The sequence below is a fragment of the Glycomyces sp. NPDC047010 genome, assembly GCF_040644205.1.
Taxonomy (GTDB): Bacteria; Actinomycetota; Actinomycetes; order Mycobacteriales; family Micromonosporaceae; genus Glycomyces.
Window position 1 is genome coordinate 171535 of record NZ_JBEYVY010000008.1, and the last position, 114388, is coordinate 285922.

The following is a 114388-nucleotide window of genomic DNA, read 5'->3' on the forward strand; positions in this document are numbered from 1 at the left end:
CATGCCACGACTCCGTTCACTCCTCTACCGGCTCTCCGGCGCCGCCGCCGCGCTCGCGGTCGCCGCCGGCGCGGTGGCCCTCGCCGCCGCACCCGCCCAGGCCGCACCGGCCGCGCCCGTCATCGAACTGCTCACCCCGTCGCCGCTCGCCGGCAGCCCTGTTGAGATCCGGATCTCCTCCCCCGACACCGACATCGCCGCGTTCCAGTACGGCATCGGCACCGCCGCACCGCAGGAACGGGTCGAGTCCACCGGCGAAGCGGTCGTCTCGTTCACCGCGGCCGCGGGCCGCACCGTCGTCTACGCGTGGGCCGAGAACACCGCGGGCGAACTCTCACCGCAGGCGGAGCTGTCGTTCTTCGCCGGCCGCTTCATCGCCCCCGCCGCCGGCGCCGTCTGGCGGCTCGACGGTGACGGCGCCGACGACGCGGGCCGGGCGGGCCCGCTCGGGCTCCCCGCCGACGCCGCCTGGGAGCCGACCGAGGCGCCCGCCCCGTACGGCCGCGCCCTCGGCTTCGACGGCGGCGACTGCGCCGCGAGCGGGAACGGCGCGGCGATCCGCACCGACGCCGCGTTCTGGATGTCGGCCTGGGTCCGCCTCGACGCCAAGGACGCCGACCAGGTGATCGCGTCGAAGGCCGGGACCGCCCGGACCGGGTTCGCGCTCGCGTACGACGCGGACAGCGACAGGTTCACCGCGACCACGGTCTCCCTCGACTCCGCGGCCGGGCAGGAGCACACCGTGTCCTCCACCGCGGCGCCCGCGACCGGGGAGTGGACGCACCTCACGGTGGTGGTCTCCGGCGGCACGATCGCGCTCTACGTCGACGGCGCACTCGATGCGCAGGACACCGTGAACGTCAGGGCCGTGAACTTCACGGGCCCGATCCACCTCGGCTGCGACGCGTCCACCGGTTCGGCCGGACTCACCGGCGCGCTCACCCACGTCGCGTTCTGGCAGGGCGGCCCCGACCAGGCGTACCGCGACGCCGCGTACCGGGGCGACCTCGCCCCGGGCGCCGCGGCCGCCTGGCCGCTGCGCGGCGGCGGCACGGCGGTGCACGGACCCGACCTCGACGTCCCCTCCTCGATCGAATGGGTCGCCGACCAGTACAACAGGATCGGCTCGGCCGCGTCCCTCGACGGGAACACCTGCCTGACCGCCGCCGACGGCCTGGTCTCCAGCCCCGGTGACCTGTCGGTCGAAGCCTGGGTGCGCCTCGACCGGACCGATCGCGACCAGACCGTGGCCTCGCAGGCCGCGCAGCACGGCAGCTCGCTCTCGCTCGGTTTCGACGCCGACGCGCAGACCTGGGAGCTGGCCCTGCCCTCCGCCGACGGCGCGAACCCGCAGTGGGCGGTCGCGACCGGTACCAGCACGCCCGCCGCAGGCGAATGGACGCACCTCGCGGCCACCGTGGACGTCGACCGGGAAGGGCCGGGAATGCTGTCGCTCTACGTGAACGGCGTCCTCGAAGGCAGCGCCGAACTCGCGTTCACCCCGGTCAGCGGCGCCGACGCCGCGGCGCTCGGCTGCGCGGTCTCCGGCGACGGCAGTGCGGTCCGCCACCTCGACGGGGCGCTCTCCGACGCGACCGTGTGGCGCGGCGTGCTAGGCCAGGCCGCGGTCACCGCGTCCTACTCGGGCAACCCCGCGGCGGTCGTCGAGGCGGCCTGGGACTTCACGTTCGGCGACATCGACAACTGGACCGAGCACGAGCTCGACATCGTCGGCGCCGAGGGCACCGACTGGTACTGGGAGGACACCGAGGGGACGTCGTACTTGACCGGGCTGACGCTCGACGGCACCGGGAACGGGTACGGCACCACCGCCGGACCGGTCCTCGCCACCGACGAGTCGTTCACCGTGATGGCCTCGGTGAACCTGGCCGGCAAGGGCGCCGATCAGACGTTCCTGGCGCAGGCCGGGGACGGCGCGGCCGGATTCGAGCTCGGCTACGACGCAGCGCTCGACCGCCTCCACTTCACGATGCACTCCGCCGACGGCACCGAAGCGCAGCTGGCCGCGCCCACCGCCCCGCAGACCGGCACCTGGTACACCGTCGCCGCGGTCTTCGACCTCAAGACCGGCCAGACCCGCCTCTACCTCGACGGCCACCAGGTCGCGACCGGCGACGGCCCGACGTCCCCCTGGAACACGGACGGCCCCGTCACCCTCGGCCTCGCCGCCGACACCGCCGGAACCCACACGAACCCCCTCGACGGCAGCGTCTCCCGCCCGTTCCTGTGGTCCTCGATAGTCGACGACGAGACCCTGGAACTCGTCGGAGTCTGAGCCACGCCGATGACAACGGCGGGCGCCGTGAGGCGCCCGCCGTTCGTCGTCTCAAGCCGTCATTCGACCGGCGCGGCGACCCGGACCCGGCCCGGCAGCGCCACCGAGGCGATGGCTCCTGCGAGGCAGATGCAGGCGGCCGCCGTGAAGACGTCGGCGTACTGGGCGGCGAGGGCGTGGTCGATGGCCTCCAGGTAGGCCTCCTGGCGGGAGAGGTAGACCGATTCGGAGATGCCGAAGGGGAGGGGGGTGTCGAGGTCGGCCGTGGACTCCTGGAAGCGGTGGAGGCTCCACGAGGTGAGGGCCGCGACGCCGATGAGCATGCCCATCATGCGGGCGACCACCGCGAGGGCCGCGGCCGTGCCGTGCCGGTCCTCCGGGACGACGCGGAGCGCCGCCGAGGACAGGGGCGCGATCGTCAGCCCGAGCGCGGCGCCGGCCAGGGCCAAGCCGAGGGCGACGTGCGGGACGGCGTCGGCGATCCACACGTACGCCATTGCGGCCGTGGCGAACCCGGCGAGGGCCGGGACGCGCTCGCCGTAGCGGCCCGCGAGCGTGCCGCCCGCGACGGCGCCGACCGGCAGGCCCGCGAGGAACCACATGAGCAGCAGCGCGCCGCCCGCGGAGTCCAGGCCCAGGAGGGTCTGCGCGAGGAGCTGCGTGTCGACGAGGGTGACCATGAGGACCGCGCCCGCGGCGGCGCTCGCGACGAGGACCGCCGCGTACGGCCGCCACTTGACGCCGTCGGGTTCGAGGAGGCGCACCGGGGAGCGGCGCTGCTGGAGCGCGAACAGCGCGAGCACGACGACCCCGGCGACGATCGCCGCCGGGCCCCACGGCGGCAGCACCGCGTCCTCCGGCTCGGGGTTGTACAGGCCGATCGTGAACAGCCCCAAGGCGACCGCGAGGAGCGCGCCGCCGAGGAAGTCGATGCGGGCGTCCCGGCGGGGCACGTCCCGCGGGAGCGCGTAGTGGACGGCCAGCGCCGCGAGGGCCGCGAGGGGCACGTTGACCCAGAAGATCCCCTGCCAGCCGACGAGCGCCGCGATCCCGGCGCCCACGAGCGGCCCGAGGACCGCCCCGAGCTCCTGCGCGGCCCCGACCCAGCCGAGGACCACGGCGCGGCGCTCGGTGGCGAACAGGTCCGCGGCGAGGGCCATCGTCACCGGCAGGAGCGCCCCGCCCGCGAGGCCCTGGAGGGCCCGGCCCGCCACGAGCGGCGCGAGTTCGAGGGACAGGGCGGAGACGATCGAGCCGATCGCGAAGGCCGCCAGGCACACGTGGATGACGATGCGGCGCCCGAACCGGTCCGAGACCCGCCCGAGGAGCGGCATGCCCGCGATGTAGCCGAGGAGGTACCCGGTGACCAGGGGCGTGGCCCGCTCCAGGTGGTTCGCGGGGATGCCGAGGTCGCCGATCATGTCGACCAGGACGCTGACGAGGACGTACGCGTCGATCGAGCCGAGCAGGACCGCCGCCCCCGCGGCGGTCAGCGCCAGGCCGGACCGGCGGGGCGCGCCGGGCTCAGGGGGCTTCAACGGTCACCTGCACGTTGCGGCGGCAACAACCGGGATGCGACCACGATCGCACCGGAGAACGCCGAACTTCCGAATACGGCGGGCAAGGGTGGCATTCAGCCATCCTAATTCCCTCCGCTACCCGTCGATCCGACACCACCTCGAGCACTAGTCGAACCACCGCCTCCAGAACCTTTCGAACCGCGGCCTGACTCGGTGGCCCGCGGCATCGGAGGAGGGATCGGCCGGGCCCGGGGATTCAAGCCGTTCGACCAGTGCTTCGTATGCGTCTCTGACCGCTTCCCAGTAGGGCGTGGCGTAGATCTTCAAGGCAAGACCGCCGATCATCGACGACAAGACCAGAGAGATGAGAATCCAGCCTTCGTTACCGGGCGCTTCGGGCCAGCGGCTAGAGAACAAAGGGATGAACAGCCCGGCCGGAATGGCGAGCAGGAAGATCGCCGCGTCGCCGACGAGCAGGCATCGTCTTGCCCGCCGTTCAGCCGCTCCCGCGTACCGCCTCGCGGACTCGACCGACAACATCGGCACAGCGGCGTTCGGGTCGGGCCAGGGCTGCGCCCTGTACTTGGAGTGCCACGGGAACCCGGTCCCGCCGGTGATGGGCTCCGACAGGTCGGGCGGGATCGGGAACTGCCCTCTCACCGCGCGTTGCATTCGGAGGTTCAATCCGACTGCGGTGAACGAGAGTCCCGCGGTCACCAGGAACACCAATGCGAAAACCGCGACCATGATCAATGGCGTCATGCGTCTTCTCTATTCGATCGCCGTTGAAGCAGTGTGTACCGATGATGGGCGGGTTGCACGAATCCGATCATGGCGATCACGGAAAATCCAAGTACGCCGATTCCCGTCAGGTTGCTCAGCCACTCGCGGTTCCACCAGCCGGCGAAGACCGAGATGATGAGGAGCACCGCTACTGCCAACTGCCACAACCCTACGAAGGCGAACAGCAGCGCACGTGCGAGATAGACCCCCGCGGACCGTTCAAGATCAGGTCCTTCAAAACCGTAGCAAAGGCGTCGGAGTAGTTTTCTCATGGCGAATGCATATCAACCCGCAAGCCCCGTGCGACAGTGCCCGGATGCCGCTGTGCAGCAGAGCGCTCACTGAGGCGCAGTTACGGTGCCTCGATCTCGACCGGCTTGTTGTAGTCGTCGAACAGGAGCGTCACGGTCGCGTCCCCTTGGGCGAACTCGGCTTTCACGACCCGGAGGGTCTCCTCGTCGAACCACACGGTCGCCGTGTTCCAGTCCCCGGCCGCGGGCAGGAACTCCGCGAACGCCGCCGGGTCGAACACCACCTCGTACCGGTACGTGTCGAAGCCGCCGACCGCCTCCGTGTCCTCCGGCGTGGCGGTCTCGACGGCGTTGAGCAGGGCCGCGATCCCGGCGCCGGGGTCGAGCAGGACCGTCGGGTCGTACGGGAGCATCTCGTCCCCCACCGGGATCTCCTGGTACCCGCCGGTGACGCCCTTGACGTAGGCGCTCTCGCCGATGATCGTGTAGTCGACTTCCAGGTCCATGCCGAGCGCGGTGATCGTGCCCGTCCCCTCGGCGTCCCCGTCCGCGGTGACCACCCCGTCGGCGCTCTTGACCGCGAGGCCCTCGACCTCCCCGTCCACCGTCAGTTCGAAGTGGACCGATTCGACCTCGGCCATCACCTCCGACGCGCTGGGCAGCACTTCGTCGGCGGCGGGCACCTCGTCGGCGCCGTCGGAGCAGGCGGCGGCGAGGGCCGTGAACACGAGGGCGGCGGCACCGATCACGGGGAGTTTCGATCGCATAGGGCGATCCTATGCCCCGCCGTTTCCCATGGGAAACCGAGAAAGACCGCCCGCTCGCGCGGGCGGCCTCCCGGGGTTCCCCATGCGGGTCAGGCGCAGCCGACCGTGGGCCAGTTCCAGTTGCCGTTGGCCTGGATCGTGAGGCCGAACGTGTTCCCGGCGCCGTTCGGGGTCGCCACGAACTGCTGCGCGCTGGGGTAGGACGCGTTGCAGTTCCAGGTCGAGAGGACCTTCGCGGGCGAGGGGATGTTCAGCGTCGTCCGCCAGTCGCTCTTGCCGGAGACGGTGACGTTGAGGTTGTACCGGTCGCTCCAGCGCTGGCCCGCCGAGAGGGCCGCGGTGCAGGCGCCGCCGCCACCGCCCCCACCGCCGCCGGAGGCGCCGAGGGTGATGTTGGAGTTGCCGGTGGACTGGTAGCCCTCGGTCGCCATGATCATGTAGTAGCTGAACGCGCCGAGGTTCATGCCCGCGCGGGACCAGGCGTCGAAGTGCGCGCCGGTGTCGATGGTCCCGGACGTGCGGTTGCCCTGGCGGACGCTCCAGTACTGCTGGAAGGTCTTGGTGCCCTCCACCGACGGGGCGTTGTAGCGGGTGGACTGGCCGAGCTGGTACGTGCCGCCGTTGATGGTGGCGGTGCCCTTGTTGGTGGCGCCGCTGGAGGGGTTGTACGGGCCGTGGGACTCCACGATGTAGTACTCGACCAGCGGGTTCGAGGTCCAGCCGTAAAGGGCCAGGTAGCCGTTGCTGCCGTGGTTGACGGTGCCGCTGTACTCGACGGTGCGGCGCCCGCCGTTGGCCCAGCCCTTGCCGCCGACCCAGTTGTTGGCGCCGTTCCAGGTGGAGCTGTAGTTCCCGCCGGCGCCGAGGGTCATCGACGCCTTGCCCTGGGAGTCGGTCCAGAACGAGTAGTAGTAGCCGTTGTTGGTGCCCTCCTGGTTGGTGGTGATCACCTGCTGCGCCTGCGCGGCGCCGGGCAGGATCAGCCCGGAGGCCCCGAGCGCGAGCGCGCCGGCGCCGCCGAGCAGGAGGTTCCTGCGGCTGAAGAGGCTGGGGGGAGGGTTGAACTTCATCCTGTCTCCTGGGAAGGGTGCGGAACGGCCCATGCAAGCCGTATCGAGAACCATCTATCTCTCGATGTAGACCATCGTGGACGCGCACCCCTGAACGTGTCAATGACTTTCGGAAAACTATCGGAACTTTCTTGATAGATAACTCCGAAACTTCCGAACCGAACGCAGTGAAAAGGCCGTTCGCGTCAGCGGGCGGCCTTGCACGTGCCCCCGGCAGGATTCGAACCTGCGACACCTGGTCCCGGAGGGCGCTCCAGCGGATTTTCTGGCACCGGTCATCAGCTCAGTATTATCCCTGACCTGCACAGGCGCAGTTCAGGGACGTCCGCAGGCGTTCGCAGCCAACCGCAGGTATTGCCCCCCTTTTTTGCCCTCCGGGGAGAGAAAAGTACTGAAGCATCATCCTAAGCATCTAATCTTGATGCCAGATATGATGTCGGGGCCTTGTTGTTGTGAGGTCCCAGCCGATCGGGTCGGCAAATGGAGCGCGGAGCCACCGCGACCGGCGCGAAACCGACTGGGGTGCAACCGAACAACAACTTTTAGGGAAGGCAGTGCCATGGGGAATGAAGAGAATCCACAGCAATCGCTAAGAGATCCACCCCAACATCGGACTACTGTCCGGTTCGACCGCAATACCTGGGCATCAATCGAGGCCGCCGCGGTAGAGGCGGGCCTTACTCCTACTGCGTTTATCGCGAAAGCCGCTGACGCGGCCGCTCTCCAGGCGGAGTTGCGGCAGTGGGTACGTGATGACGAACTCGATGACTGGGATACGGCGAATCGGGAAGCGATCCGGGACTGGGGAGACAACGAATAGGAGGCACTCCAGTGCCTGAGTCCGAGTTTCGTCGCGGCGAGTTGTACCAGTGCAACAACGGGCCCGGTCGTCGGCCGCAGCTCGTGGTCCTGGTAAGCCGCGATGACCTCAACCAGAATCCCCCGGACAGTGAGGTGTGGGTGATGCCGATCGTGCGCAAGCCCTCGCCCCTCGCCATCCGGCTCGGGGAAGCCGACCCCGCCCGCGGGTGGGTCCGCATCCACAAAGCCGCCTGGATCGAACGGGACCGGCTGTACCAGCCAGGCTCCATGCTGACCGGCGCCACGATGGAGGCCATCCGAGAGGCGCTCAATCGGCTCCAGGCCGACGATGTACCCGAGCTGGGAGACTAGGCACAAACGAGTAGCGAGAGGGGCACTGGTCGAACCAGTGCCCCTCTCGCTTGAGCGTCACCTTGGAATCCAGCCACACTCCCCAGGTTCGTTCCGCTCGCGCAGCTTCTTTAGAAGTACTGCCCTGACCTGCAAAAACACAACCCGCCGAGAGCGCCGCTGTGGGCTTGGGAGGGACTTCCTGTGTCATCGTCAGGGCAAATCAAAATAGAGCTCCTCAGAGGTTCGAGTTTGTGCAGGTCAAGGCGCCGGTTTCCGCTCACGCCAGGCGGATGCCTCGGGCGCGGAGCAAGGTGGTCGCAGAAGTCATGGTCAAGTACGATCCGAGAATGCAGAACCCAGCAGAGGATCTACTTGCCCTACTGAAAAGCTGGGAGCCTAGTGGCCCCACGCAGTCGACTGCTGCCGCCCGTGGCGTGGTTAACAACGAAGACGGCAGCGAGTTCTGGGCGAACCATCGCAGGGCAGTGGAGTGTCTTTTGGCGATTGAGCGCCAACTGGATGAGATGGAGCAGGCAGGAGATGATGTCGAGGCGTATCGGGAATATGTTCCGGCCTGGTATCGAGCTGTCTTCGCACCGAAATACAATTGGTTCGCTTCTGATGCGAACCTCAATACTCACCGTCGAGGCACCGGTCCCGACGGTGGTCGTGATCTAGCGAAAGACACCGCTGCTATGTTGAAAGGACTGGCATCGCATATCCGAACATGGCAGATCGCCGAGTCAATTCCGGCGGGAGTCATTGCCGACTTGCTGGAAGCAGTTGATGAAGCTGAGGGTCTTATCGATCGGGCAACGGATCTTCCAGACCTTGAGCGACGCTATGTTCTCCGCCTAGTTCAGCAAGTTCGGGAAGTAATTCGAGATGTCGACTTGTTTGGCCGCGCTGAGAATCGGCGTCTTGTTATTGAGCTTGGCGGGGCGATGACGATTGTCTACGCCTTTGCAGCGGAGGAAGACAAACCGAAGGCGCAAAATGTCGTCGGAAGATTCCTTCGCGGAGGAACTGCTCGCGTTACCGGTGTGGCTCTTGATGCTGGCGTTGTCCTCGGAGTTCAGGCATTGGCGGCGCACTTTAGCCAAGCTATTGGCAACTAGCCGTAGCAAGCGCCGATGTCGCACGCCTGCGGCGTGAAGGTCAGCCAGTCCCTACACCCAAACAGTTCGGATTCATTTCGGAGCTTCTGAAAGGGCCGGTGTTCTGGCGTCTCAACTGGGCACAGGCAGAGATGGAGCCGAACCTTGCGATACTCGGTGGATGGATTCTCAAGACTCCCTGGTATCAGCCCTGGGCCCATCCATAATCGCAGCCATTGCCCTAGCGTGCGTTGCAGCGATTACCTACCTTCTTACGACTCGCCTGGAGCACCGCAAGTGGCTTCGGCAGGAACGACTTCGCGCCTACACTGCTTACCTCTCCGTCCTGCGGACGCTTCGACACGCGAGCCTTCGCGGGGAAGCACTATCGAGGGAGCTTACCGGAGAATTCGCCGATCGTGTCGATCAAGTGCGGCTCGTGGGGACAGTACAAGCCGTCGAGATCATCGAATCACACGGCCGCCGGATGAAGGAGGAGCACCCAGATGCCATCGGGCTACAGCAGTTTGCAAAGGAGCTTCTTGGCCAAGCCCGCGAGGATCTCAAGGCCAACCATCGTGCCTGGAAGCTTTGAGATCCCATGAAACATGCGAACGGACGACGATTAGCTCTTGACCTGCGAAAACATAACCGGCTGAGTTCGATTCTGCCGAAACTGCCTTATCCAGGTAGGGCCGAGTGCCATTCGGCAAGCAGGGCGTCCTCAGCGGGTTGTGTTTTTGCAGGTCAGACCGGCCTATGGCGAAGTTCGTCAATGGTGCCGCTGAGGTCGCTCAGGGTCGCTGCGAGTTGGTCCAACTGCTCCAGCGTGGCGCGTGAGAGGGCGATGGTCGCCCACACTTGAGCGAATTGGGCGTGGTGGTCACGTTCAGTGGGGTCCTGCTCGGTGGCGGCCGTGGTCGCGTGGCTTACGGCCTGCTCCTGAGCCTCGTCCGACGTCGGCAGAATGGGTCTGGGGGCATCCAAGGGTCCGTCCCTTCATTGGAGAGTCGTTGCCGTCCAATGCTCTACGTAAAACGCGACCACTACTGACTCCAGCAGTAGGCGCCGGCGCGCGTTGGAAAGCGCTTCGCGCGTTGCCACGCAACGGGATCGGCCTTGAGGATCGCCTCGGCGATCCCCTTCGCAGTCTCCGTCTTGAGGGAGGCCATGCTGGTCTCGATCCAGGGGCCGATCGAGTCGGCCCCGCCGTGTTGGTATTCGACAGCCTGAATCAGGCATTCAAGCTTGTCAGCGTCCTTGGCGCACTTCGCTTCTGGTGATTCGTTCGCTTCGAACTCGCCGACGGCGCCAGTGATGATGGCGGCGATGGCGTCGGGCATGCCCTCGACCTGGTCGGCCACGATGTCCTCTGCGGGTGCAACGGTGAGGTACTTCCGGCTGACGTGCGCGATGTCGCCGATACGCGTCTCAGGGGTGTCGTGCAGAAGCGCAAGAAGAGCCGTCCGGTTCGGGTCGGCTCCTTCAAGGCCAGCAAGGATCATGTGCCGACGACCGCTGTCCGCCACGAGTGCTCAGCGATGCTCTCAGGGTCCTTGACCTGGGTGAACCACCACCCTGTCCGCTTGATGCGCTTGAGGTTCCCGGTTTCGAGCAGGTAGGACGCGATGCCGTCCAGGTCGGTCATGGATTGAGGCAGCATTCAACCAAAACCCATAGAAAACCAGGGGCCCAGGCAACATCGCCTGGGCCCCTGAACTTGAAGTCATACTTTAATCCCATATTTGAGTCAAATAGGGATCTTTACCATCTTCCATAAGCCGAGTCCAACGAAGTATGCAGTCACGAGCAAACTGAGCCGAATTCCTGGCAAAATTTCTAGCAGCAACTTCCGTGCTTGCAAGGCCAATAGTCAATGGCTCGCCAATCTCACTCGCATTGGCAACCCCATGAAACCGCCTTAGAGGGGCCCCAACTTTGGCAAGTAGTGGAATTCTAAGAAATCGAACTGAGCCCGATTCAACCAAGGTGAACAACAATACCTGAAGGTTCGTATCCAAACCCTCAGGGGAGTTCCATTGCAATAGAAAGAGCGCTCTGGAATTTTCCGAAAGACTCAAGATATCAGCCAATTCGGTCGATTGGTAATCCGTGAATCGAAGCACTTCAGAAAGGGTATGAAGACCACCGGAAATAGTCAACAATACAGCACCATCTGCAGCCTCGTTGAACTCTCCAAACTCCGCATCTAGCAGACGATGCATCTCCTCTGCCATATATTCCTCAAGGACCTTCGCTTCATTGAAGCGCTTTCGTCGCGCATTTTCTTCGGTAGCCTTATTTGCCGAATCGAGATTCACCGAAATACGCCTCACCGCCGCTATCACCGTTCGAATCCCCGCGGAGTCTCCGGTACGGACTTGGTCCACTTCTTGATACTTTCCAATGGTATGAGCCAGGTCGCGACGAACTTCTGACCAGTTGGCGAGCCGTCTCTCGGGTATTTCCTCCAACAACTGTCTCAGCAACTTATGCATATCCGATAGACGCTCGTCTTTCACCTGGATCTCGAGGCGATGCTTATCTTGCAGAAGATACTCACGAGCCGGAGGAGTGCGTCCCGCGATTAGGCTCCAGGCAAGCTTGCCCCAGGCATAAAAATCAGCCGGAAACTGTAGCCCGTCATTACGGCCAGATTGATTCTCCGGCGCTATATAAAGCCAAGGCCCGATAGCCTCGTACTCAGCAGTCAGACGAGTGTCATCATTTGAAATGCAAAGCCCAAAATCCGCTATTACAACATCATCGCCAGACCGCAGAATATTCGCAGGCTTGACATCTCGATGTGCGTATCCGAATTCATGAATCCGCGACAAGGCAAGTGCGACTTGGTCAACAAGAAGCAGTCTATCGAGCGTGCTAAATTTGTCCCTTGAAACATGCCCAATCGACTCAAGCGATCCTTGTTCATACCAAGGCATCACGTACCACGGATTCTTAGCATCATCTAGATCTTTATCAACGATCTTAGGAACCGGCGCACCTTTAGCAAAGAGATCTTGCATGGCATCGAACTCTCGTCGAAGTCGATCAACACGGTCTATCTTCTTCCAACGCTTCAATGCGTGGTCACCTGCATGGTCTTCATTTCGCACCCGCCAGACCCATGCCTGACCTGATTCAATGGGCTTAGACACCATCTTGGCCCACTGCTTTGGAAAGGTTGATTTTGACATGTGACCCTCCTTGACCGGTTAATCACCGACCACGCACCTGCTTCCAGAAGACGTGATTCTTCCGCAAAAGGCAACGTCTGGCAACTGGATGAGCAGTCAGCTTGCCCTAGACAACAGTAAGAGCCGCTCACTGGGCAATCAGGTCGACAAGCTCAAAGCTGAGGCAGCCCGCAACACAGCCTCGCAACAGCACATGAGTGAAACCATCAAGCCGAACGGCTTGATCTATACCGTGGCTAGAGGAGCTCGCCCACCGTGTAGGCCCCCCTTTTGGCTCCATGACCGCCCGCGGGCAGGGGTGATCCCCTCGCGGTTTGGAAGAGAAGATGCCCTCTAGCTGGGCTGATGCAGAGTGCCCCCGGCAGGATTCGAACCTGCGACACCTGGTCCCGGAAACCAGTGCTCTATCCACTGAGCTACGGAGGCGTGCCCGACGAGTCGGACGGAACGATGCTATCAGCACCCGGGGAGGGGATCGAACGCGGTTTGCCCGGCGAGGATCACACCGTCGCGAAGTCCTGCGATTCGGCGCGCCGAGTGTCGGAGGACGGGCATAGGCTGACTCCGCCGAAACCTGTGAGCCTAGCGGACACGCTGCGGTTTCGTCGCCCGAATCACCGGAAAAACACATCATCTTGGGGAGACCCCGGAGCCCGACCACAACATGTATGATTCCCCTCTGTCAGAACCAACAGCACGAGGGGATGCAGAGATGACCGGGCTCGCCACCACGCCATCCGCCACCACCACCGCTCCGCAGCAGCGGGAGCCCGAGCAGGGCCCCGTCGCGCTGATCGCCGAGCGCATTCGCGTCCATGCCGCCGGACTGCCCGACGTGGACGGCGAGAAGGTCATCGCCCAGATCGAGGCCGGCCTGTGGCCCGGCGCGACCGAGGCGGCGCTGCGCGAGCGGGCCGTCGAGATCACCTCGTCGAGCGTCGCCTCCGAGCCGACCTACTCCAAGCTCGCGGCCCGCCTCCTCGCCGAGCACATCGCGGCCGAGACCGCGGGCGAGGGCGTCACCTCGTTCACGACCTCGATCGCCGCGTGCCGCGACAACGGGCTCCTCTCGGAGGACCTCGTCGCGTTCGTCGACGCCAACGCCGCCGCGCTCGACGCCGTCATCGACGACGCCGCCGACGACCGCTTCGAGTACTTCGGCCTGCGGACGGTCTACGACCGGTACCTGCTGCGCCACCCCGAGCACCGCACGGTCCTCGAACGGCCCCAGTACTTCATGCTCCGCGTCGCATGCGGCCTGAGCCAGTCCGTGGAGGAGGCCGCCGAGCTGTACCGGCTCATGTCGGCCCTCGCGTACCTGCCGTCCTCGCCGACCCTGTTCAACTCGGGCACCAAGCGCGCCCAGCTGTCCTCGTGCTTCCTGCTCGACTCCCCGAAGGACGAGCTCGACTCGATCTACGAGCGCTACAGCCAGGTCGCGCGCCTCTCCAAGTACGCGGGCGGCATCGGCATCGCCTGGTCGCGCGTGCGCTCGCGCGGCTCGCTCATCCGCGGCACCAACGGCCACTCGAACGGGATCGTGCCGTGGCTGCGGACCCTCGACTCGTCCGTGGCGGCGGTGAACCAGGGCGGGCGCCGCAAGGGCGCCGCGTGCGTGTACCTCGCGACCTGGCACGCCGACATCGAGGAGTTCCTGGAGCTGCGCGACAACACCGGCGACGTCGAGCGCCGCACGCACAACCTGAACCTCGCCAACTGGATCCCCGACGAGTTCATGCGCCGCGTCGAGAACGACGCGACCTGGTCCCTGTTCGACCCCAAGGAGACCCCCGAGCTGGTCGACCTGTGGGGCGAGGAGTTCGACGAGGCGTACCGCGCCGCCGAGAACGCCGGGAAGGCCCGCAAGACCGTCCCGGCCCGCGAGCTGTACGGCCGCATGATGCGCACCCTCGCGCAGACCGGCAACGGCTGGATGACCTTCTCCGACACCGCGAACCGGACCTCGAACCAGACGGCGCGCAAAGAGAACGTGATCCACCTGTCGAACCTGTGCACCGAGATCCTGGAGGTCACCAACGACTCCGAGACCGCCGTGTGCAACCTCGGGTCCGTGAACCTCGCCGAGCACTGCTCGACCGAGGGCTTCGACTTCGAGCGCCTGGAGACCACGGTCCGCAGCGCCGTCAAGTTCCTCGACCGCACCATCGACCTCGGCTTCTACCCGACCGCCGAGGCCGAGAAGGCCAACCGCAAGTGGCGCCCGATCGGCCTGGGCTGCATGGGCCTCGCCGACGTGTTCTTCAAGCTGAAGCTCGCGTTCGACTCCGAGGAGGCCCTCGCGCTGTCGACCGCGATCAGCGAGCGGATCGCCCTGGTGGCCTTCGAGACCTCCGCCGGCCTCGCCGCAACCCTCGGGGCGCACCCGAACTTCGCCGAGACCCGCGCCGCCGACGGCGTGCTCCACCTCGACCACTACCCGAACGCGCGCATCACGCTCAACGAGCGCTGGGACGCCGTGCGAGGGAAGGTCGCCGAGCACGGCCTGCGCAACTCGCTCATGATCGCGATCGCGCCGACCGCCACGATCGCCTCGATCGCCGGATGCGCGGAGTGCATCGAGCCGGTCGTCTCCAACGTGTTCAAGCGCGAGACCCTGTCGGGCGAGTTCCTCCAGGTCAACCGCCACCTGATCGCCGAGCTCAAGGAGCGCGGGATCTGGAACGAGCAGCTGCGCCAGGCCATCGTCGTCGCCGAGGGCTCCGTCCAGGGCATCGCGGCGATCCCGGCCGACCTCCAGGAGCGGTACCGCACCGCCTGGGAGCTGCCGCAGCGCGCCCTGATCGACCTCGCGGCGGCCCGCACGCCGTTCATCGACCAGGCCCAGTCGCTCAACCTGTTCCAGGCCAGCCCGACCATCGGCAAGCTCTCGTCGATGTACCGGTACGCGTGGCAGCAGGGCCTCAAGACCACGTACTACCTGCGCAGCCGCCCGGCCACGCGCATCAACCAGACCACGGTCAGCGCCCAGCCCGCCGCCGAGGCGCCGCAGGCGACCGAGCTGGAGGTCATCCCGGCCGACATCGCGTGCTCCCTGGAGAACCCGGAGAGCTGCGAAGCCTGCCAGTAGGGCCGATGCGGGCGGGGCGCCGCGGCGCCCCGCCCGCTCCATGACATCGAACTGCCGCCCGCCCCTAAGCGAACCGACAACCGAGAGGACGCCCAATGCTGCTCGACCCGGGCATGAACCTGACCCTGCGACCCATGCAATACCCGGACTTCTACGACCAGTACCGGGCGGCGATCAAGAACACGTGGACCGTCGAGGAGGTCGACCTCGGCTCGGACCTGACCGACCTGGCGTCGTTCACGCCGCAGGAGCAGCACCTCATCCACCGGCTCGTGGCGTTCTTCGCCACCGGTGACACGATCGTCGCGAACAACCTGGTGCTCAACCTGTACCAGCACGTCAACTCCCCCGAAGGGCGGCTCTACCTCTCGCGCCAGCTCTTCGAGGAGGCCGTGCACGTGCAGTTCTACCTGACGCTGCTCGACACGTACCTGCCCGACCCGGACGAGCGCGCGAAGGCGTTCGACGCGGTCAACAACATCCCGTCGATCAAGCGCAAGGCCGACTTCTGCTTCAAGTGGATCGACGAGGTCTTCGACATGAAGGAGCTGAAGACCGGCGACGACCGGCGCAAGTTCCTCCTCAACCTGATCTGCTTCGCCGCGTGCATCGAGGGCCTGTTCTTCTACGGCGCCTTCGCGTACGTGTACTGGCTGCGCAGCCGGGGCCTCCTCGACGGCCTCGCCACCGGCACCAACTGGGTGTTCCGCGACGAGTCCTGCCACATGAACTTCGCGTTCAGCGTGGTCGACATCGTGCGCCAGGAGGAGCCCGAGCTGTTCGACGACGAGATGCGCCGCCAGGTCACCGACATGCTGGAGGAGGCCGTGGAGGCCGAGCTCCAGTTCGCCGAGGACCTCATCGGCGAGGGCATGCCCGGCATGACCGTCAAGGACATGAAGTCGTACCTGGAGTACGCCGCCGACCAGCGCCTCGTGCGCCTCGGCATGCCGAAGAAGTGGGGCTCGGAGAACCCGTTCCCCTTCATGGCGCTCCAGGACGTGCAGGAGCTGACGAACTTCTTCGAGCGCAGGCCGACCGCCTACCAAGTGGCCGTGGAGGGCAAGGTCGACCTCGACGAGGAGTTCTGATCCCGGGCCGCAGGGTGTCTCCCGCCTGCGGCTGAAAGAGGAGGGGCCCGGCGCGATGCGCCGGGCCCCTTCCTTGTCGCTTGCTTCGCTTGCGGCGCTAGCCGGCCCGCGCGAACGTCGAGCCGGACGCCTCCGTGCCGTCGCTGAGCTGGGCGACGCACAGGAACGTGCCGTCGCCGGGGACGTACACGTCCGTGGTCCAGTCGACGGCGTCGCTGGAGATCAGCTGCGAGAGCGGGCCGCCGTCGGCCTGGCCGTTCACGCAGGCCGCCGCGACCGCCGGGTCGGCGCGTGCCGCCTCGACGTCGCTGACGCCCTCGGGGAGCTGGCCGGTCGCGTAGCCCTCCCACAGGTGGGCGCCGTCGCAGCCGGTCGCGGCGAACGCGGCGTCGAAGCAGGCCGGCTCGGTGACGCAGCCCGCGCCCTCGACCGCGAGGGTGCACTCGCCGACGTAGTCGTCGGCCATGGACTGGGACGCCAGGTCGGCGGGCTCCTCGCCGTTGCCGAAGAGCCACACGCCGCCCGCGATGAGCAGGCCGAGGATGACCAGGCCGACCGCGCCCATGCCGATGAGGCGGCCCATCTCGGAGCCGTTGCCGCCGCCGCCCTCCTTCAGGCGGCGCTCGCGGCGGGTCAGGCCGGTCTCGTTGCGGGGCACGGGGACCGGGAGGCGCGAGTCGTGGTCGCGTTCATGGTCCTGGTCGCGTCCGCCGCTGTACGCCTCCCAGCGGCCCGTCTCGCCCGCGAAGTCGCGGGCGGGGCTCGGGGCCGGGGCGGGGCTCACCGGGGGGCTCACGGGCGGGCTGGGCATGCGCGCGGGGGCCGCCGGGGCCTGCGCCGTGCGGCGGACCGGGACGGTGCCGGGGGCGGGCTCCTCGGGGCGGCCGCGGCGCTTGGCCGGGGCGAGGCGGAGCGTGGACGGCGAGTCGGGCAGGCCGCCGAGGTCGGCGTAGCCGGGGGCCGCGGGCTCGTGGAACTCCGTGGGCGCCGCGTTCAGGGGCGGCGAGGTGTACGCGCCGTAGAGCCCTTGGGACGCAGGGGAGGGCGCGTGCGGGAGGTCGTCGGTGATGCGCGGGATGATGCCGGTGGACGCCTCGGGGATGCTCGCGAGGAACTCGCGGAACTCGACCGCGGTGGGGCGCCCGTCGGGGTTGTTGATGAGCGCGGTGCGCAGCATCTCCAGGAGCAGGGGCGATATGCCGGGGATCGCCGGGATCGGCTGGTCGAACAGGGCCGCGACCTCGTTGATGTCGAGGCCCCCTTCGGCGGGGAAGCGCGGCGGGTTGCCGCTGAGCATCGCGTACAGGGTGGCCGCGAGCGAGTAGACGTCGGCGCTCGGGCCGACGTGCTGCATCTGGAAGACCTCCAGCGGCGCGTACGCGGGGGTCGCCATCATCGAGAACCGCTCCCCGGGGCGGGGGACGGGGATGAGGCTGGAGAGCCCGAAGTCGGCGAGCACGGCGTGGCCGTGGTGGTCGATGAGGAGGTTCGCGGGCTTGATGTCGCGGTGGACGATCCCGGCCTCGTGGGCCGCGGCGAGCGCGTCGGCGATGCGGATGCCGATCTCGATCGTGCGGTGCGGGGGGATCGTGGTGTGGCGGTCGAGCAGGTCGGCGACCGAGCCGCGGCAGCGCTCCATGACGACGTACGGGTTCGCCTGGTGGGTGAGCCCGGCCGAGAGCATCTTGACCACGCACGGGTGGTCGGAGAGGCGCCCGGCGGTCTGGACCTCGTGGCGGAAGCGCTCGCGGGAGGCGTCGTCCGTGAGCGGGCGGGCCTCGATCTTCACGGCCACTTCGGCGCCGTCGTCGAAGCGCGTGGCGCTGAAGACGGTCGAGTACGCGCCGCGGTCGATCTCGCTGAACCCGGTGAGGCGCTCGATGCCCTGGAGCAGGGACTCGGGGTCGGCCTCGGGCCGGGCTCTCGGCGGGGAGACTGAAGCGGTTGGAGCACCGTAGGACGACATGGTGTCCACTGGAAACTGCCTCCGTTCTCGGCCAGCGTGCAAGCCGAAGCGTCGCTCGGTGTCGAGCCTGTTCAGGTCGGGTGCGCGGGTCAGCGCCGGGGTGCGCGCCGCTGCGTTGCGAGAGCGACTCGGGCCTGGGGGATCCGAGTCATGGGACCTATCGGATAACGGTACGGCAACGCGCCCACGATTCTGTATACCCCTAGACGAAAAGCCAGCGAGAACTGGCCGAACGGTTGATATGTCGCTTCCCGAGGGCGAAGTACCGGTGGCGCATAGTGAACGCATCCCCCGTGTAGCGCGCGGGAGGACGGGTGTTCCGGCGGTCTCCGCAGGGGCGCTCGTCCGCCCGCCGCGTCCTCCCCGCATCAGGCCCCCTCGGGCCCGTCGAGTCCCATTGCGGCGTCGAGGTAGCCCGCGGCCCATGCGGTCGCCTCGGGGTCCTCCCCGAAGGACTTGAGCACGAGCCCGGCCCACTTCGCGGCCTCCTCGGGGCGGCCGTCCTCGTCGAGCAGGCGCGCGTAGCGGGCCACGATGGCCCGCCGCGGACGCCCCAGGGACGGCTCGTCGTAGTGCGCCGCAAGGGGTTCGAGCATCCGCAGCGCTTCGGCCCGGTCGCCCTTGGCGGCGCGCACCTCGGCCAGGAGCGCGGTGTTGGCCGCGCGGCCCGGTTCGAGGACGTCGTCGGTGAGCAGCGCGAGCGCCTCCTCCGCGGCCGTCTCGGCGGTCGCGGGGTCGCCCGCTTCGAGGGAGCAGCGGCCCCTCAGGTTGTGCGCCAGGCTGATCAGGAGCGGGTGGCCGGTCTTCGCGCCGTACTCCTCGGCGTGGGCGGCGAGGTCCAGGGCGTGGTCGATCGCGCCGATCGAGCGGGCCGCGAGGGCCCGCACGTACTTCGCGAAGCCGCGGCCCCAGTCGTCGTCGATCCGCTCGAAGTCCCGGAAGGACTTGCGCGCCAATGCGTCCGCACCCTCGGGATGCCCGAGGCCGATCTGCGCGGCGGCGCCGATGGCCCGCAGGAGCCCGACGGCGAACACGTCGCCGCTGCGCTCGCCGATGGGCATGAACACGTCGGAGAGGCGCTTGGCCTCGGTGAACCGCCCTGCCATGAGGAGCGCGAACGCGGACACGCCGCGGACCCACGCCCGGCCGACCAGGTCCATCTGGCGCGCAAAGGCTTTGGCCGCTTCGCGGAGCACCTCGTCGGCGCCGTCGAAGTCGCCGCGGGCCACGAGGACCCACGCCTGGTGCTGGAGGGCCCAGGCCAGGCGCTTGTCGTCGCCGACGCCGAACGCGACGTCGTAGGCGTCCATGAAGCGGGCCTCCGCCTCGGACAGGTGCCCGGCGAGGAAGTCGAGGAGGCCGATGCGGCACTGGGCGTCGCAGCGGGGCCCGGCGAGCCCTTCGCGGCGCGAGAGCGCCAGCGCGGCCGTCCAGGCCCCGCGGGCCTCGGCGAGCTCGCCTTTGTAGCGGTGGAGGCGCCCGCGCAGCAGCAGGAGCTGGGCCACGAGTTCGGAGGCGTCCTCGGGGAAGTCGTCGCCGAAGAGGCGCGGCGAGGGGTGGTCGTCGTCCCCGGCGTGGTCGTCGCCGGCGTCCTCGGGGATGAGGCCGATGTCGATGGCGAGGCCCTCGATCTCGGCCTCGGCCTCGACGGTGCGGCCGAGGCGGGTGAGGGCGCGGCCGCGCAGGAGGCGGTCGTCGTGGGAGAGCGTGGCGATGCGCTCGACGCCGTTGAGGAGGGCGACGGCGCGCTCGGGCTCCGAGGCGTCCATGGCGCGGTCGGCCTGCTTGCGGACGGCGTCGACGGCGAGCGGGAGGACGTTCCAGACCTCGTCGATCTTCTCGATCTCGACTTCGTGCGCGAGGGTCACGGCCTGCTCGGCGTGGAAGACGACGAGGTCGTCGGCGCTCTGGCCTTCGAGCTCGGTGTCGGCGGCCCAGCGGGCGATCTCGGCGTGCGCGTGCGCGGCGTCGGCCTTCCCGATGGGCGCATAGGCGGCCTGGCGCAGCAGCGGGGTCACGAAGCGGTAGCCGCCGTAGGAGCGGCGCCGGAGCATGCGGCGGTCGAGGAGCTCCTGGAGGGCCAGGTCGAACTCCCCCGGGACCTCCTTTTCGAGGAGCTGCGTGGCCTCGGGCGGGACGGCGTCGCCGAAGATCGAGGCGGCGCGCAGGAGCGCGCGGGCCGCGGGGCTGAGCGCGTCGATGCGGGCGCCGAGGACCTGCGCGAGGTCGCGGGAGAGGACCTTCCCGGTGAGCGATCCGGCGACGAGCCGCCACTGGTCGCCCGTCCCGGTCAGGAGGTCCTGCTCGACGAGGAGGGTGACGAGCTCGGCCAGGTAGTACGGGTTGCCCTGGGCGAAGCCGAGGAGGCGGTCCTCGTCGGGCTTCGGGAGGCGCCCGCCGCCGAGGAACTCGCGCAGGAGGCGCGCGGCGTCGGCGCCGGCGAGCGGCGGCAGCGGGTGGACCTCGGCCTCGGAGACGCGGGTGAGCACGCCGGAGGACCTGGTGAGCTCGGGGCGGCCGTAGAGGAGCACGAGCACGGGGCCGTGGATCTTCGCGAGCGCGACGCCGAGGGCGTCGATGCCCGCTGCGGAGGCGGTGTGCAGGTCGTCGATGATGAGGACCATCGGGCCGTGCGTCGCCATGTGCGTGATGAGCTCGGCGACGGCCTCGGGGATCGTGTACGCGTCGGACTGCTGCCCGGTGAACCCGCCGACGCGGTCGGCCGCCCCGGGGCGGCCGTGGCCGAGGAGCCCGAGGAGCACGGTGATGTTCAGGCGGCACTCGCCGTGGTCGGCGTGGCCGTCGGCGATGCGCCTGAGCTTCGCTTCGGCGGTCGCGCGGTCGTCGTCGAAGCGCAGGCCGGCGGCCTTGCGCACGAGGTCGGCGAGGGGCCCGAAGCGGCGGCCTTCGCCGTAGGGGGCGACGCGCACGGTGAGGACGCGGGCGCCGCGCTCGGTGGCGAGGGTCCGGACTTCGCGTGCGAAGCGGGTCTTGCCCATCCCGGCTTCGGCGGTGTGGATGAGGACCAGCGGCTCACTGCGGTCGATGACCGCTTCGAGGCGGCCCGTCACGCGCCCGATCTCGGCGTCGCGGCCGATGAACGGCGCGGTGTCCCCGAGGCTGGCGCGCGTCCCGGGCTCGTCTTCGAGCCCCAGGAGCTGGAACACCTCGACGGGCTCGCGCTTTCCCTTGAGGCGCACGGGCGTGAGCCGGCGCCAGGCCGCGGCGTGCTTCGTGGCGCGCATGGTCTCCTCGCCGGCCCAGATGGTGCCGACGGAGGCGATCGCGCAGATGCGCGCGGCGGTGTTCACGGTGTCGCCGATGACGGTGTATTCGAGATTCGCCTGCATGCCGGCGACGACCAGCCCGGACCGGAGCCCGATCCGCAGGCCGATGGGCAATCCCCCGCCGGACTCGGCCTTGAGCAGCCTCCGGACGCGCTTCTGCATGGCCTGGGCGGCCCGGACGGCTCGCTCGGCGTCGTCCTCATGTGAGAGGGGGGCGCCGAACACGGCCATGATGCCGTCCCCGGTGAGCTTGTCGACGTGCCCGCCGAACTCGTTGACGGCGGAGACGCACTCCGCGAGCAGGCGGTCGGTCACGGAGGAGACCCGCTCGGGGTCCAGGCTCTCCGACCAGGTCGTGAAGTCCGAAAGGTCCCCGAAGAGCACCGTCACGTAGCGCCGCTCCGTCTGGGGAGCGGTCGCCTCGGGAGACAGGGGCGCACCGCAGTTGTGGCAGTAGCGCGCGCCCGGCACAGTGGGCACGGAACAGAACGGGCAGGTCACAGCAGCACCAACGCCGGGACAGGGCTGTGTTGTTCCCCACTCCTTGTGGGAACGGGGCCAATCTTGCGCTTCACGGTGGCAAGGATACGTGGCCTACCTGACAGATACCTGTGTGCGGAGGCACAAATCCCCGAGCAGGGGACCAACCCTCCCCCGTTATCGCCGACCCCCACCCGAACGGCTGATCCGGTTACGATCATGCCGTCGACCTGCACCCCTCCCCCTCTCGGCAAACGAAAGACACCCCATATGGCCGCCCCCTCCCCCGACCCCGACAGACGGGTCCTCAAACTCCGCCCCAACCGCCGCAACTTCGCGATCCTGGTCGCGGCCGGGACTCCGATCACGGCCGCCCTCAGCTACTTCATGCCCCTCGACATCGGGTACTGGAACCACCTCGTGAACCTTTTGGTCCTCCCCGGACCCGCAGCGGTCGGTCTCGGCCTGATCGGCCTGGTGGGGCTCCTCTCCTACCGGTACCGCCTCGACGACCAGGTGCTCGAAGAAGTCAACTGGGGACGCACCAAGCGAACCTTCCCCCGCCGGAACTACGACCGCCTCGAATTCGTCAACGGTAGGCTCCACCAAGCCGACGGGCATGGCAGATCCCGCAAGATCTCGCTCTGGCGCTGGACGATCCACCCCGACGACTGGGCGGTCTTCGCCGCCATCGCCCCCAGGCCGCAACCGATCGCGCCGCCCGCGCCGCTGCCTCCCGCACCTCCGCCTCCGGTTCGAGAGCTGCTGAACGTCCGCTACAACCTTCGCCGGGTCTGGTTGCTGCTCGCGGCCAGCACCGTGCTCGAAGTCTCCGGAATGCTCCTCTTCATCGGCACCGACGATGAATGGTCGAACCTCGACTGGTGGCTGGCAGGCGTGGTGGTCCTCGCGGGGGCACACCTCGTTCCCAGCTCAATCCAGGCGCTCTGGGCCAAAGTGTGCTTCAGATATGACCCGCGCCGACGAGCGGTTACGACCCGTGTCTGGGCGACCTCCGAGACCCGGTGGTTCCCGGGGAACCCGACTGAGCGGCTCGACTACTCGATCTACACAGGGACCATCTACAAGATCGCCGCCAGCGGCAGGCGCCGCAGGTTCGTCCGGATGTCGCGCTGGTTGAACCCGGGCGACTGGTCGGCGGTCGTGGACCGGCTGCTCGCCAGCGCTCCCGACCCCGAGCCGCGTGCAACTGGTGCCGCCTCCAAGGTCCAGGTGCGGGTGAGCCTGTGGCGGACCGTCCCGGTCGCAGTTGGCGGCCTCGGGTTGGGGGCCGTGTTCATCATGTTCGATCCGAGCGAATCCGGCTTCGCCTACGAAGTCCTGTACGGCGTGATCGCGATCTTCCTGTTGGTCACAGGAGTCGACGTGGTGAATCACCTGTCGTTCTGGCGGTTCTTGACCTTCGATCCCGAGAAGGGCCGGGTCGTCATCCGTCCCGGAACGAACCGCCACAAGGTCTTTCCTTCGAGCGGCTACGAGCGGGTCGAGTACTCGATCTACGACGCCCAGGTCTACGAGGTGCGGCCGAACGGCGAGCGCAAACGGCTCCAGATCCCCCGCTGGTACATGAACCGCACCGACTGGGGCGCACTCGCGGACGCGCTCATCGCGCATCAGCGGCTCTCCTCGACAACGGAAGACACCCCAAATGGCTCATCCCTCTGAACCCTCGACGACCCTGATCACAGTTCGCAACCGGCGCCGCCTGCTCATCTGGATGGTCGCGGTCTGCTGGCCGCTGACCCCTGCGTCATTCGCGCTCGGCATCTACCTCTTGGCCAGATTCGATGTCGAGAGTCGGCTCCTCCTCGGCGCCTTGTTGTACTCGCCGATGCTCGGAGCGGTCTTCGGCACCGTGGCCCTGATAGTGGGAAGGAACCTCCTCACCTACGACGTGGGTCGGCAGCAGATCAGAAGCGTGATCAACTGTCCCCCCTGGCGCGAGGGAGACCGCCTCGAATACTCGATCTATCGCGGGCGGCTTGAGTTGGTGCGCGCGAGCGGCAGGCGGCGCAGCGTCGTCGGCAACTCGTTCCTGATGGACAAGGACTCCTGGGCGGCGTTCGTCGACGTCTTCCTCGCACACCACCATCCTCGGGCGGGCAGGGCGGACCCCTCCTCGGTGGTCGCCGAATCCGCGGTCAAGGTCGGCATTCGCTGGCGGTTCTTCACAGGCTTCATGCTCGTCGGGCTGGCCATGGAGTTGCTCAACGTCCTCTTCTGGCTGGACACCCCCGACAACTACGACCCCTTCGGGCCCTTGCCGTTCGCGGGCCTGGCCTACATCCTCTTCGGCCTGCTGCCGCTCATCCTCAGGCCGGTCCTCATCTACGAGGACGGCCGGGTCAGCCTCAAGTCCCTCGGCCGCTCGGCCCGCGAGTTCCCGAGCGCGGGGTACGAGCGGCTGGAGTACTCGGTCTACTGGGGCTGCCTCTTCGAAGTGCGGGCCGACGGGAAGCGGCGGCGCGTCGCCCGGGGCTGGGCCCGCGACCAGGACACATGGAAGGCGTTCGTGGACCGGTTCCTTGAGGACCTCCGACCCGTCGCACCCGCCAGCGCGGAGGCAGAGTCATGATCACTGTGCGCGTGAACAGGCGCCGGTTCCGTCGGATCTTCATCGCCGGGCTGGTCATTTGGGTGCTCGGGATCGTGTCGAGCATCTTGCTGCCCGAATCGGTGGAGCGGGACCTCACGGCGTTGACGATCTATCTACCGAGCATGGTGCTGGCCGCCGGTTTCGGCCCCCTGGTCGGCGCTCAGGACCTCGTCTACGATCCGCAGACCCGCAGCGTGTTCCGCGGTTCAGGGTCGGGTTTTCCGCGACGGAAGTTCGAGCGCCTGGAGTACTCGATCTACAGCGGGCGCCTCTACCAGGTCCGCGCCGATGGCCGGAGGCGGGTGATCGCCGCCTGGTGGGGCTTCGTCCCGGAAGACTGGCGGCAGTTCGCGGACCGGCTGCTTCAGGACCAGTCGGTACCGGAAGGCCAGGACTCCGAGTAAGCGCCGGGGCCCGGACGCATCAGCGTCCGGGCCCCGATTCGGCTCGTGAGTTAGGCGGTGACCAGGCTGGCCTTTTGGAATTCCTTGACCGTGGTGTAGCCGGTCTTGGCCATGGCCCGGCGGAGGCCTCCGAAGAGGTTCTGGGAGCCGTCGGAGGAGTTGGACGGGCCGTAGAGGATGGCTTCGAGGTCGGGGACCTCGACGTCGCCGGAGTCCCCCGGGCGGAAGCGGCCGCGCGGGAGCTTCGGGTGGGAGGCGGCGGAGTGCCACCAGGCGCCGGCGGCCGGGGACTCGGCGGCGTCGGCGAGGATCGAGCCGAGCATGACCGCGTCGGCGCCGCAGGCGACGGCCTTGGCGATGGCGCCCGAGTTGGTGACCTCGCCGTCGGCGATGAGGTGGACGTAGCGTCCGCCCGTCTCGTCGAGGTAGTCGCGGCGCGCCGCGGCGGCCTCGACGATCGCGGAGGCCATCGGCACGTCGATGCCGAGGACGGTGTCGGTGGTCGACCAGTCGTCGGAGCCGACCCCGACGATGACGCCCGCCGCGCCGGTGCGCATCAGGTGCATCGCCGTCTTGTAGTTCGTGGCCCCGCCCACGACGACCGGGATGTCCAGGTCGGCGATGAACTGCTTCAGGTTCAGGACGTCGCCACCGGAGGAGACGTGCTCCGCGGAGACGATGGTGCCCTGGATGACCAGCAGGTCCACGCCAGCCTCGACCGCGAGCGGCGCGAGCTCGGCCGTGTGCTGCGGGCTGAAGCGGATCGCCGTGGTGATCCCGCCGGCGCGGATCTCGGCGATCCGCTCGGCGATGAGCTCGGGCTTCACCGGCTCCGCGTAGATCTCCTGGAGCCGCTCGATGGCGTTCTCCGCCGGCGTGTCGGCGAGCTCCTTGAGCAGCGAGGTGGGGTCGACGTAGCGGCACCACAGCCCTTCGCCGTTCAGGACGCCGAGGCCGCCGAGGCGGCCCATCTCGATCACGGACGCCGGGCTCATCGTCGCGTCGGACGGGTGCCCCACGGCCGGGATCTCGAAGCGGTAGGCGTCGAGCTGCCATTCGGTGGAGACATCATCGATGTCCCTGGTGCGCCGGGTCGGCACGAGCGCCACTTCGGACAGCCTCCAGCCGCGCGCCACGATCTTGCCGGGGCCGATCTCGACCAATTCCCGCACAGTCTCTCCTCCTACCGGGCCCGACTACCGCGTGTGGTAGTTGGGCGCTTCCACGGTCATCTGGATGTCGTGCGGGTGGCTCTCCTTGAGGCCCGCAGCGGTGATCCGGACCAGACGGCCGCGTTCATGCATCCCCTCGATGGTACCGGCCCCGGTGTACCCCATCGCAATACGCAGACCGCCCACCAGCTGGTAGACCACCTGTGCGAGGGTCCCGCGGTAGGGCACCTGACCTTCGACGCCTTCGGGGACGAGCTTGTCGTTGGAGTCGACCGCGTCCTGGAAGTAGCGGTCCTTGGAGTAGGACTTCGCCTGGCCGCGGGACTGCATGGCGCCCAAGGACCCCATGCCGCGGTACTGCTTGAACTGCTTGCCGTTCATGTAGATGAGCTCGCCGGGGCTCTCGGCGCAGCCTGCGAACAGCTGTCCCATCATGACGGTGGACGCGCCAGCGACGATGGCCTTCGCGATGTCGCCGGAGTACTGGATGCCGCCGTCGGCGATGACCGGGACGCCGCGCTCGCGGGCGACGCGGACGGTGTCCATGATCGCGGAGACCTGGGGGGCGCCGACGCCCGCGACGACGCGGGTCGTGCAGATCGCGCCGGGGCCGACGCCGACCTTGATGCCGTCCACGCCCGCCTCGATCATCGCGGCCGCGGCCTGCGCGGTCACGATGTTGCCGCCGATGATGTCGACCTTGTGGCCGAAGTCCTTGGAGATGGAGGCGATCATGTCGAGCACGCCGCGGGAGTGCCCGTGGGAGGAGTCGACGACGAGGAGGTCCACGCCCGCCTCGACGAGCTGCCCGGCGCGCGCGTACTGGTCCTCGCCGACGCCGATGGCGCCGCCGACGCGCAGGCGCCCCGAGTCGTCCTTCGACGCGTTCGGGAACTCCTCGCGCTTCGCGAAGTCCTTGACGGTGATGAGGCCGCGCAGGTAGAAGTCGCCGTCGACGATCGGGAGCTTCTCGATCTTGTGCTTCTTGAGCAGTTCGAGGGCCTCGTCCTGCGAGACGCCCTCGGGCGCGGTGATGAGGTTCTCCCTGGTCATGACCGTGGAGACCTTGACGGTGTGGTCCGTCTCGAAGCGCATGTCGCGGTTGGTGATGATGCCGACGAGCTTGCCCTTCTCGTCGGTCACGGGGAGGCCGGAGATGCGGTACTTGCCGCAGAGCTTGTCGACCTGGTCGAGGGTGTCCTCGGGCGAGCACGTGACCGGGTCGGCGACCATGCCGGACTCGGAGCGCTTGACGAGGTCCACCTGCTGGGCCTGCTCCTCCGCGGGGAGGTTGCGGTGGAGGATGCCGAGGCCGCCGAGGCGGGCCATGGCGATCGCCATGCGGGCCTCGGTGACGGTGTCCATCGGCGCGGTCAGGAGCGGCACCGAGATGCGGATGTTGCGGGTGAGCTGGGAGGAGGTGTCGACCCCCGCCGGAACGACGTCGGACTCGCCGGGCAGCAGCAGCACGTCGTCATAGGTGAGGCCGAGCGGGATCGCACTCGCCGCGCCCATGGGCACCGTGGTGCCTCCGACACGCTCGCCGGCAGCGCCTTCGAGCCCTTGAATTCCGAAATCCCCTGAGAACGCCATGGGCCAATGGTAGTGCCGTAACGTGCGTCGCCCCGCGTCGCACACGTCCCCTTGGGGTGTGATTCACGGCGGGGAGCTGGGCATCCGGTCATCCGCTGAATCGGCACGGCCCCGGACGGTGTCGCCGGGGCCGGTCCGATGAGTGAAAAGGGTGTGCGGGTGAGGGGAAGCGGGTGAGGGGGGTTACTCGAAGAGGTCGCCGGCCTCGTCGGCCAGGTTCCCGGCCAGGTCTCCGGCCTCCTCGGAGACGGTCTCGAAGACCTCGCTCCCGGAGACCGCGTCCCACGCCTCGGTGGCGCCGTCGCTGACGTCCTCCCACACCTCGGTGGCGTCGATGTCGGTGACCGCGTCAGCGACCCCGTCCACGACGTCGTCGAAGATCTCTTCCACGTTCTCGCCGAAACCGTCCATGTGCCCGTCTCCTCGCATCCGTCGGGGTTACTTGCGGCCCAGCCTAACCAGCGGCGCACGCCGTGTCAGCACCCGATCGCGATGGTGGCACGCATCCGGGAGTCCCGGGCCGCGCACCCGCGCCCACCTGGCCACGTCGCGCTGTGCTCGGGCGCGCGGGCGCGCGGTGGCGTTAGGCTGGGAAGCGTGTATGAGGAGCCTCGCGACCCGTTCGCCGACGATCCCGACCACGCGGAGGCGCTCGCCCCGTTCGAACCCGAGCTGGACGACGACGACCGCGCCGACCTCCTTGAGGACCTCCACGAACTGGAGATGTTCGAGAAGGTCCTGCAGCCGCAGGGCTTCCGGGGGGTGGTCGTCGACTGCGCCGACTGCGACGAGCCGCACTACTTCACGTGGGGCCTGCTCATGGCGAACCTGCGCGGCCTGCTGGAGGCGAACTGCGCGCAGGTCCACGAGCCCGCGTTCGACCCGGACCCGGCGCACTACGTGACCTGGGACTACGCCCGCGGGTTCTGCGACTGCTGGCTGAAGACGCACGGCCAGGAGGGCTGAGGACTAGGCGACCAGCGCCCCGTCCTTGACGACGGCCGCGATGCGCGGCGACTGGACGACGACGTCGCCGAGGCGGTCGGCGTCCACCACCACGAGGTCGGCGACCGCGCCGGGGACCGGGCCGCGCTCGGGGAGGCCGAGGACGGCCGCCGGGCCGGCGGTGATCGCGTCGAGCAGGACGCGGCGGTCGGCGGGCGCGGCGGCCCGGAAGAGCAGCCCCGCGAGCCACGCCGCCTGGAGCTGGCTCCCGTTCCCGTAGGGCGCGAACGGGTTGCAGAGGTTGTTGTTGGCGATCGAGACGCGCACGCCGAGTTCGGCGGCGCGCAGCACCGGCGCCACGGAGCGGGTCGCGAAGCCGCCGGAGGCGGCGCGCGGGTGCCCCGCGAGGTAGAGGTCGGTGGCGGGCATGACCGCGAGCGCGATCCCGGCGTCGGCGAGCGCCGCGAGGGCCTGGTCGGGGTCGTCCATGGCGGCGAGGGTCGTGACGTGGCCGATCGCGACGCGGCCCTGGAGGCCGAGGGCGCGGGTGCGGTCGGCGACCAGGCGGATCTGGGACGCGGCGGGGTCGTCGGAGAAGTCGAGGTGCAGGTCCACGGGTGCGCCGGTGGCCTCGGCGAGGCCGAACACGAAGTCGAGGTGCGCGGCGGGGTCGGCGTCGACGTAGGGGCAGCCGCCGACGACGTGCGCGCCTTCGCGCATCGCGGCGCGCATGAGGTCGGTCTGGCCGGGGAGTTCGAGGCCGCGCTGGGGGAACGCGGTGAGCTGGAGGTCCAGGCGCGTGTCGAGGCCGCGGTGGAGTTCGAGGAGGTCGAGTCCCGTGGCGGGGTCGATCTCGACCATCGCGCGGGCCGCGGTGGTCCCGTTGCGCAGCAAGGTGTCGGCGGCCCGCTGGGCGCCCGCGGCGACCGTGCCGGCGGGGAGGCGGTCGCGGAGTCGCGCGACGGCGGCGATGGCGTCGCCGAGGTCGGGAGTGAGGGCGGTGCCCTCGGCGGCGAGCGCGTCCTCGATCGCGGGGAGCAGGAACGCCTTGTCGAGGTGGACGTGCGCATCGGTGAACGCGGGAAGGACGACGCGCCCGGCGGCGTCGAAGACCTCCCCCGGGCCGGGGGCGTCGGTGATGCGGCCGCCCTCGATGTGGAGGTCGGCGAGGCCGTCGGCGGTGCGGGCGCGGGTGATCCGGGCGAGTGGGGGCACGGGGGTCCTTCCGGGGACGGGAGCGCCCGGCCGCCGAGGCGGCCGGGCGGGACTTGACGGCGTTACTGGAGGCCGATGGCCGGGTCGATGAACTCGTTCGTGACGAGGTCGTCGGCGCTGAGGCCGTCCGGGATCGTCTCGCCGTAGCCCTCGAAGATCGGGAGGACCGCCGCGATGACGCGGTCGACGCGCTCGGTGTCGAAGTTGCCGAGGGTGGCGTCCGGCCCGTTGGAGACGATGCCCTCCGCGAGCTGGACCTCGACTGAGTCCGCGTTGCCCTCCAACGTGATCGGCGGCCCGTCCGGGATCGTCTCGGCGATCCGCAGGATCGCCTCGTTGACCGGCTCCGGGTCCGTGACGTAGTCGATCTGGGCCTGCTGGAGCATCGGCACCAGCTCGGTCAGGCACGGCGCCAGCTCGTCGAGCTCACCCGAGCGCACCGACCAGGCGTGCTGGTAGACCTCGTACCCGGCGTCGTCGATCATCAGGTAGTCGGTGGGCTTCATCCAGCCCTCGACGTCGTGCTCCCAGCGGTACGGCTCGTTCGACACGTACCCCTGCTGCATGACCCGCCCGCCCTCGGCGACGAAGCGGCTCGGGGTGCCGTCGAAGGACGCGTCGGCCTGCGAGGGGTCCACGTACCCCTGGGCGATGAGGTAGTCCATGAAGACCTTGCCCTCGGTATACACGATCGGGGCGCCGGTGGCCTTCACGTCGTCCCAGGAGTCGATGTCGTACGTCGCCGGGTCGAACATGACGATCTGCGGCGTCACCTCCAGCGAGGCGAACACGCCGGTGACCGGGAACTCCGCGTTCGCGCGCACCGCGTCGTCGGTGGGCACGAACCCGAGGGTGATCGAGGTGTCCTGGTACATCTGCGCGGGCACCGGCTGGCCGCCGAGGAAGGGGCCGCCGAGGCGGACCTCGACGTTGACGCCGGTGTCGCCGAGGGGCCCGGTGTAGGCGCCCTTCTCCACGTCCACGGTGCCGTCGGGCCCCACGAGCTGGAACGCGGCGGCGCGCTCGGGGGTGGCGAACCAGTCCGTCTGGATCACGATCGTCGAAGGGCAGATGTCGGCGAGCACGCCCTCGCCGGTGGGGGCGGGCACGTCGACGGTCGTCGCGGTGCAGGCGGCGAGGAGGCTCGCGCCGGTGAGGGCCGCCGCGGCGGCGGCGAGTCGGCGCTTCATGAGGTCACGGTGCATGGGTGTCTCCAAAGGGGATGGAAGGGTTATCGCTTGCCGTGCAGGCGGTCGACGCGTCCGGCGAGGAGGTCGAACGCCCAGAACAGGCACAAGCCGACGAGCGAGGACAGGAGGAGGGCCGTCAGGAGCTCCTCGGTGGCGAGGCGCTGGCGGTAGACGTCGATCATGCGGCCGACGCCCGGGACGCCCTGGCGGAAGAAGAAGTCGGCCACGATCGAGCCGATGATCGCCTGGCCGCCGGAGATCTTGAACCCGGAGATCATCGCGGGCAGCGCCGCCGGGAGCTGGAGCTTCCACAAGCGCTGCAAGCGGGTCGCGCCGTGGAGGGTGAACAGGTCGTGCTCGGCGGCGGCCACGGACTTGAGGCCGAAGAGCGTGTTCGTGACGACCGGGAACAGCGAGACCATGACGCACACGATCACCCGCGACCCGAACTCGTACCCGAACCAGAACCCGAACAGCGGCACCACCGCGAGGATCGGGATCGTCTGGAGCACCACGGCGTACGGGTACAGGGAGAACTCGGCCCACCGGGCCTGGCTCATCGCCACCGCGAACACCACGCCGAGGACGATCGCGATCAGCAGGCCGCACAGGGCGACCTGCACGGTGTTCCACAGGGCCGTCAGGATCTCGGTGCGCGCCAGCGGGTCGAGGAGCCCCTCCGCGACCACGGCCTCCGGGGACGGCAGCAGGAACCGGGACGCCTCGGGGACGAGGAGGTGGCTGGAGGCCGCCCACGCGGCGATCACCAGCGCGAACACGGCGACCGGGGCGAGGACGCGGACGGGCGCGGTCGTGAAGGGCCAGAGCCGCTTCGGGCGGCGCTTCGCCTGCGGTGCCTCCGCTTCCGGGGCTTCGATGACGGCGGTCATGCGGCCACCTCTCGCTTCGCGCCGCGCAGTGCGGCCGAGACCTCGGCGGCGACGTCGGCGAACGCGGCCGTGTAGCGCAGCTCCGGGTCGCGGGGGAAGTCGAACGGGACGGGGATGTCGGCGGCGACCTCGCCGGGCTGGCCGCGCAGGACGACCACACGGGTCGACATGAACACCGACTCCGGGACCGAGTGCGTGACGAACACGCCCGCGAAGCCCTCGCGGGCGAAGAGGCCGCCGACCTCCTCGTTCAGGCGCTGGCGGGTGATCTCGTCGAGGGCGCCGAAGGGCTCGTCGAAGAGGAACAGCTCGGGCTTCATCGTCAGGGCGCGGGCGATCGAGGCGCGCATGCGCATCCCGCCGGAGAGCTGCGAGGGCCGGTGCTTCGCGAAGTCCGCCAGGCCGACCCGCTCGATCGCGTCGCGGGCGGCGGCGCGGCGCTCGGCCTTGGGGACGCCGGCGAGTTCGGCGGGGAGCTCGACGTTGCGGGCGACGGTGCGCCAGGGCAGGAGCGTGGCCTCCTGGAAGACGTAGCCGAGGCGGCCGGCGCCGACCTCGACCGCGCCGGAGGTGGCGGTCTCGAACCCGGCGGCGAGGCGGAGCATCGTGGACTTGCCGCAGCCGGAGGGGCCGACGAGCGAGACGAGCTCGCCGGGGCGGATCTCCAGGTCGATGCCGTGGAGCGCGCGGGTGCCGTTCGCGAAGGTCAGGGAGGTCCCGCGGAAGGCGAGGGCCGGGTCGATGCTCATCGCGACCGCCCGAGGCGGTCGTATACATGACCCGGCCCGTGCCCGTGTTCGGAGTTGAGCCGTGCGTTCATGACTCAAGTTCTACCGGTATACCGTTGCGGGCTCCGGTCCGGACGATGACGCGGATGTTTCGTATACGATCAGTCGGCGAGGACGCCGTCGTGAGCGACGACCGCGCCGTGCTTGACGACGAGCTTCCGCGGCGGGACGCTGACCACGGCTTCCGCTGGGGCCGAAGCGGTCACGGCGAGCAGGTCGGCGTTGCATCCGACCGCCAGGCCGTACCCGTCGAGGCCGAGGACGGCCGCGCCGCCGTGCGTCCCGGCCGCGAGCGCGAGCTCGATCTCCGGGTCGGACATGAGCCGGTCGCGGAAGGACACCTGGTTGACGCGGCGGAGCATGTCCCCGTCGCCGTACGGGGTCCACAGGTCGCGGATGCCGTCGTTGCCGAGGGCGAGCAGCGCGCCGGTCTCGGCCATGAGCTGGACCGGGACGACCGGGGCGCCGCCGACGGCGCAGGTGATCATCGCGACGCCCGCTTCGGCGAGGGCCTCGGCGATGCGCCGCTGGTGGTCCGGTTCGAGGCCGCCCATGGCGTACGCGTGGCTGATGGCGACGCGCCCGGCCATGCCGAGGGCCTTGGTGCGCTCGATGATGAGCTCGTACTCCCACGCGCCGAGCAGGCCCCGGTCGTGGAGGTGGACGTCGATGTTCGCGCCGTGGCGTTCGGCGAGGTCGAAGAGCAGGTCGAGCTGGCCGGTGGCGTCGCGGTCGAACCCGGCGGGGTCGAGGCCGCCGACGGTGCCGACGCCGTCCGCGAGGGCCGCTTCGAGGAGCGCGGGCACGCCGGGCCGGGTGAGCAGGCCCCCTTGGGGGAAGGCCACGAGCTCGACGTCCACGACGCCGGAGAGGCGGGCCGCGGCTTCGCGCACGGCCGCGACGCCGCCGAGGCCCACCTCGGGGTCGATGTCGATGTGGCTGCGCACGAAGGAGGTCCCGGCGGCGGCCATGGCGCGCAGGAGGTTCGCGGCGTAGTCGGCGCTGGGGACGCCGAGTTCGGCGCGGCGGCCCTCGCCGTTGCTGATGCGGCCTTCGAGGGTGCGCCCGCCGGTGTTGGGGGTCCAGGGGCCGCCGAACATGGTCTTGTCGAGGTGGCAGTGGGCGTCGACGAGGCCGGGGAGGACGATCGCGCCGTCGAGGTCGATCACTTGCGCGGCTTGGAGGTCGAGGTCGGGGCCGACCGCGGCGATGCGGCCGTCGGCGATTGCGATGTCGGCGGTGCTGAGGGGGAGGCCGGGGGTCCAGGGGCGGCCGTTCCTGAGGAGGAGGTCGGTCATGGCGGTCCTTTCGGTCAGGTGAGGAGCATCGCGGCCCCGGCGGCGGTGCCGAACGCGATGACGACGACGCGGAAGACGATCGGCCGGAGGCGGTCGGCGAGCCGGGCGCCCGCGAAGCCGCCGAGGAGGCACGCGGGCGCGAGGATCAGGACGGCGAGCCAGTCGACCGGGCCGAAGATCGAGACGGAGAGCATCGCGGCGGTCCCGGTGGTGAGCGCCAGGAGCGCCTTGAGGCCGTTGAGGCGGCCGATGACGGCGTCGATGCCGAGGGCGAGCGCGGTGAGGAACACGATCCCCATGCCGCCGTTGAAGTACGCGCCGTAGACGCCGCCGATGAACACGCCCGCGTAGAGCAGGGGCGTCGAGGGGCCGCCGCCGCGGGCGGCGAGGCGCCTGGTGATGAGCGGCTGGCACGCGAACAGGGCGGTGGCCGAGAGGATCAGGTACGGGACGAGCGCGGTGAAGACCTCCGGCGGGGCGGCGAGGAGGGCGACGGTGCCGCCGACCGCGCCGACGGCGGCGATGGCGACCAGGCGCGGGAGGACCGGCCGGAACCCGGCGAGGTGCCCCCGGAGCGCGAAGGCGTTCCCGGCGTACCCGGGCCACACGGACACGGCGTTGGTGACGGTGGCGGGGACCGGCGGGAGCCCGATCGCGAGCAGCGCCGGGAACGTCAGGAGGCTGCCGCCTCCGGCGATGGCGTTGCACAGGCCCGCCCCGAATCCGGCGGCGAGCAGCAGGGCGAGGTGTTGCGGGTCCATGGGGTCCTTCCGGGAGCGGCGGCGGACCCAATCGTATACAACGTTTTGCGGGGCGGTTCGGGAGGCGTTCAGGACTCCGGGCGGAGGCGCCTGCGGTAGGCGGTGGTGGCCCGGAGGATGTGCTGGCCGAGCAGGCCCGAGGCGCGGTCGGCGTCCCCGGCGGAGAGGGCCGCGAGGATCTCCTCGTGCTCGCGCCAGGAGTCCTCGGCGCGGAGGGTGAGGCCGACCGCGTAGACCCAGGCGATCTTCTGGCTGAGCTGGCGGATCATCTGGCCCAGGACCTCCGAGCCGGAGGCTTCGGCGATGACCTCGTGGAAGCGGGAGTTCAGGCGCGGGACCTCTTCGAGGCGGCCTTCGCGCACGGCGTCCCATCCGAGGTTCACGAGCTCCTTGAGGCGTCCGAGCTGCTCGGGGGTGCGGTTGCGGGCCGCGCGGGCCGCGCACATCGGCTCGATCACCGAGCGCAGCTCCAGGAGGTCCTCCGCCTCGGCCTCGCTCAGCTCCTTCACGAAGACCCCGACATAGGGCTTGGCCTCGACGAACCCTTCGGCTTCGAGGACCCGCAGGGCCTCGCGGACGGGCACGCGCGACACGCCGTACCGGGCCGCGAGGGCGTCCTCGGTGAGCCGCTCGCCGGGGGCGAACACGCCCCGGATGATGTCCTCGCGGACCGCGCGCACCGCTTCCTGCGGCGCCCGCCGCGGACCCTTGTCCCCAGCCATGGATTCCCTCCACTACGATCAGGCCACCATTCTCGTATACACTCCCTCGCCCCCGGAACGCGGTGCCGCCCCATGACGCTCCTCCAGCCGCTCGCCTCCTTCGACCATGCCGCTCTCGGCCGCGCCGACCACTACCTGCCGTCGCGGCCCGACACGGTGCAGTGGGGGCTCCTCCCGAACGCCGAGTGCGCGCCGGTCCTCAAGGTCAGGTCCGGCGACACGGTGTGCATCGACACCGTCAGCCACGAAGGGCTGCTTGAGGACCAGGGCGGCGACCCGGCGGCGTTCTTCGGCGCCAACGGGATCGGTGAGGTCCTCGACGACGCCGTGCGCATCGCCCGCGAATGCGTTCGCGCCCAAGGGGCCGGGCCGCACGTGGTCACCGGACCGGTGCACGTTGCCGGGGCCGAGCCCGGGGACGTCCTCGAAGTGGAAGTGCTGCAACTGGAGCGGCGCGCCCCGTACGGCGTGGTCAGCAACCGGCACGGGCGCGGCGCGCTCGCCGGGGAGTACCCGCTCGGCGAGGGCACCGTGAGCACCGTCGCCACGGTCGACGGCCGCGGGCGCGGCGTGATCCCCGTGGGCGACGGCAGGTCGCTGCGGTTCCCGCTCGCGCCGTTCCTGGGGATCATGGGCACCGCACCCGACACGGCGGACCCGGTCCACTCGGTGCCGCCCGGCCCGCACGGCGGGAACCTCGACATCCGGCTGCTCGGCGCGGGCGCGAAGCTCTACCTGCCCGTGGCCGTCCCGGGCGCGTCGTTCTACTGCGGCGACCCGCACTTCTCGCAGGGCGACGGGGAGGTCGCGCTCACCGCGTTCGAGGCGCCGCTGCGCGCGGTGCTGCGGCTCACGGTGCGCGCGGACCCCGACGCAAGGAGACTCGCCGCGGCCCTTGGCGGCCCGTACGCCGAGACCGGGGAACACTGGATCACGACGGGTCTCGACGAGGACCTGGACGAAGCCGTCCGGAAGGCGGTCCGGGCCGCGCTCGCGTTCCTGCGGGAGCGGCGCGGCATCCCCGGTCCCGTCGCGCTCGCGTACCTGAGCGCGGCCGTGGACGTGCGGATCTCGCAGGTCGTCGACCTCGTCAAAGGCGCCCACGTCACGCTGCCCAAGGAGTTGGATCTTGACTGACCCGTTCATCGCCCTCGTGGAAGACCTCGGGCGCCCCGGGCCCCTCGAAGGGCTCCGGCTCGCCGTCAAGGACCTGTTCGACCTGGCCGGGACCGCGACGGGCGCGGGCAATCCGCGGTGGCTGGAGACGCACGTGCCGCCGGAGGCGGACGCCGAGGCCGTCGCACTGCTGCGCGCCGCCGGCGCGAGGGTCGTGGGCAAGACGATCACCGACGAGCTCGCGTGGAGCCTCAACGGCTCGAACTTCCACTACGGGACCCCCGAGAACCCGGCCGCGCCCGGCCGCGTGCCCGGCGGGTCGTCCTCGGGGTCGGCGTCCGCGGTCGCACTGGGGCTGGCGGACATCGGGCTCGGCACGGACACCGGCGGGTCGATCCGGGTCCCCGCGTCCTACTGCGGCCTGTACGGGCTGCGGCCGACCCACGAGCGGGTGAGCCTGCGGGGGGCCGTGCCGCTCGCGCCGACGTTCGACACCGCGGGCGTGCTCACCAGGGACGCGCACACGCTGCGCCTGGCGATGCAGGTGCTCCTGGAGGAGCCCGCGGAGGACCACGCGCCGATCCGGAGGCTCCTGGCCCCCAGCGACATATGGGACGAGATCGCGCCCGCGACGCGCGCCGCGGTGATGCCCGCGGTCGAGGCGTTCGGCCTGGAGGTGGACACCGCGCTGTTCTTCGACGACCCGCACTTCGGGCTCGTCCACGAGGCGGCGCCCGCCGTGGCGCCGCTGGAGAACGCGCGCCGCGCGTACGCCGTGCTCCAGGCATGGGAGGCATGGCAGGCGCACGGCGCGTGGATCGAGGCGTCCCGGCCCGAGTTCGGGCCGGGCGTCAAGGCGCGCTTCGCCGGCGCGGCGAAGCTGACCAGCGCCGAGGTGACGCGGGCGCAGCGGGTCCGCAGCGGCGTGGTGGCGCTCGTCAGGGACAGGCTCCCCGAGGGCACCGCGCTCGCGATCCCCGCCGCGCCCGGCCCCGCGCCCGGTATCGGGGAGGAACCGGACCGCGAGGCCATCGTGCGCCTGACGTGCATCGCAGGGCTCGCCGGTGCCCCCGGGCTCGCCCTTCCGGCCGGACTGGTCGAGGACCTGCCGGTCGGCCTTCAGCTCGTCGCCACTCCGGGAGGCGACGAGGTCCTTCTGGCGCTTGCCGATCCGGACTGAGCCCGGCGGGGGCCTGCCAGCTCCCCGCGGTGGTGCCGTTCCTGCCGGACGGCCCCGTGCCAGTCCTCAGTGGATCTAGCAGACCAGTCCCGAGCGGAACGCCTCGGCCACCGCGTGGGCCCGGTCGCGCGCGCCGAGCTTGCGGAACATGCGCCGCGCGTGGGTCTTGACGGTGTCCTCGGAGACGAACAGGTCGCGTCCGATCTCGGCGTTCGACTTGCCCTCGGACATGCCGCGGAGGACCTGGAGCTCGCGCTCGGTCAGCTTCATGCCCTGGAGGGTCGAGCGCTGCCTCGGCACGGTCTCGGTGACGCGCTGGAGGCTCGGGGAGGCGAACATGATCGCCTGGGCGAGGGCGACCAGGAGGTCGTCGGAGTTGTTGGACGGGGTGCGGATGACGCCCCGGGCGCCCGCGGCCACCACCATCGCGGCGGTACGGGGGTCCGCAGCGCCTGACAGGAGGACCCCGGTGCGCGGGGAGCGGGCGCGGACGGTCTTGACGAACTTCACCGGGTCCGGGGCGGCGAGGCCGACGTCGACCAGCACCACGTCCACCTGGCGGCGGCCGAGCTCAAGGAACAGCTCGGGCGATCCCTCGACCGACTTGACCGCCTGCGCCAGGCCCATGCGGGTCGCGCAGGCCGAGATCTTCTGTCCGGCTTGAGGAGTCTTAACACAGACCAGTACGGTTCTCACTTTGTTCTACCTTTCGGTGCGGTAGGCCGTGCGTGTCTCTCTGTATCCAGCACGCAGGCGGTCCGCCGCCATGACGCGAGTTCGCGCGAATTTTTCGAGTGACTTTTCGAGGATTCCGGGAAGAGGCGTGGACGCATGGTGTTCGGGTTCGCTGACGCGAAGACCTCGACCCTGATGGGAAACTGGGGGCATGACACAGCGAAGAGGCGGACGACAGCACCGGGCCGAGTCCCGCGATTTTGGTGATCATCGTTCACATCCACCTCGCCATGACCTGTCTAACGAACTAACGGCCCTGGAAGGTACGAGTTACGGCCGATATAAATCCTTGCGTGGCAAATGGTGGACAGGACCGGCGATTCTGGACATTTTGAAAGTCCAGTCCGATCCGTTCGCCCCGCCGAGCCGTGTCGAACTGCGCTTCGACGCCGAGACCGCGGACCTCCTGCCCGAGTGGTACGCGACCCCGGAGCGGCGCCGGGCCCTCGCGGTACTGCTCGCGAAGCGGTTCCGGAAGGCATGCCCGACAAGGGACCTGCGGATCGACGCGGGCGGCCAGGAGATCCTGCGGCGGGCGTCCTGCCAGGTGGAGGAGGACGGCTCGGTCGTCTTCCGCCTCGGCGCGCAGTTCCCGGGGCACGGGCGGCGCATCGCCGGGCGCCAGGCCGCGCGGCTCCTGTGCGAGGACCTGCCGGACACGGCGGACGACGCGCTCGCCGTCGGCGAGGACGAGGCGGGCGCGTGGGTGCGCCACGCCGATGACGTTGCGGCCCTGCGGAAGCAGGTGTCGGATATCGGACTCGTCGCGTTCGTCGCCGACGGAGCCATGCTCGCGAGGCGGTCCGGAGTGGACGACCGGCCGCTGGAGTCCGGCGTGCCGTTCACCTCCCCCGGCTCGCTCGCGGTCGAGGTGGAGCTGCCGCACGCGGGCAAGGTGCGGGGCATGGGCATCGCGCCGGGCGTCACGCTCATCGTCGGCGGCGGGTTCCACGGCAAGTCGACCCTGCTGCGGGCCTTGGAGTCCGGGGTGTGGGACCACGTGCCCGGGGACGGGCGGGACTTCGTCGTCGCCGACACGAGTGCGGTCAAGGTGCGGGCCGAGGACGGGCGCGCGGTCACGGGCGTCGACGTCCACGCGTTCGTCGACCACCTGCCGTCAGGGGACGACACGCGGCACTTCTCGACCGAGAACGCCTCCGGGTCCACCTCGCAGGCCGCCGCGATCGTCGAGTCGCTCGAAGCCGGTGCGCGCGTGCTGCTCATCGACGAGGACACGGCCGCCACGAACCTCATGATCCGCGACGCGCGCATGCAGGAGCTCGTCGCGAAGGACCGCGAGCCGCTCACGCCGCTGGTCGACGTGGTGCGATCGATGGCCGACGAGCACGGCGTCGCGGTGGTGCTGGTGATGGGCGGGTCCGGCGACTACATGGACGTCGCCGACCGGGTGGTGCTCATGGACGCATACGTCCCCGAGGACGTCACCGAGCGCGCGAAGGCCCTGGCGGCCAAGCCGACCGGGCGCAGAGTGGAGGCCGAGGGGTTCCGGATGCCGCGGGCGCGCGTCATCGACGCGCGGTCGGTGAGCTCGGAGTCCCGCGGGAAGCAGAAGATCCGCGCCGACGACACCGACGGGCTGCGGTTCGGGGAGTCCGAGATCGACGTGCGCGCCGTCGAGCAGATCACCGACCACTCGATGACCGCCGGGATCGGGTACGCGATCGAGGCCGCGGTGCGGGAAGGGTGGATCGACGGGAAGGCCACGGTGTCGGAGGCGTTGGACCGCTTGGAGTCCGCGCTCGACGCGGAGGGCCAGGAGGTGCTGCTTCGGGTGCGGGACGCGGACTTCGCGGTGCCCAGGCGGTTCGAGGTGGCCGCGGCGCTCAACCGGATGCGGGAGCTGCGGGTGCGGGAAGAAACCGAGTAATGCCTTGAATCAGGCGTAAAAGTGCCTTCGCGGCTCCGATCCCCAAAGGCCGCGAAGGCTCTTGAACTCTATCGGTTTCCCGACAGCTCCGCGACAAACTGTCGGGATGTTGACACTTGCGGTTCCGCGGGCGTCCAGAAGCCCTGGCCCTGCCTTCGGGCATGCGGAAGGGCCGCCGACATCGTCGGCGGCCCTTCTTCTGTTCGCTTGTCGCTCAGGAGATCCCGGGCTTAGTGCGAGTGCCCGTGGCCGTGGGAGTGGCCGTGACCGGCGTCCTCCGGCTCGTCCTCGGGCTTGTCCACGATCGTCACCTCGGTGGTGAGCGCGAGGCCCACGATCGAGGCGGCGTTCAGGACGGCGTTGCGCGTGACCTTCACCGGGTCGGGGATGCCGGCCGAGACCAGGTCCTCGTAGGTGTCGGTGGCCGCGTTCCAGCCCTCGCGCCAGCCCTTGCCCGCGACCGTCGCCACGACCACGTCGCCCGACTCGCCCGCGTTGGCGGCGATCTGACGCAGCGGCTCCGACAGGGCGGCCGCGACGATCTTGAGGCCCACGCGGGCCTCAGGGTCGGCGAGCTCCACCTTGTCGAGGATCGCGATGGCGTGGACCAGGGCCGCGCCGCCGCCGGCGACGATGCCCTCTTCAACGGCGGCCTTGGTCGCGTTGACGGCGTCCTCGATGCGGTGCTTGCGCTCCTTCAGCTCGACCTCGGTGGCCGCGCCGACCTGGATGACGGCGACGCCGCCGGAGAGCTTCGCGAGACGCTCCTCCAGCTTCTCGCGGTCCCAGGACGACTCGGTCGTGGAGGCCTGCTGCTTGATCTGCGCGATGCGGGCGTCGACCTCGTCGCGCTCGCCCCCGCCGTCCACGATCGTGGTGGCGTCCTTGGAGACGGTGACGCGGCGGGCGCGGCCCAGGTGCGACAGGTCCGCGGCCTTGAGCTCCAGGCCGATCTCCGAGGAGACCACCTCGGCGCCCGTCAGGGTCGCGATGTCGCCCAGGATCGCCTTGCGGCGGTCGCCGAAGGCCGGGGCCTTGACGGCGCACACGCGCAGCGTCCCGCGCAGGGCGTTCACCGTCAGGGTCGCGAGGGCCTGGCCCTCGACGTCCTCGGCGATGATGAGCAGCGGCTTCGAGGTCTCGATGACCTTCTCCAGCACCGGCAGGAGCTCCTCGATCGAGGAGACCTTCGCGTTGGTGATGAGGATGTACGGGTCCTCGAAGACCGTCTGGCGCGAGTCCTGGTCGTTGATGAAGTTCGGGGAGATGAAGCCCTTGTCGAACTGCATGCCCTCGGTGACTTCGAGGATCGTCTCCAGGCTGGAGCCGTCCTCGACCGAGATGACGCCCTCGGCGCCGACGACGTCCATCGCCTTCGCGATGAGCTCGCCGATCTCCGGGTCCTGCGCCGACACGGCCGCGACCTGCGCGATGTGCTCGTGGTCGGAGATCTCGATGGCCTGGCGCAGCAGCTCCTCGGACACGGCGTTCGCCGCGGCCTCGATGCCCTTGCGGATCGCGATCGGGTTGCCCCCGGCCGTGACCGCCTTGATGCCCGCGCGGCTCATCTTCTGCGCCAGCACGGTCGCAGTGGTCGTGCCGTCGCCCGCGACGTCGTTCGTCTTCGTGGCGACTTCCTTGACCAGCTGCGCGCCGAGGTTGGCGTACGGGTCCGCGAGCTCGATCTCCTTGGCGATCGTCACGCCGTCGTTGGTGATGAGCGGCGCACCGAAGGACCGCTGGAGGACCACGTTGCGGCCCTTCGGGCCCAGCGTGACCTTCACGGTGTCGGCGAGGTGGTCGATGCCGTGCAGCAGGTTCTGCCGCGCGTCCTCGGCGAAGTTGAGAATCTTCGGCATTGGTTCCCTTTCCTAGGAACGCGGACGGGCCCTCAGCCGAGGGCCCGGTGCGCGCTACTGCTCGACGACCGCGAGGACGTCGCGCGAGGACAGGACGAGGTACTCCTCGCCGTTGTACTTGACCTCGGTGCCGCCGTACTTCGAGTAGATGACCACGTCGCCGACCTTGACGTCGATCGGGAGGCGGTTGCCCTTGTCGTCGAAGGCGCCCGGGCCCACGGCGAGGACGGTGCCCTCCTGGGGCTTCTCCTTGGCGGTGTCGGGGATGACGATGCCGGACGCGGTGGTGGTCTCGGCCTCGTTCGCCTGGACCACGATGCGGTCGCCCAGCGGCTTGATGGCAGCCTTGCTCACTTGGTTTCTCCAAACTCAGTGCAGTGCGGATGTCCGCCACGACAGCGCGGGTCTCGTCGTCGCGGGTGCCGAGGCACCGGCCCGTGGCTGGCACTCTCGCGGAGAGAGTGCCAAAGCGATCATAGCGCTTAGCAATCTCGCCCTGCGAGTGCTAAGGCCGACGTTAGTTCGCGCAGGTGGGGGCGTCAACAACGGGTCTCGCACGTCATACCATGGTCCCGTGGAAACGAGCCTGCCTGACGCCCTCCTCGCCGACCCCGGGCTCCAGACCCGCGCCGCCGAAGCCCTCGAACGCGACGGCGACCGGGCCCCGCTCACCCTCCGCAAGGCCGGGATCGACCCGTCCCTGGCCGCCGCGGCCCTGACGCTCGCGGACCTGCGGCGCCACGCCCGTACCAAGTTCGGCGACCTGGCGGACCGCCTCTACTTCACGCGGGCGGGCCTGGAGCAGGCCACCCGCTGGCCGGTGGCGGAACGCCGCGCGACCCGCTTCGCCGCCGCCGTCACCGACGTGACCGACCTGTGCTGCGGCCTGGGCACGGAAGCCCTGGCGTTCGCGCAGGCGGGCCTGACGGTGGAGGCGGTGGACATGAGCGGGGCGACCGCGGGCTACGCGGAGGCGAACGCCGCGGCTCTGGGCCTCCCGATCCGGGTGACCGTCGGGGACGCCCTCGAAACCCCCCTCGCCGAATCCGCCTTCGCCGACCCGGCCCGCCGGAGCGGCGGCACCCGCAACTTCAACCCGGCCGACTACTCCCCGCCCCTCGACCCGCTCCTGGCCCGCCTGCGCACCGCCCGCTTCGCGGCGGTCAAGCTCGGCCCCGGCATCAAGCACGACTGGATCCCCGAAGGCGCCGAAGCCGAATGGGTCTCGGTCGACCGCGACGTGGTCGAGGCATGCCTATGGCTCGGAGAAGCCGCCCAGGTCCCCCGCCGGGCCAGCCTCCTCAGATCGGGCCGGTGGCACGAGCTGACGGGCACGGGCGGGGAACGGGCCGAGGTCGGCGACGTCGCCGACTATCTCTACGAACCTGACGGGGCTGTCATCCGAGCGGGCCTGGTGGCCGAACTGGCCGAAGACCTCAACGCCCACATGGGAAGCGAGGACATCGCCTACCTCTACGGCGACCAGTTGACCGAAACCCCGTTCGCGAGGGCCTGGAAAGTCGAAGAGGTCTGGCCGCTGCACCCCAAGAAGCTCAAGCCGCTCCTCGCCGAACGGGGAATCGGCCGCCTCACGATCAAACAGCGAGGCACCGGCATCGACCCCGCGGCCCTCCGAAAGCAACTCAAACTCAAGGGCCCCAACGAGGCGACCCTCCTAGCGACCCGCCTCGCCGGAGACCACGCGGCGATCCTCTGCTCCGAGGCTTAGTCCAGTTTCGCGGTGAGGTCGACCTCGATGAGCTGGTCGCGGTACCCGAGCGCGGTGACGCCCGTGACGGTGCTGGCGGCCTTGAACGCGGGGCCGAGTTCGGGGTGCTCGGAGAGCCGGTGCCAGGCGCCACCGACGACGTCGCTCTCACTGCTCACCACGTACACGATCGACCGGACCACGTCCTCCGGCGCCGCGCCCGCATGCGCCAGCGCCGCAAGGCAGTTGGCCGCCACCTGCTCGATCTGCCGCTCCAGGTCCCCGACCCCGACGACCCGCTCGTCCCCGTCGACCGGGCACTGCCCGGCCAGGAACGCGAGCCGCCCGGCCTCGACGATCGTCACGTGCTCATACCCGCCGGTCGGATGCAGTCCGCTCATCCGCCGAGGCTAAACGCGGGATGTGCGGTGCGCCAGCGGTTATTCGGGGTGGGTGAGTTTGTAGCGGAGGTTGGCGTCTTTTTGGGCGACCATGCTTTCGAGGTCGACTTGGAAGGTCTCCATCTTGGTGCGGAGGTCGGGGTCGGCGGCGGCGAGGATTCTGACGGCGAGGAGGCCGGCGTTGCGGGCGCCCGCGATGGAGACGGTGGCGACGGGGATGCCGGCGGGCATCTGGACGATCGAGAGGAGGGAGTCCATGCCGTCGAGGTGCTTGAGGGGCACGGGGACGCCGATGACGGGCAAGGGCGTCGCGGAGGCGACCATGCCGGGGAGGTGGGCGGCGCCGCCCGCTCCGGCGATGATGACCTGGAGGCCGCGGCCCGCGGCGGAGTCGGCGTAGCTGAGCATCCCGTGGGGGGTGCGGTGGGCGGAGACCACGCGGACCTCGTAGGGGACGCCGAACTCGTCGAGGGCGGCCGTGGCCGCTTCCATGACGGGCCAGTCGGAGTCCGAGCCCATGATGACGCCGACGCGCGGCTGCTGCTCTGTCATTACTCGCCTTCCTGGAGCCACTTGGCGGCGCGCAGGGCGCGGCGCCGCAGGAGGTCGGGGTCGTCGCCGCGGACGGTGACGTGGCCGATCTTGCGGCCGGGCCGGACGGCCTTGCCGTAGAGGTGGACGTGCGCGCCGGGGTCGTCGGCGAGGAGGTGCTGGAGCCGCTCGTCGAGGCGCGGGCCGCCGGGCGCGCCGCCGAGGACGTTCGCCATGACGGTGTACGGCGCGACCGGGGCGGTGGAGCCGAGCGGGTAGTCGAGGACGGCGCGGAGGTGCTGCTCGAACTGGCTGGTCTCGGCCCCTTCGATGGTCCAGTGGCCGGAGTTGTGGGCGCGCATCGCGAGTTCGTTCACGAAGAGGCCCTTGGAGGTCTGGAACAGTTCGACGGCGAGCATGCCGACGACGCCGAGTTCGCGGGCGACGGTCTCGCCGATCTCCTTCGCCTGGGCCGCGACCGCGGGGTCGAGGTGCGGCGCGGGGGCGATCACCTCGGTGCAGATGCCGCCGGTCTGGACGGTCTCCACGACGGGGTAGACGGCGGTCTCGCCGCGCGGGGAGCGCGCGACCTGGATGGCGAGTTCGCGCTGGAGGGGCATGCGCTCCTCGGCGATGAGGCGGAGGCCGGAGGCGAGGACGGCCTGCGCGTCGCCGGGCGTGTCGACCATCCAGACGCCTTTGCCGTCGTAGCCGCCGGTCGCGGCCTTGAGGACGCACGGGAGGCCGAACGCCTCGACGTCGGAGATGGAGTCGACGGGGGCCCAGCGCGGCTGCGGGAGGCCGAGGCCGGTGAGGCGGGTGCGCATGGCGTGCTTGTCCTGCGCGTAGAGGAGGGCCTCGGGGCGGGGCTGGACGTCGACGCCCTCGGCGACGAGGGCCTGGAGGGCCTCCTGCGGGACGTGCTCGTGGTCGAAGGTGACCACGGTGCAGCCCTTGGCGAAGCCGCGGAGGTCCTCGACGTCGCGGTAGTCGCCGAGCACGGTCGCGGGGGCGACGACGGCGGCGCTCTCGGCCGGGTCCCCGGCGAGGACCTTGAGGCTCTGGCCGAGGGCGATGGCGGCTTGATGGGTCATGCGGGCCAGCTGGCCGGCACCGATCATTCCCACGGTCGGGAGTTGGGTCGCGGCATCCACGGCGAGAGCCTAATCCCTGCCGAAATCCGTAAGGTTCCACATGACAACCATCGTGACCTGGTCATCAGCCGGTGATGGGATGTTCGGCCACTTCGAGGAGTTGGTCGGGGGCCACGCCGAGGGCGCCGCAGAGGGCCATGATGGTGAAGAACGCCGGTGTGGCGATGCGGCCGGTCTCGATCTTGCGCAGCGTCTCCGGGGAGATCCCGGCCTCGGCGGCGACGTCGGGGAGGCTGCGGGGGCCGCGGGCCGTGCGCAGCGCCCGGCCGAGGGCGCGGCCGCGGTCGTGCTCTTCGGGCCTCAGCGGCGGTCGGATCATACCGGTATTATAGTACCGGTATACAAATACCGGAACCCTATGGAAGGCCGACGATGATCGAGCTGTACTCCCCCGCCGAGATCGAAGCGATGCGCCCGGCGGGCCGCTTCGTGGCCGCCACGCTCTCGGAGCTGGCGCGCACCGCCGACGTCGGCATGAACCTCCTCGAACTCGACGACCTGGTCGCCCGCAGGATCAAGGAGGCCGGGGCGGTCTCCTGCTACGTGGACTACCACCCGTCGTTCGGCGGCAGCCCGTTCGGGAAGGTCCTGTGCACCTCCGTCAACGACGCGGTCCTGCACGGCCTCCCCCACGACTACAAGCTCAAGGACGGCGACCTGGTGAGCTTCGACTTCGCGGCCGAGGTCGACGGCTGGGTCGCGGACTCGGCGCTGTCGGTCGTGGTCGGCGAGGCGAAGGACGAGGACCTGCGGCTCATCGACACGACCACGCGCGCGCTCGAAGCGGGCATCGGCGCGGCGGTGGTCGGGAACAAGCTCGGGGACCTCGGGCACGCCATCGCCACGGTCGCGCGCGGCGACGGCCTCGGCGTGAACACCCAGTTCGGCGGGCACGGCGTGGGCCGGACCATGCACGGCGACCCGCACGTGCCCAACGACGGCCGCCCGGGCCGGGGCATGAAGCTCAAGCCGGGCCTGGTCATCGCGATCGAGCCGTGGTTCCTCCAGACCACCGACGAGATCGTCTACGACCCCGACGGGTGGACGCTGCGCAGCGCCGACGGCTCGCGCGGCGCGCACATGGAGCACACCGTCGCGATCACCGAGGACGGGCCGATCATCCTCACCGCCAGGGACTAGGGCGGGCTAGGAAGAGGACGCGGGGCGCTCGGCCTCGGCGCGCCTGAGGCGCTCCATGCGGTCGACCATGCGCTCCGAGACGACCTCCTCGGCGGTGACGGCGTACCCGTAGTGGTCGCGCCAGTCGCCGTCGATGTACAGGTACCGCTTGTGGAGGCCCTCGCGGCGCAGGCCGAGCTTCTCGGCGACGCGGTTCGAGGGCCCGTTCTCGGGGCGGATGTTCACTTCGATGCGGTGCAGGCGGCCGACGGTGAGCGCGTGGTCCACGACGAGCGCGAGCGCGGCCGCGGTGATGTTGCGCCCGGCGTGGCCGCGGTCGATCCAGTAGCCCGCGTAGGCGGAGCCGAAGGCGCGGCGCACGATGTTGCCGACGGTGAGGCCGCCGACGAGCTTCCCCTCCCAGCAGACCGCGAGGGGCCAGCTGGTGCCGTCCTTGACGGACCGCTTGAGGCTGCGGAGCATCGCGCGGAACGCGGCGGGCGAGTGGGCTTCGTGCCAGGTGGTGCCGGTGCCGGGCTCCCATGGGGCGAGCCAGGCTTCGTTGGCGCGGCGCAGTTCGGACCAGCGGTTGGCGTCGGAGCGGCGGAAGGGCCGGACGCTCACCTGCTCGTGTTCGAGGTGCACCGGCCATCCGGGGTTGGAAAGGGTCATCGGTCTGGGTCCAACTGCGTTCGTGGGACGGTCATCGGGGGCCGTCCGCCTGGATGTCGGTACGGGTCATCGGTTCCTGTCGAGCAGGAGCACGTCCACCGTGGACCCGGCGGGCACCCGGGTCGCGTTCTCGCCGATCGTCATGAGGCCGGTGGCCTCGGCGAGACCGGAGAGCGTGTATGAAGTGGCACCGAGCGGTGCGACGGTGTAGCCGCCGCCGCGGCGCTCGGCGACGCGGACGGGGCGGAACTCCCTGAGTCCGCTCGGTGAGGATACGGGCTCGGTCAGGTTGGCGCGCACGCTGGGCCGGAAAACCGGCTCCGCGCCCGCGAGCCGCTGGATGAGCGGGCGGGCGACGACCTCGAACGCGATGGTCGCGGCCACCGGGTCGCCGGGGAGGCACACCACGGGGACCTCCTCGGGGCCGATCGTGCCGAAGCCCATGGTCTCGCACAGGTAGACGGCGATCGGCGAGAAGTCGACGGCGCCGTCGCGGGAGAACGTGCGCCGGACCATGTCGCCGGGGCCGGTGCCGGTGCCGCCGGTGGTGATGACGAGGTCGGCGCGGAGGATCTGGTCGTCGAGGACCGAGCGCAGCGCGTCCGGCTCGTCGTCGCAGATGCCGACGCGGTACGCGTGGGCGCCCGCTTCGGAGGCCGCCGCCGTCACGAGGTGCGAGTTGACGTCGATGAGCTGGCCGGGCTGGGAGGGGCGGCCGGTGTCCACGAGCTCGTCGCCCGTGGCGATGACGACGACGCGCGGCGTGGGCCGGACGACGACGTCGGCGATCCCGGCGCCCGCGAGGAGCCCCACGAGCTGCGGGGTGACGCGGCGGCCCTCGTGGGCGAGGATCTCGCCCGCCGAGCGCTCGGAGCCCATGCGGCGCACGCCGTGCCCGCGGCGGGGCGCCTGGCGGACGTCCACAGTCGCCATGCCTTCATCGGTCCACGCGAGCGGGACCACGATGTCGGCGCCCACCGGGAGCGCGGCCCCGGCGGCGACCGAGAAGCACGTGCCCGCGACCAGGCGCACCGGGCGCCACGAGGACGCGGCGAGGTCGCCGAGGACCTTCAGGCCCACGCCCCGTTCGGGGCTCGCGCCCGCGATGTCGTCGGCCGCGCACGCGTAGCCGTCGATCGCGGCGTAGTCGAAGGCGGGGAGCGGCCCGGGGTTGACCGCGTTCTCGGCGAGGACCGACCCGGTCGACTGGGTCATGTCGATGTCGACCGGGGGCAGGGGTCGGACGAGCGCCAGCGCCTTCGACAGGAAGTCGGCCAATGGCGTCGCGTCGCCGGTCCCCATCTCTCCTCATCTCCCCCGTCGGTCAGAAAAGCTCAAATGCGCCGCCTGGCGGCGGTGCGGTCAGTCCAGTGTCGCACTGAATTCGCGCAGCCAGGCGTTGAAGCCGGGCAAGTCGTCGCGTCGGCTGGCGAGCTCGACGAGGGTCTGGAGGTACTCGACGGGCTGCCCGGTGTCGTAGCGGCGGCCCCGGAGGATCACGGCGTGGACGGGGGTTCCGTTGGCGCGCATGGCGTCCATGGCGTCGGTGAGTTGGATTTCGCCGCCGCTGCCGGGCTCGGTGCGGTCGAGTTCGGCGAAGATCGCGCCGGGCAGGACGTAGCGTCCGATGAGGATGAGATTGGACGGCGCGTCCTCGCGGGCGGGCTTCTCGACCATTCCGGTGACTTCGACGATGTCGGGCGTGTCGGTGGAGCGGACCGAGGCGACGCCGTACCGGGAGACCTCGGACTCGGGGACCTCCAGGAGGGCGAGGACGATGCCGCCGGTCTCGCTCTGGAGGTCGATCATGCGCGGGAGGAGCTTGTCGTCCACGTCGTAGAACTCGTCGCCGAGGAGCACCGCGAAGGGCTCGTCGCCGACGTGGGCGGCGGCGCGGCCGACCGCGTGGCCGAGGCCCTTGGCGCGGCCCTGGCGGATCGCGTGGACGTCGGCGATCCGCTCGGGGGCCTTGACTGCGGCGATCAGGTCGTCCTTGCCTTTGGCGGCGAGGGCCTCTTCGAGGTCGGGGCGGACGTCGAAGTAGTCGGTGATCGCGTCCTTGCCGCGGGCGGTGACCAGGGCGACGTCGTCGAGCCCGGCGGCCGCGGCCTCCTCCACGATGTACTGGAGGACCGGCGTGTCGACGATCGGCAGGAGCTCCTTGGGGACCGCCTTCGTGACCGGCAGGAAACGGGTGGCGTTGCCCGCCACGGGAATGACGGCTTTCGTGGCGCGGGGCGCAGTATCTGGCATATGGCGAGGGTATCGTGGGCACGCTCCGTCAGGTCCCGGCCACCCTGGAGAACAGACGGTGAACGGACCTCAGACCGAAGCCACCCGCCAGGTGTCGCGTCCTGCGGCTTTCGCGGCGTAGAGGGCCTCGTCGGCGGCCGCGAGGACCTCGCTGGCGGTGTCGGCGTGCTCGCCGAGGACGGCCACGCCTATGGAGACGGTGACGCGCAGTTCGCGCCCGCCCGAGGCGTCGTTCACCTTGAACGGCCGGGCGGCGACGGAGCGTCCCAGGCGCTCGGCGACGGCGGTCGCCCCGGTCGCGTCGGTCTCGGGCAGCAGGACCATGAACTCCTCGCCGCCGTGGCGGAACGCCAGGTCCACTTCGCGGATCTGGCCGGTGATGCGGCGCGCGAGCTCCGTGAGGACCTGGTCGCCGACGGGGTGCCCGTACGTGTCGTTCACGGACTTGAACCGGTCGAGGTCGATCGCGAGCAGCGCGGAGGGCCGCTGGTAGCGGCGGGAGCGCTCGGCCTCGCGGCGCAGCGAGGTCTGCATGAACCGGTAGTTCCACAGGCCCGTGAGCGGGTCGGTGAGGCTCAGGCGCTGGGCCTGGCGGTGCAGGAGCACGTTCTCGACGGCCACGGACGCCTGCCCGGCGAAGGTGCGGAGCGTGTCGACGTCCCCGGGCTCGAAGTCGTCCCCGGCGATCCGGTTGTAGAGGACGAGGACGCCGAGGACCCCGGACTCGGTGCGCGGGGCGCCCGGGTCGTCGGACTCGGCGGGCGCGCGGCCCTCGAAGGGCACGGCCACGATCGAGCGGGCGTCCGGTTCGGTGTCGGCGCGGCGGCGGCCCTCGAAGAAGCCGTCGGCGATGCGCCCGTGCGCGGGCTCGCCGGAGGCGGCGATGGACCCGACGATGCCCTCGCCGAGGCGGATCGTCGCGGGCTGCTCGATGCCGAGGTCCCCTTCGCCCGCCCTCTGGCGCAGCTGGTCGGCGTCGTCCACGTCCACGAGCATGACGACCCCGGCCTCGGCGCCCGCGGTGACCATGGCGGTGTCGAGGATGACCTCCAGGATGCGGTCGAGGTCGAGGGTCGCGGTGAGGGTCTGGCCGAGGCGGCCGAGCTGGCCGCGCATCTGGTCGCGGGAGGCGGTCAGGGCGTTCACGTACGACTGGGTCTGCGCGGTCATGCGGTTGAACGCGAGCGCGAGGTGGGCGACCTCGTCGCGGCCGTGGACGGGCACGCGGACGTTCAGGTCGCCTTCGGAGACGCGCTCGGCGGCGTCGGCGAGCTCGTGGAGCGGTCGGGTCGTGGACCGGGCGAGCCACGCGGCCAGGCCGACCGCGCACAGGCCCGAGGCGGCGACCATCGCGGCGAGGGTCCAGTACATGGGGGTGACGCTGGTGGCGACCGTGCCGATGTTCAGCGGCAGGAACGAGTCGGTGGCGTCCCAGCGGCCCGCGTCGACCTCCCCGGCGCGCATCGGCTCGGCGCGGCCGTCGAGGAGGACCAGGTCGGCGTCGGCGACGCGCGCGATGCGGCCGAGGAACTCCTGGTCCACGACGCGGAAGGCGCTGAACACGGCCGTGGTGCCGTCGGCGTTCTTCACTTCGGCCTGGGCGCCGAGGGCCACGATGGGGCCGGAACCGGCGTAGGCGGCGGCCTCGCCGCAGTCGACCCAGGCGCCCTCGGGCGCGGGCGAGCCGATGTCGGGGCCGGTGGTGGAGTCGGCGTTCTGGAGGCCGGTGAAGACCACGCCGTCGACCACTTTGCGGTCGACCACGAGCTGGGCCATTTCGAGCGCGTCGTCGTTGCCGCCGCTACTGTGGCTCAGGGCCACGACCGCGGCCGACGCCTGGATGCGCTCGCAGATCGTGCCGAGGGTGGAGTCGACGGACGTCACCGCCGAGCTCGCCAGCGCCTCCCCGCGGGAGTCCGCCAGGTGGGACATGACGGCAGCGACGAAGACGGCCCCCACCAGGACCGGGCCGAGCACCACCACGAGGAACGCCGTGGTGAGCCGTGAGCGCAGCGACACCGAAGCCCCCTCAAGTTCACTCCCTTAGAAGACTACCTAGAGCTACTGACCGGACACGACAAGGCATCCGGTTTTCCATCACTCTGGCTGAAAGGACGAGTGTGATCGCCTGTTCAGGGGAATCCTTCCAGGTGACATATGCCGACGGAGGGAATTCGCATGCATGAGAGCAAGCAGCTGGCGCGCCGCGCGCTCCTCGGAGCGCGCAAGGCCATGCCCGGGGAGGCCCGCGCGGCCGCCGACGTGGCGACGTGGAAGGCGTTGCGGGACTTCCTCATCGAAGCAGTGGACGAGGGGGCGGTGGTCGCCGCGTACCGGCCGTTCGGCGCGGAGCCGGGCTGCACGCTCGAACCCGAGCTGCCCGAGCGGCTCGCGGTCGTCTACCGGGTGATGCTGCCCGTGCTGCTGCCGGACCGGGACCTCGCCTGGGAGTACGCCGGCGGCGAGGGGACGGCGCGGGAGGAGGGGCAGATCGAGGACGCCGCGGCCGTGATCGTCCCGGGCCTGGCCGTCTCACCTGGCGGGACGCGACTGGGGCGCGGCGGCGGCTCGTACGACCGGGCGCTGGCCCGGGTCGGGCCGGACGTGCCGGTGGTGGCGCTGCTGCGCGAGGGCGAGTTCGGGGTTCAGGTCCCGGCCGAGCCGCACGACCGGCCGGTCACGGGCGTGGTGACGCCGGTGAAGGGATTCGTGTCACTGCGGTAGTGGCTGACGCCTCACGCCTGCACAGGATGGATTTCGCCGGTGCGGGCGTTGACTGCTAATGTCGGTCGGGTCCCGTGTCAAGTCCTGGAGGTTGGGCGTGCCTGTCTACGAATACCGCTGCAAGGAGTGCGGTTACGAGTTCGACCAGCACCAGTCGTTCTCCGAAGCGCGGTTGACGGACTGCCCGAACTGCGCGGCCGAGGGCGCACTGCGCAAGGTCTTCGGGAACGTGGGCGTCACCTTCAAGGGCAGCGGCTTCTACCGCACCGACTCGCGGTCGACGGACTCGTCGTCGCTGAGCTCGAACGGGTCGAAGAACGGCGCCAAGAAGGGCGAGGCGAAGCCCGAGAAGAAGGCCGAGTCCAAGCCCGCGGCGAAGTCCGACTCCGCCAAGGCCGCGTAGGTCTCAAGAACGTTCCACCGGTGCCCGGTCGCTTCTAGTGGCCGGGCACCGGTGCGTTCAGTCCTGGGTCGGGGACTCCGCGTCGGCCTCTTCCTCCTGCTTCGCTTCGATCTCGGCGCTCGGGTCGGTGTTTGCGGCGCCTCTCTCCCCCGGCCGGTCGGCGCGCGGGTAGTAGTAGTCGTCGGGGCGGTCGCTCATGGCCGCCCACCAGATGTGCTCGGCGAGGGTGCCCTGCGGGGAGCTGCCGTCGCCCTCCTTCGTCTCGTCCCCGGCCCAGACCGCGAGGGAGAGGCCGTTCGAGGAGCCGACGTGCCAGGTCGGGGAGGCGTTCGAGCCGACCTCGTAGCCGGTCTCCTGGTCGAAGTTCTCCCAGGCGTAGTCGAGGAGCGGTCCCTGGACCGCGCCGAGGGCGGTCTGGCTCAGGCCGCTGTCGGCGGTCTGCGGTTCGGCCTCGTACTCGGTGCCGTCGGCGCCGCTGGCCTCCTCCACGAAGTAGGGCTCGGCGGCGGTGCCGCCGGAGGCGATCGTCGCGTAGACCGAGGCCATGTCGAGGACGGTGACCGGGTAGGCGCCGATGCCGATGTCGGGCTGGAAGGGGCCGGCGTCGGGCGCGGTCTCGGCGGCGACGCCGTTGTCGTCGAGGTCGTGGGGGTCCCAGAAGCGACTGATGCCGAGGGCTTCGGCGGCCGCGGCGACCGTGTCGCCGCCGATGTTCTCGGCGAGGCCGTACACGGGCGTGTCGAGCTTGCGGAGCACCGAGCCGACGATGCTGGTCTGCGGGACGGACTGGCCGCCGGTGTTGAGGAGGTCCTTCGGGTTCCCGTCCTCGTCGGTGTAGGTCGCGAACCGCTGCGGCGAGGAGCCGTCGAGGACTTCGGCGTACGGGTCGAACCCGGCGTCGATCGCGGCCGCGGCGGTGACGGCGTTGAACGCGGTGCCCGGGAGGTGGCCCACGTCCTCGGCGAGGTCGAGGCCCGCGCCGTTCTCGCCGCCGTAGTACGCGAGGACCGCTCCGGTGCCGGGCTCGACGGCGGCCGCCGCGGCCGCGAGGGCCTCGTCGTCGGCGGCGACGTCGCGGATGCCGGTGCGGTCCAGGAGGACCGACTGGAGTTCGGCGTCGAGCGTGGTGGTGATGGCGAGGCCGCCGCGCATGACCTCGTCGGTCGTGATCCCGGCGGCGGCGAGCTCGCGGAGCACGAACCCGTTGGTGACGAAGCCCTCCGGGCCCAGGCCCTCGGGGTCGTCGGTGGGGTCGAGGGTCTCGGGGAGCCCGGTGAGGGCGTCGCGCTTGACCTGGTCGAGCTCGCCGATCGCGACCATCTGGTCGAGCACGTAGTTCCAGCGCTCCGTCGCTTCTTCGACGCTGCCGCCCTGGCCGTAGGGGTCGCGCGGGTCGTAGGGGCCGTCCGGGGACTTGATCTGGGCGACCAGGAGCGCGGCCTGCGAGGTGGAGAGGTCGGCGGCGGACTGGCCGAAGAACGCCTGGGCGCCGGCCTCCACCCCGTACGCGCCGCGTCCGAAGTAGACGATGTTGAGGTAGTGGTTGAGGATCTCGTCCTTCGAGTACGCCTCCTCCATCTTCATCGCCATGGCCGCCTCGCGGGCCTTGCGGAGGTACGAGCCGTCGCCGCGGATGTCGGCGACCATGCCGACGTACTGCTGCGTGAGCGTGGACGCGCCCTGGCGGTCGCCGCCGGTCGCGTTGTTGACGAGCGCGCGCATGACGCCCTTGAAGTCGACGCCGGGGTGGTCGTAGAACCCGGCGTCCTCGGCGGCGATGAGCGCCCACTGGACGTCGTCGGCGATGTCGTCGAGGCCCACGGAGGTGCGGCGCTCGGCGGCGAGCTCGCCCATGACGGTGGTGCCGTCGGAGTAGTAGACGGTGGAGCCCTGGCTCAGGGCCGCGTCGAGGTCCTCGGGGAGGTCCACGCTCGCGTAGAACACCGACCCGACGACCACGGCGGCCCCGGTGAGGACCGCCAGGACCAGCCCGAGGGCGATGAGGCGGCGGCGCCCCCGGCGCCTGGGTTTCGCTGCGCGGGTACGGCGCAAGATGTGTCGACCAGCCATACCGGGTAGACATGCGCCGGAGGGGTCGGGGTTGCCCGGGACCGCAAAACAGTACGAAGGGTGAGGAAGCGGCCTCAGATCGCGAGGGCGACGGCGGTGGTGAGGACCAGCTGCGCCAGGGCGATCGGGACGAGGCCCTTCCAGCACAGGGCCTGGATCTGGTCGACGCGCAGGCGCGGCCAGGCGACGCGGAGCCAGATGACGACGGCCGCCAGCGCGCCGGTCTTCAGGAGCGTCCAGAGCCAGCCGAGCGAGTCGGGGCCGGGGCCCTTCCAGCCGCCGAGGAACAGGACGGTGGTGAGCGCGGAGATGACGACGATGCCGACGTACTCGGCGAGGAGCAGCAGCGCGAAGCGGAGCCCGGCGTACTCGGTGAGGTAGCCGAAGACGAGTTCGGAGTCGGCGACGGGCGCGTCGAACGGGGGGCGGCGGATCTCGGCGAGCCCGGCCGTGAAGAACACGAGCGCCGCGGGGGCCTGCCACAGGAGCCACCACGGGTTCCAGGCGTCCACGATCGCGGGGAGGCTGAGGGTGCCCGCGGCGACGGCGACGGAGGCGGCCGCGAGGACCAGCGGGAGCTCGTAGGCCATGAGCTGCGCGGCGCCGCGGAGCGCGCCCACGAGCGTGTACTTGTTCGCGGAGGACCAGCCGGCCATGAGCACCGCGAGGACGCCGACGCCGACGAGCGCGACGACCACGAAGAGCCCCATGTCGAGCGAGGAGCCGACGAGGTCGCCGGGGCCGAGCGGGATGAACAGGATGACCAGGAGGTAGGGCAGGAGGGCGACGGCGGGCGCGAGCTTGAAGACCGGCTTGTCGGCGGCGTCGGGGACGAGGTCCTCCTTCTGCGCGAACTTGACGCCGTCGGCGATGAGCTGGGCCCAGCCGTGGAAGCGCCCGGCGTGCATGGGCCCGAGGCGGCCCTGCATGTGCGCCATGAGCTTGTGCTCGGTCTGGCCGACCACGAGCGGGAGGACCAGGAACGCGGCGAGGACCGCGACGACTTTCACCGCGATCTCAAGCGCCATCCTGCATCCAGTCCTCGGGGACGCCCGGCGGGCGCTTGGGCGCGCGCTTGCGGACCGTGCCGTGCCCCTCGCCGGGTTCCTTGGCGCCGGGCCAGGGCTTGACGACGCGGGAGGCGAGCACGAAGTCCTTGCGCAGCGGGTGGCCCTCGAACTCGGGGGCGAGGAGCAGCGGGGCCGGGTTGGGGTGGCCGGGGAAGTCGAGGCCGAACATCTCGCGGGTCTCGCGCTCGTGCCAGTCGGCGCCCGGGTAGAGGTCGGTGACGGTGGGGGCGGACGGTCCGGTGAGCATGGCGCGCAGGAGGACGCCGCGCTTCTCGGCGATGGACCAGAGGTGGGCGACGAGGCGGAGGCCCTCGTCGCCTTCGTCCACGGCGGAGAGCCAGTCGAAGAAGTCGCAGCCGAGGACGTCGCGGCAGGTGCGGACCGACTCGTGCCAGGTCGCGGGCGGGACGTCGGCGACGGCGCGGGCGCCGTCCGCGGTCGTCTCCGCGACGCCGAGGGCCTCGCGGACCCGCTCGTCCCAGGTCATTCGGGCCTCCGCAGCAGCGGCCGCAGGCTGGGTTTGCGGAGCGGGGCGGCGGCGATCTGCTTCTGGAGCTCGCCGATGCCGTGCAGGAGCGCTTCGGGGCGGGGCGGGCAGCCGGGGATGTACACGTCCACGGGGATGATCTGGTCGACGCCCTTGGTGACGCAGTAGGAGTCCCAGTAGGGGCCGCCGGAGTTCGAGCAGGCGCCGAAGGAGATGACGTACTTCGGTTCGGGCATCTGGTCGTAGAGGCGCTTGATCGCGGGGGCCATCTTGTCGGTGACGGTGCCGGAGACGACCATGAGGTCCGCCTGGCGCGGCGAGTGCGCGAAGGGGATGACGCCGAGGCGCATGAAGTCGTGGCGGCTCATCGACGCGGCGATGAACTCGATGGCGCAGCACGCGAGGCCGAAGTTGAAGACCCACAGGGAATAGCGGCGGCCCCAGTTGAGGACGAACCGGATCGGCTCGCCGACGATGCCCGCACTCTCACCGGGCCTGGACGGGAACGGGAGCTTCACCGCCACCGCAGGACCCCCTTGCGCCAGGCGTACGCGAGGCCGAGGGCGAGGACGCCGACGAACACGCCCATCTCGACGGCCGCCGCGGCCCCGAAGGCGCGGAAGACCGCGGCCCACGGGAACAGGAACACGGCCTCGACCGCGAAGAGCACGAACAGGAACGCGTAGACGTAGTAGCGGATCTGGACCTGCGCCCAGTCCTTCCCGACCGGGTCCACACCGCACTCGTACGTGGACCCTTTGGCCTTGGAGGGGGCGCTCGGGCGCAGGACCGCGTTGGCCGCCATGGCGGCGGCCACGAACGCGAAGCCGGCCAGCAGCAGGACGCCGAAGACGGCGTACTCGCCCAGGCGGGAGGTGTCCATATCGACACCCTAATGCCGCGAAGGGGTCCGGCGATACCCGTGCAGGGTGGAATCGCCGCAGAAGCGCGCGGACGGCGAGCGGTTGACGCGGATCTCCCCTGCGCACGCCGCAACCGAGCGGCACTCACACACGTGTTGATGCTGTACACCCGCGAACGCAAGCTGACACTTCGGAAGGGGGTCACGGCCCGTGACCGCTGCCAGCGCACCGACGATCCGCCCGGTCGACGCCGCGGCCCTGGACGCCGAGTTCGCCGAGGTCGTCGGCGAGTGGGCGCCGGACGGCCGCCGGGGACACCGTGGAACCGTCGCTGACAGTATTGTCGACATGGCGACCCCCCCTCGTGTCCCCGACTGCGCGAAAGCGACAATGGTTGCCGCCGGGCACGAGCATCAGGGCCCGTTGAATGCCCTTGTTTCCCCTACCTGCGCAGGAGCGGATGTGCGAACGGAGGCGGAGTTCACCGACCTCTACGAGAGCCACTTCTCGGAGCTCGCAGCACAGGTGTGCGCCTACCTCGGGGACGCCACCGAGGCCCAGGACCTCGTCCAGGAGGCGTTCCTTCGGGCGTGGCAGCGCTGGGACAAGGTCGGCGGGTACGAGGAGCCGGTCGCGTGGGTGCGCCGCGTCGCGTGGAACCTCGCCACCAGCCGCCACCGCCGCAACCAGGTGGCGCGCAAGTTCCTCCAGAAGTCGCAGGCCCCCGAGCCCGCGCCCGCCGCGAGCCCCGACCACGTCGCGCTCGTCGCCGCGCTCAAGCAGGTCCCGCACAAGCGCCGCCAGGCCCTCGTCATGCACTACATGGCGGACATGACGATCAGTGCGATCGCCGAGGAGACCGGGGCCCGCGAGGGCACCGTCAAGTCCTGGCTGCACCGCGGGCGCAAGGAGCTGGCCGCGCTCCTCGCGGACCGGAACGACGACACGACGGCCATCCGGACCAGTGCCCTCAAGACCGAGGCCGCGGCCGACCCCGACACCATGCCGATCCGCATCCGCCGCGGCGCCCGGGTGCCCCGCCCCGCCGCCCGCCGATCTTCCGTGAAGGAGGACCGCTCATGAGTTCCGATTTCGATCGCGACCACGAGACGGTCGCGGCGGCGTTCCGGAGCCTCAAGGCGGAGTCCGCCGCGCAGTTCCCGCCCCCGCCGGTCGACGACCTCCTCATGCGCGGACCGGCCGCCCTGCGGCGCCGGCGCCTCGTGTCGCTCGCCGCGGTCGTCGGCGCGTGCACCGCGGTCACCGCGGGCGGCTTCGCCGTCGCACAGACCCTCGGTCCGCTCAAGGGCGAACCGGACCCGACCGGGTCCGTGGACGGGCCCGTGTCGAACTCCGAGTCGGACCACGACCCCTCGGCGTCCCCGGGCGGCCCCGCGAGCGGCGGGATCGACGACGGCGAGGCGACCACGTTCGCGCCGTCCCCGCCCGCCGACGACATCGAGGCGCTGCTCATCCAGGGGCCGTTCACCGGCGACTGGGCCGAGGAGTGCGCCCCGGGCCTCCAGGACGCGGACTTCGAGTCCTGGGAGATCACCGGGGACACCGGCTGGAGCATCGCGTTCGCCGCCGAAGGCGACGTGGACCTGGACGGCGAGAAGGACACCCTCCTGGCGCTCACCTGCGGCGAGCGGACCGGCGTCGCGGCGTTCGCCGCCGCCGAGGACGAGGGCGCGCCCGTGCTGGCGTCCTTCGGCTGGGTGTGGCAGCCCGGCGCCGACCCGGACGTCCCCGAGACCGTGACCACGGCCGAGACCGGGGTCGTCACGGTGGCGGGCGTGGACGAACTCGACGCGCCGTGGACGCTGTCGTTCGCGTGGGACCCCGAGGAGCTGGTGTTCGCACCGGTCGACGAGGGCGCCAGCGCCGAGCCGACCGACTCCGCGAGCGCCACGTCCTCGACCCCCTCCGAGACGCCGACGAGCGACGGCGCGACGTCCGGGACGACGGGCGCGGGCGGGTCCTGACGGGCCCTCGCACGAGCCGCCCTCACCACCTCCGCGTGTCGCGCGCGCCCAGCATCCGGGACGGCCCTCTGAGAATGGGATACCGCTCCGGACAGCCGAAACGAGAGGTCCAGGTCACTGAAACCGGCCGTCGTTCCCATACCGTGAGAGGTATCGCACCGAGTGGTGTCGCCTACATCGCGCCCGCCGCGCGGGGTTGGCACCGCCGCCGCGCGCCCGCGTAGCATCGCAAGTAAGACTTGGCGGGGACCCGCCGTTGAAGCGGCGGGGCCCGACTCCGCCGGGACCGAAGCCGCAGTCCCTGCGCGCCCCAGCAAGAGGAGAACTAGGTGAACACCGTCCGGCAGCTCGACCGGGTCGTCATCCGCTTCGCAGGGGACTCCGGCGACGGGATGCAGCTCACCGGTGACCGCTTCACGGCGGAGACCGCCAAGCTCGGCAACGACCTGTCGACCCTCCCGAACTACCCCGCCGAGATCCGGGCCCCCGCCGGGACCCTCCCGGGCGTGTCGAGCTTCCAGATCCACTTCGCGGACACCGACATCCTCACCCCGGGCGACCAGCCCGAGGTGCTCATCGCGATGAACCCGGCCGCGCTCAAGGCCAACATCCGCGACCTCAAGCCCGGCGGCACCATCGTCGTGAACACCGACGAGTTCACCAAGCGGAACCTCACCAAGGTCGGGTACGACGACAACCCGCTCGAAGACGGCTCGCTCGACGACTACCAGGTGTACCCGGTGGCCCTCGCGACCCTCACGATCGGCGCGCTCGCCGAGCACGAGGTCTCGAAGAAGGACGCCGAGCGGTCCAAGAACATGTTCGCGCTGGGCCTGGTGTCGTGGATGTACTCGCGGCCCACCGAGGCCACCGAGGACTTCCTCCGCGGCAAGTTCAAGGCCAAGCCCGTGATCGCCGAGGCGAACATCGCCGCGCTCCGGGCCGGGTGGAACTACGGCGAGACCGCCGAGGCGTTCGCCGTCAGGTTCGAGATCCCGCCGGCGAAGCTCGCCGCCGGGACCTACCGGAACATCACCGGGAACACCGCGCTCGCGTGGGGCATCACCGCCTCCGGCGTGGCGTCGGGCCTGCCGGTGTTCCTGGGCGCGTACCCGATCACCCCCGCCAGCGACATCCTCCACGAGCTGTCGAAGCACAAGCGGTTCGGCGTGACCACGGTCCAGGCCGAGGACGAGATCGCGGCCGTGGGCGCGGCCCTGGGCGCCTCGTGGGGCGGGGCGCTCGGCGTCACCACCTCCTCGGGCCCCGGCATCGCGCTCAAGTCCGAGACGATCTCGCTCGCCGTGTCGCTGGAGCTGCCGCTCGTCGTCGTCGACGTGCAGCGCGCCGGGCCGTCCACGGGCATGCCGACCAAGACCGAGCAGGCCGACCTCGTGATGGCCATGTTCGGCCGCCACGGCGAGGCCCCGATCGCGGTCCTCGCGCCGCAGTCGCCCTCGGACTGCTTCGACATCATGCTGGAGGCGGCGCGGATCGCGCTGACCTACCGGACGCCCGTCATGGTCCTCTCCGACGGGTACATCGCCAACGGCGCCGAGCCGTGGAAGCTGCCCGAGCTCGCCGACCTCCCGGACCTGTCCGTGGAGTTCGCGACCGAGCCGAACGCCGTGGACGCCAAGGGCGAGGAGATCTTCCTGCCGTTCCAGCGCGACCCGGTGACGCTCGCGCGACCGTGGGCCGTCCCCGGCACCCCGGGCCTCCAGCACCGCATCGGCGGCATCGAGAAGGCCGACGGCACCGGCGACATCTCCTACGACCCGATCAACCACGACCACATGGTCCGCACCCGCGCCGCGAAGATCGCCGGCGTCGAGGTCCCGGACCTGGAGGTCGACGACCCCCAGGGCGACGCGAACGTGCTCGTGCTGGGCTGGGGCTCCACCTGGGGCCCGATCGGCGCGGCCGTGCGGGCCCTGCGCGAGAAGGGCGCCTCGATCGCCCGCGCGCACCTGCGCTACCTGAACCCGATGCCGCGCAACACGGCCCGCGTACTGGAGCAGTACGACAAGGTCGTGGTCCCCGAGATGAACCTCGGGCAGCTCGCGCTGCTGCTGCGCGGCAACTTCCCCGGCACCGAGGTGGTCGGCTACAACAAGGTGCGCGGCCTGCCGTTCACCTCCAACGAACTGACTGACGCCCTGGAGGAGGTCATCAAGAATGGCTGACGCGGTGAAGCTGGACGCCCCCAAGCTGAAGGCCAAGGACTTCAAGTCGACCCAGGAGGTGCGCTGGTGCCCCGGGTGCGGCGACTACGCCATCCTGGCCGCGGTCCAGTCGTTCCTGCCCGAGCTGGGCCTCGAACGCGAGAACATCGCGTTCGTCTCCGGCATCGGCTGCTCCTCGCGGTTCCCATACTACCTGAACACGTACGGGATCCACTCGATCCACGGCCGCGCCCCGGCCATCGCCACGGGCCTGGCGGTCTCCCGCCCCGACCTGTCGGTGTGGGTCGTCACCGGCGACGGCGACGCGCTGTCGATCGGCGGCAACCACCTCATCCACGCGCTGCGCCGCAACGTGAACCTGAAGATCCTCCTGTTCAACAACCGGATCTACGGCCTCACCAAGGGCCAGTACTCCCCCACGTCCGAGCCGGGCAAGCTCACCAAGTCGAGCCCCATGGGCTCGGTCGACGCGCCGTTCAACCCGCTGTCGCTGGCACTGGGCTCCGAGGCCACGTTCGTGGCCCGGACCCTGGACTCGGACCGCGCGCACCTGCACGAGGTGCTCCGCGCCGCCGCCGAGCACGAGGGCTCGGCGTTCGTGGAGATCTACCAGAACTGCCCGATCTTCAACGACAACGCGTTCGAGGTCCTGAAGAACCCCGAGACCCGCGACGAGGCGATCATCCGCCTCAAGGACGGCGAGCCGATCCGCTTCGGCGACAAGGCCGTCGTCCAGTCCGGGTACGGGCTCCAGGTCAAGGACGCCTCCGAGGTCGACGAGTCCGAGGTCGTGGTCCACAAGGCCGACGTGGAGGACCCCGCGTACGCGTTCGCGCTCTCGCGCCTCTCCGGCATCGCCTTGGACCACACCCCGATCGGCGTGTTCCGCTCCGTCAAGCGGCCCACGTACGACAAGGGCGTGCGCACCCAGGTCGACGAGGCCGCGGCCGGCGTCGACCGCAAGGAGGCCCTCGACCGGCTCCTGCACGGCGGGGACACCTGGACCGTGCTGTAAAGCGCTGCAAGACGAGTCGAACGGCCGGGCCCCGCGGGGCCCGGCCGTTCGGCGTCTCAGCCCTCGATGGCCGTCTGCGCGGCCTCCAGGATGCCGCGCACCTCGTCCTGCCAGGCGTAGACCGCGGTCTCGATCGACAGGTAGTGGTCGTTCTGGGAGTCGGCCCACTCCTGCGTCGCGGTCTCGCGGTAGCCGGTCTCGTCGCCACACGCGGCGAGGTCCACGGCGAACGCGATCTCGAACTCCTTCTTGCCCTCGTAATCCGAGGGCGCGTCGTCGGGCAGGTCCGGGTGGTCGTGGACGTCGACTTCACCGTCGTACAGCTCGTAGAAGTAGTCGGTCAGCGGGAGCGACCCCTCCTCGTCGAACTCCCACCCCGCGCGGCCCTTGCCTTCGAGGCAGTCGATGAGCGCGGTCCGGGCCGGGACCATCGCCTCGTCGTACGCGATGCCCGCGGCGTCGATCGAGGCCGCGTCGTCCATCGGGTTGTCCGGCCGCCAGGCCCAGTTCGCGGTCCGGTACGCCTGGCCCTCGGGGTCCTCCACGAGCCGCAGGTCCCCGTAGAGCGCGTCGATCATCTCGCGCTGGCACCCGCCCGGTTCGGGCTGCACGTAGTCGAAGTCGTCGCCGAAGTCCAGGTCCTCGTCGGCGTCGTCGCTCTGCGTGTGGTCCTCGCCGATGAGGTACCCGTTCTCCTCGATCGCGATCGCCTCGCCGTAGAACGCGACGTGCCAGTCGTACTGCTCCTGCGGGTCGAGCGCCTCGAACGCGCTGTTGTCGGGGAGGTTCGCGCCCCCGCCGCCTTCGGCCAGCGCGGCGGCGTCGTCGTCGAGGTAGCCCTTGTACTCGCGGTAGGCCGCGTACTCGGGGTCGTCGGCGCCCTCGGCGGAGAACGCCCAGTTCCCGAGGCCGTAGAGCGCGGCCTCCTCGGAGGAGGGGAGCCAGGAGCCCCAGTCCTCGGCGCCGAACAGGGCCTCCTGCTCGTCCGGTTCGTAGGTGGTGAACCAGAACTCGTCGTGGACGGTGAAGCCCGCGTCCTCCAGGCAGTTGCGGATGATCCGGTTCTCGGCGCCCTCCAGCTCGTAGAGGAGCCGGGCGCTCTCGTTGACCATGGTGACGAGGCGGTCCTCGTCGAACTCCTCGCCCGCGCCCTCGGGCCCGTCGGCCGGGTCGGCGCCGCCGGAGCAGGCGGCCGCGGCGGACAGGGCAAGGGCGGCGCAGAGCGCTCCGGCGGTCCGCGTCCTCGGTTGCATCAGTCGCGTCCTCTCGTGGGGAGTCGTGGGTGCGATTCCCCTCAGTACGCGCGGTGCGGAGCGGTCGGTTGCTACACGAGCGGTTGCAGTTCGGCGGCGGCCTCGCGCAGGCGCGCGGACATGCGCTGCCAGGACTCGCGGATGTCGCTGAGCGGCATGGCGACCGCGAAGACGACGCGCTCGGAGGGGTTGCCGTCGCGGCGGACCACGACCCCGGCGCAGGCGACGTCCGCTTTGAACTGGCCGAGCTCGGCGTAGACGCCGGACTCGTCGCCGACGGCGAGGTCGTGCTCGAACGCGTCGGGTTCGACGAGGGTGCGGCCGGTGAAGCGGCGCATGCCCGCGGCGCGCAGGAAGCGGGCGCGGTCGTCGGGGCGCAGGGTCGCGAGGAGGGCCTTGCCGAGGGCGGTGGCGTGGGCGCCGTCGTCGAAGCCGACGATGAGGTCCTCCACGTGCGGGCTGCGGTTGCCCTCGATGACCTCGGTGACCGCGGGGCGGTCCTCCACGAAGCGGGCCACGAACGTCGAGTAGCCGGTCTCGGCGGAGACCTTGCGCATGTAGGCGCCGCAGGTCTTTGGGCCCGAGATCGCGCGCGTGAGCTCGGAGTAGCGGTCGGAGACCTCCAGGCCGAGCGAGTAGCGGCCCTCGCCGTCGCGGCGCAGGTAGCCCTCGTAGACGAGGGTCCGCAGGAGGTTGTAGGCGGTGGCGCGATTGAGGCCGCACTCGAAGGCGATGCGGGGGGCCGAGACGCCGTCGGCGTGGCGGCCCACGAGCTCCATGATGCGCAGTGCGCGCTGGACGCTCTGGATCAATTTGGTCGGTTCTTGACGCGCGGTCGTCCCGGGGTCTGTCCCCCGGGCATCCTGCGAAGAAACCCCTGGTCGCTGCCGGTCCACCATACCGTCGCTCCAATTGCACACCGTGATCCGGATGCCGCGGCGCCGCGGGGCGCCCACCGGATCGGCCGTGATCTAACTATATAAACAACAGCCGGTTGCGTCTCCGTCGCATACAGGGCAGTATCGATGTGTCAGCACCGTTCGCGAATCGGCTCCGGCCGACCGCGGACAAACCGCGGCGGCGGCGTCGAGTCCCCACCAAACTTCCTCGCCGAAGCCGCGGACATACGAATAACCGAAGCGCGGCGGCTCCCTCCCACCAGGGCCGCCGCGTTTCGCATCCCCATGCGGGGCATGGCGATCCACGGGAAGTCCCGGCCGGCGCCACTCGGTGACACCGGGTTCAACCGTCGCACACGCTGAGTGTGCGAGTCAAGACAAGTCACCCGAATCCGTGAACGCACACCGCGTTTCCCTCGATGTGAGCACATTCTGGGCGCGCTCCTCGCGTTGGAGTACGGTTGCCGCCGTGCCCCCAGCCCTGCAAGCGCCATCAAGACCCAAGACCTCCGTGACGATCACGGCCGCCATGAGCGTCCAGGTCGCGGCCGTGCTGCCGCTGTTCCTGTTCGGGGGCCTGGCGGTGCAGATCTCGGACGAGCTGGGCATGGGCGTCAGCGCGATCGGGCTCATCTCGGGGCTGTACTTCGCGGTCTCGGCGCTCACCACGGTCCCCTCCGGACGGCTCGTCGACCGCTTCGGCGCGCTCGTGACCGCCCGTGTGGCCGTTGGGCTCTCGGCCACGGCGCTGCTGGGGGTCGCGGGCTTCGCGCACCACCCGGCGGTGCTAACGGCGTTCCTGGTGCTGTGCGCGCCCGCGAACGGGCTCGGGCAGCTCGCGTCCAACACGGTCCTCACCGAGTGGGCGCCGGAGGGCCGCAAGGGGCTCCTGTTCGGCGCCAAGCAGGCGTCCGTGCCGCTGTGCATCATGCTCGGCGGGCTCAGCGTGCCCGCCGTGGCGCTGACGCTGGGATGGCGGTGGGCGTTCGTGTTCGGCGCGGTCCTGGTGCTCGCGGCGCTCGTCCCCCTCGCGGGGCTCGGGCGGCCCGCGACGCGCCCGAAGGTGCCCGGCGCGAAGGCGTTCGACTCGCAGCTGCTCGTGTTCGCGGTGGCGACGTTCCTCGGCGCGACCGCGGCCACGCCGATCGGCTCGTTCCTGACTACGTACACCGTGGACATCGGCGGGTCCGAGAGCTACGCGGGACTGGTCCTCATGATCGGCGGCATCGCGGGGGTCATCGGGCGCACCGCGTTCGGCGCCGTCGGCGACCGCGGCACGGGACGGGAGTTCCTGGTCATCACCGTCATGCTCCTCACCGGGGCCGCCGGGGTGGCGACGTTCCTGTTCGAGCTGCCGTGGCTGCTGCCGCTGGGGACCGTCGCGGCGTACGCGTTCGGCTGGGCCTGGCCCGGCCTCATGAACCACGCGGTGACCAGCCGGTACCCGGACGCGCCCGCGGTGGCGACCTCGGTGACGCAGACGGGGATCTTCCTCGGCGGCGCCGTCGGGCCCATCAGCTTCGGGCTCGTCGCGGACCACTTCGGCTGGGGCGCCGGGTGGATCGCGGTCGCCGTGTCGATGGCGCTCTCGGCCCTGTTCATCGTCGCGGGCAGCACGGTCTTCGCGAGGCCCCGGCATTGACGTTCCTGACTGCGGCCCGGGCGACTCCCGATCCCGCCCCGTCTCGTCCGGCACCGCAACACGATAAGGTGAGGCTGTGGTGACCACCCGACAGACCGCGCTGACCTTTACCGACGAGACGTTCGCCGAGGCGATCAGCGCTTCGCTCGACCTCGTCGAGGAGCGACTGCTCAAAGCCGTCGACACCGAGCAGCCCCTGCTGCGCCAGTCCGGGTCGCACCTCATCCGCGCCGGCGGGAAGCGCTTCCGCCCCATGCTCACCCTCGCGTGCGCGCACCTGGGCGACCCCGACCGCCCGAACATCCTGGAGGCGGCCGTCGCCCTGGAGCTGACCCACCTGGCGACGCTCTACCACGACGACGTCATGGACGAGGCCCCCGTGCGCCGCGGCGCCCCCAGCGCCAACGCCCGCTGGGACAACTCCGTCGCGATCCTCACCGGCGACTACCTGTTCAGCCAGGCCGCCCAGATCATGGCCGACCTCGGCACCGAGGCCGTGCGCCTCCAGGCCGCCACGTTCGCGCGCCTCGTGCGCGGCCAGATCAACGAGACGATGCCGCGGCCCGAGGGCATCGACGCCGTCGAGTGGCACCTCGGCATCCTCTCGGAGAAGACCGGCTCCCTGATCTCCACGTGCGCGAAGTTCGGCGCCTGGTTCGGCGGCGCCGACGAGGCCGTCACCGCCGTCGCGGAGGAGTACGGCGAGGTCATCGGCGTGGCGTTCCAGATCGCCGACGACATCATCGACATCGCGTCCGCCTCCGACGCCTCCGGCAAGACCCCCGGCACCGACCTCCTCGAAGGCGTCCCGACCCTCCCGGTCCTCTACGCCCTCGCCGACGACGACCCCGCCGGAGCGCGCCTGCGCGAACTCGTCTCCGGCCCCGTCGCCGAGGAGGACCTGGAGGAGACCCTCACCCTCCTCCGCGCCTCCCACGCCCTTGAGCAGGCAAAGGACACCCTCCACCAGTACCAGGCCCGAGCCCGCGCCCTCGCCGCCGCCCTCCCCGAGGGCCCCGCCCGAGACGCCCTCGTCGACATCTGCGACTACATGATCGAACGCGACGCCTAACTCGCCGGACCTGGCCCGATCCCAGGGATCGTCGTCGTCAAGACGGTCCTCCCCGAAGTACGCATCCGCCTCCGCTCGCATTTTGGCGTAGTCGATGTGCGGCAATCGCTGAGCACGGCTGATGAGTTCCGCCGAGGTGCGCTTGCCGTCTGCGCGACCTTGAGGCGAGGGCCCGCCCTCGACGGGTTCAGGGGTCATTCGGCGCGCCCGACGTTCTCGATGCCGATCACGCTCAGCACCTCGTCGATCCGGTAGAGCACCCGCCATGCGCCGACACGGGCCCGGCGGTAGTCCGGCCCCCAGGCGACCGAACCCGCCGGGCGCGGGTCCTCCTCAAGCAGGTCCAGGAACGCCAGGAGTTCTTCGAGCTCACCGTGGTGGGTCGCCATGAACCGCGAGACCTGCGCGACCACGACCGGCTCCCACTGCACGGCATAGCTCACTGCGCGGCCGCCTCGGCCGCCGCCTCGCGCAGGCGCCGTTTGGCCTCTTCGTGCGGGATGGCCTGCACCCCTTGCGTTCGCGAGAGCTGGTTGCGAAGGGCGGCGATCGTGTCCTCCATGTCCTCCCAGTCGCTGAAGTTCACCACCATGGCGATGGGGCGGTCGTGGTCGGTGATGACGGTCTGCTCGTGCGCGGCGGCACGTCGGACGATGTCGCCGAGCTTAGGTCGCGCCTCGGTAATAGTGTAAGTCGTCATGCATCTAGATTAACATCATGTACATGTTCGACGTTTCACCGAACCGGGTGTGTTCTGCCGCGCACCCGTTGCCCGGATGTTGTCCTGGTTCGCTATGGTTCAAGGCGCCGCCCTCGTGAGGGCGTCCTCCCAGGTTCCGACACCTCCGGCGTGCATTGTTCCCGCCGAGAAGGGGGCGCTGTGCGACCCTCAGCCAGGCCGAAGGCCGTTCTCGCCGCCCAGGGCGTGCTCTGGCTCCAGTTCCTCGCGATCATGCTGCTGTACGCGACGGGGCTGCGGTTCCTGTTCGACGCGACCAGGTCGTCGTCGAGCCACGACTCGATGCTCGACGTGATCGGGTCGATCAGCGCCGAGAACCTCGTGACGATCACGCTGAGCGTCGCCATCACGGTCTCGATGCCGTTCATCGCCTCCGGGATCGGGCGCCGCCGCGCCAAGGTCGTCACGATCGCCTGGTGGGCCCTGGTGATCGTCCCGGCCGCCATGTACCTGTGGGTCCTCGGCCGCGCCTACTTCGCGACCTTCCCCGACTCGGCCCCGTTCTTCATGAGCGCCGCCGCCATGCTCGTCGTCTGCGGGTCCTTCCCCGCGGTCGTCGTCTCCCTGCTCCACACCCGCGCCGCCAAAGCCTGGTTCGCCGCGGGCGAGCTCTTCGACGACCTCGACCGCGAACTCTCCGACACCGCCGAGTTCGAGGCCGCCAGGTAGCCCAGAACGCGAAAGAGGCCGCGGGGATCATTCCCCGCGGCCTTCTTCACGCCTAAGCGGCGTCGATCGCTGCTTCGATGCCTGCGTGCAGGTCTTCGAGGTACCCACTGGTCGCGAAGAACTCGGCCATGGAGGTGGCGGTCATGACGCAATCAGGTTCCTCGTCTGCCGCACATCCCTTCATTTCTGCGGTATCAGGATCGAACCGCACCAGTATCTGGATCGCGTAGAAGTCTCCGAGCAACGCAGCCGCCGCCAATGGGCGTTGCAGCGTCTGCTGGGTAGGATTCTCTTGAGCAGTGATTCGCGAAGCGGACCATGCCGAATCGACTCCGAGTTCGAACTCCTGATCGACCTCCGCTTCGCTGTGCAGCTCTGCGGCAACCGATGTGACGGCCTCATAGTGCTCGAATGCCAGCACGTTCGTGTCGAATGCACTGATCGACAAAGAGACGTCAAACAGCGCTCCACTTTCAGGGTCAGAGAGATCGGCTACGCAGATTGCGTTCCAGATCGCTTCGGGTGCCAAACCGAAATCGCCGGTTTCAGACCGATACTCTGCCGACTCCATACCCTCGAATTGATCAACCACCGGTTCCAAGTTCATTGGAGGGCATGCGCTGTCCCAAGTCGCGATCACAGCGACCTGGTCGGTGAAATCCTGAAGCGGAGGAGCCGACTGATTCTGTGATCCAACAGGTCCGGAGACTTCATCACCATCCACCCCTGAACCAAACGTGCAACCTGTCACAAGCGCCATAGTGAGTCCCACCGACACCATCAGTACCAAGGTGCGCGACTTCAGCGGCATCATCTAGTACCCGCTCCCTGGAACCAGGTTCACGGTTCCGATATCAGTCATATGATCGCCACCGAGATCGCGGAGCTGAGACGCCGCCTCCGACCGGAATCCCGCGGCTTCCTCGGCGGCCTGTACCACGCCTTCGGCCATGGTCGTCATCACCTCTCGAACTTTCTCGGCTGAAGGGATCAGCTCGGTCTTCGGGTTCAAGGTCACGTCGACACCGGCGATGCCGCCGGCGGTGGAGAGGAGGCCGAGGAGACCGATCGTGCTCGCTGCCGCGGTTCCGAGCCCTGGGACCAGACCGACGGTGCTGGTGACCAGCCCGGTAGTGGTGAGCACGCTGATCGTCTGGTCCCCGAACAGGCGCCGCACCGAGAGCTCGTCGATCCTCGCCTGCCCGTTGCGCAGGGCGCCTGCGACCGCGAAATGCAGTCCGAGTTGGACTCCGAGGTCAGAGTCGGCGCCGCGGGCCAGGTTCAGTGCGATCGCGATATGGCGCTGCAACGCTCCGCGGACGGCCTCGGAATACTGCTCGCGGAACACTTCGGCGTCGTCGCCCTCCCAGTTCTGGCCGAGGGCTTCGATTCCAGCGAGCGCTGCGGACAGGTCATTCTGCGCCGCGTCGAAGGCAGCGTAGAGGTCGGAATGGGCTCGGGCGGTGTGGAACATGCCTTCGAGGTCGTCGAACTCCAGCGCGGTGTCGCAAGCGTCGCGCAGGCTTTCGACCAGCATCTTCGCCCGCTCCTGACCGGCGAGCTCGATGTCCCCGATCACCGAGTCCGGGTCGGGCCCCATCGGGGCGTACCCCTGGTAGTAGTTCATGCCGTCGACGGTGGGGAGGACGATCTCGGGACCGTCGTACCACTTGAACGTCGTGATCGTCTCCGCCCCGTATCCCTCTCCGCCGACGGTGACGTTGTCGCCGACCCCGGACTTGTGGTCTTCCCACTCGTCCTTGGACATGTCGATGTAGGTCTCCCAGCCGGGGTAGAGCTCCTTGGCTGCCTCGCGGGTCATCGCGTCGCGGACGGACGGCTCGAACGTCTCGACGAAGGCGAGGATCTCCGATTTGGTGGGCACCCCGGTCGGGTCGTACGGTCCGCCCGGCTGCGGCGGCGCGGGCGTGATCGTGCCGGTCTCCGGTTCGAGGAACTCCTCCTGGAACTCGTCGCGGACGTGGTCGACCGCCTCGCCCGCGTCATCGACGCGGTCGGAGATGGTGCCCACCGGATCGGTGACCAGTCCTTCTGCGGTCTCGGCGACCTCGTCCCAGAAACTCATCGGGCGGTGCCTTCTTCCCGGGCCGCCGAGCCCGAACCGAGTTGGCCGTCGAATTCGCTCGGGGCGGCCTCCAGCGAGTCTCCGTGCTGGCCTTCGGCCATGGGGGTGTAGCCGTCCGCGGCGAACGTGCTCTCGGTGCCGTCGGCGAGTGTGTTCATAGCTTCGACGATCTCGGCTTCGGCGAGTTCGTCGTCCTCGGCGATCCGTTCGAGTGCCGGGCCGAGTCCTTCATAGTTCTGGCGGGACTCGACGACCGCGTTGCGCAGCAGCAGATGGTAGGGGGTGAACGCCTCGGCCATCTCCTTCGAGGCGCCGCTGGAGTCGAGATAGGCGCCGGCGCCGGTCACCAATTCCTCAAGCCGTTCATAGGCGTCGGCGAGCACTGGGACGTCGACGCGGGCGGTCTCTCTCGTGGAGTCGGGGTCGAAGTTCCTGTCGCTCAAGGCAGGGGCTCCTCTGCATGGGGATGGGGCGCAATGGCGACTTCTGGGGCGAATCAAGCCAATGCGGAGCAGCACTCATGGTAGCGGAACCGTTTCAGACCCGGGGACGGCAAGAGGCCGCAGGGAAACCCTGCGGCCTCTCGCCTTGTGCGCGTTACGTGTTCAGGAACGTGCTGGCCTGGTCGACGATGTCGAGGAGGAAGCCCGGGGCCACGCCGAGGATGAGGGTGGCGGCGACTCCGGCGGCGACGACGGTGCCGGCCATCGGGCTGGGGAGGTTGACCGTGGGGGCGTCCGGGGCCGGCTCGTTGAGCCAGAGGAGGACGACCACGCGGAGGTACGGGAAGGCCAGGATCGCCGAGGAGACGACGCCGACGATCACGAGGCCGAGCTCGTCGGCCTGGAGGGCCGCGGAGAACAGCGAGAACTTCGCCGTGAAACCGGACGTGAACGGCAGGCCCGCCAGCGCCAGCATCAGGATCGTGAAGACCACCGCCGTGCCCGGGGAGTTCTTCCCGAGGCCCGCCCAGCGCGCGAGGTGGGTGGCCTCCTCGTCGCCGTCGCGCACGAGCGAGACGACGGCGAAGGCCGCGATCACCGTGAAGCCGTAGGCGGCGAGGTAGAACATGGTCTGGCCGACCGCGTCGCCGAGGGCGATGACGCCGATGAGCAGGTACCCGGCGTTCGCGATGGAGCTGTACGCCAGGAGCCGCTTGATGTTCCGCTGCGTGACCGCGAAGATCGCGCCGCCGATCATCGTGGCGACGGCGATCACCGTGAGGATCAGGTGCCAGTCCCACGCGGAGGACGACAGGCCCACGTTGAAGACCCGCAGGAGCCCGCCGAAGGCCGCGACCTTGACGCACGCGGCCATCAGGGCGGTCACCGGCGTCGGCGCGCCCGTGTACACGTCGGGCGTCCACATGTGGAACGGGACGGCCGCGGCCTTGAAGAGCAGGGCCACGGCGATCATCGCGACGCCGATGTACAGGAGCATGCGCGGCTGCCCGGAGGAGACGCCCGCCTGGTTGATCCCGGCGAGGTCCACGGTCCCGGCGAAGCCGTAGAGCATGGCCATGCCGTACACGTAGAACGCGGAGGCGAAGGCGCCCAGCAGGAAGTACTTGAGCGCGGCCTCCTGGCTGATGAGGCGGCGGCGCTTCGCGAGGCCGCACAGCAGGTACAGCGGGAGCGAGAGCATTTCGAGGGCGACGAACATGGTGAGCAGGTCGCCCGCGGTCACGAACATCATCATGCCGGTCACGGCGAACAGCGTGAGCGGGAAGATCTCCGTCGCGCCGTCCTCGCGCCGCTGCTCGACGTCCGCGGCGGAGTCGGCCACGACGGCGGCCTCCGCGACGAAGTCGCCGCCGCGCACCGTGCGGCGCTCGGCGAGGAGCAGGACCGCGATGATCGAGAGGATCGCGATGGTGCCCTGGAGGAACAGGCCGGGGCCGTCGACGACGACGGAGCCGAGGCCGGTGCCGCCGAGGTTGAAGACCGCGCCGCTCTTGTCGGCGTTGAGGACCACGGCGACGAACGCGCCCGCGAGCGCGGCCACCGCCAGCGCCACCTGGACGGGGAGGCGCCGGGCCTTGGGCACGGCGGCTTCGACCAGGAGCCCCGCGAAGGCCGCGACGAACACGATCACCATGGGGGCCAGGCCGGCCCAGTCGATCGTGAGCTCTGTGGACTCACTCATTACCGGCTCCTTCAGCGGCGGGGAGGTCGACGGGCTCGTCGGAGACGAACCCGAGCGTGTGGTCGACGGCCGGCTCGACCAGGTCGATGAGCGGCTGCGGGAAGAACCCGAACCCGAGGATCGCGACCACGAGCGGGGCCACGAGGGCCTTCTCGCGGATCGTGAGGTCGCGCTTCATCGCGGGGACCTCGTCGAGCTGCGGGTTCCGCTCGCCCTGCATGGTGCGCTGGTACATCCAGAGCACGTACGCGGCGGCGAGGATGATCCCGAGCGTCGCCAGGACCGCGACGGGCTCGTTGTGCGTGAACGCCCCGAACAGGACCAGGAACTCCGAGATGAACGGCGCGGTCCCCGGCAGCGAGAGCGACGCGAGCCCCGCGAACAGGAAGATCCCGGCGAGCAGCGGCAGGGTCTTGGCGGCCCCGCCGTAGTCCTTGATCTGGGCCGAGCCGCGGCGCAGCGTCAGGAAGCCCACGACGATGAACAGCAGGCCGGTCGCGAGGCCGTGGTTGAACATGTAGAGCACGGCGCCGGTGGCGGACTCGGACGTGAACGCGAAGATCCCCAGGCCGATGAAGCCGAAGTGGGCGATCGACGTGTACGCGACGAGGCGCTTGAGGTCGGTCTGGCCGATCGCGACGAACGCCGCGTAGATCACGCCGATGACGCTCATGCCGATCACCCACGGCGCGAAGGTCTTCGTGGCGTCGGGGAACAGCGGGATGCAGTACCGCAGGATCGCGAACGTGCCGATCTTGTCCATGACGCCGACCAGGAGCGCCGCGACGGCCGCGGGTGCGGCGCCGCCCGCGTCCGGGAGCCACGTGTGGAACGGGAAGAACGGGGCCTTGATCGCGAACGCGACGAAGAAGCCGAGGAACAGCCAGTTCTGGAGCGTCCCGGAGGCCATCGGGTCGGCTTCGACGAGCGTCTGCCAGTCGAAGACCCCGCCGTTGTTGACCCACAGGGCGATCACCGCGACGAGCATGAGCAGCCCGCCGAGGAGCGAGTACAGGAAGAACTTCACGGCCGCGTACTGCTTCTTCGGGCCGGTGCCGTACGAGCCGATGAGGAAGTACATCGGGACGAGCATGGCCTCGAAGAAGAAGTAGAACAGGAGCACGTTCGAGGCGAGGAACGTCGCGAGCATCGCCGCTTCGAGCGCGAGCACCAGCGCGAAGAACGCCGGGACCGAGCGGGTCACGGCGTCGAGGTCGCGCCAGGCCGCGAGCATCGCGATCGGCGTGAGCCCGGCGGTGAGCGCGACGAGCAGCAGCGCGATCCCGTCGACGCCCCAGGACAGGTTGAGGTCCCACGCGGAGATCCACGTGTACGACTCGGTGAACTGGAGCCACGGCGCGCCGTCGGAGTAGTCGAAGCCGACCGCGACGAGCGCCGTGATGACGGCGACCGCGCCCGCGAAGCCGAGCGCGGTCCAGCGGGCCGCGTCGGCGTTCTCGCGCTTGATCGACGCGACGACGACCGCCCCGATCAAGGGGACGGCGACGAGCGCCGACAGCAACGGGAGTTCGTTCATTGGGTGACCACCACCATGAGCGCGGCCACCACGATGACCGCCCCGGACAGAATGGACAGGGCATAGGAGCGGACGAAGCCGGTCTGGAGCGTCAGCAGGCGCCGCGAGGAGCCGCCGATCGCCGCGGACAGGCCGTTGACGGCGCCGTCGACGACGCGGCCGTCCATCGCCACGGACGCGGAGGCCGCGAGGCGGCTGGGCCGCTCGAAGACGCCGCGGTTGACGGCTTCGCCGCCGAGGTCGGCGCGGGCGAAGCGCACCGGCCAGGCGGCGGCGCGCGGGACCTCGTCGGTGCCGTTGCGGAACAGCACCCAGGCGAGGGCCGCCCCGAGGACGACGGCGACGGTGGTCGCGACGGTGACCTGGAGGTGCGTCAGGTGCCCGTGCGCCTCGTGCTGCTCGCCGAACACCGGTGTGAGCCACTCGGTCACGGGCGAGGCCATGAGGCCGCCCGCGGCGAGCGAGCCGATGCCGAGGAGCACGAGCGGGCCGGTCATGATCGCTGGGGACTCGTGCGGGTGCACGTCCTCGGTCCACCGCTTGGGGCCGTGGAAGGTGAGGACGAACAGGCGGGTCATGTAGAACGCGGTGAGCGCGGCGCCCAGGAGCGCGGCCCCGCCGATGACCCAGCCCTGCCAGCCTTCGCGGGTGAACGCGGCGGCGATGATCGGGTCCTTGGTGAAGTAGCCCGAGAACGGGAACAGGCCGATGATGGCGAGCCATCCGGCGGCGAACGTCGCGTACGTGAGCGGCATCTTGCGCCACAGCCCGCCGAAGCGGCGGATGTCGGTCTGGTCGTTCATGGCGTGCATGACCGAGCCGGAGCCGAGGAACAGCCCGGCCTTGAAGAAGCCGTGCGCGAGCAGGTGGATGATGCCGAGCGCGAACGCGCCGCCGCCGAGGCCCACGGCCAGGAACATGTAGCCGATCTGGGAGACGGTGGACCAGGCGAGGACCCGCTTGATGTCGTCCTTGGCGCAGCCGACGATCGAGCCGAACAGGAGCGTCAGGGCGCCCACGACGACGACGGCGGTCTGCACGTCGGCGTTGAGGCTGAAGATGACGTTCGAGCGGGCGATGAGGTACACGCCCGCGGTGACCATGGTGGCGGCGTGGATGAGCGCCGACACGGGAGTCGGGCCCTCCATGGCGTCCGGGAGCCAGGTCTGGAACGGCCACTGGCCGGACTTGCCGCACGCGGCGGCGAGCAGCAGCAGGCCGAGCGCGAGGCTCGTGGTGGTCGAGAGTTCGGCGGCGCCGTTGAAGACGCCCGCGAAGTCGACGGTGCCGAGCGTGCCGAGCATGAGGAACATCGCGAGGAGGAACCCGACGTCGGCGACCCGGTTGGTGAGGAACGCCTTCTTGCCGGCGGTCGCGGCGGCGGGCTTCAGCTGCCAGAACGCGATGAGGAGGTAGGACGCGAGGCCCACCCCCTCCCAGCCGACGAAGGTCATGAAGTAGTTCCCGCCGAGGACCAGGACGAGCATCGCGGCGGCGAACAGGTTGAAGTAGGCGAAGAACTTCCGGCGCCCGGGGTCGTGGGCCATGTAGCCCACGGCGTAGACGTGGATGAGGAAGCCGACGCCGGTGATGAGCAGGCAGAAGACCGCGCTCAGCGGGTCGAAGAGCAGGCTCGCCTCGATGTGCACGTCCCCGACGGAGAGGATCGTGAACAGGTCGAGGTCGGCGCTCTTGTTCTCAAGGCCCGCAAGGGAGCCGAAGAGGCCGAGCGCGAGCGCGAAGGCCGCGCCGATGGTGGTGACGCCGACCCAGTGGCCCCACTTGTCGGCGCGGCGGCCGGCGAGCAGGAGGATGACGGCGCCCAGGGCGGGCAGGGCGATGAGCGCCCAGGTGAAGGACAGCAGCCCCTCGGCGGGCGCGTACGAGATTTCGTCCACAGTGTCCCTCTAGGCTTTCAGGAGGTTGGCGTCGTCGACGGAGGCGGAGCGCCGGGACCGGTAGATCGCCATGATGATCGCCAGGCCGATGACCACTTCGGCGGCGGCGACGGCCATCACGAAGAACGCCATCACCTGCCCGTCGATCGTGCCGGTGGTGCGCGAGAACGTCACGAGCGTCAGGTTCCCCGCGTTGAGCATCAGCTCCACGCACATGAACACGACGATCGAGTTGCGCCGCACCAGGACGCCGACCGCGCCGATGCAGAACAGGGCCGCGGCGAGGATCAGGTAGTACTCGGGATTCACGACTCCAGTCCTTCCGTGTGCTTCGGGGCCGCCTCGGCGGGCGTGAGCTGGCGCGGCGGCACGTACGGGGACAGCGACGCGGGCTCGATCGAGCCGTCGGGCCGCAGCGCCGGCGTCGCGGTCGAGTCGGAGGTGGCGAACACGCCGGGCCCGGGCTTCGGGCCGGGGTACACGCCGGGCGCGAACCGCTCGCGGCTGTGCTCCTTCTGCCCGCGGTGGCCGCCCTTCTTGGCGACGTGCGCGAACATGAGCGCGCCGACCGCGGCGACGGTGAGGACGCCGGAGACGATCTCGAACGGGAACAGGTACGTCGAGAACAGGGCCTCGGCGATCCGCTCCACGTTCCCCTGCCCCGCAGCGGCGGTGGGTTCGGCGATCACCAGGCCGGAGACGGCGCGGGCGAGGCCCGAGGACAGCAGCGCGGCCATGCCGATGCCGAGGACGACCGCCAGGAGCCGCTGGCCCCGGAGCGTCTCGAACATCGAGTCCTTAGAGTCGCGCCCGAACAGCATGAGCACGAACAGGAACAGCATCATGATCGCGCCCGTGTAGACCATGATCTGCACGAAGCCGAGGAACGGCGCGGACTGCATGATGTAGAAGACCGCGAGGCACATCATGGTGACCGCGAGCGAGAGCGCCGCGTGGATGGCCTGGCGGGCGAGGACGAGGCCGATCGCCCCGCCGAGCGCGATCGGCGCGAGGATCCAGAAGAAGACCGACTCGCCTGCGGACGCGGACTGCGCGAGCTCGATCACGACGCGCTCCCCTTCTTCTGCGCGAGCATCTCGGAGAGCGAGAACTCGGCGCCCTCGCTCGCGCCCGGGTTGACCGGGCCCGACTCGTAGTACGCCTTCTCGCTGTCGCCCAGGCGCATCGGGTGCGGCGGCTGCTCCATGCCCTCGATGAGCGGCGCGAGCAGCTCCTCCTTGGTGAAGATGAGGTCGCGGCGGTCGTCGCGGGCGAGCTCGTACTCGTTGCTCATGGTGAGCGAGCGGGTCGGGCACGCCTCGATGCACAGGCCGCAGAAGATGCAGCGCGCGTAGTTGATCTGGTAGGTCTTCGCGTACCGCTCGCCGGGCGAGAACCGCTCGGCCTCGGTGTTCTCGGCGCCCTCCACGAAGATCGCGTCGGCCGGGCAGGCCCACGCGCACAGCTCGCAGCCGATGCACTTCTCCAGGCCGTCCGGGTGCCGGTTGAGCACGTGGCGGCCGTGGTAGCGCGGTTCGAGCTTGGAGGGCTTCTCCGGGTACTCGACGGTGACCTTCGGCTTGAACATGTGCGCGAAGGTGACGCCGAAGCCTTTGGCGAAACCGGACATTACTCCTCCTCCCCTTCGGAACGGGAGCCGTTGATCGGCGTTGAAGTCGTGTTGGCGGGTTCGAGCTGCTTGATCGAGCGCGGGTTCGGGGGGACCACCAGGTCCAGCGGCGGCACGGGGAAGCCGCCCAGGCCCGCGTCGGGCTCGGCCGGGTTCTCGTACTGCTTGCGGCTGGGCCAGAAGAAGATCAGCGCCATGACGACGATCGCGGCGCCGCCGGCGAACGCGATCCGCGTCGGCAGCTCGTTGCCCGTGTCCAGGCCGATGTTCATGGCCGCCAGGACCATGAGCCACACCAGGGACACCGGGACGAGGACCTTCCAGCCCAGGTTCATGAACTGGTCGTAGCGCAGGCGCGGGAGCGTGCCGCGCAGCCACACGTAGAAGAACAGGAACGCCAGGACTTTCCCGAAGAACCACACGAGCGGCATGAAGCCCTCGTTGGCCCCCGGCCACCAGGCGTCCGGGAACGGCGCGGCCCAGCCGCCGAGGAACAGCGTCACCGCCAGGGCCGACATCGTCACCATGTTCACGTACTCGGCGAGGAAGAACGACGCGTACTTCAGGCTGGAGTACTCGGTCGCGAACCCGGCCACGAGCTCCGACTCCGCCTCCGGGAGGTCGAACGGGGCGCGGTTCGTCTCGCCGACCATCGCGATCACGAAGATCACGAAGCTCGGCGCGAGGACGATGAAGTACCAGCCCGGCAGCGTGATCTCCGCGCCGCCGATCGACAGCGGCAGGCCCTCGGCCTGCGCCTCGACGATCGCGCCCGTGGACATCAGCTTCGACTGGAAGAACACCGCGAGCACCGCGAGCCCCAGCGCGATCTCGTACGAGATCACCTGCGCCGCGGCGCGGAGCGCGCCCAGGAGCGAGTACGCGGAGCCGGAGGACCAGCCCGCGAGCACGATCCCGTACACGCCGAGCGCCGAGCACGCGAGGATCACCAGCACCGACACCTCGAAGTCGGTGAGCTGGAGCTCGGTCTCGATGCCGAACACGGTCACCTCGGGCCCGAAGGGCACCACCGAGAACGCCGTGAACGCGCACGCGACGGCGATCACCGGGGCGGCGATGAACACGATCTTGTCCGCGGTCCGCGGCATCGTGTCCTCTTTGAACGCCAGCTTTAGGCCGTCCGCGAGCGACTGGAGGAGCCCGAAGGGCCCGTTGCGGTTCGGGCCGGGACGCACCTGCATGATCGCCACGACGCGCCGCTCGTACCAGATGGTGAACAGCACCAGCAGGACCAGCACGATGAAGACGAGCACGCCCTTGACGAGCATCAGCCAGATCGGATCGTTCATGCTTCAACCGCCTCCACGGTCTCCCCGCCTCTTGGCGATGCTTGCGAGCCATAACCTTGCCCAGTGCGGGGAACGGTCGGGTACGCGCGGATCTGGACGACGTCGCCCGAGCCCGCGCCCAGGTGGCGGTAGATCCCGCGCCCGGGGGCGTTCTGCGGCAGCCACACCACGCCCTCGGGCATCGCCGTCACCGCCAGCGGCAGCGTGATCCCGCCGATCGCGGTCGAGACCGTCACGCCCGAGCCCTCGGCCGCGCCGATCGCCTTCGCCGTGGCGGCGCTCAAGCGCACCACCGGGTCCGGCGCGCAGCCCGCGAGCTGCGGGTTGTTCTCCTGGAGCGAGCCGCCGTCGAGCAGCTGGCGCCACGTCGCGAGGACCGCCTTGCCGTCCTCGGTCGGGTGGGCGGGCCGGTCGGCCGTCCAGTCCGGCGCGGGCTGGCGGGTGATCGGGTCCGGGAGCCCGGCGAGCTCGGCCCGCACGGTCCGCGTGTCCGCGAGCCCGAGCTTCACGCCCATGACGTCCGCGAGCGCGTCGAGCACCGCGTGGTCGCTCATCAGGTCCGACTCGATGACCGTGTCGAAGGTCCGCAGGCGGCCCTCCCAGTCGAAGAACGCCCCGGCCTTGCCGGTCACCGGCGCCACCGGGAGGATCACGTCCGCCACCCGCGTCACCGCGGAGTGCCGGATCTCAAGGGAGACCACGAAGCGGGCCGCGTACAGCGCCGCCTCGACGGCGGGCGCGTCCGCGAAGTCGTACGGGTCGACGCCGCCGACCAGTAGGCCGTCGATCTCGCCGTCCGCGGCGGCCTGGAGGATCTGCCAGGCTCCGCGCCCGTCGGCGCCGGGCAGGGACTCGACGCCCCAGTACTCGGCGAGCTGCTCGCGGTCGGCCGCATAGGAGGCGAGGCCGCCGCCCGGCAGCAGGCCCGGCAGGCACCCGGCCTCGACCGCGCCCCGGTCGCCCGCGCGGCGCGGGACCCAGGCGAGGCGCGCCCCGGTGGCGCGGGCCAGCCGCACCGCCGCGGAGAACGCGCCCTCGACCGTGGCGAGGCGCTCGCCCAGGAGGATCACGGCGCCGTCTTTGGCGAGGGCGTCGCGGACGTAGCCGCCGCGCGTCCAGCCGTCGAGGAGCTCCGCCTCTTCACCGGGGAGGGACTCGATGAGGTTCGCGCCGAGCTTGCCGGTGCCGCGGGTCGCGAACGGGGCGACCACGTGGACTCGTTGGCCGCCTTGGCGGACGGCCTTGCGCATGCGCAGGAACGCGATCGGGCATTCCTCTTCGACTTCGAGGCCCACGGTGACGACCACGGGGGCCTTCTCCAGGTCCTCGTAGGTGACGGCGCCGCTGGACGGGTAGACCCCGGCGACGGCGTGCGCGAGGAACTCGGACTCCTCGGTCGAGTGCGGCCGGGAGCGGAAGTCGATGTCGTTGGTGGCGAGCGCGATCCGCGAGAACTTCGAGTACGCGTACGCGTCCTCGACGGTGAGCCGCCCGCCGGTGAGGACCCCGACGCGCCCGGAGGTGTTCTCCCCGGCGGCGCCGAGCCCGGCCGCGGCGCGGCGCAGGGCCTCGGGCCAGGAGGCTTCGCGCAGCGACCCGTCCGCCTCACGCACGAGCGGCTTGGTGATGCGGTCGGCCGCGTCGATGTAGGAGGAGGCCCAGCGGCCCTTGTCGCAGTTCCACTCCTCGTTCACCGCCGGGTCGTCCCCGGCGAGGCGCCGGAGGACCTTGCCGCGGCGGTGGTCCGTGCGCTGATCGCACCCGGCCGAGCAGTGCTCGCACACGCTGGGGCTGGACACGAGGTCGAACGGCCGGGAGCGGAACCGGTACTGGGTGCCGGTGAGGGCGCCGACCGGGCAGATCTGCACGGTGTTGCCCGAGAAGTAGGACTCGAACGGCTCGTCCTCGTAGACGCCGACCTGTTCGAGGGCGCTTCGCTCCATGAGTTCGATGAACGGGTCGCCCGCGACCTGGTCGGAGAAGCGGGTGCAGCGCGCGCACAGGACGCAGCGCTCGCGGTCGAGGAGGACCTGCGAGGAGATCGGCAGCGCCTTCTTGTAGTGGCGCTTGTCCTTGGCCTCCATGCGGGTCTCGGTGCGGCCGGTGCTCATCGCCTGGTTCTGGAGCGGGCACTCGCCGCCCTTGTCGCAGACGGGGCAGTCCAGGGGGTGGTTGATCAGGAGGAACTCCATGATCCCCTCCTGGGCGTCCTTGGCGACCTCGCTGGTGTGCTGGGTCTTGACGACCATGCCCTCCATGGCGGTGGTCGTGCAGGACGCGGCGGGCTTGGGCATCCCGCGCCCGTTGCCCATGTCGGGGACGTCGACGAGGCACTGGCGGCAGGCCCCGGCGGGTTCGAGCAGCGGGTGGTCGCAGAACCGGGGGATCTCGATGCCGAGCTGCTCGGCGGCGCGGATGATCAAGGTGCCCTTGGGGACCGTGACCTCGACGCCGTCGATGGTGAACGTGACTTGATCGGTCATGTCTAGTGGGCTCCGATCTTCTCGGCATCGAAGAGGGGCTGCTTGTGGCCCTCGATGTAGTCGAGGTAGTCCTGCCGGAAGAACTTCAGGGACGACGTGACGCAGGAGGTGGCGCCGTCGCCGAGGCCGCAGAAGGACCGGCCCAGGAGGTTCTTGCAGGCGCTCTCCAGGAGCTTCAGGTCGCTCAGCTGCCCGCGGCCGGAGAGGATCCGCTCGTAGACGCGGACCATCCAGTAGTTGCCCTCGCGGCACGGGGTGCACTTGCCGCAGGACTCGTGCGCGTAGAACTTGATCCAGCGCCAGCAGGAGACCACCGGGCAGTCCTGGTCGGAGAAGATCATGACCGCGGTGGTCCCGAGGATGGACCCGGCCTTGGAGACCGAGTCGAAGTCCAGGGGGACGTCGATCGAGTCGGCCGAGAGCATCGGGGTGGAGGACCCGCCGGGCGTGAAGTACCGCAGCTCGTGGCCCTCGGACATGCCCCCGGCGAGCTCGATGAGCTCGCGGAGGGTGGTGCCCATGTTGCACTCGTACTGGCCGGGGCGCTTGACGCGGCCGGAGAGCGAGTAGATCATCGTGCCCGCGGCGGTCTCGGTGCCGAGGTCCTTCCACCACTGGGCGCCGCCGAGCACAATGTGCGGGACGGCGGCGATGGTGCCGACGTTGTTGATGCACGTGGGCTTGTTGTAGAGCCCGTGCGTGGCGGGGAACGGGGGCCGCAGGCGCGGCTGGCCGCGCTTGCCCTCCAGGGAGTCCAGGAGCGCGGTCTCCTCGCCGCAGATGTACGCCCCCGCACCGGAGTGGATCACGACGTCGAGGTCGAAGCCGGAGCCGAGGATGTCCTTGCCGAGGTACCCGGCCTCCTTGGCCTCGCGGACGGCGTTGCGCAGGCGCCGGGCGGCGTGGATGGCCTCGCCGCGGACGTAGACGAAGGCCCGCGACGCCTTGATCGCGTACGAGGCGATGATGATGCCCTCGATCACGGCGTGCGGGTCGTTCATCATGAGCGGCAGGTCCTTGCAGGTGCCCGGCTCGCCCTCGTCGGCGTTGACGACCAGGTAGTGGTCCTGGCCGTCGTCGGGCACGAACTGCCACTTCATGCCGACGGGGAAGCCGGCGCCGCCGCGGCCGCGGTGGCCGGACTCCTTCATGAAGCTGATGAGGTCGGCCTCGGAGTGCTTGAGGGCCTTGCGGAGCGCCTTGTAGCCGTCGAGCTGCTCGTAGACGTCGAGGCGCCAGGCGCCGGGCGAGAGCCAGCGCTTGGTGACGACGGGCTTGAGCTTGTCGAGGACCGCTTCGCGGGGACGCCGGGGACCGGGCACGGTTACGCTCACTTCGCTTCCTCGGGTTCTTTGGTCAGCAGCGGGGCGTTGGGGTCGTAGGCGGGGGCGGCGATCCCGGCCTCGGCGGCGAGGCGGGCCCCGGCGAGGGTGGCGTCGCCCTGCGCGTTGCCTTCGAGTCCGGCGGTGCGCTCCTCGTCGAACCCGGCGAGCTGCACGGAGAGCTCGCGGAGGGTGCAGAGGGGGGCGCCGCGGCTGGGGACCGGGCGGCGGCCCTCTTTGAGCTCGTTGACGAGTTCGAGGGCCTTGGCCTCGTCCATGTCGTCGTAGAACTCGTAGTTGACGGTGACGACGGGCGCGAAGTCGCAGGCGGCGAGGCACTCGGCGTGTTCGAGCGTGATCTTCCCGTCGGCGGTGGTCTCGTCGTGGCCGACGTCGAGGTCGTCCGAGAGCGCGTCGAAGACCTTCTGCCCGCCCTTGGCGTGGCAGAGGGTGTTGGTGCACACCGAGACGAGCCAGTCGCCGGCCGGTTCGCGCTTGTACATGGTGTAGAAGGTCGAGACCGCCTGCACCTGGGCCTTGGTGATGCCGAGGACGTCGGCGCAGAACGCGATGCCGTCGTCCGAGACGAAGCCGTCGTGCGACTGCACGAGGTGCAGGAGCGGCAGGAGCGCCGAGCGCTCGCGGCCCTCGGGGTAGCGGACGAGGATGGCCTCGGCCTGCTCGCGGATCTTCTCCGGGTAGTTCACCTGTCGCAACCTCCCATGACCGGGTCGAGCGAGGCCCCGCCCGCGATGACGTCAGCGAGCAGTCCGCCCTCGGCGAGCGCCGGGATGGACTGGAGGTTGACGAAGGAGGGCTCTCGCATGTGGACGCGGAACGGCCGGGTGCCGCCGTCGGAGACGGCGTGGATCCCGAGCTCGCCGCGGGGCGCCTCGATGGCGGTGTACACCTGCCCGGCCGGGACGCGGAAGCCCTCGGTGACGAGCTTGAAGTGGTGGATCAGCGCTTCCATCGACTGGCTCATGATGTGGCGGATGTGGTTGAGGCTGTTGCCGGAGCCGTCCCCGCCGACGGCGAGCTGCGCGGGCCAGGCGATCTTCTTGTCCTCGACCATGACCGGTCCGGGTTCGAGCTTGTCGAGGCCCTGCGTGATGATCTTGAGGCTCTCGCGGATCTCTTCGAGCCGCACGACGTAGCGGGCCCAGGCGTCGGCGCCGTTGTGGACGGGCACCTCGAAGTCGTACTCCTCGTACCCGCAGTAGGGCATGGTCTTGCGCAGGTCCCAGGCGAGCCCGGCGGAGCGCAGGACGGGGCCGGTGACGCCGAGGGCGAGGCAGCCGGAGACGTCGAGGTAGCCGACGCCCTGGGTGCGCTCCTGCCAGATGGCGTTGCCGGTGAGCAGGCCCTCGTAGTCGTCGAGGCCCTTGGGCATGTACTCGACGAAGTCGCGGATCATCTGGACGCCGTTGGACGGGAGGTCCTGGGCGACGCCGCCGGGGCGGACGTACGCCATGTTCATGCGCAGGCCGCAGACGGCCTCGAAGATGTCGAGGATCTTCTCGCGGTCGCGGAAGCCGTAGATCATCATCGAGAGCGCGCCGAGCTCCATGCCGGTGGTCGCGAGGGCCACGAGGTGGGAGCTGATGCGGTTGAGCTCCATCATGATCACGCGGATCACGTCGGCGCGCTTCGGTACTTCGACGCCGAGGAGCTTCTCGACGGCGAGGCAGTACGCGGTCTCGTTGAAGATCGGCGCGAGGTAGTCGGCGCGGGTGACGAACGTGGTGCCCTGGACCCAGGTCCGGTACTCCATGTTCTTCTCGATGCCGGTGTGCAGGTAGCCGACGATGGGGCGGACCGAGCGGACCGTCTCGCCTTCGAGCTCGCACACGAGCCGGAGCACGCCGTGCGTGGACGGGTGCTGCGGGCCGAGGTTGACGATGAGGCGCTCTTCGCTGACGGGGTCGACCGAGGCGACCAGTTCGTCCCAGTCGCCGCCGGTGACGGTGTAGACGCGGCCCTCAGTGGTGTCCCGTTCCGCGGCGTACGCGTCGGAACCGTGCTCTGTGGTGGTCACTTGTAGGCCCTCCTCTCGTCCGGCGGCGGGATGTGCGCGCCGTCCTTGTACTCGACTGCGATGCCCCCGAGCGGGTAGTCCTTCCGCTGCGGGTGGCCCTCCCAGTCGTCGGGCATGAGGATGCGGGTGAGGTGCGGGTGGCCCTCGAAGACGACGCCGAACATGTCGTACGCCTCCCGCTCCTGCCAGTCGGCCGTCGGGTACACCGAGGTCACCGAGTGGACCACCGGGTTCTCAAGGCCCACGGCGGTCTCCAGGCGGATGCGCCGCCGGTACGTCATCGACGTCAGGTGGTAGACGACGTGGAGGCGGTTGCGCTGGTCGGGGTAGTCGACGCCGGAGACGGCGTCGCACAGCTCGAAGCGCAGCGACTCGTCGTCGCGGAGGGTCTTGCAGACCTCCTCGGTGCGGTCGGGCGCGATGTGGACCGTCAGCTCGCCGCGGTCGACGACCACGGCGCGGGCGACGTCCTCGCCGAGGAGTTCGCGGAGGGCCGCGAGGACCTCGTCGAAGTACCCGCCGAGCGGCTCGGGGGTGGAGACGAGCTCGTAGGCGCTGGAGGGCTGGCGGACGAGGCCGCCGAAGCCGGAGGTGTCGCCGGTGCCCTTGACGCCGAACAATCCCTGTTCGTTGTCGCTCATCGCTTCGCCACCGCCTTCCGGATGCGCAGCTGCTCCTCGGTCCCGGCCTTGACGGCCTCGGTCCACTCCTTCTTGCGCTGCTTGTCGAAGCGGTAGGAGGAGGGCATCGCGCCGGGCTTGACGACCGGCTCGGGGAGGTCGGCGAGGGCCTGGCGGCGCTTCTCGCCCAGGGGCTCGTGCTGGACCTTCTCGTGGAGCTTGAGGATCGCGTCGAGGAGCATCTCGGGGCGGGGCGGGCAGCCGGGGAGGTACATGTCGACGGGGACGACGTGGTCGACGCCCTGGACGATCGCGTAGTTGTTGAACATGCCGCCGGAGGTGGCGCACACGCCCATCGACAGGACCCACTTGGGTTCGGCCATCTGGTCGTAGATCTGGCGCAGCACCGGCGCCATCTTCTGGCTGACGCGCCCGGCGACGATCATGAGGTCGGCCTGGCGCGGGCTGGCGCGGAAGACCTCCATGCCGAAGCGGCCGGTGTCGTAGCGGGCGGCGCCGGTCGCCATCATCTCGATCGCGCAGCAGGCGAGGCCGAACGTGGCGGGCCACATGGAGGCCCTCCGCGTCCAGTTCACGAGGGCTTCGACGGAGGTGAGGATGATGCCCTGCGGGAGTTTCTCTTCGATACCCATTTTGGCTAGTCCCAGTCCAGTCCGCCGCGGCGCCATTCGTAGGCGTAGGCGACGAACAGCGCGGCGATGAACATGAGGACGGCCCAGAACCCGAAGATCCCGAGCACGTCGTGGTGGACCGCCCACGGCACGAGGAAGATGATCTCGATGTCGAAGACGATGAACAGCATGGCGGTGAGGTAGAACTTCACCGGGAACTTGGTCGGGCCCGACGTCGTGGGCGCGGGCTCGATGCCGCACTCGTACGGGTCTTCCTTGGCGCGGTTCTTCCGGCGGGGGCCGGCGATCCGCGAGGCGATGACCGAGACGACGCCGAAGCCGCCTCCGATCGCGAGCATGATGACGACCGGTACGTAGACTTCCATCCCCATCCTCAGAGCCTCCTTCCGAGAGTCGGTGTTACGAACCGCATCCCGTTGACGATCCGGTCGGCGGCGTCCCGCCCGGGCCGGTCGGTGAGGTTCGCGAGCAGTTTCAATACGACGCGCATGAGCGCCGGACGCTTCAGGCCGTGCTCGGTGCACAGCTTCATGACGGCGGGCCTGCCGATGAGGTGGACGAAGATCCCGCCCATCCGGTAGTACGAGCCCCAGAGGTCGTCCATCCGGTCCGCGTAGGTCCGCAGGACCGCTTCGCGCCGCGGGACGCTGGGGGCCCGGAAGGCTTCCGCGACCACTTTCGCGGCCACTTCCCCGGCCTCGATGGCGTAGGCGATGCCCTCGCCGTTGAAGGGGTTGACCATGCCGCCGGAGTCGCCGACGAGCATGAGGCCGCGGCTGTAGTGCGGGACCCGGTTGAAGCCCATGGGGAGCGCGGCGCCGCGCACGGGCCCGTCGGCGTTCGCCTCGTCGGCGAGGCCCCACTCCTCGGGGGTGTTCGCGAGCCAGTCGCGCAGCAGCGCGCGGTAGTCGGTCTTCCCGTAGCCCTCGGAGGAGTTGAGGACGCCGAGGCCGACGTTCACGCGGCCGTCGCCGAGGCCGAAGATCCAGCCGTAGCCCGGTTGCAGCACATCGGGTTCGCCCGCAGTGCGCAGCGAGAGCCAGGACTCCAGGTAGTCGTCGTCGTGCTTGGCCTCGGACTTGTAGTACTGGCGGACCGCGACGCCCATGGGGCGCTTCTCGTCGCGCTTGAGGCCGAGGGAGAGGGCGAGGCGCCCGGAGACGCCGTCGGCGGCGATCACCAAGGGCGCCTTGAACTCGACGGGCTCGCCGTCGCTGACGGCGGTCACGCCGCAGACGCGCCCGGCGAGGTCGAAGAGCGGCGCGGTGACCTTGACGCCGGTGAGCAGGTTGGCCCCGGCCTCCACGGCCTTGTCGGCGAGGAGCTGGTCGAAGTCGTAGCGGGTCCGGGTGAGCCCGTAGTCCGGGAAGTCGTCGAGGGTCGGCCAGTCGAGCTCGATGGCGAGGTCGTCGGCGACGACGCGGAGGCCGCGGTTGCGGATCCACCCGGCGGACTCGGAGGTGTCGACCCCCATCTTGAGCAGCTGCGCGACCGCGCGCGGGGTGAGCCCGTCGCCGCAGACCTTCTCGCGCGGGAAACGGGTCTTCTCCAGCAGCAGCACGTCGAGGCCCCGGGCGGCCAGATGATGGGCTGCGGCCGAACCACCGGGCCCGGCGCCGACGACGATGACATCGGCATCCGGGGTTGCGTGAGTGGTCACGGGCGTCCTCTCAGGCGGATGGGGTGGTGATCCTTTACACGACCAACCCGCTTGTGAAGATCTTCACAAGCGTTTGCAGCCAGTCTAGAACTTCGATATCTACGCCCTGTCACTTAGGTCCGCCTAAGTTGTCATTAATCGAGGTCACGAGCCGTACGCGCGTACTTGAACCAGAGTTGCGGGTGCGATTGGAGCGGCTGCGGTGGCGACGCGAACGCGAGTGATAAAGCCGACAGTTGTGGTCCCACATAACTGTCGATGCCTTGAAACACTCTCGTAACACGAGCGGGGGTCGCGATCACTCCCCCGCAGGACTGGTTCGCAAAAGGGGCAGTAAGTGGCGAGCGCCACATCGTTCAAATTTGAACTTCCAATGGCGCGCCGCTATGGTCGATGGGTAATTCAAATCTGAACTACCTAAGTCGTTTCATCCGGAAGAGGCAGCACATGACCGTCGAACCCGTGAAGGTCTCCGTGATCTTCTACTCGGCCACCGGCAACGTCACCGCCCTGGCGAAGCAGATCTCCGAGTCCGCCGAGAAGGCCGGCGCCGAGGTGCGCCTGCGCCGCGTGGCCGAGCTGGCCCCGCAGGCCGCGATCGACTCCAACCCGGCGTGGGCCGCGAACTTCGAGGCGATCCAGGAGATCCCCGAGGCGACCGCGGACGACATCCTCTGGGCCGACGCCGTCGTCATGGGCTCCCCCACCCGCTACGGCAACGTGGCGGCGCAGCTCAAGCAGTTCATCGACACCCTCGGCCCGCAGTGGTTCCAGGGCCAGCTCGCCGACAAGGTCTACTCCGGCTTCGCCGCGGCCTCCGGCAAGCACGGCGGCAACGAGTCGACGCTGCTCGCGCTCTACAACTCGTTCCACCACTTCGGCGGCATCATCGTGGCGCCGGGCTACGCGAACGAGACCCTGTTCGCCAACGCCTCGCCGTACGGCGTGTCGCACTGGAACGGCTACGACATCGACGAGCAGACCCTCGCCGGGGCCACCGCCCAGGCCGAGCGCGTCGTCGCCACCGCCGCGGCCCTCAAGGCCGGCCGCGCCGCGATCGCCGCGTAAGACAGCCGAACGCCCGGTCCGATTCCCAAGGGCACCTGCGGGAACGGGCCGGGCGTCGCCGTTTCCTATATCCTATAGGAAATAGGATATAGGGTCACTGGGCCTGGATGCGGGCGATGATGCGCCGGGACATGTCCCCCAGCTGCCGCACTTCGTCGCGGGTGAACTCGTCGAAGATGAGGTCGCGCACGGTCTTCACGTGGCCGGGGGCTGCTTTCTTCAGCACCTCGCGGCCGCCGTCGGTGAGGGTGGCGAGGGTGGAGCGCCCGTCGGTGGGGCAGGCGTAGCGGCGCAGGAGCCCGTCGCCCTCCAGCCTGCGGGCGACGTGCGAGAGGCGCGAGAGCGAGCCGTTGCAGAGGTACGCGAGGTCGCTCATGCGCATGGTCTGGTCCTCGGCGTGCTCCAGGACCGCCAGGACGCCGTACTCGAAGTGGCTCAGGCCCACGTCGCGGCGCAGGGACTGGTCGAGGGCGCCCGGGAGGCGCATGACCAGGCCGATCAGCGGCAGCCAAGCCGACATCTCCTCGTCGTCAAGCCACGGCGCCGCATCACTCATGCCCCAAGCTTAACTTCACTACTTGATGTATCAAGCAACCCGAGTACCATTTTCATTGAAGGTTCAAGAGACTGGAGTTCCCGATGCCCACTCGTCCCGGCGCCGCGTTCGACGCCTTCCTCGACTCCACCGCGCCCCGCGCGGCCGAGCGCCGCGACTGGACCCCCGAGGACGGGGCCCTCCCGGCGCTGTACCTCTCCCACGGCGCCCCGCCGCTGTTCGACGAGGCCGAGTGGATGGACCAGCTCTTCGCGTGGGCGCAGGGCCTCCCCAAGCCCAAGGGCGTCCTCATCGTCTCGGCGCACTGGGAGGCCGCGCCGCTGATGATCTCCAGCCCGGACCCGGGCACGCCGCTCGTGTACGACTTCGGCGGGTTCGCGCAGCGGTACTTCGAGATGCAGTACTCGACGCCGGACGCGAGCGCGATGGCCGCGCGCGTCGCGGCCGCGATGCCGGACACCGAGCCGCTGCACCGGCATGCGAGCCGGGGCCTCGACCACGGCGCGTGGGTGCCGCTCAAGGTCATGTACCCGTACGGCGACGTCCCGGTCCTCCAGCTGTCGATCCCGACCCACGACCCGGACCGCCTCATCGACCTCGGCCGCCGCCTCCGCCCGCTCCGCGAGGAGGGCTACCTGGTGATCGGCTCGGGCTTCATGACCCACGGCCTCCCGTTCGTGGACTTCCACCACCCCGACCGCGTCCCGGGCTGGTCGGAGGACTTCGACCTCTGGGCCTCCGAGGCCCTCGCCCGCGGCGACATCGACTCGCTGGCCCGCTACCGGTCCCAGGCCCCGGGCATGCCCTACGCCCACCCCACGGTCGACCACTACGTCCCGCTCTTCGTCACCTACGGCGCCGCCTCCGACCAGGAGCAGGCGGCCACCACGGTGATCGACGGCTACTGGTTCGGCCTCTCGAAGCGCAGCTTCCAGCTCGCCTGAGGGACAGGCGAAAGGGGCGCCCCGGCTCAGGCCGGGGCGCCCCTTTCCACGTTTCTTCTATTTGAAGCCGCGGTGCATGGCGACCGCGCCGCCGGCGAGGTTGCGCCAGGCGACCTTGCGGTAGCCGGCCTTGACGATGCGGTCGGCGAAGGCCGACTGGTCGGGCCATTCGAGGGTGGACTCGGAGAGGTAGCGGTAGGCGTCGGGGTCGGAGCCGACGCGTCCGGCGACCTTGGGGAGGACGTGCTTGACGAAGACGCCGTGGGCCTTGCGGTAGGGCTTCCAGACGGGGGTGGAGACCTCGCAGAGGACCATGCGGCCGCCGGGGGCGAGGACGCGGAGGATCTCGGTGAGGCAGGCGTCGAGGTCGGCGACGTTGCGGATGAAGAAGGACCCGGTGACGGCGTTGAAGGTGTTGTCGTCGAACGGGAGGTGCAGGGCGTCGGCGTTCACGAGGGGGACCTGGCGGTCCTGGTGCGCCTGGAGCATGCCGAGGGAGAAGTCCACGCCGATGACGTCGGCGCCTGACTTGGCGAGCTCGACGGTGGAGACGCCGGTGCCCGCGCCGAGGTCGAGGCAGCGCTCGCCGGGCTGGAGGCTGAGGGCCTCGCGCACGGAGCGGCGCCAGCGCTTGTCCTGCCCGGCGACCATGACGGTGTTGGCGCGGTCGTAGTTCGGCGCGACGCGGTCGAACATCGCCGCGATGCGGCCGGGTTCTTTACGCGGGGTATTCGCTTCGTTCGCCTCGATCACCCCGACAGCCTCGCACACCGCGCAGAGAAAATCCGCCGGAGCCCTGTCGGTGTGGGCCCCGGCGGATCAAGGGGTTATATCGGGCGCGCGCGGGGTCACGCGTCGCGTGCGGCCTTGAGGGAGCAGGGAACGGCCGCACGCTCGCCCGGGAAGGGAGCTGTGCTGGGGTCCGGTTGGGGCGCACGGGGAGTCGTCGCGGTGGGTGAACCGTTCACTGCGCCTCCTCGTCGTCGCGGACCCGGCGCGGACGCCCGGGGTCCCAGTCTGGGATGACGCTGAGAGATCCCCCGAGTGCGGTCTGCGCTACACGATTACCTTGACGCATGGAGGCTGTGATGTCGATCTATGAAACCGAACCGTTATCGCACGTAACCCATCCGATAACTAGCAGGTGGGCGCGGTCACAGGAGTTCCCGGGGCAAAAGCGGCGGCGGGGCGCGCAATGCGCGCCCCGCCTTCTCCAGGGGATACAACAGAGAGGTGGAAGCCTCTCCGGTGAATCGAGACTTAAGACACCGTGAACAACACGGTGCTCATTCAGCATTGCGGATTACCGGCCGCACGGCAAGTCCCGTCATCGAAGTGTTATCCGCTGGGACGGTGTCTACCGCTCTGTGGGACGGCCGCGGAGGACCGTGGCGGTGCAGTGCCCGGCGGCCCCGGCGACGAGCGCCGCGTACGGGTCGCCGTCGGTGGGGACGTCGAACACGGCGAGGTCGGCGCGGTTGCCGACCTCGATGGCGCCGATGTCGTCGCGGCCGAGGGCCTTGGCGCCGCCTTCGGTGGCGGCGCGCACGAGCCACTCGTCGAGTCCCTCGCCGGAGTCCCCTTGGGAGAGGGCGATCCTGCGCAGGACGGGCCATTCGGCGGCGACGTCGAGGTCGGGCGAGGACGCGCGGGAGTCGGTGCCGACGGCGACGGCGTTGCCCTCGGCGCGCAGGGCCGCGATCGGAGGCTCCCCGGCTTCGAGGCGGGCGTTGGAGCGGGCGCAGACGGCGACCGAGGTGCCCTTGTCGCGCAGCAGTTCCCGGTCGGCCTTGTCGAGGTGCACGCCGTGGGCGACGTGGGAGTCGGCGCCGAGCCAGCCGACCTTGTCCATCTGCACGGCCGGGGAGTGCCCGGCGCCGCCGTCGGCGATCTCCAGGTTCAGCCCGGCGCGGCGGTTCATGAACGCGAACGGGCCGGAGCCGCGGCGCACGAACATGTCCTCGTGGGCGGTCTCGGCGAGGTGCGGGTGGAGGCGGATGTCGAGCGTGCGGGCGAGCTCGGCGATGCTCTTGCCGACGTTCGTGCCGAGCGTGTAGAGCGTGTGGGGGCTGACGCCGACGGCGATGTCGGAGTTGTTGACCGCGCGGGTGTCGGTGACGACCTCGCGCCAGGCGGCGCGGCGGACCTCCCAGGCGGCCTCGTCGATGAAGACGGCCTCCCAGTAGGCGACCCCGGCGAGGTCGGAGGCGAGGAGCGGCGCGAACCCGGGTGCGGCGGTGACGATGTCGGCGACGGCGGTGACGCCGTGGGCGATCGACTCGTCGATGCCCGCCTGCGTGGAGGACTTCCACGCCTCATCGGCGGTCGCGGGGTTGCGGCGCGCGAACTCCTGGATCCACTCGAAGAACTCCTTCTCGTTGCCGTACATGTCGGCGAAGGAGGTGTAGCACAGGTGCGTGTGGGCGTTGACCAGGCCGGGCGTCATGACCCCGGTGTAGGCGGTGGTCTCGTCGGCTTCGGGGGCGCCGGCGGCGGGGCCGACGTAGGCGATGCGCCCGCCGTCGACCCCGACCGCGCCCTCCCGTATCGGGTCGCCCGCGACCGGGACGACGACAGGGGCGGTGTAAACGTGCATGCGCCCGAGCGTACTCGGGACTCCTATGCGGATTCCAGCGCCGCGTAGGCGGGTCGGACGACCTCGTCGAGCAGGCGGCGCCGCTCGGGGTAGTGCAGGAACGACGCCTTGACGGCGTTCTCGGTGCACTTGCGGACCTCGGCCCAGCCCCACCCGAAGGTCTCCGACAGGAGCTGGAACTCGCGGGAGGTGTGGGTGCGGCTCATGAGGCGGTTGTCGTTGTTGACGGTGACGCGGAAGCCGAGGTCGAACAGGTCCTTGATCGGGTGCGTCTCGATGGACTCGGCGCCCTCGGTCTGGAGGTTCGAGGACGGGCACACTTCGAGGGCGATGCGGCGGTCGCGGATGTAGTGCGCGAGGTCCGAGAGCTTCGCGTCGTCGCCGGTGAGGTCGATGTCCTTGATGAGCTGCACGCCGTGGCCGATGCGGTTGGCGCCGCAGACGGAGACGGCGCCCCAGATGGACTCGGGGCCGACGGACTCGCCCGCGTGGATCGTGAACGGCATGTTCTCGCGGCGCAGGTAGTTGAAGGCTTCCACGTGGGCCTCGGCGGGGTTGCCGATCTCGCCGCCGGCGATGTCGAAGCCGACGACGCCCTTCTCGCGGTAGGCGGTCGCGAGCTTCGCGACTTCGAGGGTGCGGTCGGCGTGGCGCATCCCGCAGAGGATGGTGCGGGCCTGGATCGGGTTCCCGGCCTTCTCGGCGAGGCGCTCGCCCTCCTCGAACCCGGCGAGGGTGGCCTCCACGACCGCTTCGAGGGAGAGGCCGCCGGTGAGCTGCTGCTCGGGGGCGTACCGGATCTCGGCGTAGACGACGCCGTCGGCGGCGAGGTCCTGCGCGGCCTCGGCGGCGATGCGGAAGCAGTGCTCGGCGGTCTGCGACACGGCGATGGTGTGGTCGAAGGTCTCCAGGTACCGCGCGAGGGTGCCCGAGTCGGCGGACTCGAAGAACCAGTCCGCGAGCGCCCCGGCCTCGGTCGCGGGCAGCTCGTGGCCGATCTCGTCGGCGATCTCGATGAGGGTCTGGGGGCGCACGCCGCCGTCGAGGTGCTCGTGGAGCACGACCTTGGGGGCCGCGCGCAGTTCGTCGTGGGAGAGAGCTTGATTCATCCCATGAATATAGTCAGCCGCGTTCGCGGGCCCGCCTCACAGCCGCACTTCGTCCCAGTGGACGGGGCGCTCGCCGTCGAGGACCAGGGCCCATTCGAGGGCCCAGCGGCGGTGCCACACCAGGTTGTCGTCGACGCCGCGGGGCATCGGCTGGCCGGTGCGCCGGGCCTGGTCGCAGACCCAGTCGAGGCAGTAGTAGAAGTCGAGCATCTCCGCGACCACGCCGGGGTCGCGGGTGGGCGTGAGCTGGCGGTCGCGCCAGGTCCCGAACGACTCGGGGCGGCGCAGGTCCGGGAGCAGCTCGGGCAGTTCTTCAGAGCAGGGGACGCCCGGGTCGAGGTGGTCGACGAGGCCGAGCAGCCACGAGACCGTGTACAGGCTCTCCAGCTGGTCGGCGTACCGGGCGCGGTCGCCGCGGCCGCAGGCGATGAAGCCCCACTCGTCGGGGGCGAGGTGGTCGAGGACGTGCGCGTCGAGCAGCCAGCGCATCGCCAGCTCCTCGGGCATGTCGAAGACCCTGGCCTGCACGATGTTCAGGATCGCGGCCCGGGCCTCCACGTGCCCGCGCGGGCGCAGCCGCGGGAGCCGCCCCTCGGGGAAGGGGAGCGGGAACTGCGCGGGCGGCGCGGGTATGCCGAGGGCTCCGAAGCCGTCCACAGTGCGCGTACGAAGGGTTCGGGGATCTGAGGTCACCGTCGGCATGGGGCTCCCTACCACTTTTGGGGTTCACCTGTGGGGGTGAGTGCGCATTCACTCGTGGGGGTGGTTGTGAAGAACTGTAGCGTCCGACACACGCCGGAGTCAACGTGGGCCACGGAATTAGTACAGGTTCCATACACGTGTTACGCAGGTGTTTCACTCGTCCCGCCACGTGTCGCAAGTGTCCGGAGGGGCGCGTGGCCCGCATTGTGGCGGTGGCCATCTGACACCTGTACGAAGAAGTGCTACTTGCGGGTAGCCCGAGCGGCGGCCCGGCCCGCACCCCCCGGCGGCCGCCGGGCAGACTTGCAAGGTGAGCAGCCTCCAAGTCGTCGCAGACCGGTACCAACTGGTCCGCCCCATCGGCGCGGGCGGCATGGGCCGCGTGTGGCAGGCCGTGGACCAGCGGCTCGACCGCGAGATCGCCGTGAAACTCGTCAAACCGGACCTCCTGGACGGCCCCCAGCGGTACGAGGCCGCCGCCCGGTTCCGCCGCGAAGCCCGCGTCACCGCCCAGATCGGACACCCCGGCGTCCCCGCGATCTTCGACGCCGGCCTGGACGAGGACTCCGGCGAGCTGTTCCTCGCCATGGCCTACCTCCCGGGCCTGAACCTCCGCGACCTCCTCGACGAGGCCGGGCCGCTCCCCGCGGACTGGACCCTCGCCGTCGGCGCCCAGCTCGCCTCGGTCCTCGAAGCGGCCCACGCCAAGCAGGTCATCCACCGGGACCTCAAGCCCGCCAACATCATCGTCGGACCCCAGGGCCTCGTCCACGTCGTGGACTTCGGGATCGCCGCGGTCCTCGACCTCGACGCCGCCCGCCTCACCGCCACCGGCGACAAGCCCGGCACCCTCAACTACATGGCCCCCGAGCAGATCCGCGCCCAGCCCGCCGGGCCCGCCGCCGACCTGTACGCCCTCGGCGCGCTCCTCTACGAGATGTCCACGGGCGAACGGCTGTTCGCCGACCGCGGCTCCGCCTACGAGGTCCAGACCGCGCACCTGAAGGAGCTGCCCGAGCCCGTGCGCCGCAGGCGGCCCGACATGCCGACCGGGCTCGACGGCCTCGTCTCCCGCCTCCTGTCGAAGGAGCCCGCCGACCGCGGCTCCGACGCGGCCGCCGTCTACCTGCGGCTCGTCGAACTCCTCGCGGACGCACCGGTCTCGGCCGCCCCGATCCGCGACTGCGGCGACCCGACCTGGCCGTTCCGGGCCCCCCTCGCGCCCGCCCGCGTCGCGCCCGAGGCCGCGCGCCTCGCCTCCGCCCCGGCACCGGACCGGTCGGCCGAGCGGATCGCCGAGGCCGACCACGCCTACGCCGCGGGCGACTACAACACGGCCCTGCGCGTGTTCCGGTCCCTCGCGAAGGACTTCGAGACCCCCGACCCGGCACTGGCCCTGCACTGCCAGGTGCGGGCCGCGCAGTGCCTTGCGGCGCTTGGGAACGCGGCCAGCGCGCTGGCAGGGCTCTCCAGTGTCATCGAGCGGCAGCGGCGGCTCATGGGCGAGCGGGCCCGGCCGGTCCTGAGGTCGCGGCGGGTCGAGGTCGACATGCTCGCGGCGGTGGGCTCGGGCCCGGAGGCGCACCGGCGCCTGGCGGGGCTGGTCCGGGAGATGGCGGCGGCGCTCGGCCCGGAGGATGCCGATACCATCGAAGCCGAACGGCTGCTGCGGGCCTGGTCCGTGCCGCCCCAGGCGAGTCCCGGGTGGCCGTCGCAGCCCTCCGCCTCGCCTGGGAGTCCTCCTCGATGACCGCCCCCGGTCCATACGCTCCGCCGATCAATGAGAAGAAGCAGCTCACCGCGCACCGCATCGGCCGCGCGGGCACGTACCTCTGGGCGCTGTCGCCGCTGCTGACGTGCGGCTACGCGGCGCCGATCATGCTCGCGATCGCGCTCGCGAGGCGCCGCGACAACCTGGTGCTCATCGCGCTCATCCTGCATTCGGCGCTGCTGTCCGCGTCGTGCATGGTGATGGGGACGTTCGCGGACAAGTCGCCGGTCTGGGGCGACGTGCTCATCTACTCGTCGTGGTTCATCGCGGCGATCGGCGGGACGGTGCAGCTGCTGGTGATCCGCCCGAAGGTGTGGGCGGCGTCCTCGCGTCCGCAGGTCCCGGTGGCGCACTTGTCGAACGCCGAGGTGCTGGACCGGGCGCGGAAGCTCCGGGAGCAGGCGCGGCGGACCGCGCAGGCGGACCCGATGCTCGCGAAGCGGCTGGCGATCGGCCGCCCGGACCTGCCGCGCCAGTTCGACGACGGGGGCCTGGTGGACGTCAACCACGCGCCCCTGCACGTGCTCACTTCCCTTCCGGGCGTGACGGAGCGGAGCGCCCGGCAGATCCTGGAGTGGGTGGAGCGTTCGGGGCCGTTCGCGAGCCTCGGCGAGGTGATGCTGGTGATCGAGATCAGCCCGACGTTCGAGCACCACCTGCGCGAGTACTGCGTCTTCATCCCCTAGGGGCGGCCGAGTTCGGCGAGGACCGCGACGGCGGCGCGCGAGGCGTCGTCGGAGTAGGTCGAGGGGAACGCGTCCAAAAGGCGCCACCCGGCGCGCCGCAGAGCCCGGTGGCGGTCGAGGTGGGCGCGGGGGCCGTCGGGGTGGACGGCGCAGACGACGCCGAACGCGGCGTCCCCTTCGCCGACGACGAGGTCGATCTTCCAGTGGCCCACGGGGTATCCGGGCCTGACGGCGGCGTCGGCGCCGGAGAGGGCGTCGGCGAGTTTGGCGGGCCATTCGCCGTCGGGGGCGCCGTCGCCGATGAGGGCGCTGGGGGCGCGGTCGGCGTAGTCGAGGAACTCCCCCACGAGGCCGCCGGGGTCGTCGAGGGCGGTGACGACGTGGAGGTGCTCGCGGGCGCGGGTGACCATGACGTTGAACAGGTTCGCGCCGGAGAGGAAGCGCTTGCGTCCGGCGCTGTCGCCGGGTGCGGTGCCGAGGGAGGCGATGACGGTCTCGGATTCGGAGCCCTGGAACGCGTGGACGGTCCCGGTCCTGATGCGGTGGGCGCGGATCGCTTCGAGGTCGAACCGCTTCATGACGGCGGCCTCGATGGCCTCGGCCTGGGCGCGGAACGGGGAGAGGACGGCGAGGCCGCGGTCCCCGGCGGCGACGAGTTCGGCCAGGAGTTCCACGGCGCGTTCGGCTTCGGCGGCGACCACGCCGTCCTCGGAGGCGGTGCCGGCGGCGACGCGGTGGACGGTGATGGCGTCGGTCTCCTGGACGCGCGGGTGGGCGGTCATGGGCCGTACGCGGCCGCCGTAGAACTTCGCGGAGGAGAACCCGATGAGGTGGGGGACGCTGCGGTGGTGCTCGGTGAGCTCGACGACGGGCCCGGCGCCGCAGGCGAGGTCGTAGAGGCTGACGCGGCCGGTGTCGAGGCGGTCTCGGAGTGCGGTGAGGCCGTGGCGTTCGAGGACTTCGTGGAGGCGGGCGTCGGAGGCGAAGGACACGAACTTGAGCTGTCGGGGGTCCCCGGCGACGACGGCGCGGCGGGCGCGGGCGAGGACGGGGGCGGCGCGCAGCTGGTTGACGTGGCTCGCTTCGTCGATGATGACGAGGTCGAACAGGGCGGCTTTGCGCTCCAGGTGCGCTTCGGAGTCGGCGGCGGTGCCGATCCACAGCGGCGTGGCGGAGAACCACGGCTCGCGGCGGGTCGTGCGGCTGAGGTGGCGGTCCAGGTCGGTCTTCTTGAGTTCGAGGAGGCCGAGGACGGCCTGGGAGGGGCCGACGGTGGTGCGCAGGGCGTTCCCGGCGGCTTGGGCGGCGTCGCGGTCGGCCTGTTCGAGGTTGCGCCAGAGGGGTTCGAGGTGCAGGCCGCCTTCGGCGGCGAGGCGGGTCATGGCCTGCACGTCGCGGACGACTTCGAGGGCCTGCCGGAGTGCGGCGGAGTCGGTGTCGGTGCCGGTGAGGCGCTGGAGTTCCTTGCGGGCCTTGCGCCTGCGCCAGCGTGTCCAGGGCCAGCCGCCTTCGCCGCGGGTGAGGGCGGCGGCGGCCGCGACGGCGTCGGGGTCGGCGTCGCGCAGGCCGGGGTAGTCGTCGAGGAGGAATACGGGGGCGTCGAGGCCGCGGAGGCGGCGGCGCTCCATGTCGAGGCGGATGGAGATCGCGTGCTCGACGCGTTCGAGCATCTGGAGGGTCTCGTCGGCGCGGCGCTTGGCAAGGGCCTCTTCGGTCCTGGTGAAGGGGTTGCGGTCGGCGCCCGCGGCGGCGCCGCTGTGCGCGGTGTCGCCGAACCTGACGGGTTTGGGGCCCGGGTGGCGGGCGAGGAGCCCGGCGAGGACGTCGGCGGCGAACACGGACTGGGTGGCAATGAGGACCGTCTGCCCGCGGGCGACGGCGTCGAGGGCGATGGCGGCGAGCGTGTGGCTCTTGCCGCAGCCGGGGGCTCCGGCGACGACGGTGACGGGGGCGGTGCGGGAGCTGCGGACTGCGGCGGCCTGCTCCGCGTTGAGCGGCAGCGGGGACCGGACCTCGCCGGGCTCGGGTTCGGGGGTGTCGGCTGCGGCGTACATGGCGGCGAGCGCGGTGCCGTCGAGGCCGGGGCGTACGGCCCAGTCGAGGAGGGCCTGGCCGATAGGCCCCGATTCGGTGCGGGGGCCCGAGACGTAGACGACGGAGCGGGCGAGGACGACCGGTCGGGCGCCTTCGGGTTCGGGCCGGTGGGTGACGGCGATGGCGGCGTACCCTGCGGCGGTGGCGGCGGCGAGGAGCCAGGCGGGGTCGGCGAGGTCGCCGCCGGTGCGATCGGGGTCGAGGACGGCGGCGAGGCGCACGGCGTGCTCGGTGCCGACGAGTCTGGGGTGGACGGCGATGTCGCCCGCGGGGACGATCTTGTGGTCGAACGGTTCCGTTTGCGCCACTTCGAGTCGCACGGGGCGGGTGACGAGGGGGACGGCGACGCGGCGGCGCTTCCCGTCCACTGTCTGCATCCCGGTGACGATGCCCCAGCCCTGCCGCAGGAGGCGCTCGTCGCGGTGGAGCTCGTCGTGGGCGGCGAGGTCGGCGGCGCCCGCGACGGTGGTGAGGCTGCCGGTCCAGGCGGACTTCTGGCCGATCTCGTCGGTCTCGGCGGCGACTTTGTTGGCGGGCGCGAGGGCCGAGAGCGCGGTCAGGATGCGGGCGGGGCTCATGGCCGCAGTGTACGGCCGTGCGGCCGGTGGGGCGCACGCGAAAGGCCCCGGGGCGGGAGGCGCCCCGGGGCCGGTTCAGGCCCTGCTCTTGGAGAAGGACGTGGTTGCTACTCGACGCAGAGGACCGCGGAGGTGCGGGTGCCGGTGAGGTCGGTGACCTCGTAGTAGCTGGCCGCGCAGGAGGCGGCGGCGCCTTCCACGTCGGGGGCGGCCCAGTCGGCGGCGTCGAAGACGATCGCGTCGGTGACGGTGGTGTCGGCGGCCGCGTCGGCGCAGTCGAGCTTGAACCACTCGACGTCGCTGCTGGACATGCAGTCGCCGGTGTTCGGGGTGACCGGGGTCTTGCCCTCGGCGTTGGGCTTGTCGATGGCCTCGATGCAGAAGAGGTAGTCGACGTTGCCGGTGGTCTGGTCGTAGATCATGTTCCAGTCGGTCCACGGCTGGCCCGGGATGTACGCGCCGTTCTCCTCGCCGCAGGCGTCGTAGACGGCCTGGGTGTCGGTGAGGTCGCCGCCGGCGGCGGTGAGGCCGGGGTCGGCGGTGATCGAGGTGATCGTCCAGAACGCGTCGTCGCCGTCGCAGTCGATCGCGAAGGTCGAGGAGTCGTCGCTGAGGACCTCGTAGGGCAGGCAGTCGCCCGCGGCCGCGTCGGCGGCGGCGTCGAACTGGTCGCTGCTGACGTCGGTGCCCTCGGTGTCGTCCGAGGCGGCGTCGAGGATGCCGCAGCCGGAGAGGGCGACGGCGCCGGCGAGGGCGATGCCGCCGACGGCGAGAAGGCGGCGGATGGGACCGGAGTTCAAGTTCATTGGCTGCTTTCTGTGCTGCACCGCGTCTCGGGTCGAACGGTGCTCCTGAGTTCAGCGTGAAGATATGCGGTGACGTCGACTACCCGTGCGGCGCAGCCGGTCACGGAGCGCATTCACACTTCGCTGAGCTGCGGTTTCACAGTTTCACCGGAAGCGTGGGCCAGGCCGCATGACCGGGATCACCAGGTTGCGATTCGATCAAGCTCGATCGCCGCATTGGCAGGGTTCTTCGCTGTTTCGCCCGGTTCGCTTGCGCCCGTGACGGATCGAATAAAGGAGGACGCGGGTTCCGCCCAATGGTCTCCGCGCCCTCCGGTCAGTGGTCCCCGGCGCTCGGCCGGGGAGGGTGCTAGCCGATCTCGATGTAGTAGACCGTGCCGTCGAAGGACCAGACGTCCTCGACGTAGATGAGGGTCTGCTCGGCGTCGGCCGGGATCTCGGCGCAGGTCGCGCCCGTGGAGGTGGCGCCCGCGGTCACCTCGGTGGTGTTGATGATGTCGTTCGGGACGACGTTGGTGCAGGTCTCGGACATGACGCCGTCGGCCCAGATGCCGACGGTCGCGTCGAGCCACAGGGTGCCGGTCTCGGCGCCGTTGTAGGTGCCGTCGACGGTGAACATGGCGAGGGCGTTGCCGTCGGCCGGGGCCTCGTTGAACTCGTTCTCGGCCATGATCGCGTCGGTCGCGTCCAGCTGGACGTCGCCGACGGAGAGGGTCCAGTCGCCGATCTCGACGGTGGAGCCCGCGGGGAGCGGGGCCTCGGGGCTGAGGCCGTCGCCGGTGGCGGTGTCCTCTTCCGCGGCCTCTTCGGCGGCGGAGGTGGAGGTGTCGGAGCCGGTGTCGTCGCTGCCGCCGCCGGTGGTGTCGTCCCCGGTGCCGCACGCGGAGAGGGCCGCGAGGCCGATCAGCGTGGCGCCGCTGACGGCGAGGAGGCGCTTCGAGATCTCGGGGAATTCGATGTTCATGGGAAACCTTCCGTGGGGTGTTGATCGTTGATGGAAGCTTGTGAAGTTACTTCACGAGAATAGTAGACTGTGTCGAGCCTCCGCAACGCGGGGTGGGTTACGATTCGATAAATCAAGACAGGAGCCCGCATGACCTCCCGTGACGCCGGCCCAGGCGAGACCATCACGTTGACCGACCTGGCCCGCCTGGCCTCGGTCGGCCGCAACGCCGTCAGCAACTGGCGGCGCCGAGAGCCCGACTTCCCCGCCCCGGTCGACGACTCCGCCCGCCGCCCCCGCTTCTCCCTGCCCGCCTTGGAGTCCTGGGCCGCCGACCACGGCCGCGAACTCAAGGTCACCGGCGCCGACCGCCTCTGGTTCCGCCTCGCCGCCGACCACCCCACCGCCGAAGCGGCCCTCGAAGCGGTCGCGGCGGCGTTCAACGGCGCGGGCACCAGCAGTACCGGCACTGATTCCCCGACGGGTACTGCAAACAGCGCCGACCTGGCCGCCGAAGTCAGGTCACTGGCGTCGGAGACCCTCGGCTCCGACCTCTTCGAATTCTTCATCGAACGCGCCCGCGAGGCCGAGGGCATCGGCGTCCCGCCCGGGATCGGCCCCCTCGCCGACATCGCCGCCGCCGTCAGCACCGAGCACACCGCGAGCACCCTGGCGATGCGCCTGTACGACCCGGCCTGCGACGAAGGGGACCTCCTCCGGGCCGCGGCCGTGAAGCTCGGCCCGTGCTCGGCCCTCGCCGGGCAGGACCTCTCCAGTGCCCGCGCCGCCATCGCCGAACGGCGCCTGCGGCTCCTCGACTCGTACCAGCGCGGCGGCGGCCCCGTCGGCAACCGCTCCGTCGGGCAGGCGGAAGTCGCTGTGCGCGTGGGCGACTCGCTCCTCACCGCGCTCCCGGAGGAACGGTACGACCTGGTCGTGTGCGACCCGCCGTTCAACGTCAAGGACTGGGGCTACGACCGCCTCCCCGACGGCGACGACCCCCGCCTGGCCTACGGCACCCCGCCGCGCACCGAACCCGAACTCGCGTGGGCCCTCCACTGCACCGCGCTCCTCGCACCCGGCGGCCACGCCGTCGTGCGAATGCCCGCGCAGGTCGCGCACCGCCGCTCCGGGCGCCGCATCCGCTCCGAACTCCTCCGCTGGGGCGCCCTCCGCGCCGTCGTGGACTCTTCCGAAGCCAAGGCCCACATCTGGATCCTCGCCCCGCGCGGCGAGACCACTCAGCTCCTCGTCTCCAACGGCCGCGACTTCGCCCGGGCGTGGAACGAGTTCACCGCCGCCCCCGACGCCCCCGTCGCGACCCCCGACTCCGTCACCGTCCCCCTCATGCGCCTGTGGGACGAGGACGTCGACATCTCCCCCGCGGTCTACCTCGCCAGCGCCCCCGGCGGCGCCGAAGACCTCGCCGAGGCGGTCGCCGACCTGGGCTCGCGGCTGGAGGCGATCACTGCACGACCGCTCCCCCGGTTCACCGGCGGCGCAGAGGAATCGGCCCCGGAGACGAGCCTCGGGGACCTCGAACGCGACGGCCACCTCACGGTCGCCGCGGGCACACGGACGACCGACGCGGCGGCGGGCGAGGAGCCGCCGGGGCCGCGCTGCGTGATCGTCGACCCGGTCGGCGAGCCTCCGGTGCGCATCGGACCGCGCGGGGAGGCGACCGAGATCCAGTGGACCGTCGAGTGCGGGCCCGCCGTGGACCTCGCGTGGATCGCCGCGGCGCTGTCGGCGCGGCTCCCGGCGGCGTCGAAGCGCACGGCCACGGGTGCCAAGCGCCGCATCCTGTCCGTGAAGATCCCGCGCCTCGCACTCGCCGAGCAGCAGCGCCGCGGCGCGGCCTTCGCGCAGTTGGAGGAGCTCCGGTCGGACCTCGCCGCGGCCGGGCGGCAGGCCGAGTCACTTGCGGCCGAGGCGGCGGCGGGTCTCGTGTCGGGAGCGGTCAAGACTGAGGACTGAGGTTCCGCGAATGCGCAACGGCCGGGCGGGTGCCCGGCCGTTGCCATGTCTGTCGTCTTGCCTACCTGCGGTCTTGCCGCGTCGTGGAGCCGCTGACAGGATTCGAACCCGCAACCTACTGTTTACAAGACAGTTGCTCTACCGTTAAAGCTACAGCGGCCTGCCTGCGCCGTTTCCCCAGCGAGACGGTTCGATTCTAACCGACCGGTATACCGCCCCGGGACCCCCGGAGCCGCAGCGGTCCCAGGTGGCGCACCCGGCCCACGCGGCGCCAGTCGTTCGCCGCCGCGTCTAGGGCCCGCGACTTCACGGCCCCCGGGCGGACCGGCCCCTAAACTGGGCGGATGGATACCCCTGAGCGATCCTCCCTTTCGGCCCCGCCCCGGGCGCCGATCCCGGTGAAGGCCGCGGTCGTCCTGCTGTGGGCGATGGTCGCGGCCATGGCGTGGCTGGTGGCCGTCTCGGCGGTCATGACGTCGTTCCGGGTCTCGACCCGGTTCTCCGGCTCGGCGAGCGCGCTCGCGTTCGTGGAACCCCTGCTGTTCCTCGCGGTCGCCGCGGCCACCGGCCTTGCGGCCGTGAAGGTCTGGACGGGCCGCGACTGGGCGCGCCGGTCCGTGGTGATCGTGTGCGCGACGGTCCTGGTGACGGCGCTGGCGACCCGCGCGGGCCTGACGTTCGGCACGGGCCTGGCGGGGACGCTGGTGATCCTGGCGCTGCTGGTCCTGCTGGCGCTGCCGGTCTCGCAGCGGTGGTGCGACAAGGGGTCGGACTGCCACAGTCCGCGGATCGGGGAGCGGGAGGAGCCGCCGTTCCTGGTGGTCGCGCTGCTGGTGCTGGTGTGGGCGGGGGTCGTGTTCGCGTTGCAGACGGGGACGCGCGCGGTGCTGGCCGACGACGGCTCGGACTGGCTGGGGCTGGTGCTGGTTGCGGCGGCGGTCGTCCACGCTGCGTTGAACATCGGGATGACCGGCCGCCGCAAGTGGGGGTGGCTGGGGACTGTCGGGCTGTCGGCGGTCTACACGCTGTGGCTGGTGGCCGCGGCGGTCGCGTTCGGTGCGGGCGGGGGGCCGTGGATGGTTCCGGCGGCCCTGGCGCTGGTGCCGGTCGCGTTCCTGTGGGCGCTGCTGAAGCCCGAGACGAAGTCCTGGTGCCGCCCCGCTAGTCGAGCCCGAAGGCGCGGATGACGGTCTGGGTGACCTCGGTGCCGTGGTCGTCGAGGGCGGTCAGGCGGACCGAGACCCATTCGGCGCGGCGGGGGTGGGTGAGTTCGGCCGTGGCGGTGTCGCCGTCGCGGTCGAGGGGGACGTCGCGCCAGGTCGCGCCGTCGTCGTAGGAGACCTCGAAGGCCATGTCCTCGGCGTGGACGGCCGGGAGGTACTGGTTGGTGCGCAGGTCGAGGGTGATCTCCTGGCAGCCGCGCTTGGGGGCGTAGCCGCCTTCGATCGCGTCGGACGTCAACTGCACCACCGGGAGTGCGATGTCGCTCCATTCGCCTTCGGCGGCCTCTGCGGAGTCGAAGGACCATTCGGTCGCGAAGTCGGTGCCGAACACGCGCGACTTCGAGGTCTCGGTGGCGTCGACGCTCAGGGTGTAGCGGCCGCCCGCGTCGCTCTCGGGAAGCGGCCCGTACATCCGTTCGAGGTAGAAGTCGAGCCCGTAGACCGACGAGAGGACCTCGCCGTCGCGGCTCAGCGTGACGTCGCCCTTGTCCCCGGCCAGGACCAGCTGCTCGCCGTTGCCGCCGCCGTTCGGGGCGAGGTCGAACCCCATGTAGTCGACGCCGCCGTCGGAGTGGCGGTAGGCGCCGCTGAGCCCGGCGGACAGGCCGCCGCGGGGCATGGTCCGCTCGGACCGGCCCGGTTCGAGGACCGCCGCCGCGCCGACGGCGAACCCGTCGGTGAGGAACACTCCGTCGGGTGTGCTGGTCCCGGCCTTGAGGTTCAGGTTCCACTGCACGTCCGGGTCGGCGGTGTAGAGCATGGTCCGCTGCGAGGGCACGGCGGTGGGCACGAGGCTGCAGAAGCCCGAGCCGAGCCAGCCGTCCACGTGGTCGCCGTAGTCGCAGGTGTCGCCCTGCTTGGCGCTGTAGGCGGTGCCGAGGTCGCGGTAGTCGGTCGCGACGGCGGCGAGGTCCTCGTCGGCGACGGTGAACTCGGTGTCCTCCGGGTACGCGCCCTTCTCCACGAAGGCGAGGTTGTACGCGTACGGGACCGGGTCGGTCACGGGCCCGGTGAGGACCGGCTGGTAGACGAAGGAGAGCTCGTACTCCGGGAGGTCGGGCTCGGGGAGGACGAAGGCGTCGTCGAGCGGGCCGAGGAAGACGCCGTAGCCGAGGTTCTCGGGGCCTTTCGCCCCGATGTTGAACGCGGCGTTGAGGAATTCGGTCTCCCGTTCCACGTGGACGCCGACGGGTGCGGCGGCGGCGCCGTCGAGGACGAGTTCGGCGGGGCCGTCGCCCACGGCCACCGGGGTGATCCCGGCGATCTGCTGCCCGCGCCCGGTGCCCGTCGGGGCGGACCAGAAGCCGGAGACGACGATGTAGTCGCCCGGCGGGAGGTCGATGGTGCCGGTGCCGTCCGCGCCGATCGGGATGTCGCCCGCGGCGGAGCCGTCGCGGGCGACCCAGAGCATCCAGGACCCGTCGGGGGCCTTCCCGTCGCGGTCGAGGAGGGTGAGGTGCAGCGGCTGGAGGTCGCCGTCGGCGAAGGCCGCGGCGCCGTCGGCCGCGGGGACGAGCCCGGTGTACTCGCTGTCGTCGAGTGCGGCGGCGGGGGCGGCTGCGGCGTCGCTCTGGCCTGCGGCGAGCAGCTCGGTGACGTTGTAGCGGCGGGGGTCCTCGTCGCCGCCGAGGACGGCCGCGACGCGGTCGGCGGGGACGACGACGATGTCGCCGTCCGGGGACGGCGGGGTGAGGAAGGTGGTGTCCTCGCGGCCCGGGGCCGGTTCGATGCCGGTGGCGCCGCCCGGGAGCACGGTGACGCGGTCGCCGGTCGGGAGGGTCACCGAGGCCGGTGCCCCGGTGTCGGGCGCGGGCGTTTCGGCCTGCGCCGCAGTGCCCGTGGCGAGCGCGGAGCCCGCGAGCGCCAGGGCGGCCGCGGGTCCGATGAGTCGGGTAAGTCGCATGCGGACTTCTCCTAGTGCCAGACTTCGGGCGGGCCGGACGGCCCGTCCGAAGCGAAGGCGCACTCGGAGTCCGAAAAGGTTGCATACCCGGGATGGTGCCGGGTCGGGGGGCTAGTCGCGGAAGGCGAACACCTGGAGGCCGTCGGGGACGATGCACGCGAGGCGCGTGTCCGTCGCGTCGCAGGCGTACAGCTCCAGGTCGGTGCTCAGCTCGGCGCGGGAGCCGTCGCGGCCGAGGCCGGTGACGCCGCCGGTGACGGTGCCGAACGTGGAGCGGCCGGGCCAGGCGAGCGCCGAGCCGCCGTCGATCGGGTCGAACGTCTCCTCAAGGGAGTTGCCGACCGGGTCGAATCCCTTGTCGTAGATCTGGGTGCGCTTGGAGTCGCCCGCGTAGTACTCGACGAGGAGCCGGTCCCCGAGGGGCTCGATCCACCCGTACTCCTGGTCGTCGAAGTCGTGGGCGATCTCCTCCTTGTCGGCGTCGTAGACCCGCCAGTGGTAGACGTCGGTCTGGTCCTCGACGGCCTCGGCGACGCACACGAGGGCCTCGCCGCACTCGGTCATCTGCGCGGGCCCGACCTCGCCGGACTCGATGAACTGGGAGTCGAGCTGCTTGAGGTCCTCGATGCCGTAGACGTTCAGCTCGTACCCGGTCTCCTTGTCGGCGGCCACGTACAGCTTCCCGCCCCACGCGAAGTACATGTCGTCGACGGTCTCGATCTCGCGCTGCACGACGGTGTCGCCGTTCTCGATGTCGTAGACGTGCATGACGTTGTCGCTCGTGACCGCCCACAGTCGTCCGTCGCCGTTCGCGGTCTCGGTGGGCGCGTTGAGGTCCTCGGGGACGCCGTCGAAGCCCCAGGACGCGACGGTGGCGTCCTCGGTGCCCGCGGTCCACTCGGCGACGCGCTCGCCGTCGGCGTCGAAGACCTTGAAGTCCGCGCCCGTGTTCGCGTCGGGGCCGACGACGAGGAGGTCGCCGGAGCGGGCGGCGGTGCGGCTCGCGGTGGTCTGGGTGTTGCGGACCTCGCCGGTGCCGGGGTCGAGGAACACGAACTTGTACTCGCCGGTCTCCACTTCCTGGGAGAGGGCGAGGAGCTCGTCGGACATGAAGTACGAGGCGTTCCAGCCGTCCCCTTCGAGGACGGTGTCCTGGGACCAGACCGGGTCGCCGGTCTCGTTGGAGAGGGCCCGGACGTGCATCTCCTGGCCCGATTCGTGGTCGGAGGCGGTGGTGTAGAAGAACACCGAGAGGTCGCCGCGGGAGCGCACCTCGTAGATCCCGTCGTCGAGCTCGCCGTTCATGGCGGTGGCGGGGGCGACCTCGGTGAGGGCGTCGGCGAACGGGCGCTGCTTGTACGGGTTGAGCAGCCACCACGCGCCGATCGCGACGGCGGCGACGAGGACCACCGCGGTGACGCCGATGGCGATCCACTTCGGAGGGATGCGGCGGGCGGTGTGGACGGTGCCGCGCCTCGGCGGCGGGGTCGGGGCGCCCCCGTTGCGGCGCAGGTGGACCGTCTCGTCGGAGGCGGGGGTCATGGGCGGCAGGCCCATCGAGGGCGCCGTCAGGTTCGCGGGCGGGGAGGTCACGGCCGCGGGCGGGGTGACCGGGACGGCCGCGGTCATCGCGAGGGCCGCGCCCTCGGAGACCGGCAGTTCGGGCTGCTCCAGGACCGTGGGGGCGATCCCGAGTCCCTCGTGGAGCATCTTGGACACCATGGGCATCCGCGAGGACCCGCCGACGAGGAACAGGCCCGCGAGCTGCTCCGGGCGGCGCCCGGTGAGGCCGAGGACCCGCTGGGTCTCGCCGACCGCGCGCGACAGCAGCGGGCGCGAGATCTGGTCCAGCTCACCGCGGGTCAGGTGCAGCGACTGCGCCATGTCCGGCACCGTGACCGGCGCGACCGAGGACCGCGACAGCATCTCCTTCGCCGCCCGCACCTCCTCCCACAGCTCGCGGCGGTTGCGCAGTTCGCTGGCGCCGCTGGGGTTCTCCAGGCGCTTCCAGATCTCCGGCTCGCGCCGCTTCACCGTATCGCCGATGTGCGCCACCAGGGCCGCGTCGAAGTCGAGGCCGCCGAGGTCCGGCAGGCCGCCGTCCGCGAGCACCCCGAACGAGCCGTCCGGGCGCCGCTCCAGGACCGCGATGTCGAGCGTCCCGCCCCCGAAGTCGAACACCGCCAAAGGCTGGCCGGTCCGGACCTGGTGGGACAGGCGCGACGTGTAGTAGTGCGCGGCCGCAACGGGTTCGGTGAGGATCTTCACCGGCCGGTACCCGGCCTTCGCGGCCGCGTCGTGCAAGGAGGCCCGCCGCTGCTCCGACCACGCCGCCGGGCACGTCAGCACCGCGTCCGGCAGCCGCCCCACCGACTCGATCGCGGCCTTCGCGACCCGCGACAGGATCGCCGCGAACGCCGCCGTCACCGGGATCTCCCTGTCCCCCAGAAGAAGCGTCCCGTCCGAGATCCGCTGCTTCGGGTTCGGCTCGAACCGCTCGGGCGCGGTGAGCGCGAGCCGCTCCGCGTCCTTCCCGGTGTGGAGCGTCCCGGCGGGGTCGAGGAACACCGCCGAGGGCATCACCGGGGAGCCGTCGAACAGGAGCGGGCGGGTGCGGCCGTCGGGCCACACCACCACGGCCACGGTGTGGGACGTACCGAGGTCGACGCTGAGCAGGTAATCGGCCGGCATGGTCGTGCAGCTCCGGGGTGTAGGGCGTGCGGGAGGGTTTCAGGTTAGTGCGCGGCCACTACCGGCGCTGCCGCTGGACCTCGGCGAGGGCGATCGACGCGGCCACGGAGGCGTTCAGGGACTCCACCTCGCCGCTGATCGGGATGCCCGCCCGGTGGTCGCAGGTCTCCGCGACCAGCCGCGACACGCCCTTGCCCTCGTCGCCCACGACGATGAGCAGCGGGTCCGCCGCCACCGGCAGGTCGAACACGTCCACGTCGCCGCCGCCGTCGAGCGCCACCGTCATGAACCCGGCCTGCTGGCACGCCTGGATCGTCCGCGTGAGGTTCACGACCTTCGCCACCGGCAGCCGCGCCGCCGCCCCCGCGGACGTCCGCCACGCGACGGCCGTCACCGAAGCGGCGCGCTTCGACGGGATGATCAGGCCGTGGCCGCCGAACGCGGCCGCCGACCGGATGATCGCCCCGAGGTTCCGCGGGTCCGTCACCCCGTCGAGCGCCACCAGCAGCGGCGCCGTCCCCGACGTCTGCGAGATGTGCAGCAGGTCCTCGAACGCCGCGTACTCGTACGGCTCGATCTGAAGGCCGATGCCCTGGTGGAGCGCGTTGTTCGTGCGCCGGTCGAGGTCGCGGCGGGCCAGCTCCTTGATCGGCAGGTCCCGGTTCCCCGCGATCCGCACCGACTCCGCGACCCGGTCGTCCAGCTCAGTGCCGAACGCCACGTACAGCGCCGTCGCCGGGACCTTCGCCCGCAGCGCCTCAAGGACCGGGTTGCGGCCGAGGATCAGCTCCGGCTCGTCGTCCCGGCGCCGCCGGGTGGTCGTCGAGGGACGCGGGGCCCGGCCGATGTTCGTCGTCCGGCCCTCCGAAGCGGCCTTCGCACGCTCCGCGGACTGCTTCCGCTGCGTCTTCTGCGGCTTGTCGTCCCCCGTGTACTCCTTGTGCCAGGGACGGTCGGCGGCCTTGAGGGTCCTGCCCTTCCCGGCCAGGCCCTTCTTGCCCCCGCCGGAGCCGATCTTCGGGCCGGCCTTGCTGGTCTTGCGACGGTTCGGGTGCCCGCCCTTGGTGCTCATCGGTTCAAGTTCCCCAGTGGTGTCGGTCGTCTGCGGACGGGCGGTCGCCTAGTCCACGGTCCACACGGGACCGCGAGGGGTGTCCTTGACGGTGATGCCGGCGTGCGCGAGGTCGTCGCGGATGCGATCGGCAGCCGCGTAGTCCTTGCGGGCCCTGGCGTCGGCGCGCTGTTCGAGAGCGAGCTTCACGAGCGCGTCGACGGCGCCGGTGAGCTTCGCGTCACCCGGGTCGTCCCATTGCGGGTCGAGCGGGTCGAGGCCGAGCTGGTCGAGCATAGCTCGCACCGCCGCCCCCACGCGGGCCGCGGCCGCGTCGTCACCCGCGTCCAGCGCCGCATTCCCCTCACGGGCCGCGTCGTGGATCACGGCCACCGCCGCAGGCGTGTTCAGGTCGTCGTCCATCGCCGCCGTGAACTCAGGCGCCAGCGCGCCCCCGATCACCGCGTCCCGGCCCAGAGCCTCCACCGCCCGGTGCACGAAGTTCGACAGCCGCTCCCACGCCGACTGCGCCTCCGCAAGCGCGTCCTCCGAGAAGTCCACCGCCGACCGGTACTGCACGCCCGTCAGGTAGTACCGGATCGCCGCCGCCGAGAACCCCTTCTCCCCCAGCGCCGCCACCGACAGCGTGTTGCCCAGCGACTTCGACATCTTCGTGCCCGACAGGTTCAGCATCCCGTTGTGCACCCAGTACTTCGCGAACCCCAGCCCCGCCGCACGCGACTGGGCCAGCTCGTTCTCGTGGTGCGGGAACATGATGTCGGTGCCGCCGCCGTGGATGTCGAACGCGTCCCCGAGGTACCGGCGGGCCATCGCGGAGCACTCGATGTGCCACCCGGGCCGCCCCGGACCCCACGGGGACGTCCACGCGGCGTCGGCGGGCTCGCCCGCCTTGTGGGCCTTCCACAGGCCGAAGTCGCGGGAGTCGCGCTTGCCGCCGCCGGGCTCGGCGCTGGCGAGCATGTCCTCGGGGCGGCGGTGGGAGAGCTGCCCGTACTCGGACCAGGAGGACACGGAGAACCAGACGTCCCCGGTGTCGGTGGCGTAGGCGTGGCCGCGCTCGATGAGCTCGGCGATGAGGTCGATCATCTGGGTGACGTGGCCGGTCGCGCGCGGCTCGTACGTGGGGGCCTCGACGTTCAGGGCGGCGTAGGCGGCGGCGAGCTTGCGTTCGTTCTCGTAGGCGATGGCCCACCAGTGGCGGCCCTGCTCCTCGCCGCGGACGAGGATCTTGTCGTCCACGTCCGTGACGTTGCGCACGTAGGTGACGTCGTAGCCGGAGCGGCGCAGCCAGCGGATGAGCACGTCGTAGGAGACGCCCGAGCGGAGGTGGCCGATGTGCGGCGGGCCCTGGACGGTGAGGCCGCACAGGTATACGCCGACGCGGCCGGGATTCCGGGGCTGGAATTCGCGGATCGAACGGGTGCCGGTGTCGTACAGTCGCAGGCTCACCCGTTGATTCTAGACAACCGGGGACCGCCCCTAGCGCCCCGAGGGCCGCGTGTCAAGGGCGCGAAAAGGAACGGGCCCCCGGCGTGTGCCGGGGACCCGTCATCGGGAGGTAGTACTAGGCGGCCCTGCGGCGCAGCGCGACCATGACGCCGCCGCCGACCGCGAGGACCGCGGCGAGGCCGAGCAGGAGCCCGGTGGCGCCGGTGCCGGTCTTCGGGAGGACCCCGGAACCGGACGCGTCGTCAGTGGGGTCGTCGGAGGGGTCGCTCCCGCCGGGGACGCCCTCGCCGGCGATGTCCCACAGGGTCGTGGTGCCGGAGATCTCGTTGCCGACCGCGAGCATGGGGCGCCCGGTCGGGGAGTCGGCGGCCGCGACGAACGCGATCGACTCGGGGCCGGTGTCGCCGCCCTGGCCCGCGGCGGGCTCGGCGGTGAAGTCGCGGTTCGACACGTAGTCGACGAACACCGCGTTCGCGGGGTCGGTGACGTCGTAGACCATGACGCCGCCCTGGCGCTCCAGCGCGATGAACGCGTACGTCGCGTCCCCGACCGTGCCGACGGCGACGGCCTCGGGCTCGGGGCCCTTGTCGTCGGAGCGGTCGTCGAAGTCGTTGCCCTCGTTGTCGGCGTTGAAGTTCGCGGACTCGACCTCGGCGATCACGGCCTCGAACTCCGCGCCCGAGTCGAAGACCAGTTCACCGTCGGTGGACCAGATGGAGAACGAGCGGCCGCCGAACGAGTACAGCCCGTCGTAGCAGCCCTCACCGGTCTGCCCGAGGGTGCTGGTGACCTTCAGGCGGCCGAGGGCCTCGTCGGCCTGGAGCGCGTCGAGGTCGGCGCCGTCGAAGGCGCCCTCGCACAGCTCCAGGTCCTTGACGCGGGCCTCCTCGGAGTAGTCGCCCCACTCGCGCACGTCGCCCTCGTTGGCGGTGACCAGGTACGTCTCGCCGCCGGTCGCGAACGAGTCGATCCCGTCGGGCAGGTACATGCCCTGCACCGGCCACGCCGTGATGTTCACCTCGCCGTCCTTGTCCGAGGCGTCCAGGCCGTTCCCCTCGGCCGCGTGGTCCTTGAAACCGAGCGGCAGGAGGTCGGACACCTCACCGGCGGCGAGGTCCACGACGGCGATCGCGTTGTTCTCCTGGAGGGTCACGTACGCGGTCGCGTCGTCCTCGATCGTCACGTACTCGGGCTCGATCGCGCGCTGCACCGCGTCGTCCCCCGTGAGGTCGGGCCCGAAGACCCGGAAGCCCTCGGGGAGCGAGGACTCGTCCCACGCGGTGAAGTCCGCGGTGGTCACCGAGTAGGTGGCGGCGTCGACGATGGAGATCGTGCCGACCGGGTCCACCGCGTAGTCGTCGTCCGGCTCTCCCTCGTCGGCGGTGACGGCCTTCGAGCCGTCGGGGGTGAACGCGATCGAGTCGGGCTGCGAGCCGACCTGCGCCGAGTCCTTGAACGCGCCCTCGGTGTCGAAGAACGCGACCCAGCCCGGGTCGGTCTTC

The 114388-nt window shown here is 70.4% G+C and carries 98 protein-coding genes, 2 tRNA genes and 2 pseudogenes (1 of these 102 cut by a window edge); 30 read left to right on the forward strand and 72 right to left on the reverse strand.

Annotation, left to right across the window (positions count from 1 at the left end; all coding sequences use genetic code 11):
- The first annotated feature begins 1 nt into the window (after position 1).
- Complete coding sequence (locus tag AB0A65_RS17885; RefSeq protein WP_359952427.1) at positions 2–2296, forward strand: LamG domain-containing protein; 2295 nt, start codon at positions 2–4, stop codon at positions 2294–2296.
- 59 nt (positions 2297–2355) lie between these two features.
- Here AB0A65_RS17885 and AB0A65_RS17890 read toward each other — a convergent pair whose 3' ends face one another.
- From AB0A65_RS17890 to AB0A65_RS17910, 5 genes are all read right to left on the reverse strand, one after another.
- Complete coding sequence (locus AB0A65_RS17890; RefSeq protein ID WP_359952429.1) at positions 2356–3834, reverse strand: MFS transporter; 1479 nt, start codon at positions 3832–3834, stop codon at positions 2356–2358.
- Positions 3835–3981: 147 nt separating this feature from the next.
- Positions 3982–4578: a hypothetical protein gene (locus AB0A65_RS17895; protein ID WP_359952431.1), complete on the reverse strand. Its 597-nt coding sequence runs from the start codon at positions 4576–4578 to the stop codon at positions 3982–3984.
- Positions 4575–4871, reverse strand: a complete 297-nt coding sequence (locus AB0A65_RS17900; protein ID WP_359952433.1) for a hypothetical protein — start codon at positions 4869–4871, stop codon at positions 4575–4577. Before AB0A65_RS17900 ends, AB0A65_RS17895 begins: the two co-directional genes overlap by 4 nt.
- Before the next feature lie 80 nt (positions 4872–4951).
- On the reverse strand, positions 4952–5617 hold the full coding sequence (locus AB0A65_RS17905) for an LppX_LprAFG lipoprotein (protein ID WP_359952435.1): 666 nt from the start codon (positions 5615–5617) through the stop codon (positions 4952–4954).
- A gap of 89 nt (positions 5618–5706) precedes the next feature.
- The gene (locus tag AB0A65_RS17910; RefSeq protein ID WP_359952437.1) at positions 5707–6687 is read right to left on the reverse strand and encodes a glycoside hydrolase family 11 protein; all 981 of its coding nucleotides are present in this window, start codon (positions 6685–6687) and stop codon (positions 5707–5709) included.
- Between the two features lie 831 nt (positions 6688–7518).
- Here AB0A65_RS17910 and AB0A65_RS17915 point away from each other — a divergent pair.
- The 3 genes from AB0A65_RS17915 (at position 7519) to AB0A65_RS17925 (ending at position 9534) form a co-directional block, all read left to right on the forward strand.
- Positions 7519–7860: a type II toxin-antitoxin system PemK/MazF family toxin gene (locus AB0A65_RS17915; protein WP_359952439.1), complete on the forward strand. Its 342-nt coding sequence runs from the start codon at positions 7519–7521 to the stop codon at positions 7858–7860.
- Positions 7861–8189: 329 nt separating this feature from the next.
- A complete protein-coding gene (locus AB0A65_RS17920; RefSeq protein ID WP_359952441.1) occupies positions 8190–8960 on the forward strand; it encodes a hypothetical protein in 771 nt (256 codons plus the stop codon).
- 160 nt (positions 8961–9120) lie between these two features.
- Positions 9121–9534: a hypothetical protein gene (locus AB0A65_RS17925; RefSeq protein WP_359952443.1), complete on the forward strand. Its 414-nt coding sequence runs from the start codon at positions 9121–9123 to the stop codon at positions 9532–9534.
- Between the two features lie 451 nt (positions 9535–9985).
- Here AB0A65_RS17925 and AB0A65_RS17930 read toward each other — a convergent pair.
- The 3 genes and pseudogenes from AB0A65_RS17930 to AB0A65_RS17940 all read right to left on the reverse strand — a co-directional run bounded on the left by AB0A65_RS17930 (position 9986) and on the right by AB0A65_RS17940 (position 12562).
- Positions 9986–10587: pseudogene (locus AB0A65_RS17930) on the reverse strand (HD domain-containing protein).
- A gap of 85 nt (positions 10588–10672) precedes the next feature.
- Complete coding sequence (locus AB0A65_RS17935) at positions 10673–12136, reverse strand: protein kinase (protein ID WP_359952445.1); 1464 nt, start codon at positions 12134–12136, stop codon at positions 10673–10675.
- A gap of 353 nt (positions 12137–12489) precedes the next feature.
- Positions 12490–12562: transfer RNA gene (locus AB0A65_RS17940), tRNA-Arg, on the reverse strand.
- Positions 12563–12848: 286 nt separating this feature from the next.
- Between AB0A65_RS17940 and AB0A65_RS17945 the strand changes: the two genes are divergently transcribed.
- Entirely contained in the window at positions 12849–15224 is a 2376-nt protein-coding gene (locus AB0A65_RS17945) for a ribonucleoside-diphosphate reductase subunit alpha (RefSeq protein WP_359952446.1), read from the forward strand.
- Between the two features lie 95 nt (positions 15225–15319).
- The gene (locus AB0A65_RS17950) at positions 15320–16315 is read left to right on the forward strand and encodes a ribonucleotide-diphosphate reductase subunit beta (protein ID WP_359952448.1); all 996 of its coding nucleotides are present in this window, start codon (positions 15320–15322) and stop codon (positions 16313–16315) included.
- Positions 16316–16412: 97 nt separating this feature from the next.
- On the opposite strand, the gene AB0A65_RS17955 is transcribed toward AB0A65_RS17950, so the two are convergent.
- Positions 16413–18281, reverse strand: a complete 1869-nt coding sequence (locus AB0A65_RS17955; protein ID WP_359952449.1) for a serine/threonine-protein kinase — start codon at positions 18279–18281, stop codon at positions 16413–16415.
- Between the two features lie 368 nt (positions 18282–18649).
- A complete protein-coding gene (locus AB0A65_RS17960; RefSeq protein ID WP_359952451.1) occupies positions 18650–22048 on the reverse strand; it encodes an adenylate/guanylate cyclase domain-containing protein in 3399 nt (1132 codons plus the stop codon).
- Positions 22049–22318: 270 nt separating this feature from the next.
- Between AB0A65_RS17960 and AB0A65_RS17965 the strand changes: the two genes are divergently transcribed.
- The 3 genes from AB0A65_RS17965 to AB0A65_RS17975 are packed head-to-tail and all read left to right on the forward strand — an operon-like array spanning position 22319 to position 25069.
- Entirely contained in the window at positions 22319–23734 is a 1416-nt protein-coding gene (locus AB0A65_RS17965; protein WP_359952453.1) for a hypothetical protein, read from the forward strand.
- Positions 23718–24644, forward strand: a complete 927-nt coding sequence (locus AB0A65_RS17970) for a hypothetical protein (protein WP_359952455.1) — start codon at positions 23718–23720, stop codon at positions 24642–24644. The genes AB0A65_RS17965 and AB0A65_RS17970 overlap by 17 nt, the downstream gene beginning before the upstream one ends.
- A complete protein-coding gene (locus AB0A65_RS17975; protein ID WP_359952457.1) occupies positions 24641–25069 on the forward strand; it encodes a hypothetical protein in 429 nt (142 codons plus the stop codon). Before AB0A65_RS17970 ends, AB0A65_RS17975 begins: the two co-directional genes overlap by 4 nt.
- Positions 25070–25119: 50 nt before the next feature.
- Here the strand turns inward: AB0A65_RS17975 and AB0A65_RS17980 are convergent, their stop codons facing one another.
- The 3 genes from AB0A65_RS17980 to AB0A65_RS17990 all read right to left on the reverse strand — a co-directional run bounded on the left by AB0A65_RS17980 (position 25120) and on the right by AB0A65_RS17990 (position 28245).
- Entirely contained in the window at positions 25120–26241 is a 1122-nt protein-coding gene (locus AB0A65_RS17980; protein ID WP_359952459.1) for a GuaB3 family IMP dehydrogenase-related protein, read from the reverse strand.
- Positions 26242–26265: 24 nt separating this feature from the next.
- Positions 26266–27756, reverse strand: coding sequence for an IMP dehydrogenase (guaB, locus tag AB0A65_RS17985; protein WP_359952614.1), 1491 nt, complete (start codon positions 27754–27756; stop codon positions 26266–26268).
- A 261-nt stretch (positions 27757–28017) separates the two neighbouring features.
- Positions 28018–28245 carry a hypothetical protein gene (locus AB0A65_RS17990; RefSeq protein WP_359952461.1) on the reverse strand — a complete coding sequence of 76 codons (228 nt, stop codon included), beginning with the start codon at positions 28243–28245 and terminating at the stop codon, positions 28018–28020.
- A gap of 186 nt (positions 28246–28431) precedes the next feature.
- On the opposite strand from AB0A65_RS17990, the gene AB0A65_RS17995 reads away from it, so the two are divergent.
- Positions 28432–28800: a DUF5319 family protein gene (locus AB0A65_RS17995; RefSeq protein ID WP_359952463.1), complete on the forward strand. Its 369-nt coding sequence runs from the start codon at positions 28432–28434 to the stop codon at positions 28798–28800.
- Positions 28801–28803: 3 nt separating this feature from the next.
- Here the strand turns inward: AB0A65_RS17995 and AB0A65_RS18000 are convergent, their stop codons facing one another.
- From AB0A65_RS18000 to AB0A65_RS18030, 7 genes are all read right to left on the reverse strand, one after another.
- Entirely contained in the window at positions 28804–29994 is a 1191-nt protein-coding gene (locus AB0A65_RS18000) for an amidohydrolase family protein (protein WP_359952465.1), read from the reverse strand.
- 62 nt (positions 29995–30056) lie between these two features.
- A complete protein-coding gene (locus AB0A65_RS18005; RefSeq protein WP_359952467.1) occupies positions 30057–31199 on the reverse strand; it encodes an ABC transporter substrate-binding protein in 1143 nt (380 codons plus the stop codon).
- Positions 31200–31225: 26 nt separating this feature from the next.
- Positions 31226–32074, reverse strand: a complete 849-nt coding sequence (locus tag AB0A65_RS18010) for an ABC transporter permease (RefSeq protein ID WP_359952469.1) — start codon at positions 32072–32074, stop codon at positions 31226–31228.
- Complete coding sequence (locus AB0A65_RS18015) at positions 32071–32823, reverse strand: ABC transporter ATP-binding protein (protein WP_359952471.1); 753 nt, start codon at positions 32821–32823, stop codon at positions 32071–32073. Before AB0A65_RS18015 ends, AB0A65_RS18010 begins: the two co-directional genes overlap by 4 nt.
- A 140-nt stretch (positions 32824–32963) precedes the next feature.
- Complete coding sequence (locus AB0A65_RS18020) at positions 32964–34160, reverse strand: amidohydrolase (protein ID WP_359952473.1); 1197 nt, start codon at positions 34158–34160, stop codon at positions 32964–32966.
- A 14-nt stretch (positions 34161–34174) separates the two neighbouring features.
- Positions 34175–34921, reverse strand: coding sequence for a sulfite exporter TauE/SafE family protein (locus tag AB0A65_RS18025; RefSeq protein ID WP_359952475.1), 747 nt, complete (start codon positions 34919–34921; stop codon positions 34175–34177).
- Between the two features lie 68 nt (positions 34922–34989).
- On the reverse strand, positions 34990–35643 hold the full coding sequence (locus tag AB0A65_RS18030) for a GntR family transcriptional regulator (RefSeq protein ID WP_359952477.1): 654 nt from the start codon (positions 35641–35643) through the stop codon (positions 34990–34992).
- A gap of 72 nt (positions 35644–35715) precedes the next feature.
- Here AB0A65_RS18030 and AB0A65_RS18035 point away from each other — a divergent pair, with 72 nt between their 5' ends.
- Entirely contained in the window at positions 35716–36780 is a 1065-nt protein-coding gene (locus tag AB0A65_RS18035; RefSeq protein WP_359952479.1) for an acetamidase/formamidase family protein, read from the forward strand.
- Entirely contained in the window at positions 36773–37939 is a 1167-nt protein-coding gene (locus AB0A65_RS18040; protein ID WP_359952480.1) for an amidase, read from the forward strand. The genes AB0A65_RS18035 and AB0A65_RS18040 overlap by 8 nt, the downstream gene beginning before the upstream one ends.
- Before the next feature lie 75 nt (positions 37940–38014).
- Here AB0A65_RS18040 and AB0A65_RS18045 read toward each other — a convergent pair whose 3' ends face one another.
- Complete coding sequence (locus AB0A65_RS18045; RefSeq protein WP_359952482.1) at positions 38015–38635, reverse strand: response regulator transcription factor; 621 nt, start codon at positions 38633–38635, stop codon at positions 38015–38017.
- A gap of 190 nt (positions 38636–38825) precedes the next feature.
- Between AB0A65_RS18045 and AB0A65_RS18050 the strand changes: the two genes are divergently transcribed.
- Positions 38826–40562, forward strand: coding sequence for an ABC-ATPase domain-containing protein (locus AB0A65_RS18050; protein WP_359952484.1), 1737 nt, complete (start codon positions 38826–38828; stop codon positions 40560–40562).
- A 230-nt stretch (positions 40563–40792) separates the two neighbouring features.
- On the opposite strand, the gene groL is transcribed toward AB0A65_RS18050, so the two are convergent.
- Together groL and groES are read right to left on the reverse strand one after the other, a co-directional pair.
- On the reverse strand, positions 40793–42421 hold the full coding sequence (gene groL / locus AB0A65_RS18055) for a chaperonin GroEL (protein WP_359952486.1): 1629 nt from the start codon (positions 42419–42421) through the stop codon (positions 40793–40795).
- A 54-nt stretch (positions 42422–42475) separates the two neighbouring features.
- Positions 42476–42775, reverse strand: a complete 300-nt coding sequence (gene groES / locus AB0A65_RS18060) for a co-chaperone GroES (protein WP_106363304.1) — start codon at positions 42773–42775, stop codon at positions 42476–42478.
- A 220-nt stretch (positions 42776–42995) separates the two neighbouring features.
- Between groES and AB0A65_RS18065 the strand changes: the two genes are divergently transcribed.
- Positions 42996–44150 carry a class I SAM-dependent methyltransferase gene (locus AB0A65_RS18065; protein WP_359952488.1) on the forward strand — a complete coding sequence of 385 codons (1155 nt, stop codon included), beginning with the start codon at positions 42996–42998 and terminating at the stop codon, positions 44148–44150.
- Here AB0A65_RS18065 and AB0A65_RS18070 read toward each other — a convergent pair.
- The 4 genes from AB0A65_RS18070 to AB0A65_RS18085 all read right to left on the reverse strand — a co-directional run bounded on the left by AB0A65_RS18070 (position 44147) and on the right by AB0A65_RS18085 (position 46534).
- On the reverse strand, positions 44147–44530 hold the full coding sequence (locus AB0A65_RS18070) for a RidA family protein (protein WP_359952490.1): 384 nt from the start codon (positions 44528–44530) through the stop codon (positions 44147–44149). The two genes, AB0A65_RS18065 and AB0A65_RS18070, sit on opposite strands and share 4 nt — an antisense overlap.
- Positions 44531–44569: 39 nt before the next feature.
- Positions 44570–45082 carry a 5-(carboxyamino)imidazole ribonucleotide mutase gene (purE, locus tag AB0A65_RS18075; RefSeq protein WP_359952492.1) on the reverse strand — a complete coding sequence of 171 codons (513 nt, stop codon included), beginning with the start codon at positions 45080–45082 and terminating at the stop codon, positions 44570–44572.
- Entirely contained in the window at positions 45082–46215 is a 1134-nt protein-coding gene (locus AB0A65_RS18080; RefSeq protein WP_359952494.1) for a 5-(carboxyamino)imidazole ribonucleotide synthase, read from the reverse strand. The genes purE and AB0A65_RS18080 overlap by 1 nt, the downstream gene beginning before the upstream one ends.
- A 64-nt stretch (positions 46216–46279) precedes the next feature.
- Positions 46280–46534 (reverse strand): helix-turn-helix transcriptional regulator, encoded by a 255-nt coding sequence (locus AB0A65_RS18085; RefSeq protein WP_359952496.1) that lies wholly within the window; start codon positions 46532–46534, stop codon positions 46280–46282.
- A gap of 53 nt (positions 46535–46587) precedes the next feature.
- Here AB0A65_RS18085 and map point away from each other — a divergent pair, with 53 nt between their 5' ends.
- A complete protein-coding gene (gene map, locus AB0A65_RS18090; protein WP_359952498.1) occupies positions 46588–47355 on the forward strand; it encodes a type I methionyl aminopeptidase in 768 nt (255 codons plus the stop codon).
- A 6-nt stretch (positions 47356–47361) separates the two neighbouring features.
- On the opposite strand, the gene AB0A65_RS18095 is transcribed toward map, so the two are convergent.
- The 4 genes from AB0A65_RS18095 to AB0A65_RS18110 form a co-directional block, all read right to left on the reverse strand.
- Positions 47362–48006: a GNAT family protein gene (locus AB0A65_RS18095; RefSeq protein ID WP_359952500.1), complete on the reverse strand. Its 645-nt coding sequence runs from the start codon at positions 48004–48006 to the stop codon at positions 47362–47364.
- A gap of 66 nt (positions 48007–48072) precedes the next feature.
- Positions 48073–49308: a gephyrin-like molybdotransferase Glp gene (gene glp, locus AB0A65_RS18100; RefSeq protein WP_359952501.1), complete on the reverse strand. Its 1236-nt coding sequence runs from the start codon at positions 49306–49308 to the stop codon at positions 48073–48075.
- Between the two features lie 60 nt (positions 49309–49368).
- Complete coding sequence (locus AB0A65_RS18105; protein WP_359952503.1) at positions 49369–50259, reverse strand: UTP--glucose-1-phosphate uridylyltransferase; 891 nt, start codon at positions 50257–50259, stop codon at positions 49369–49371.
- 69 nt (positions 50260–50328) lie between these two features.
- On the reverse strand, positions 50329–52278 hold the full coding sequence (locus tag AB0A65_RS18110; RefSeq protein WP_359952505.1) for a diguanylate cyclase: 1950 nt from the start codon (positions 52276–52278) through the stop codon (positions 50329–50331).
- Between the two features lie 159 nt (positions 52279–52437).
- Here AB0A65_RS18110 and AB0A65_RS18115 point away from each other — a divergent pair, with 159 nt between their 5' ends.
- Together AB0A65_RS18115 and AB0A65_RS18120 are read left to right on the forward strand one after the other, a co-directional pair.
- On the forward strand, positions 52438–52983 hold the full coding sequence (locus AB0A65_RS18115; protein WP_359952507.1) for a 5-formyltetrahydrofolate cyclo-ligase: 546 nt from the start codon (positions 52438–52440) through the stop codon (positions 52981–52983).
- Between the two features lie 97 nt (positions 52984–53080).
- Positions 53081–53386 carry a zinc ribbon domain-containing protein gene (locus tag AB0A65_RS18120; RefSeq protein ID WP_359952509.1) on the forward strand — a complete coding sequence of 102 codons (306 nt, stop codon included), beginning with the start codon at positions 53081–53083 and terminating at the stop codon, positions 53384–53386.
- Between the two features lie 57 nt (positions 53387–53443).
- Here AB0A65_RS18120 and AB0A65_RS18125 read toward each other — a convergent pair whose 3' ends face one another.
- From AB0A65_RS18125 to AB0A65_RS18145, 5 genes and pseudogenes are all read right to left on the reverse strand, one after another.
- Positions 53444–55438 (reverse strand): transglycosylase domain-containing protein, encoded by a 1995-nt coding sequence (locus tag AB0A65_RS18125; protein WP_359952511.1) that lies wholly within the window; start codon positions 55436–55438, stop codon positions 53444–53446.
- A 92-nt stretch (positions 55439–55530) separates the two neighbouring features.
- Positions 55531–56484, reverse strand: coding sequence for a complex I subunit 1 family protein (locus tag AB0A65_RS18130; RefSeq protein ID WP_359952512.1), 954 nt, complete (start codon positions 56482–56484; stop codon positions 55531–55533).
- Positions 56474–57013, reverse strand: a complete 540-nt coding sequence (locus AB0A65_RS18135) for an NADH-quinone oxidoreductase subunit C (RefSeq protein WP_359952514.1) — start codon at positions 57011–57013, stop codon at positions 56474–56476. The genes AB0A65_RS18130 and AB0A65_RS18135 overlap by 11 nt, the downstream gene beginning before the upstream one ends.
- A 47-nt stretch (positions 57014–57060) precedes the next feature.
- Positions 57061–57489: pseudogene (locus tag AB0A65_RS18140) on the reverse strand (NADH-quinone oxidoreductase subunit B family protein); the annotation flags it as partial.
- 38 nt (positions 57490–57527) lie between these two features.
- Positions 57528–57896, reverse strand: a complete 369-nt coding sequence (locus AB0A65_RS18145; RefSeq protein ID WP_359952516.1) for an NADH-quinone oxidoreductase subunit A — start codon at positions 57894–57896, stop codon at positions 57528–57530.
- Positions 57897–58338: 442 nt separating this feature from the next.
- On the opposite strand from AB0A65_RS18145, the gene AB0A65_RS18150 reads away from it, so the two are divergent.
- The 4 genes from AB0A65_RS18150 to AB0A65_RS18165 all read left to right on the forward strand — a co-directional run bounded on the left by AB0A65_RS18150 (position 58339) and on the right by AB0A65_RS18165 (position 63062).
- Positions 58339–58959, forward strand: coding sequence for a SigE family RNA polymerase sigma factor (locus tag AB0A65_RS18150; protein ID WP_359952518.1), 621 nt, complete (start codon positions 58339–58341; stop codon positions 58957–58959).
- Positions 58956–59861 carry a hypothetical protein gene (locus AB0A65_RS18155; protein WP_359952520.1) on the forward strand — a complete coding sequence of 302 codons (906 nt, stop codon included), beginning with the start codon at positions 58956–58958 and terminating at the stop codon, positions 59859–59861. Before AB0A65_RS18150 ends, AB0A65_RS18155 begins: the two co-directional genes overlap by 4 nt.
- A 329-nt stretch (positions 59862–60190) precedes the next feature.
- Complete coding sequence (locus AB0A65_RS18160; RefSeq protein ID WP_359952522.1) at positions 60191–62047, forward strand: 2-oxoacid:acceptor oxidoreductase subunit alpha; 1857 nt, start codon at positions 60191–60193, stop codon at positions 62045–62047.
- Positions 62040–63062: a 2-oxoacid:ferredoxin oxidoreductase subunit beta gene (locus tag AB0A65_RS18165; RefSeq protein ID WP_359952523.1), complete on the forward strand. Its 1023-nt coding sequence runs from the start codon at positions 62040–62042 to the stop codon at positions 63060–63062. Before AB0A65_RS18160 ends, AB0A65_RS18165 begins: the two co-directional genes overlap by 8 nt.
- Before the next feature lie 56 nt (positions 63063–63118).
- Here the strand turns inward: AB0A65_RS18165 and AB0A65_RS18170 are convergent, their stop codons facing one another.
- The gene (locus AB0A65_RS18170) at positions 63119–64315 is read right to left on the reverse strand and encodes a hypothetical protein (protein WP_359952525.1); all 1197 of its coding nucleotides are present in this window, start codon (positions 64313–64315) and stop codon (positions 63119–63121) included.
- Between the two features lie 71 nt (positions 64316–64386).
- The gene (locus AB0A65_RS18175; RefSeq protein WP_359952527.1) at positions 64387–65127 is read right to left on the reverse strand and encodes a helix-turn-helix domain-containing protein; all 741 of its coding nucleotides are present in this window, start codon (positions 65125–65127) and stop codon (positions 64387–64389) included.
- Between the two features lie 556 nt (positions 65128–65683).
- Between AB0A65_RS18175 and AB0A65_RS18180 the strand changes: the two genes are divergently transcribed.
- Positions 65684–66856 carry an MFS transporter gene (locus AB0A65_RS18180; protein ID WP_359952529.1) on the forward strand — a complete coding sequence of 391 codons (1173 nt, stop codon included), beginning with the start codon at positions 65684–65686 and terminating at the stop codon, positions 66854–66856.
- Positions 66857–66989: 133 nt separating this feature from the next.
- Positions 66990–67928, forward strand: coding sequence for a polyprenyl synthetase family protein (locus AB0A65_RS18185; RefSeq protein ID WP_359952616.1), 939 nt, complete (start codon positions 66990–66992; stop codon positions 67926–67928).
- A gap of 194 nt (positions 67929–68122) precedes the next feature.
- Here the strand turns inward: AB0A65_RS18185 and AB0A65_RS18190 are convergent, their stop codons facing one another.
- Together AB0A65_RS18190 and AB0A65_RS18195 are read right to left on the reverse strand one after the other, a co-directional pair.
- Positions 68123–68371 carry a type II toxin-antitoxin system RelE/ParE family toxin gene (locus AB0A65_RS18190; RefSeq protein WP_359952531.1) on the reverse strand — a complete coding sequence of 83 codons (249 nt, stop codon included), beginning with the start codon at positions 68369–68371 and terminating at the stop codon, positions 68123–68125.
- Entirely contained in the window at positions 68368–68628 is a 261-nt protein-coding gene (locus tag AB0A65_RS18195; RefSeq protein ID WP_359952533.1) for a type II toxin-antitoxin system Phd/YefM family antitoxin, read from the reverse strand. Before AB0A65_RS18195 ends, AB0A65_RS18190 begins: the two co-directional genes overlap by 4 nt.
- Before the next feature lie 180 nt (positions 68629–68808).
- Between AB0A65_RS18195 and AB0A65_RS18200 the strand changes: the two genes are divergently transcribed.
- Entirely contained in the window at positions 68809–69336 is a 528-nt protein-coding gene (locus tag AB0A65_RS18200) for a hypothetical protein (protein WP_359952535.1), read from the forward strand.
- A gap of 52 nt (positions 69337–69388) precedes the next feature.
- Here AB0A65_RS18200 and AB0A65_RS18205 read toward each other — a convergent pair whose 3' ends face one another.
- The 18 genes from AB0A65_RS18205 to AB0A65_RS18290 form a co-directional block, all read right to left on the reverse strand.
- Positions 69389–70150, reverse strand: a complete 762-nt coding sequence (locus AB0A65_RS18205; protein ID WP_359952537.1) for a hypothetical protein — start codon at positions 70148–70150, stop codon at positions 69389–69391.
- Positions 70151–71368, reverse strand: a complete 1218-nt coding sequence (locus AB0A65_RS18210) for a hypothetical protein (protein ID WP_359952539.1) — start codon at positions 71366–71368, stop codon at positions 70151–70153. It lies immediately after the preceding gene.
- 50 nt (positions 71369–71418) lie between these two features.
- On the reverse strand, positions 71419–71865 hold the full coding sequence (locus tag AB0A65_RS18215; protein WP_359952541.1) for a hypothetical protein: 447 nt from the start codon (positions 71863–71865) through the stop codon (positions 71419–71421).
- A 154-nt stretch (positions 71866–72019) separates the two neighbouring features.
- Positions 72020–73567, reverse strand: coding sequence for an NADH-quinone oxidoreductase subunit NuoN (gene nuoN / locus AB0A65_RS18220; RefSeq protein ID WP_359952542.1), 1548 nt, complete (start codon positions 73565–73567; stop codon positions 72020–72022).
- Entirely contained in the window at positions 73560–75104 is a 1545-nt protein-coding gene (locus tag AB0A65_RS18225; RefSeq protein WP_359952544.1) for an NADH-quinone oxidoreductase subunit M, read from the reverse strand. The genes nuoN and AB0A65_RS18225 overlap by 8 nt, the downstream gene beginning before the upstream one ends.
- Positions 75101–77002 carry an NADH-quinone oxidoreductase subunit L gene (gene nuoL / locus AB0A65_RS18230; RefSeq protein ID WP_359952546.1) on the reverse strand — a complete coding sequence of 634 codons (1902 nt, stop codon included), beginning with the start codon at positions 77000–77002 and terminating at the stop codon, positions 75101–75103. Before nuoL ends, AB0A65_RS18225 begins: the two co-directional genes overlap by 4 nt.
- 9 nt (positions 77003–77011) lie before the next feature.
- On the reverse strand, positions 77012–77311 hold the full coding sequence (gene nuoK, locus AB0A65_RS18235) for an NADH-quinone oxidoreductase subunit NuoK (RefSeq protein ID WP_359952548.1): 300 nt from the start codon (positions 77309–77311) through the stop codon (positions 77012–77014).
- A complete protein-coding gene (locus AB0A65_RS18240; RefSeq protein ID WP_359952550.1) occupies positions 77308–78069 on the reverse strand; it encodes an NADH-quinone oxidoreductase subunit J in 762 nt (253 codons plus the stop codon). Before AB0A65_RS18240 ends, nuoK begins: the two co-directional genes overlap by 4 nt.
- Positions 78066–78632 carry an NADH-quinone oxidoreductase subunit NuoI gene (gene nuoI, locus AB0A65_RS18245; protein WP_359952551.1) on the reverse strand — a complete coding sequence of 189 codons (567 nt, stop codon included), beginning with the start codon at positions 78630–78632 and terminating at the stop codon, positions 78066–78068. Before nuoI ends, AB0A65_RS18240 begins: the two co-directional genes overlap by 4 nt.
- A complete protein-coding gene (gene nuoH / locus AB0A65_RS18250) occupies positions 78632–79942 on the reverse strand; it encodes an NADH-quinone oxidoreductase subunit NuoH (RefSeq protein WP_359952553.1) in 1311 nt (436 codons plus the stop codon). Before nuoH ends, nuoI begins: the two co-directional genes overlap by 1 nt.
- On the reverse strand, positions 79939–82425 hold the full coding sequence (locus tag AB0A65_RS18255; RefSeq protein WP_359952554.1) for an NADH-quinone oxidoreductase subunit G: 2487 nt from the start codon (positions 82423–82425) through the stop codon (positions 79939–79941). The genes nuoH and AB0A65_RS18255 overlap by 4 nt, the downstream gene beginning before the upstream one ends.
- Before the next feature lie 2 nt (positions 82426–82427).
- The gene (nuoF, locus tag AB0A65_RS18260) at positions 82428–83759 is read right to left on the reverse strand and encodes an NADH-quinone oxidoreductase subunit NuoF (RefSeq protein WP_359952556.1); all 1332 of its coding nucleotides are present in this window, start codon (positions 83757–83759) and stop codon (positions 82428–82430) included.
- Positions 83756–84454, reverse strand: coding sequence for an NADH-quinone oxidoreductase subunit NuoE (nuoE, locus tag AB0A65_RS18265; protein WP_359952558.1), 699 nt, complete (start codon positions 84452–84454; stop codon positions 83756–83758). Before nuoE ends, nuoF begins: the two co-directional genes overlap by 4 nt.
- On the reverse strand, positions 84451–85785 hold the full coding sequence (locus tag AB0A65_RS18270; protein ID WP_359952560.1) for an NADH-quinone oxidoreductase subunit D: 1335 nt from the start codon (positions 85783–85785) through the stop codon (positions 84451–84453). The genes nuoE and AB0A65_RS18270 overlap by 4 nt, the downstream gene beginning before the upstream one ends.
- Complete coding sequence (locus AB0A65_RS18275; protein WP_359952561.1) at positions 85782–86426, reverse strand: NADH-quinone oxidoreductase subunit C; 645 nt, start codon at positions 86424–86426, stop codon at positions 85782–85784. Before AB0A65_RS18275 ends, AB0A65_RS18270 begins: the two co-directional genes overlap by 4 nt.
- The gene (locus AB0A65_RS18280) at positions 86423–87058 is read right to left on the reverse strand and encodes an NADH-quinone oxidoreductase subunit B family protein (RefSeq protein ID WP_359952563.1); all 636 of its coding nucleotides are present in this window, start codon (positions 87056–87058) and stop codon (positions 86423–86425) included. Before AB0A65_RS18280 ends, AB0A65_RS18275 begins: the two co-directional genes overlap by 4 nt.
- 5 nt (positions 87059–87063) lie before the next feature.
- Positions 87064–87423 carry an NADH-quinone oxidoreductase subunit A gene (locus AB0A65_RS18285; RefSeq protein ID WP_181245692.1) on the reverse strand — a complete coding sequence of 120 codons (360 nt, stop codon included), beginning with the start codon at positions 87421–87423 and terminating at the stop codon, positions 87064–87066.
- Between the two features lie 8 nt (positions 87424–87431).
- Positions 87432–88718 carry a geranylgeranyl reductase family protein gene (locus tag AB0A65_RS18290; RefSeq protein WP_359952565.1) on the reverse strand — a complete coding sequence of 429 codons (1287 nt, stop codon included), beginning with the start codon at positions 88716–88718 and terminating at the stop codon, positions 87432–87434.
- 447 nt (positions 88719–89165) lie between these two features.
- Here AB0A65_RS18290 and wrbA point away from each other — a divergent pair, with 447 nt between their 5' ends.
- Positions 89166–89786 carry an NAD(P)H:quinone oxidoreductase gene (wrbA, locus tag AB0A65_RS18295; RefSeq protein ID WP_359952567.1) on the forward strand — a complete coding sequence of 207 codons (621 nt, stop codon included), beginning with the start codon at positions 89166–89168 and terminating at the stop codon, positions 89784–89786.
- Positions 89787–89880: 94 nt separating this feature from the next.
- Here the strand turns inward: wrbA and AB0A65_RS18300 are convergent, their stop codons facing one another.
- Positions 89881–90342: a MarR family transcriptional regulator gene (locus tag AB0A65_RS18300; protein ID WP_359952569.1), complete on the reverse strand. Its 462-nt coding sequence runs from the start codon at positions 90340–90342 to the stop codon at positions 89881–89883.
- Between the two features lie 83 nt (positions 90343–90425).
- Between AB0A65_RS18300 and AB0A65_RS18305 the strand changes: the two genes are divergently transcribed.
- The gene (locus tag AB0A65_RS18305) at positions 90426–91286 is read left to right on the forward strand and encodes a class III extradiol ring-cleavage dioxygenase (protein WP_359952571.1); all 861 of its coding nucleotides are present in this window, start codon (positions 90426–90428) and stop codon (positions 91284–91286) included.
- Between the two features lie 57 nt (positions 91287–91343).
- Here the strand turns inward: AB0A65_RS18305 and AB0A65_RS18310 are convergent, their stop codons facing one another.
- The 4 genes from AB0A65_RS18310 to AB0A65_RS18325 all read right to left on the reverse strand — a co-directional run bounded on the left by AB0A65_RS18310 (position 91344) and on the right by AB0A65_RS18325 (position 95648).
- Positions 91344–91982, reverse strand: coding sequence for a class I SAM-dependent methyltransferase (locus AB0A65_RS18310; protein ID WP_359952618.1), 639 nt, complete (start codon positions 91980–91982; stop codon positions 91344–91346).
- A 661-nt stretch (positions 91983–92643) separates the two neighbouring features.
- Complete coding sequence (locus AB0A65_RS18315) at positions 92644–93882, reverse strand: amidohydrolase family protein (RefSeq protein WP_359952573.1); 1239 nt, start codon at positions 93880–93882, stop codon at positions 92644–92646.
- Positions 93883–93905: 23 nt separating this feature from the next.
- Complete coding sequence (locus tag AB0A65_RS18320; protein WP_359952575.1) at positions 93906–94991, reverse strand: adenosine deaminase; 1086 nt, start codon at positions 94989–94991, stop codon at positions 93906–93908.
- A gap of 36 nt (positions 94992–95027) precedes the next feature.
- Complete coding sequence (locus AB0A65_RS18325) at positions 95028–95648, reverse strand: DUF4272 domain-containing protein (RefSeq protein WP_359952577.1); 621 nt, start codon at positions 95646–95648, stop codon at positions 95028–95030.
- Positions 95649–96003: 355 nt separating this feature from the next.
- Here AB0A65_RS18325 and AB0A65_RS18330 point away from each other — a divergent pair, with 355 nt between their 5' ends.
- Both AB0A65_RS18330 and AB0A65_RS18335 read left to right on the forward strand, forming a co-directional pair.
- A complete protein-coding gene (locus AB0A65_RS18330) occupies positions 96004–97443 on the forward strand; it encodes a serine/threonine-protein kinase (RefSeq protein WP_359952579.1) in 1440 nt (479 codons plus the stop codon).
- Positions 97398–98150, forward strand: a complete 753-nt coding sequence (locus AB0A65_RS18335; RefSeq protein WP_359952581.1) for a helix-hairpin-helix domain-containing protein — start codon at positions 97398–97400, stop codon at positions 98148–98150. The genes AB0A65_RS18330 and AB0A65_RS18335 overlap by 46 nt, the downstream gene beginning before the upstream one ends.
- Here AB0A65_RS18335 and AB0A65_RS18340 read toward each other — a convergent pair.
- The 3 genes from AB0A65_RS18340 to AB0A65_RS18350 form a co-directional block, all read right to left on the reverse strand.
- Positions 98147–100822, reverse strand: a complete 2676-nt coding sequence (locus AB0A65_RS18340; protein WP_359952583.1) for an AAA domain-containing protein — start codon at positions 100820–100822, stop codon at positions 98147–98149. The two genes, AB0A65_RS18335 and AB0A65_RS18340, sit on opposite strands and share 4 nt — an antisense overlap.
- 107 nt (positions 100823–100929) lie before the next feature.
- Positions 100930–101628 carry a hypothetical protein gene (locus AB0A65_RS18345; protein WP_359952585.1) on the reverse strand — a complete coding sequence of 233 codons (699 nt, stop codon included), beginning with the start codon at positions 101626–101628 and terminating at the stop codon, positions 100930–100932.
- Positions 101629–101977: 349 nt separating this feature from the next.
- Entirely contained in the window at positions 101978–102592 is a 615-nt protein-coding gene (locus AB0A65_RS18350; protein WP_359952586.1) for a hypothetical protein, read from the reverse strand.
- A gap of 129 nt (positions 102593–102721) precedes the next feature.
- On the opposite strand from AB0A65_RS18350, the gene AB0A65_RS18355 reads away from it, so the two are divergent.
- Entirely contained in the window at positions 102722–104548 is a 1827-nt protein-coding gene (locus AB0A65_RS18355) for an N-6 DNA methylase (RefSeq protein WP_359952588.1), read from the forward strand.
- A gap of 84 nt (positions 104549–104632) precedes the next feature.
- On the opposite strand, the gene AB0A65_RS18360 is transcribed toward AB0A65_RS18355, so the two are convergent.
- Positions 104633–104708, reverse strand: a tRNA-Thr gene (locus AB0A65_RS18360).
- A 184-nt stretch (positions 104709–104892) separates the two neighbouring features.
- On the opposite strand from AB0A65_RS18360, the gene AB0A65_RS18365 reads away from it, so the two are divergent.
- The gene (locus AB0A65_RS18365; protein ID WP_359952590.1) at positions 104893–105735 is read left to right on the forward strand and encodes a hypothetical protein; all 843 of its coding nucleotides are present in this window, start codon (positions 104893–104895) and stop codon (positions 105733–105735) included.
- On the opposite strand, the gene AB0A65_RS18370 is transcribed toward AB0A65_RS18365, so the two are convergent.
- The 5 genes from AB0A65_RS18370 to AB0A65_RS18390 all read right to left on the reverse strand — a co-directional run.
- Positions 105710–107674, reverse strand: coding sequence for a hypothetical protein (locus tag AB0A65_RS18370; protein ID WP_359952592.1), 1965 nt, complete (start codon positions 107672–107674; stop codon positions 105710–105712). The two genes, AB0A65_RS18365 and AB0A65_RS18370, sit on opposite strands and share 26 nt — an antisense overlap.
- Before the next feature lie 111 nt (positions 107675–107785).
- The gene (locus tag AB0A65_RS18375) at positions 107786–110365 is read right to left on the reverse strand and encodes an Hsp70 family protein (RefSeq protein ID WP_359952594.1); all 2580 of its coding nucleotides are present in this window, start codon (positions 110363–110365) and stop codon (positions 107786–107788) included.
- A 58-nt stretch (positions 110366–110423) separates the two neighbouring features.
- The gene (gene rlmB / locus AB0A65_RS18380) at positions 110424–111437 is read right to left on the reverse strand and encodes a 23S rRNA (guanosine(2251)-2'-O)-methyltransferase RlmB (protein WP_359952595.1); all 1014 of its coding nucleotides are present in this window, start codon (positions 111435–111437) and stop codon (positions 110424–110426) included.
- Positions 111438–111485: 48 nt separating this feature from the next.
- Positions 111486–112886, reverse strand: coding sequence for a cysteine--tRNA ligase (cysS, locus tag AB0A65_RS18385; RefSeq protein WP_359952597.1), 1401 nt, complete (start codon positions 112884–112886; stop codon positions 111486–111488).
- 115 nt (positions 112887–113001) lie between these two features.
- Positions 113002–114388, reverse strand: the 3' portion of a protein-coding gene (locus tag AB0A65_RS18390) for a choice-of-anchor I family protein (RefSeq protein WP_359952599.1). 356 nt of this gene lie beyond the right edge of the window; the window shows 1387 of its 1743 coding nt (coding positions 357–1743); its start codon lies beyond the right edge, outside the window — the gene reads right to left on this strand; the stop codon is at positions 113002–113004.

Excerpts from the sequence above, each read along its gene's own strand:
- guaB (WP_359952614.1), bottom strand. The coding sequence starts at position 27,756 with ATGGGCGCGGCGAGTGCGATCCCGCTCGGCCTCACCTATGACGACGTG.
- AB0A65_RS18050 (WP_359952484.1), top strand. The coding sequence starts at position 38,826 with ATGACACAGCGAAGAGGCGGACGACAGCACCGGGCCGAGTCCCGCGAT.
- AB0A65_RS18305 (WP_359952571.1), top strand. The coding sequence starts at position 90,426 with ATGCCCACTCGTCCCGGCGCCGCGTTCGACGCCTTCCTCGACTCCACC.
- AB0A65_RS18095 (WP_359952500.1), bottom strand. The coding sequence starts at position 48,006 with ATGACCCTTTCCAACCCCGGATGGCCGGTGCACCTCGAACACGAGCAG.
- AB0A65_RS18005 (WP_359952467.1), bottom strand. The coding sequence starts at position 31,199 with ATGCACCGTGACCTCATGAAGCGCCGACTCGCCGCCGCCGCGGCGGCC.
- AB0A65_RS18275 (WP_359952561.1), bottom strand. The coding sequence starts at position 86,426 with ATGAGCGACAACGAACAGGGATTGTTCGGCGTCAAGGGCACCGGCGAC.
- nuoH (WP_359952553.1), bottom strand. The coding sequence starts at position 79,942 with ATGAACGATCCGATCTGGCTGATGCTCGTCAAGGGCGTGCTCGTCTTC.
- AB0A65_RS18340 (WP_359952583.1), bottom strand. The coding sequence starts at position 100,822 with ATGAGCCCCGCCCGCATCCTGACCGCGCTCTCGGCCCTCGCGCCCGCC.
- AB0A65_RS18145 (WP_359952516.1), bottom strand. The coding sequence starts at position 57,896 with ATGGACACCTCCCGCCTGGGCGAGTACGCCGTCTTCGGCGTCCTGCTG.
- AB0A65_RS18105 (WP_359952503.1), bottom strand. The coding sequence starts at position 50,259 with ATGCCAGATACTGCGCCCCGCGCCACGAAAGCCGTCATTCCCGTGGCG.
- AB0A65_RS18370 (WP_359952592.1), bottom strand. The coding sequence starts at position 107,674 with ATGCGACTTACCCGACTCATCGGACCCGCGGCCGCCCTGGCGCTCGCG.
- AB0A65_RS18130 (WP_359952512.1), bottom strand. The coding sequence starts at position 56,484 with ATGGCGCTTGAGATCGCGGTGAAAGTCGTCGCGGTCCTCGCCGCGTTC.
- AB0A65_RS17900 (WP_359952433.1), bottom strand. The coding sequence starts at position 4,871 with ATGAGAAAACTACTCCGACGCCTTTGCTACGGTTTTGAAGGACCTGAT.
- AB0A65_RS18205 (WP_359952537.1), bottom strand. The coding sequence starts at position 70,150 with ATGATGCCGCTGAAGTCGCGCACCTTGGTACTGATGGTGTCGGTGGGA.
- AB0A65_RS18025 (WP_359952475.1), bottom strand. The coding sequence starts at position 34,921 with ATGGACCCGCAACACCTCGCCCTGCTGCTCGCCGCCGGATTCGGGGCG.
- AB0A65_RS18345 (WP_359952585.1), bottom strand. The coding sequence starts at position 101,628 with ATGAACTTGAACTCCGGTCCCATCCGCCGCCTTCTCGCCGTCGGCGGC.
- nuoI (WP_359952551.1), bottom strand. The coding sequence starts at position 78,632 with ATGTCCGGTTTCGCCAAAGGCTTCGGCGTCACCTTCGCGCACATGTTC.
- AB0A65_RS18015 (WP_359952471.1), bottom strand. The coding sequence starts at position 32,823 with ATGAGCATCGACCCGGCCCTCGCCTTCCGCGGGACCTCCCTGACCTTC.
- AB0A65_RS17955 (WP_359952449.1), bottom strand. The coding sequence starts at position 18,281 with ATGTCGTCCTACGGTGCTCCAACCGCTTCAGTCTCCCCGCCGAGAGCC.
- AB0A65_RS18010 (WP_359952469.1), bottom strand. The coding sequence starts at position 32,074 with ATGACCGCCGTCATCGAAGCCCCGGAAGCGGAGGCACCGCAGGCGAAG.
- AB0A65_RS17935 (WP_359952445.1), bottom strand. The coding sequence starts at position 12,136 with ATGTCAAAATCAACCTTTCCAAAGCAGTGGGCCAAGATGGTGTCTAAG.
- AB0A65_RS18310 (WP_359952618.1), bottom strand. The coding sequence starts at position 91,982 with ATGTTCGACCGCGTCGCGCCGAACTACGACCGCGCCAACACCGTCATG.
- AB0A65_RS18255 (WP_359952554.1), bottom strand. The coding sequence starts at position 82,425 with ATGACCGATCAAGTCACGTTCACCATCGACGGCGTCGAGGTCACGGTC.
- map (WP_359952498.1), top strand. The coding sequence starts at position 46,588 with ATGATCGAGCTGTACTCCCCCGCCGAGATCGAAGCGATGCGCCCGGCG.
- AB0A65_RS17990 (WP_359952461.1), bottom strand. The coding sequence starts at position 28,245 with ATGGACGGTTTCGGCGAGAACGTGGAAGAGATCTTCGACGACGTCGTG.
- AB0A65_RS18155 (WP_359952520.1), top strand. The coding sequence starts at position 58,956 with ATGAGTTCCGATTTCGATCGCGACCACGAGACGGTCGCGGCGGCGTTC.
- AB0A65_RS18315 (WP_359952573.1), bottom strand. The coding sequence starts at position 93,882 with ATGCACGTTTACACCGCCCCTGTCGTCGTCCCGGTCGCGGGCGACCCG.
- AB0A65_RS18030 (WP_359952477.1), bottom strand. The coding sequence starts at position 35,643 with ATGGCTGGGGACAAGGGTCCGCGGCGGGCGCCGCAGGAAGCGGTGCGC.
- AB0A65_RS17970 (WP_359952455.1), top strand. The coding sequence starts at position 23,718 with ATGGCTCATCCCTCTGAACCCTCGACGACCCTGATCACAGTTCGCAAC.
- AB0A65_RS17925 (WP_359952443.1), top strand. The coding sequence starts at position 9,121 with ATGGATTCTCAAGACTCCCTGGTATCAGCCCTGGGCCCATCCATAATC.
- AB0A65_RS18035 (WP_359952479.1), top strand. The coding sequence starts at position 35,716 with ATGACGCTCCTCCAGCCGCTCGCCTCCTTCGACCATGCCGCTCTCGGC.
- AB0A65_RS18085 (WP_359952496.1), bottom strand. The coding sequence starts at position 46,534 with ATGATCCGACCGCCGCTGAGGCCCGAAGAGCACGACCGCGGCCGCGCC.
- AB0A65_RS17905 (WP_359952435.1), bottom strand. The coding sequence starts at position 5,617 with ATGCGATCGAAACTCCCCGTGATCGGTGCCGCCGCCCTCGTGTTCACG.
- AB0A65_RS18350 (WP_359952586.1), bottom strand. The coding sequence starts at position 102,592 with ATGAACATCGAATTCCCCGAGATCTCGAAGCGCCTCCTCGCCGTCAGC.
- rlmB (WP_359952595.1), bottom strand. The coding sequence starts at position 111,437 with ATGAGCACCAAGGGCGGGCACCCGAACCGTCGCAAGACCAGCAAGGCC.
- AB0A65_RS17895 (WP_359952431.1), bottom strand. The coding sequence starts at position 4,578 with ATGACGCCATTGATCATGGTCGCGGTTTTCGCATTGGTGTTCCTGGTG.
- groL (WP_359952486.1), bottom strand. The coding sequence starts at position 42,421 with ATGCCGAAGATTCTCAACTTCGCCGAGGACGCGCGGCAGAACCTGCTG.
- wrbA (WP_359952567.1), top strand. The coding sequence starts at position 89,166 with ATGACCGTCGAACCCGTGAAGGTCTCCGTGATCTTCTACTCGGCCACC.
- AB0A65_RS18225 (WP_359952544.1), bottom strand. The coding sequence starts at position 75,104 with ATGAACGAACTCCCGTTGCTGTCGGCGCTCGTCGCCGTCCCCTTGATC.
- AB0A65_RS17945 (WP_359952446.1), top strand. The coding sequence starts at position 12,849 with ATGACCGGGCTCGCCACCACGCCATCCGCCACCACCACCGCTCCGCAG.
- AB0A65_RS18285 (WP_181245692.1), bottom strand. The coding sequence starts at position 87,423 with ATGGAAGTCTACGTACCGGTCGTCATCATGCTCGCGATCGGAGGCGGC.
- AB0A65_RS18020 (WP_359952473.1), bottom strand. The coding sequence starts at position 34,160 with ATGACCGACCTCCTCCTCAGGAACGGCCGCCCCTGGACCCCCGGCCTC.
- AB0A65_RS18135 (WP_359952514.1), bottom strand. The coding sequence starts at position 57,013 with ATGACCTGGGACGAGCGGGTCCGCGAGGCCCTCGGCGTCGCGGAGACG.
- AB0A65_RS18070 (WP_359952490.1), bottom strand. The coding sequence starts at position 44,530 with ATGAGCGGACTGCATCCGACCGGCGGGTATGAGCACGTGACGATCGTC.
- nuoN (WP_359952542.1), bottom strand. The coding sequence starts at position 73,567 with ATGAGTGAGTCCACAGAGCTCACGATCGACTGGGCCGGCCTGGCCCCC.
- AB0A65_RS18115 (WP_359952507.1), top strand. The coding sequence starts at position 52,438 with ATGCATGAGAGCAAGCAGCTGGCGCGCCGCGCGCTCCTCGGAGCGCGC.
- AB0A65_RS17910 (WP_359952437.1), bottom strand. The coding sequence starts at position 6,687 with ATGAAGTTCAACCCTCCCCCCAGCCTCTTCAGCCGCAGGAACCTCCTG.
- AB0A65_RS18355 (WP_359952588.1), top strand. The coding sequence starts at position 102,722 with ATGACCTCCCGTGACGCCGGCCCAGGCGAGACCATCACGTTGACCGAC.
- AB0A65_RS18165 (WP_359952523.1), top strand. The coding sequence starts at position 62,040 with ATGGCTGACGCGGTGAAGCTGGACGCCCCCAAGCTGAAGGCCAAGGAC.
- AB0A65_RS17965 (WP_359952453.1), top strand. The coding sequence starts at position 22,319 with ATGGCCGCCCCCTCCCCCGACCCCGACAGACGGGTCCTCAAACTCCGC.
- AB0A65_RS18195 (WP_359952533.1), bottom strand. The coding sequence starts at position 68,628 with ATGACGACTTACACTATTACCGAGGCGCGACCTAAGCTCGGCGACATC.
- glp (WP_359952501.1), bottom strand. The coding sequence starts at position 49,308 with ATGGGGACCGGCGACGCGACGCCATTGGCCGACTTCCTGTCGAAGGCG.
- AB0A65_RS18280 (WP_359952563.1), bottom strand. The coding sequence starts at position 87,058 with ATGGGTATCGAAGAGAAACTCCCGCAGGGCATCATCCTCACCTCCGTC.
- AB0A65_RS18300 (WP_359952569.1), bottom strand. The coding sequence starts at position 90,342 with ATGAGTGATGCGGCGCCGTGGCTTGACGACGAGGAGATGTCGGCTTGG.
- AB0A65_RS18320 (WP_359952575.1), bottom strand. The coding sequence starts at position 94,991 with ATGAATCAAGCTCTCTCCCACGACGAACTGCGCGCGGCCCCCAAGGTC.
- AB0A65_RS17920 (WP_359952441.1), top strand. The coding sequence starts at position 8,190 with ATGCAGAACCCAGCAGAGGATCTACTTGCCCTACTGAAAAGCTGGGAG.
- AB0A65_RS17885 (WP_359952427.1), top strand. The coding sequence starts at position 2 with ATGCCACGACTCCGTTCACTCCTCTACCGGCTCTCCGGCGCCGCCGCC.
- AB0A65_RS18375 (WP_359952594.1), bottom strand. The coding sequence starts at position 110,365 with ATGCCGGCCGATTACCTGCTCAGCGTCGACCTCGGTACGTCCCACACC.
- purE (WP_359952492.1), bottom strand. The coding sequence starts at position 45,082 with ATGACAGAGCAGCAGCCGCGCGTCGGCGTCATCATGGGCTCGGACTCC.
- AB0A65_RS18170 (WP_359952525.1), bottom strand. The coding sequence starts at position 64,315 with ATGCAACCGAGGACGCGGACCGCCGGAGCGCTCTGCGCCGCCCTTGCC.
- AB0A65_RS17950 (WP_359952448.1), top strand. The coding sequence starts at position 15,320 with ATGCTGCTCGACCCGGGCATGAACCTGACCCTGCGACCCATGCAATAC.
- AB0A65_RS17975 (WP_359952457.1), top strand. The coding sequence starts at position 24,641 with ATGATCACTGTGCGCGTGAACAGGCGCCGGTTCCGTCGGATCTTCATC.
- AB0A65_RS18365 (WP_359952590.1), top strand. The coding sequence starts at position 104,893 with ATGGATACCCCTGAGCGATCCTCCCTTTCGGCCCCGCCCCGGGCGCCG.